Genomic DNA, 111512 nt, shown 5'->3' with positions numbered 1-111512 from the left:
GCACGCTGGCCGATACGGCGCTGGATTTGGGCGGCGCGCTCAACCGCCTGCTGGCCAAAAATGGCCTGCCCGCCGTGCCGATGGCGCAGATTCGGCCGGTGGCCAGCCACGGTGCGAACTATTTGATTAAACTGGGCACCGGCATTGAAAAGGGCCACCCCGACCATCCGCGCTGGCGGCAGGAATACTTGGCCGAATACGGCCGCTGCTTTCATGAAGAAACCGTGTTGTTTGAAGGCATCAACCCCATGATTGAGCAGCTTGCCGGGCGCAGCATTGCCTGGGGCATCATCACCAACAAGCCGCATGTGTTCACCAGCCGCCTGGTGCCCGAGCTGGGCTTTGCCGTTCCGCCCGCCGTGGTGGTGAGCGGCGACACCTGTGCCGAATCCAAGCCCAGCACGCTGCCCATGCACTATGCCTGCCGCCAAATCGGCATTGAGCCCGAGCGCTGCCTGTATGTGGGCGATGCCGAGCGCGATATGGTGGCCGGCAAAAACGCGGGCATGCGCACGGCGCTGGCCAACTGGGGCTACATCGCCGAGAGCGACCCGGTGCACGAATGGCCGGCCGATGCGCGGCTGGATGCGCCTGGGCAGATTTTGGATTTGCTGTAAGCATTTATAGCGAATCAAATTGGCTTTCGATACAAGGCGAGCTAACGACGTAGCGAAAGTTAAGTTGGTTCGCTATATTTAAGCAGTTTCACCCTTCCCTTGATAATGGAGAACGCCTGATGAAGAAAATCAAATTATTGCTGCCTGTTTGCGCCGCCTTGGCTTTGAGCGGCTGTTTTATGTCGCAGAAATCACAAATCGTGCGCCGCGAGGTGCCTTATAGCGCGCAAAACCAGGCGCGCCTGCGCATCTACGGCCAATACGGCCGCGACGTGGTGCGCATGATTCCAAACAGCACCTGTAAGCAATGGGCGGAAAAACAAGGCCGGCGCCGCCACACCCGCTTTACCGGCGGGCTGCCGCGCCGCATCCGCAACCTTTCCGTGGGCATGCCCGCCACCCAGCGCAGCAATATAGTGAACGAAGACACCGGCGTGGTGTTCCGCGAATCGTATAAAGAATTCGTGGTGCCCGCCAGCAAAGCGCTGGTGTTGGATGGCGCGTTTTCCACGGAAACGATCGGCCGCGTGGATCGCTGCCGACTTGCCGCCAGCCTCACCCCGCAGCCCGGCAAAGACTACGAAGTGCAATATTCGCGCGGCGGAAACAGCTGCGATGTGGCCGTGGTGGAAATCCTGCCGCAGGCCAGCGGCGAAGTGCACCCCACCCGCCCCGCGCCCATCCAATACTGCCCCATGCCGGGCACCAGCTATTAAGCAGCAAAGGCTACCTGAAAAATGCAGATAACTTTTCAGGTAGCCTGTTATCCCTAGAGGCTACCTGAAAAATATAGTGGATTAAAATCAGAATGCTACCGCGTTGGCTCGCCTTGCCGTACTGTTTGTACTGTCTGCAGCTCGCTGCCTTGTCCCATTCTGATTTTAATCCACTATAGAACACAAAATTTCAGGTAGCCTGCACACCAGAGGAACCCCATGACCTTCTCCCTCATCGTTGTTGGCGACGAAATCCTGCACGGCAGCCGCCAAGACAAACACTTCGCCTTTTTCAAACAGCTGCTCAAAAAACGCGGCCTCCAGCTCGATTCCGTGCAATACCTGCCCGACAACCGCCCCATCCTCGCACACCGCCTGCGTCAAAGCTTTGCCGAAGGCCGGCCCACCTTCATCACCGGCGGCATCGGCAGCACCCCCGACGACCACACCCGCCAAGCCGCCGCAGAAGCCCTCGGCCTGCCGCTGGCGCTGCACCCCCAAGCCGCCGCCCATATCGAAACCGTCTCCCTCAAACACGGCGACAGCCTCGACAGCCCCGCCCACCGCATCCGCCTGCGCATGGCCGAATTCCCCCAAGGCAGCAGCCTCATCCCCAACCCCTACAACAACATCGCCGGCTTCTCCATCCGCGAACACTACTTCCTGCCCGGCTTCCCCGTGATGGCGCAGCCCATGGCCGCCTGGGTGCTCGACCAGCTCTACGCCCACCTCCAGCACCAAACCGAACGCCGCAGCATCAGCGCCTGGATCGACCTGCCCGAATCCCGCGTCAGCCCCGTGATGAGCAGCATCGAGCAGCGCCACCCCGGCATCCGCAGCTTCAGCCTGCCCGCCACCCCCACCGCCGAGCGCCGCTACCGCCTGCTGTTCGGCCTCAAAGCCGAAGGAACCGCCTGCGCACAGCTCGACCAAGCCTGGCAGGAAGCCCAAGCCCAACTGAAAGAGCAGGGCGCCACACAAATCGAATTGGCCGCTGACGACGAAGCTTAGGCGGGGAAAGATTTTCAGGTAGCCTGCATACGGCAAACAGGCTACCTGAAAAATTATTTTCTAATTTCTGTATTGACAGAAATAAAAGACGCGCATACACTCCGCCCCACTATGAAACTGAATCCCACCACAGAAAAATTCATCCTGCATTGGGGCGAGATGGGCTCCAAATGGGGCGTAAACCGCAGCGTGGCGCAAATCCACGCGCTGCTCTACATCATCGGCCGCCCGATGCACGCCGAAGAAATTTGCGAAACGCTGAATATGGCGCGCTCCAATGTTTCCAACAGCATCAAAGAATTGCAGGGCATGCTCCTGGTGCACACCGTGCACATCATGGGCGACAGGCGCGACCATTTCGCCACTTCCGACGATGTGTGGGCGCTGTTCCGCACCATCGCCGAAGTGCGCATGCAGCGCGAAATCGAGCCCACGCGGCAGTTTCTGCAAGCGCTCATCGACAGCCCCGAGTTTGCGCAGGAAAACGAGGCGGCGCAGCAGAAAATCCGCCAAACCCACGACTTCATCGACACGCTCACGGTGTGGGCCAACGAGATGCTGAAGCTTTCCACCGGCACGATGGTGAAAATCCTGAAGCTGGGCGCGGGGATACAGAAGTTTTTCCGCTGAATATTTTGGTTTGGAAGATTGGGGCTACCTGAAAATGCGCTTGGGTTTTCAGGTAGCCTGAAAGAGAGTGGAAAGCTTGCAAACCAATCATGCGGCTAAGCCCGCTAAATTTTTAAGCCCATATTTCTCTTTATGCAGAAATTTAGAAAATACAGATAACTCGTGAAAGGCTACCTGAAAAATGGAAAACGTGCCGAACAAGCCGTCTGCTCCGGCTTATCTGGCGTATTCGCTGGGGGTGTTGTGGCTGTGGAGCGGGATTCAGCCACTGTGTTGCGCGGCGGGGGAATCGCTGGCGCTGCTGCGTGCGGTGGGGCTGCCGGAGGGTTGGTTGTGGCCGGTGTTTGCGGGGGCTTCGCTGCTGGATGTGTGTTTCGGGCTGTTGTGTTTTTGGCCGGGGTGGCGGGCTTGGCGGGCGCGGCTGTGGTTGGCGCAGCTGGCCACGGTGGCGGGCTATTCGCTGATTGCGGCGCTGCGGCTGCCGGAAATGTGGGCGCATCCGTTTGCGCCGCTGGTGAAGAATGTGCCGATTTTGGCGGTGTTGTTCTTTTTGTATAACAGTGAGTTGGAGTGAATGATGAATGCTTATCTGATTGTGAAAACCTTGCATATTATTTCGGCCACGCTGATGGTGGGCACGGGCTTCGGCACGGCGTTTTACCTGTTTTGGGCGAACCGCTCGGGCTCGGTGGCGGCGCAGGCGGTGGTGTCGAAGTGGGTGATGAAGGCGGATTGGTGGTTTACCACGCCGGCGGTGGTGTTCCAGCCGCTCTCGGGCTTGTGGATGCTGCACTATCTGGGCATGCCGCTCACTTGGGACGGGGCGTGGCTGTGGGTGAAGTGGACGCTGGGGCTTTATGCGTTGGCGGGGGCTTGCTGGCTGCCGGTGGTGTGGCTGCAAATTAAGATGGCACGGCAGGCGGCTGCGGCTTGGGCGGCGGGGGAGGAGACGCTGCCGGGGAGCTATCGGCGTGATCAGTTTTGGTGGGAGCTGCTGGGCTATCCGGCTTTCTGCGCCACGGTGGTGATGTATTTTCTGATGGTGTTGAAGCCGATGTAGGGGCTACCTGAAAAAGATAAAAGCTAATTATGGAGGAAATGATGGATAGCAAAAAACGGCTGCTTGCCCTTTCTCTCGCCCTGTATGTGGTTTCCCTGTTTTTGCCCGTGCTGGGAGGGCAGATTGGCTTGGTTGTGATGTATGCCAGTATTGCTTTCGGCTGGCTGGCGATGGCGGTGGGGATGCTGCCTGCGTTGGCGGGCTATGCCAATTTGTTTTATTGGTGGACGGCGGTGCAACTGCTGCGCGGCAAAGAGCCGATAGTAGCTTCTTGGTTTTTCATGGTTTTCTCCTCATTTAGCCTGGTTATTCCGTTGATGCCGATCATGCGGGACAGAGCGGAGTTTACCGCGGTAGGTTGGGGCGCGTTGCTGTGGTTTTCTGCGCTGTGGCTGATGCGTTTGGCAGTGATGACCGAAAACACCCCCGAAGCCTTAAACCGCGCCTTCAAAAAATGGGCGAAAGTATGCGCCGTGATCACCTTTTCCCTGTTCGCCTTTGGCCGTTGGCAATATGCCGCCGCCAATGCCCAACAGCGCGAACAATATTTCCTCGTTGGCACCGTGTTTGCCTTTATGCTGCCCTCGTCGCTTCCCTATATTGCCCCACCGGCTTCCCTGCCCGAAGCGGGCAATGGCAGCGCCGAATGGCTGGGCGGGCTGGAAATTTCCGAAGACAACAGCCTGACTTTCGTTTCAGGTAGCCTCAAAGAATACCGCCCGCCCAAACGCTTCATTTATCAAGGCTACCTGATACAGGAATACTTCCACGAAGACGGTATCCTCTCCATCGTGCCCGCCGAAAAGCCCGCCGACTACCGCTACGGCTACCGCCCCGCACAAAGCGGCGAGCAGGGCGAACAAATCCAATTTATCCAACAAGCAAACGGGCACACCGTTTGGCAGGCGCCGGTGAAACGCGCAGATTTGGGGCAGTATCCCGATTACGGCAAAACCATCCAAAGCCTGTGGCAGCCGCCCAAACACACCGAAATCGCCGCCGAGTTTGACGCCAACCCCGCGCAAACCTTTGCCGAAGCCTGCCCGATTGAGCCATATAGCGCCCCGTTCAAACTGCACGAACCGCTGCAAATCGACGGCAAAATCTATTCCGACAAATACCGAAGCCCGCTTGCCCAAAGCCGCATCCTGTGTAATGCAGACTACATCCTCTGGCTCAACGCCCCCGCATACCAAAGCTACGACGACAGCGTTGAATTGAGCGCCGTGCTCATCCGCCGCCGCGATATGCTGCCCGTGGAAAAATACCGCGCCACCCGCTATCCGGATCAGACAAACCACGCCGTGCTCAAACAAGCCGCCGTGCAGCCGCAAGCCTGGCTTGCCGGCATCCGCCGCATGGCAACCCGCCGCCGCGCCGAAAACTATGGCCTGCAAGAAAGCGAGCTGGTGATAGAGGGCGAGGGCGGGGAATGGGTGCTGTGGTAATTTTCAGGTAAACTCCGGCTGCCCAAAGGCTACCTGAAAAATATGGAAGCCGGTCATGGAGGAAATCATGCATACCAAAAAACGCTTGATTATGTTGTCGCTTGCGCTGTATCTGCTGTCGCTGTGCCTGCCGTCGCTTGGCGAGCAGCCGGGCGTGGCGGTTTTGATGGCGGGCATCGTGTTCGGCTGGATGGGGATTTTTACCGGGAAGTTGGCCACGTTGGCCGCCTATGCCAATGTGTTTTATTTGTGGTCGGTGGTGCGGATGCTGGAGGGCAGGCAGCCGCGCCACGCGTTGAATGCCTGCATGGTGTTGTCTTTGTTTACATTCCCGTTCATGCTGGGCGCTAACCCGTTTTCGGATATCGGGGCGGTCGGCTGGGGCGTGTTGGTGTGGCTGGCGGCCTTGTGGCTGCCGTGGGCGGCGGGTATGACCGGGGAAGAATCTGCCGGGCTGCGCCGTGCAGCGGCAATATGGGTCAGCGTGTCGGCGGTCATGTTGCTGGCGGCGTTTGCCTACGGGCGCTGGCAGTCTGCGGCCTTGACCCGCGACGGCATCGTGCAGGATTGGCCTGCGGGCACGGTGTTTGTGTCGAATAATCTTGGGAAATACGCCGATTAGAGGGTGGATTACCACAGTTTTCAGGTAGCCTTGAGCGGGCTGGAGGCTACCTGAAAGCGATATCCTGTGAAGCTAAAAATAAAATCAAACAATATCAGATTATTATGAACATCCTCCTCTTCGGTGGCAGCGGCTTTATCGGCAAACGCACCGCGCATCTGCTGCGCCAAAGCGGCCATACCGTGCACACGCCTTCACGCTGCGATTTCAACTATCTGCACCCAAACGAAGCCGCCGCCCGCCGCCTGCTGCACGGCATGGACGCCGTGTTTAACTGTATCGGCGTGATGAGCCGCCATGCCGAGGTGCTGGAAACCGTGCACCACCGCACGCCCGCGCTGTTGGCCCGGTTGGCGGCGCAGGCAGGCGTGCGCCATTGGGTGCAGCTTTCCGCGCTCGGCGCCCATCCGGCGCACGCCGTGGCTTTTGTGGGCAGCAAAGGGCGCGGCGACGAGGCTGTGTGCCAAATCGGCGCGGCGGGCGGGATGCGCGTGCTGGTGGCACGACCATCCCTCGTGTACGGGCGCGGCGGCGCGAGCTGCGAGCTGTTTATCCGCCTTGCCCGCCTGCCTGTGCTGCCTCTGCCGGGCGGCGGTCGTTTCCTTGTGCAGCCGGTGCACATTGCCGATGTGGTGCAGGGTTTGGCCGGTTTGCCGGCAAGCCGACTGCCGCACGGCGCAGTAGTAAACATGACGGGCAGCCGCGCCCTCACGCTGGCCACCTACCTCGCCACCCTGCACCGCAAGCCGCCGCCGCGCATCCTGCCGATAGCGCTGCCGCTGCTGCGCCCCGTGCTGCCGCTGGCCAATCTGTTCAGCAACGGCATGGTTAGCGCGGGCAGTTTGGCTCTGCTGCAACAAGGTGCTTGTGCCAGCTGCCGCCCCTTCGCCGAGCTGCTCGGGCGGCAGCCGTTGGCGGCGGAGGAGTTTGCCGGGCATGAATAAATCCGGTTTGCGAAAACTGGTTTTGTTGGTTTTCATTCTGTTGAAGCTTGGTTTTCAGGTAGCCTTACCGCGCTTGAGGCTACCTGAAAAATGGGGCGGCATGTTTTCTGTTTGAATAGATTGAGTTGGATTGGATTTTTAGTGCCGGTTTTGCAGAAGCTTGCCTGGCTCGTTTTAGCTTGGCAGAAACTCAGCCTTGCTTCGCCGTTTTCAGGTAGCCTTTGGTTTGGCTTAGAGGCTACCTGAAAATTATTTTGGTGCGGTGAAGGCTGCTTGCTTGCGCCGAGGCTGGATTTTTCAGGTAGCCTCAATCGTGTGGGCGTGAATGCGGCAAGAAAAAAGCCGGCTGTTTCCAGCCGGCCGGGTGTTGTTCAATCAATCGGTTAGGCGCCGTACACCGGATGGGCGTCGCAGAGGGCTTTCACTTCTTTGGCCACACGGGCGAGGGTGGCTTCGTCTTCCGGTTTTTCCAGCACGTCGGCCACCAGGTTGGCGAGCTTGCGGGCATCGGCTTCTTTGAAACCGCGCGTGGTGATGGCGGCGCTGCCCACGCGGATGCCGGAGGTAACGAAGGGTTTTTCCGGGTCGTTGGGGATGGCGTTTTTATTGATGGTGATCATGGCTTTGCCCAGCGCGGCTTCGGCGGCTTTGCCGGTGATGTGTTTCGGGCGCAGGTCTACGAGGAATACGTGGCTTTCGGTGCGGCCGGACACGATGCGCAGGCCGCGTTTCACCAATTCTTCCGCCATGGCTTTGGCGTTGATTTTCACCTGTTTGGCGTATTCTTTAAACTCGGGCGCGAGGGCTTCTTTGAAGGCCACGGCTTTGGCGGCAATCACGTGCATCAGCGGGCCGCCTTGCAGGCTGGGGAAAATGGCGGAGTTGAGCGCTTTTTCGTGGGTGGTGTCGCGGCACAAAATCACGCCGCCGCGCGGGCCGCGCAGGGTTTTGTGGGTGGTGGTGGTCACGAAGTCGGCGTAGGGCACGGGGCTGGGGTATTCGCCGGCGGCAATCAGGCCGGCGTAGTGGGCCATGTCGACAAATAGATAGGCGCCCACTTTGTCGGCGATTTCGCGGAAGCGGGCCCAGTCGATTTCCAGGGCGTAGGCGGAGGCGCCGGCCACGATCATTTTGGGCTTGTGTTCGAGGGCGAGGCGTTCTACTTCGGCGTAGTCGAGCACTTCGTTCTCGTCGAGGCCGTAGGTGATGGCGTTATAGAGTTTGCCGGAAATGTTTACGGAGGCGCCGTGGGTGAGGTGGCCGCCGTGGGCGAGGCTCATGCCGAGGATGGTGTCGCCGGGTTTGAGCACGGAGGTGTACACGGCTTGGTTGGCTTGGGAGCCGGAGTGGGGCTGCACGTTGGCATAGGCGGCGCCGAAGAGTTTTTTAATGCGGTCGAGGGCGAGCTGTTCGGCCACGTCTACGTGTTCGCAGCCGCCGTAGTAGCGTTTGCCGGGGTAGCCTTCGGCGTATTTGTTGGTGAGCTGGCTGCCTTGCGCTTCCATCACGGCGCAGCTGACGTAGTTTTCGGAAGCAATCAGTTCCACATGGTCTTGCTGGCGCGCTTCTTCGGCGGCAATGGCGGCGGCCAGTTCGGGATCGTATTGTTTGATGGTTACGCTCTTGGAAAACATGCTGGGCTCCTTAACTTGATAACGATTGGATGATGAATACCCCGCCGGAAAGCGGCGCGGTTGAAACAAACGGGCTGGTATTGTAGCTCAAATTGCTGTTTTATGCTGGCTAAAAGGCTTGCTGGGCGGGAAATGTGGCTACCTGAAAAGCGGAGTGTTGCGGTAGGTCAAAAGTTAATCGTTGGGGCGGGCAGGGGTTTCAGTTAGCCTTCGGGGCGGCCTGTGCGGGCGGATGGCAAATCGGGTAAAGCTGCCTGTGGCTGCATTGTTGCCCGGCCGCTTTTGCCTTACAATTCGGCACTTTCATCCAGCAGGGATAAGCATGTCGTCTCCTTCTACGCAAAGCAGCTGGGCGCTCTACCGCCGCCTGTTTGGCTACCTGAAAAATTATCTGCGGATTTTTATTGCCGCCGTGATCGGCATGATTGTGGTGGCGGCCACGGGGCCGATTTTCGCCTGGCTGCTCAAGCCGCTGATTAACGAAGGCTTTGTGGAAAAAAACCTGGCCGCCATGCGCTGGGTGCCGCTGGCGATTATCGGGCTGTTTATCATCCGCGGCATTTTCAATTTCATCAACGAATACAGCACCAGCTACCTATCCGGCCATCTGGTGCAGCAAATCCGCCGCGAAATGTTTGCCAAGATGCTCAGCCTGCCGGCCGGCTATTACAGCAAACACGGCAGCGGGCGGATTATGTCGCGCATTATGAACGATGCCAGCCAGATTACCGAAGCGGGCTTTAATGTGGTTACCGTTACCGCCAAAGACGGCATCACCGTGGTAGGGCTTTTGTTTTTCCTGCTGTATCTGGATTGGCAGCTCACGATTATCACGCTGGTGATGATTCCGGTGCTGGCGTGGTGCGTGCGGCAGGTGAGCAAGCGGCTGCGCCAGCTTTCGCGCGAAAGCCAGCAATATGCCGGGCAGATGACGCAGGTGTTGGGCGAAAGCATCACCGGCGAGCGCGTGATTAAGGTATATGGTGGGCAGGAACACGAGAAAAACCGTTTCGACAGCACCACCATCAACGTGCGCCGCAACGGCGTGAAGCAAACTGCCGCCAACTCCTTCAGCACGGCGCTAACCCAGCTGATGATTGCCACCGCCCTGGCCACTATCCTCTATCTGGCCGCCGCTCGCGCCGTTTCCGATTCCTTCAGCGCCGGCGATTTTATGTCTTTCCTTTCTGCCATGCTGATGATGTTCGACCCCATCAAACGCATGACCGGCATTTCCTCCTCGCTGCAACGTGGCTTGGCTGCCGCCGAGAGCGTGTTCGGCTTTTTAGACGAGCCGGTTGAGCCCGATAACGGCAAAGAAACCCTCAGCGCCGACACCGGCGACATCGAGCTGCGCAGCGTAACCCACTGCTACGAAGGCGCCAACCGCAACAGTTTGGACAACATCAGCCTGTCCATTCCCAACGGCAGCGTGGTGGCCTTGGTGGGCGCTTCCGGCTGCGGCAAAACCACGCTGGCCAACTTGCTGCCGCGCTTCTACGACCCCACCGCCGGCGAAGTGCGCATCGGCGGGCGCGACATCCGCGAGTACAGCATGGCCTCATTGCGCGAACAGATGGCGCTGGTGAGTCAAGATGTGGTGCTGTTCAACGGCACCGTGGCCGAGAACATCGCCTACGGCCGTTTCGATGCCGACCCCGCCGCCATAGAAGCCGCCGCCCGCGCCGCCAACGCCTGGGAATTCATCTCCGCCATGCCGCAGGGTTTGCAAACCGAAATCGGGCAGAACGGCCTCAAACTTTCCGGCGGCCAGCGCCAGCGCATCGCCATCGCCCGCGCACTGCTGAAAAACGCGCCCATCCTGATTTTGGACGAAGCCACCAGCGCGCTCGACACCAAATCCGAACGCCTGGTGCAATCCGCGCTCGACAAGCTCATGCAGCAGCGCACCACGCTGGTGGTGGCGCACCGCCTCTCCACCATCGAGCAGGCCGACAACATCGTGGTGATGCACGAAGGCCGCATCATGGAGCAGGGCAAACACGCCGAATTGCTCGCGCGCGGCGGCCGCTATGCCGACCTCTACCGCATGCAGTTTCACGATCAGCAGGAACAGGCGGCGGAAGCGGAAGAGGCCGCCGAAACCGCCTAAGCAGCGGTCGGCAGCAAAAAGCAGCAAGGGTTCCCTGCTGCTTTTTTGTTGCCTTTGACCGGAGTGGTAGTAGCAAAGGCTACCTGAAAACGTTTGGCTTTGCAGATAGCAGGCACTCGCCAGCTTGTTTGAATTGTGTTGAAGCTAAATTTTTTCAGGTAGCCTCTAAACCGTAGCTGTTTGGCTGCCGATGAGCCAAGCGTATAATCGTGGGGCTAATGATCAACAAGGAAGGAGTCGGCTATGGCAATGAGCGAACTGGAAAAACTGAAGGCGGGGCTGCCTTATGATTTTACCGATCCGGAAGTGAACGCCTTGAAATTGAATGCGGTGCGGGCATGTCAGAAATTAAACGGGATCAGTGTGTTGGAGCAGGATAAGCGCGAAGCGGCCATTCATGAGCTACTCGGCTCGTCAGGCGTGTCGCCGAACATCCTGCCCGTGTTCAACTGTGACAACGGTAAGAATATCCATGTGGGTGATCATTTCCTGATGAACTACAATGGCACGATTCTTGATATCGAGCGCGTCAGCATTGGTGACCATGTGATGATCGGGCCGAACACGCTGATTACCACCGTGGGGCATCCGCTGTCGCCTAAAGGCCGTCGCGCCAATCTCGGTATGGCACGGCCGGTGGTTATCGGTAACGATGTTTGGATCGGCGGCAATGTAACCATTCTTCCGGGCATTACCATCGGCAGCAATGTGGTGATTGCCGCCGGTGCAGTGGTAACTAAGGATATTCCTGATAACTGCGTGGCGGGCGGGGTTCCTGCCAGGGTGTTGAAAACAATTGAGAACGATTTGGAATAGTTTGGTTTGCCGTTTGGGTGGGATATTTGTTTGTTGATGCCCGCGATATGTTTTCAGGTAGCCTTCCGTCTGTTTGAGGCTACCTGAAAATATTAGGCAAAGCGGGAAAGGGTTGGGCGGTGTTAGCTTTGCCGAAGCTAACGCGTTCAGGTAGCCTGGCATTGGCTGCCTGATGAATAAAGGCTACCTGAAAACACAAGCTTGAACGCAGTTAAAACGCCGTGCGGCAAAGTTTCTGCGAAGCTGAAATTTTCAGGTAGCCTTTTGCTCTGGCGTACTTACTGCCTTAATGCAAATCTTTCAAATAACTGCCGTAGCCTTGCTGCTGCATTTGGGCTTGGGGGATGAAGCGCAGGCTGGCGCCGTTGATGCAGTAGCGCAGGCCACCGCGGTCTTTGGGGCCGTCGGGGAAGACGTGGCCGAGGTGGGAGCCGGCAGCGCTGCTGCGCACTTCGGTGCGGTGCATGTGGTAGCTGTAGTCGTCGTGTTCGGTCACGGCGTCGGGGCTGATGGGGCGGGTGAAGCTGGGCCAGCCGCAGTGGGATTGGAATTTGTCGCGGCTGCTGAAGAGGGGTTGGCCGCTCACGATGTCAACGTACAGGCCGGGCTCGAAGAGGTGGTCGTATTGGTGGCTGAAGGCGCGTTCGGTGTCGCCTTGCTGGGTGACGCGGTATTGCTCGTCGGTGAGGGTACGGCGCAGGGTGGCGTCGTCGGGTTTGCGGTAGGTGGCGGGGTTGAAGCCTTTGGCCGGGGCGGGGCTGCTGCCCTCGGCGGGCTCGAGGGGCTGGTCGGCGAGGCGGATGTCGATGTGGCAGTAGCCGTGCGGGTTTTTGGCCAGGTAGTCTTGGTGGTAGGCTTCGGCGGGGTAGAAGTGTTGTAGGGGCTGGGCTTCCACCACGAGGGGACGGCTGTGTTTGCGCTGTTCGGCTTGGAGGGCGGTGCGGATAACGGGGGCGTCGGCGGGGTTGGTGTAGTAGATGCCGATGCGGTATTGGCGGCCGCGGTCGTTGCCTTGTTTGTTGAGCGAGGTGGGGTCGATCACGCGGAAGTAGTAGCGCAGGAGGTCGGCCAGGCTGATGCGCGCGGGGTCGTAGTCTACTTTCACGGTTTCGGCGTGGCCGCTGCCGTGGATCACGTCTTCGTAGCTGGGATGGGCGGTGCGGCCGTTGGCATAGCCGGATACGGCGTCCACCACGCCGGGCAGGTGCTGCATATAGGCTTCCACGCCCCAGAAACAGCCGCCGGCCAGATAGATGGTTTGGGTGCGGGCGGCGCGGGGGCTGCCTTGGGCGTCGGCGTAGTGCGGCTGCACGGGGGCGGCGGCGAGGTCGGCATTGGGGTTGTCGAGCAGGGCGAGGGCTTGTTCGCGCGGCAGGCTGCCTTTGTGCACGCGCAGGATTTGCCCGTCGGCGGAGAGCAGCACCCAGCTGGGATACACGCCCACGCCGGCGGTTTTGGCTAGGGTGCCGTCGTCGAGGGCTACCTGGAAACCGGGGTAGTCGAGTTTGGCAAACCATTCTCTGAATTCGGCTTCGGGCTTTTCGCCGAGGAAGCCGGGCGAGGCGACGGCAATCAGGTTGGCGCGGGCGTGCTCGCCGGAAAATTCGGCGGATTGCTGCCATTCGGCGGTGCTTTGCAGCTCGCTGAGGCACAGCGGGCACCAGCTAGCCCAGAATTTCACCAGCGTGGGGCGGCCGGGCCGGAGCAGGGTGCGCACGGGCGTGCCGCCCGGGGTGTGCAGGGCGGCGAGGTGTGTGGCGAAGGCGGTGTCGGGCATGGCGGGGGCTCCGTGTTTGGGTTGGGCGATGATTTTGGGCGCCAGCAGGCCGATGATGAGGACGACGGGGATGGCGGCGCAGAGGAAGAGTAACACTTTTTTCAGCATGCTTGGCTTCCAAACGGATGGGTGGGCAAGGGCGCCGTTCGGGCGGACTTTGGGCGCTTTTCTAGCACCGGGCGGGGCGGTTGGCAAGCGATTGTGAAGATAGAAATTATTTATGACGAGCGCCGAAGCAGGGCGGGAAGGCTACCTGAAAAACGGTTTTCACTCTGCGGGAAACCAGGCGGCATATTGGAGCCGGCTGGGAATGTTTGCTTTGCCAAGCCCGGTATTTTTCAGGTAGCCACAGGCTTGAGGCTACCTGAAAATAGGGCTTCAACGCAGTTCAAACGAACCCTGCGGCTTTTGCCGCACCTCAACCGCTTCAGCTTTTGGGAAACAGCGCGATAACCCGCCGGAAAATACGGGTATTCGCCCATGCCGCAAGCCGCGCCGCGTGTTGTTCAAGCAGGGTGTTTTCCAGTAAAATGCCGGCCTGAATATATCGGCCGCCGCGCCTCATGCCGCAGCCGTTTGGAGAAAATAAATGAGCGATAGCAAGCAAGAAACCCTGCTGGAATTCCCCTGCCGTTTTTCCATCAAAGTGATGGGCGCCAAACACCCCGAATTTGCCGCCAACGTGTTGGAAACCGTGCAAAAACACGCGCCGGACACCGCCGAACACGATTTGCAGCACCGCGAAAGCAGTCAAGGCAACTACCAGGGCGTTACCGTTACCCTGAACGCCGAAAGCAAAGAGCAGCTTGATAACATCTATCTCGCGCTCACCGCCCACCCGATGGTGAAAGTGGTGCTGTGATGAAAGTCATCCCGCTCGGTCTGGCCGAATACAGCCCGATTTTCCACGCCATGGAAGCCTTCACCGACGCCCGCAGCGAGCGCACCGAAGACGAGCTCTGGGTGGTGCAGCATCCGCCCGTGTTCACGCAGGGCATGGCCGGCAAAGCCGAGCACCTCTTGGTGCACAGCAACATCCCCGTGGTGCAGATTGACCGCGGCGGCCAAATCACCTACCACGGCCCCGGCCAGCTCGTGGTGTACACCCTCATCGACTTCAAACGCCGCAAAATCAGCGTGCGCGATTTGGTGAGCCGCCTGGAAAACAGCATCATCGCCACCCTGGCCGAATACGGCATCGCCGCCGCCGCCGACCCGAAACGCCCCGGCGTGTATGTGGAAGGCAAAAAAATCGCCTCGCTCGGCTTGCGCATCAAACGCGGCGCCGTGTATCACGGCCTCGCGCTCAATGTAAACATGGATTTGAGCCCTTTCCACCAAATCAATCCCTGCGGCTATGCCGGGCTGGAAATGACCCAAATCGCCGACTTCGTGCAGCCCGCCCCGAGCGTGGACGACGTGGCCGCCAAGCTGACCGCTCATTTGCAGCAGCAGCTGAGGCTACCTGAAAACGATGTTTCCGCAGGAAGCTGAGTTTCTGCGAAGCTAAAACGATGTTTCCGCAGGAATCTAAAAATAGAATCGCCAAGCAGCTGAAACAGGCGGATTGGATTTTCAGGTAGCCTTACCCCGAGCCGGCAGGCTACCTGAACCCACACATCACATTAAAAACACAGCAAAGGTATCAACCATGACCACAGAAAACAAACAAGACAACGCCCGCGGCGTCAAACACAAAGGCGCCGCCAAAGTCGCCCGCATCCCGATTAAAGTCGTGCCGCTCGAACAGAAGCTGAAAAAGCCCGACTGGATTCGCGCTCCGCTGCCCACCGGCAAGAAATTCTTCGAAATTAAAAACATCCTGCGCGACCAAAAAATGCACACCGTGTGCGAAGAAGCCTCCTGCCCCAACATCGGCGAATGCTTCAGCCGCGGCACCGCCACCTTCATGATCATGGGCGACATCTGCACCCGCCGCTGCCCCTTCTGCGACGTCGGCCACGGCCGCCCCAACGCGCTCGATGCCGAAGAGCCCCAGCACCTCGCCTCCAGCGTGGCCGCCATGAACCTGCGCTACGTCGTCATCACCTCGGTGGACCGCGACGACCTGCGCGACGGCGGCGCCCAGCACTTTGCCGACTGCATCACCGCCATCCGCGAACGCAGCCCGCACACCAAAATCGAAATCCTCGTGCCCGACTTCCGCGGCCGCCTCGACATCGCGCTCGACATCCTCGCCCAAACCCCGCCCGACGTGATGAACCACAACCTCGAAACCCACCCCCGCCTGTATAAACAAGCCCGCCCCGGCGCCAACTACCAGCATTCGCTCGAACTCCTGCGCCGCTACAAAGAAATGATGCCCCACATCCCCACCAAATCCGGCATCATGGTCGGCCTCGGCGAAACCGACGACGAAGTGCGCGAAATCATGCGCGACATGCGTGCCAACAACATCGAAATGATTACCGTGGGGCAATACCTCCAGCCCAGCAACAGCCACCTGCCCGTATTGCGCTACGTTACCCCCGACATGTTCAAACAGTTCGAGTGCGAAGCCTACGCCATGGGCTTCACCAACGCCGCCATCGGCGCCATGGTCCGCTCCAGCTACCACGCCGACGCCCAAGCCGCCGAAGCCATGCAGTCCCACCACAGCGGCGGCTGCCATCACGGGCATTGAGGCTACCTGAAAAAAGGCTACCTGAAAAATTTCAGGTAGCCTTTTCTTCGTTTGGTAATACGATTCTAATCAAAGCTTAAGCCGCTTGCATATCAAACCCGCTGTGCCGCAGCAGGGCATCTATGCTGGGGGCACGACCGCGGAAGGCGCGGAAGGATTCGGCAGCGCTGCGCGAGCCGCCCACGGCGAGGATTTCCTGCCAGAAGCGGCGGCCGCATTCGGCCACGTCGCCGCTTTCTTCAAACGCGGCGTAGGCATCCGCGCTGAGCACTTCCGCCCAGGCGTAGCTGTAGTAGCCGGCCGAATAGCCGCCGGCGAAGATGTGGCCGAAGCTGTTGGCAAAGCGGTTGTATTCGGGCGGCTGCACCACGGCCACTTCGCGGCGCACATCGTCGAGCACCTGCGCCCAGCCGGCCAGGCGCGCAGGGTCGGTTTCGCTGTAGATCAGCATGTCGAAGAGGGCGAATTCCATCTGGCGCACGAGGAACATGCCGCGCTGGAAGTTTTTGGCGGCGAGCATTTTGCGGAACAATTCCTGCGGCAGCGGCGCGCCGTCGTCTTCGTGGGCAGACATGCCGCGTAGCACGTCGTATTCCCACACGAAGTTTTCCATAAACTGGCTGGGCAGCTCCACGGCGTCCCATTCTACGCCGTTGATGCCGGATACGCCGAGCTCGTCCACTTGGGTGAGCAGGTGGTGCAGGCCGTGGCCGGTTTCGTGGAAGAGGGTGAGGATTTCATCGTGGCTCAAGCGGGCTTCTTTGCCGCCTGAGGGCGGGGTGAAGTTGCACACGAGGTAGGCGGTGGGCAGCTGGATTTGGCCGTTGGGCAGGCGGCGGCGGCCTTTGTAGTCGTTCATCCAGGCGCCGCCGCGTTTGCCTTCGCGGGCATACAAATCCATGTACACGCCGCCGATGGGGGCGCCGTGTTGCGAAAGCTCGAAATAGCGCACGTCGGGGTGCCACACGGGCACGGTTTGCTCGGCAAAATCGATGCCGTAGAGCCGCTTGATTTGGGCAAACAGGCCGGCCAGCACTTTGCCCACGGGGAAGTATTTCTTCACTTCGGTTTCGGAGAAGGCGTATTCGGCCTGGCGCAGTTTTTCGGAGGCGTAGGCCAAATCCCAGGGCTGCGGGTTGTCGATAGCGAGGCTTTGGCGGGCGAAGGCCTGCACGGCGGCGAGGTCTTTTTTGGCGAAGGGTTTGGCGCGGCGGGCGAGGTCGTGCAGGAAGTCGAGCACTTGGGCGGGGGAGACGGCCATTTTGGCCACCAGGGAGAGCTCGGCGTAGTTGGCGTAACCGAGCAGTTTGGCTTCTTGCAGGGTGATTTCGAGGCGGCGGGTGATGTTGGCGCTGTTGTCGAATTTGCCTTCGTTGGAGAGCTCGCTGGCGCGGGTAACGTAGGCGCGGTAAACCTGCTCGCGCAGCTCTCGGTTGTCGGCGTATTGCATCACGGCGAGGTAGTGCGGCATTTGTAGGCCGATTTTGTAGCCGCTTTTGCCTTCGGCCTGTGCGGCGGCGGCAAACATGGAGAGTGCGTCTTCAGGCAGGCCGGAAAGGGGTTCGGCGCTGTCGAAATAGAGGGCGAAGGCGTCGGTGGCGTCGAGCACGTTTTGCGAGAATTTGGCGGCGAGCTGGGCGCCTTCGGTTTGCAGGGCGGCGAATTGGGTTTGTTTTTCGGGCGGAAGCTCGGCGCCGCTGAGGACGAAATCGCGCAGGTCGTGGTTGAGCTTGGTTTGCTGGGCGGGGCTGAGGCGGGCGAATTCGGGGGAATTTTTGATGGTTTTGAATCGTTCGTAGAGCTCGATGTCTTGGCCGATTTCGGTGAAGAATAAGGTGATTTCGGGCATGAGTTCGTTATACACGGCGCGCAGCTCGGGGGTGTCGGCTACGGAGTTGAGGTGGGAGACGACGCCCCAAATGCGGCCGACGCGCTCGGTGATGCCGGTGAGCGGCTCGACGGTGTTGCCCCAGGTGGCGCCGGTTTGGGCTTTGACTTCGGCAATGGCTTGGCGGGCTTCGGCGATGGCGCTTTGCAGGGCGGGTTTGATGTGTTCGGTGCGGATTTGGTCGAATTGCGGCTGGTCGCCGAGGTGGAGCAGGGTGTTCACGGGGTTTCCTCTGTGCGGTTGGATGGATGATGGGGGCAGATAGGGGCGGGGCGGGTTTTCACAAGGGCAGGCTACCTGAAAAGTGTGGCGGGGTTTGAACTTTGTTTTCAGGTAGCCTGGATAGTGGGCAGGTTGGCGGTTTGCTTGGTTTGTATCTGCGGGATGAGGCTACCTGAAAAATAAGATTGTGCTTGTGCTGGCTTCGTCTTTGTGTCGTTTTTGCTTCGCAGAAATTCCTTTTGGCTATGCCAAAATTTCATTTTAGCTACGCAGAAACTGGGTTGCGACTATGCCGCAACCCAGTTTTCAGGTAGCCTTCGGGGTTTTGATAAATGGATGGAAAAGGAGTTTTTTATGAGCAATATCCGGCCTTATTTGGATTTTGTGACGCAAATCGGGGCGGGCTGCTATATCGACCCGATGTGCGCGGTGATTGGTGATGTGGTGCTGGCGGAGCGGGTGTCGGTGTGGCCGTTTGCCGTGTTGCGCGGGGATGTGAACCGCATCCGCGTGGGGCGGGGCAGCAATATTCAGGATCATGTGATGCTGCATGTGAGCCACAAAACGGAGGATAAGCCGGAGGGCTCGCCGCTCATCATCGGCGAGGATTGCACCATCGGCCACCACGTTACACTGCACGGCTGCACCGTTGGCCACCGCGTGCTGGTGGGCATGGGCAGCATTGTGTTGGACGATGCGGTGATTGAAGATGATGTGATGATTGGCGCGGGCAGCCTGGTGCCGCCTCGCAAACGGCTGGAAAGCGGCTATTTATATGTGGGCTCGCCGGTGAAACAGGTGCGGCGGCTCACGGCGGAGGAGCTGGCCTTTCTGCCGTATTCGGCGGCGCATTATGTGCAAGTGGCGGAAAAATACGGGCAATCGCAGCGCGGGTGAGCGGGCAGGGCAGGGTGGCGATTATTTTGGCTGCGCGGAAACTCACTTTTTCAGGTAGCCTGAAAGCCTGGCTTTATCAAGGATAAATAGTTGGCAACCTTGCCTTATTTGCCACTTCTCCGGCAACCGCCATCAGACAGAACTTTACGTTATTTCAAAAATTGCTTTAAGTGTTGATTTAGATTAAGGTAAAATCACGCTGCTGCGAAATCTGCAGTATTTCGGTATTTTTACAGTATTAGGATGATTGAGTAATGAATAATCAAGAAATCAATCAGGAGAGGCGGCGCTTTTTGGTGTTGGCCACTGCCGGAGCGGCCGGTGTGGCCGCAGTGGGCGCGGCCACACCTTTTGTTGCCAGCTTTTTCCCCTCGGAAAAGGCCAAGGCGGCCGGCGCGCCGATCAACATCGACGTGAGCAAAATCGAAGCCGGCCAGCTGATTACGGCAGAATGGCGCGGCAAGCCGATTTGGGTGCTCAACCGCACGCCTGAGCAAATCAAGGATTTGGCCTCGCTAGACAGCCAGCTGGTCGATCCCAATTCCACGGCGGCAGACCAGCAGCCGGAATACTGCCAAAACCCTCTGCGCTCCATCAAGGGCAAAGACAATATTTGGGTGGCCATCGGCATTTGCACGCACTTGGGCTGTTCGCCCACCTTCCGCCCCGATTTGGCTCCGGCCGATTTGGGCGCAAACTGGAAAGGCGGCTTCTTCTGCCCGTGCCACGGCTCCAAGTTCGACTTGGCCGGCCGTGTGTATAAAGGCGTGCCGGCGCCCACCAATCTGGTGATTCCTCCTTATAAATATCTGTCTGAAACCACCATCCGCGTGGGCGAAGACAGCTGATACCGGGGAAAAAGACAATGACAAACCAAACCAATAATAAAGCCAAAGCATTGTTAGATTGGGTGGACGCGCGTTTCCCCCTGTCTAAAATGATGAAGGAACACGTAACCGAGTATTACGCCCCGAAAAACTTCAACTTTTGGTATTTCTTCGGTTCGCTAGCTTTGCTGGTGCTGGTGATTCAGATTGTCAGCGGCATCTTCCTGACCATGAATTACAAACCCGACGGCAATCTGAACCAATACCACCTGCCCGCTGCCTTCACCGCGGTGGAATACATCATGCGCGATGTGTCCGGCGGCTGGATTATCCGCTATATGCACTCCACCGGCGCTTCGATGTTCTTCGTGGTGGTGTATCTGCATATGTTCCGCGGCCTGATTTACGGCTCGTTTAAGAAACCGCGCGAGCTGGTGTGGGTGTGCGGCGCTTTGATTTTCTTGGCCTTGATGGCGGAAGCCTTTATGGGCTACCTGCTGCCTTGGGGGCAGATGTCGTTCTGGGGCGCGCAGGTGATCATTAACCTGTTTGGCGCGATTCCGGTTATCGGCCCGGATTTGTCCACTTGGATTCGCGGCGATTTCAACGTTTCCGACGTTACGCTCAACCGCTTCTTCGCCCTGCACGTGATTGCCGTGCCGCTGGTGCTGGTTGGCTTGGTGGTGGCGCATCTGATTGCGCTGCACGAAGTCGGCTCCAACAACCCCGACGGTGTGGAAATCAAAAAACTGAAAGACGAAAACGGCATCCCGCTCGACGGCATTCCTTTCCATCCGTATTACACCGTGAAAGATATTTTGGGTGTGGTGGTGTTCCTCATCGTGTTCTGCGCCATCATGTTCTTCGCGCCCGAAGGCGGCGGCTACTTCCTGGAAGCGCCAAACTTCGACCCTGCTAATTCGCTGAAAACTCCAGCACACATCGCCCCGGTGTGGTATTTCACCCCCTTCTATGCCATTTTGCGCGCCATTCCTTCTTTCGCCGGCACGCAGGTGTGGGGCGTAATCGGCATGGGTGCGGCAGTCATCCTGATTGCCTTGCTGCCCTGGCTCGACCGCTCGCCGGTGAAATCCGTGCGCTACCGCAACACCATTTTCAAAACCATGCTGGTGCTGTTCCTGATTGCCTTCATCGGCTTGGGGATTTTGGGTGCGCAGGTGGCCACCGATTTGAGAACGGAAATCGCCCAATCGTTCACGATTTTCTATTTCCTGTTCTTCCTCGGCATGCCGATTTACACCAGCCCAGAGCGCCCGAGCTTGGCCGCGTTTAAGCAGAAGCTGGGCGCCCAGCCCTTGGCTGCCTTGTTTGCCGCCGGCTGGGTGGGTGGGGTGTATTTGATTGCCCTTTTGGTGAGCATTTACGACCTGTACCTGCTTGCCCGCCTGTTCTTTGCCGATCCGTTCCAGATTCAAACGCTGATTATCCGCGTGTTCTCCGTGCTGTATATGGCGTTCTTCTTTGTGAGCACGCTGCTGAACACCAAACTGAATGTGGATAAAGCAGTGCCGGAACGCGTTACCATGAGCACCACGCGCCAGAAGATTATGTTCTTCGTGTATGCTGCGATTGCATTGGTGGGTGCTTATCTGTTTGCTGGCAGTATTTAATGGGAGCGGCAAAATGAAAAAATTATGGAAAAACTGGTTTGCCGCGCTGATTTTGGCCATGCCTTTGGGCAGCTATGCTGCCGGCGGCGGCAATTATGAGCATGTGGATATCGACTTGGGCGACCAAGTGAGCCTGCAACACGGCGCACAAATTTTCGCCAACTACTGCCTCTCCTGCCATTCGGCCAGCGGTATGCGCTACAACCGCTTGCAGGATTTGGGCTTGAGCGAAGACGAAATCCGCAAAAACTTGATGTTCACCACCGATAAAATCGGCGATGTGATGCATTCTTCGATGAATCCGGAAGACGCCAAACGCTGGTTTGGCGCCGAGCCGCCAGATCTCACCCTGATTGCCCGTTCGCGCGGTGCCGATTACCTGTATGCCTATATGCGCGGCTTCTACAAAGACCCAACCCGCCCCACCGGCTGGAATAACTTGGTGTTCGACAAAGTGGGCATGCCGCACCCCTTGTGGGAGCAGCAGGGCGTGCGCGCCGTGGAGCTGGACGACAAAGGCCAGCCCGTGATGGAGAAAGACGAGCACGGCAATCTGGTGCCCAAGCTGTATTGGGAATCCACCGGCCTGCATAGCCGCCGCCTGCCCAACGGCACGGTTGTTCAGAAAGAATACGATCGCTACGCCAAAGATCTGGTGGCCTATCTGGTGTATATGGGCGAACCCGCCCAGCTGCAACGCAAACAAATCGGCTATGGCGTATTGCTGTTCCTGTTTGCCGTTTTGCTGCCCTTGGCCTACTTCCTGAAAAAGGAATACTGGAAAGACGTACATTAAACTTGGCTGAAACAAACAACGCAGGCTGGAAACAGCCTGCGTTTATTATGGTCTATATAGTAAAGGCTACCTGAAAACCGATTCACCGTTTTCAGGTAGCCTTTTATGCTTGCATCTTTAGCTTATGCGAACACCAGCCTGTCGCCGTCGGCTTCCACTTTGATTGTGCTTTCAGGCACGTATCTGCCTTCGAGCAGGGCTTTAGCCAGCGGGTTTTCGATTTCCGACTGGATGGCGCGTTTGAGCGGGCGCGCACCGTAAATCGGGTCGAAACCGGCTTTGGCGATGATGTCCAGAGCGGCATCGGAAACGGAAAGGCGCAGGTTTTGTTTTTCCAAACGTTTTTCCAAACCTTTGAGCTGGATTTTGGCAATACTGCGGATGTTTGCCTGATCCAATCCGTGGAACACGACCACTTCGTCGATACGGTTGATCATTTCGGGGCGGAAGTGGGTTTTCACATCTTCCATCACCACTTCTTTCACCGCTTCGTAGTCATCCGTGCCCATCTGCTGGATGTGCTGGCTGCCGATGTTGGACGTCATGACGATGACTGTGTTTTTAAAGTCCACCGTGCGGCCTTGTCCGTCAGTCAGGCGACCGTCATCCAATACCTGCAAAAGGATGTTGAACACGTCGGGATGGGCTTTTTCCACTTCGTCCAACAGAATCACGCTGTACGGTTTGCGGCGCACCTGTTCGGTCAGGTAGCCGCCTTCTTCGTAGCCGACATATCCGGGAGGCGCGCCGATTAAGCGGGCAACGGCGTGTTTTTCCATGTATTCGGACATATCGATGCGGATGAGGTGGTCTTCGCTGTCGAACAGGAAGCCTGCCAATGCTTTGCACAATTCGGTTTTACCCACGCCGGTCGGGCCGAGGAACAGGAAGCTGCCGTAGGGTTTGTTCGGGTCGGCAAGACCGGAGCGGCTGCGGCGGATGGCATCGGACACGGCGCGCACGGCTTCGTCCTGACCGACCACGCGGCGGTGCAATACTTCTTCCATTTTCAGCAGCTTGTCACGTTCGCCTTCCATCATTTTGGACACGGGGATGCCGGTCATGCGCGATACGATTTCTGCTACTTCGTCCGCGCCGACTTCGGTACGGAAGAGTTTGTTTTGTTTTTTGCCGTCGGCATTGCTTTCTGCCGCTTGAAGCTGCGCACCCAATTTCGGCAATTCGCCGTATTCGAGCTCGGAGGCGCGGGCGAAGTCGCCTTGGCGTTTGGCCTGCTCGATTTTGACTTTAATGTCGTCCATCTGTTTTTTGATGTCGGCAGTGCTGGAGGAGGCGGCTTTTTCGGCTTTCCAGATTTCGTCCAAATCGGCGTATTCTTTTTGCAGGCCGTCGATTTCTTCGTCTATCAGCTCCAAACGTTTTTTGCTGGCGTCGTCGCTTTCTTTGGCCACGTGCATTTTTTCCATTTTGAGCTGGATGATGCGGCGGTCAAGTTTATCCATCTGCTCGGGTTTGCTGTCCAATTCCATTTTGATTCGGCTGGCGGCTTCGTCAATCAGATCGATTGCTTTGTCGGGCAGGAAGCGGTCGGTGATGTAGCGGTCGCTCAACTCGGCGGCGGCAACGATGGCGGGGTCGGTGATGTCGATGCCGTGGTGGATTTCGTAGCGTTCCTGCAAGCCGCGCAGGATGGCGATGGTGTCTTCCACGCTGGGCTCGCCGACCAATACTTTTTGGAAGCGGCGTTCGAGTGCCGCGTCTTTTTCGATGTATTGGCGGTATTCGTCCAAAGTGGTCGCGCCGATACAGTGCAGCTCGCCGCGCGACAGGGCGGGTTTGAGCATATTGCTCGCATCCATTGCGCCGTCGGTTTTGCCTGCGCCGACCAAAGTGTGGATTTCATCAATGAAAATCAAAGTATTGCCGTCATCTTTGGATAATTCGTTCAATACGGCTTTGAGGCGTTCTTCAAACTCGCCGCGATATTTCGCACCGGCAATCAAAGCCGCCAAATCCAACACCAGCAGGCGTTTGTTGCGCAAAGATTCGGGGACTTCGCCGTTCACAATCCGCTGCGCCAAACCTTCCACAATCGCGGTTTTACCCACGCCCGGCTCGCCGATGAGTACGGGGTTGTTTTTAGTACGGCGTTGCAGCACCTGAATCGCGCGGCGGATTTCGTCGTCGCGGCCAATAACCGGGTCAAGCTTGCCGTCGCGGGCGCGTTGAGTGAGGTCGGTGGTGTATTTCTTCAGGGCTTCGCGTTGGTCTTCGGCATTGGCATCGTTCACGTTTTGTCCTCCTCGAACCGCATCAATCGCGGCGTTGATATTTTGTTCGGTTGCACCGGCTTCTTTCAGGATTTTGCCGGTGGCGTCGTTCTGCTGCACCAAGGCAAGCAGAAAAAGTTCGCTGGCGATATAGGCGTCGCCGCGTTTAATGGCGGCTTTGTCCATCAGGTTCAGCACTGCCTGCAATTCGCGGCTGGGCACCATATCGCCGCCCTGGCCGGATACTTTGGGCAGGCTGCTTAATTGCTGCTGCAAACGCTGTTTCACCTGCGGCACGTTCACGCCCGCATGAGCCAGCAGCGCGGCAGCCCCGCTGTTTTGGTCGTCAAGCAGAGCCTTGAGCACAAAGCCCGCTTCCAGATAGCTGCTGTCGGCAGCCAAGGCCAAACTCTGCCCCTCTTGCAGGGCTTGCTGGAATTTGGCGGTGAGTTTATCAAATCGCATATTCGTTTTCCTTTGCTTAAATTTTGGTTCGCAGGCTATATGGGTTTGGAAGAAGGTTTGTCAAGAAGGAATCTGCTATTTTTGTCGGGTGTTCATGCAATCCGTTCTATTGGCAGGAAATAAATGCTATAGTGGATTCAATTTAAACTGCTACGGCGTTGGCTCACCTTGCCGTACTGCTTGTACTATCTGCAGCTTGCCGCCTTGTCCCGATTTAAATTGAATCCACTATAATGCCTGTTTTTCCCGCTATCGGAGCCACCCCTTGCCTGCCGCCCGCATCCAAATCGCCCTGCCGCCGCAATTCGATTTTGCCACCCGCCTGACCGTGGAAGTCGGCCACCTCAACTACGGCAACCATCTCGCCAACGACGCCGTGCTGCGCATGGTGCACGAAGCCCGCCTGCGCTTCCTAGCCGCGCACGGTTGCACCGAAACCGACATCTTCGGCGCCGGCCTGATTATGGCCGATGCCGCCGTGCAATACCGCGCCCAAGCCTTTCACGGCGATGAATTGCTCATTCAGGTAGCCCTCGGCGAAATCGGCCGCGCCGGTTTCCCTTTATTTACCAAGCTCACCCGCGAAGCCGACCAAGCCGAAATCGCCCGCGTGCAATGCGGCATGGCGTTTTACGACTACGCCGCCCAACGCCTCGCCCGCACCCCCGCCGCCTTCCGCGCACATTTCGCCCCAAACGGAGCAGGGCGATGACACAGCCGTGGACACAGCAAATCGAGCCCTGGCTGCACACTTTGCAACAGCAAAACCTCTCCGCCCACACCCAAGCTGCCTATCGCCGCGACCTCGCCTGGCTTGCCCGCTTCCAGCCCCAAGCCGAGCTCAGCCGCCCCCTGTTCACCGCCGCCCTGCGCCAGCTCACCCAAGAAGGCCAGCACCCCCGCAGCATCGCCCGCCGCCTCAGCGCCTGGCGGCAATTTTGCCGCTGGCTGGTGCAAAAAGGCTACCTGAAAGCCGATCCCACCCACGGCCTCAAAGCCCCCAAAGCCCCCGAACGCCTGCCCAAAGCCGTGAGCGCCGAGCCGCTCAACCAACTGCTTGACCAAACCCCCGGCAGCGAACTCAGCCAGCGCGACCTCGCCATCTTCGAGCTGCTCTACGGCAGCGGCCTGCGCCTTGCCGAAGCCTGCGCCCTCAACCTGGCCGACCTCGACCTGCAAAGCGGCTGGGTGGCCGTAACCGGCAAAGGGCGCAAACAGCGCCACGTCCCCCTCACCGCGCACAGCATCCGTACCATCCAAGGCTACCTGAAAACCCGAGCCGCCGCCCCCGGCGAAAACGCACTCTTCACCGGCCGCAGCGGCAAGCGACTCGGCAGCCGACAAATCCAAAAACGCCTGCAACAATTCGCCGCCCAACACGGCAGTCCCCACCTCAGTCCCCACATGCTGCGCCACAGCTACGCCAGCCACCTGCTGCAAAACGCCCGCGACATCCGCGCCGTGCAAGAGCTGCTCGGCCACAGCCAGCTTGCCACCACACAGCACTACACCCGCCTCGACTTCGACCACCTCGCCCGCGTGTACGACGATGCCCACCCCCGCGCCCAACGCCAATCCGGCACGCCCGAAGGCAGTCCCCCGCAAGACGAAAGCGAAACCGACTAAAGCCAGGGCAAAGCAATAAACGGCTACCTGAAAAGTTTAGCTTCGCAGAAACCCGCTATGCTGCGTTTTAACTTCGTTGAAGCTTGCGCTTTCAGGTAGCCTCATCATCGGCGGACTATGCGGACAATTCGCGAGGGGCGGCTATTCCACCGCAACCGGCAGGGTACGCGTGGACAGGATTGAGCGAACCTACCCGAACGGCACATACGATGCCAAAGTCTCCATCTACGATCCCAAAACCGGGCGGTATGTGCCTAAAGCCGGTAACGGCGTTTCCACCATGTTCCCGGATCATTGGTCGGTGGATAGGATTAAGGTGGAAGGAGCTAGGGCTTTTGAGAATGGAAATCGTGTAAAAGGAACAACCCATAAATTTCGAGGTGATTCTCCTTCGGGAATAAAAATAGAGTGGTTCGTTGATAAAAATAGCGGACGTATCACTAATTTCTATCCACAAAAAGGTAAGTAATTATGAAACTTATTTATGCGTATTGGTTTAATCCTGGTTATAATCAACATGAACCAATTTGTTTATCATATGAGGCAAATGAACGTAACTTGCCTAGTGAACCAGATCATACAACAGATTTTGAAGAGGAAAGGATACTGGCAGCTTTGTTAGGTAATTCTGATTCATTATATTCTGCTCCATTTGCCAAAGATAAATTGAACAACCCATCAGTTAAGCGCCAGCTTATTAGTACTGAAGGATGGGATGCAGAAATTGTCGGCGATGAAGTGCAGATGCGATTTGCATTTGCATCAGAAGATCCGGAGGATGAGGATTATCAACCGATCTTATTCCTCCCTCGCAAGGAGGTAGCGTATGCCATGGAAAAATGGTTAGCATTTCTGCAGCGGGATATTGACCCGAACTATTCGGAAATCATCGATACCAAAGAAGCCTATCGCTAGCTTGCCCTGTTTTTTAACACGCCCATCCTTGATTGCGTTCCAACTCAAAAAGGCTACCTGAAAAATTTTAGCTTCGTAGAAACTCGCGGAGATCGTTTTAACTTCTTTGAAGCTTGCGCTTTCAGGTAGCCTTTTCATTGTCTTAATCGGAAGCGGTAGCCCAACGCCAATCGGCGCAAGATGCAGCCCATGCCAAGATTCCAAACCAAACCGTCAGCCATGCCGCGAATGGCGGAAAACGGCATGCTGTTCCTTGCAGGTAAGCGCTTGGCGGAACTCACACAAATATCACGTTTGCTCCGCTGAAATTCGCTTCGCCCGTTTTTCAGGTAGCCTCCCGAAGCCTTGCCTCCGGGCTTCGGCTATTTGCCAGAGGGCAAACAATCCGCCGCCGGTGCGGATGCGTTGGCGCAGGCGAGCGGGGCGGCTGGGCTTTCGGCGGCAGCGGGGCGGTTGCCGCCCTTGGCGGGGGCAGGCGGGGCTTCGGGGGCGGCGTGTTCCGACAAGGCGGCCAGCATGCGCTCGTAGTCGGGCGATTGGCGCATGAGCACGCGGGCGGCTTCTTTCAGGTTGTTCACGTCTTCGCGCGGCAGGTAGAAGCTGGTGGAGATATTGAGCACGTTTTTGCGCAGGGAGGAATCGGGCAGGTCGCGCAGGCTGAGGTTGATAAAGTGCAGGCTGATGGGGCGGCCTTTGCCTTGGGCGCCGGCGTTCCATTGGTCGGCCACGGCGCGGACGCGGCGCAAGGATTCCTGCGAGTTTTGGTCGATGGGCACGTTGATGATGGCGCCCAGCACGTCGGAGAGGCCGGGCACTTTGGCGCTTTGGTCGATGCTGCTGTCGAGCTGGTTTTGCGCGTTTACGCTGATCACGATGATTTTGCGTATGTTTTGGTTGGCCATCTGCCGTTGCAGGGTTTGGCTGGGGTAGATTTCGGTGGCATCCAGCAGGCCGCGCAGGCCGAGGTTGTCGGTGAGGCCGCCGTCGAGCAGGTGGATGTAGGGGCGTGCTTTGCTGTTTTGGTAGAGCTCGAGCTGCTGGCTGATTTCGCGGCGGGTTTGGCTTTGCTGCTGCCCGCTGCTGCCATGCTCGAGGGCGTATTGCAGGCGCGGGGGCAGGGTGTAGCCGCAGTTACCGCCGTTGTTGTTGAGGGTGATGGGGCTGAACACCACGGGCACGGCGCTGGAGGCGGCCACGGCGCGGGCAAGGCGCAAATCGGAAAGGTTTAGGCACATGATGTCGAAAAATTCCTGCGTGAAATCAATGCGCTTACCCACCGACATATCGGTGGCGGACACCACGGCAAACGGGCCTTTGCGCCGCCGCGCCAAATCGCCGAAGGTGGCGTGGCCGAACAGGGTGCTTTCAAACTGCTCCTGCAATAAGTCGCCGCGGCCGAATTCGGGCGAGGTGAGGCGCGGCAGGTTGCCGAGGGAGAATATTTGGCGCGACACCTGCCGTTGGAAATTCTGCTTGAGAAACTGCTGCTCGAAGGCGGGAATGGTGTCGCGGCCGTGCAGCGAATAATAGGTGGCCAGCACCGAGCCGCCGGATACGCCGTACACCAAATCCACGCTGTCGAGCAGCGGCTTTTCGCGCCCGCCGATGTGCACCCGCTGCTTGGCTAGCTCTTCCAGCACGCCGTAGCCCAAGGCCGCCGCGCGCGTGCCGCCGCCGGAAAACAGCAGCACCACAAACACGTCGTCATCCTGCTGCGCCATGCTTTGCTCCAAGCGGTAGCCGCTGTTGGTGTCCACTTGGGAGATGGTGGCCACCGGCCGGTAGTTCACCAGCGAGCAGGCCGAGAGCCACAGCAAAAGCCCCTCTGCCGCCATCCGTTTCAGCATTCCGCCGTATGCACTAATCCGCATTGCAACCCTTTCCAATCATTCAAACCATAATGCAGGCTACCTGAAAAATAGAAAAACCGTTTTTCAGGTAGCCTCAAGCGCATTATAGCAAAGCCGTTGGCGCCGGAGGCTACCTGAAATCCCGCCCGTAATGACACGCCCGGCGCCGCAAGGTAAGATACGCGCTTTCCATCCGGCCTATCCGATATGACCATCCCTGCCAATATGCTGGCCGCAGTAGACCTCGGCTCCAACAGCTTCCGCCTGCAAATCTGCACCAACCACAACGGCCAGCTGCAAATTATTGATTCCATAAAAGACATGGTGCGCTTTGCCGCCGGGCTGGACGAACACAAACGGCTCGACGAAGCCGCCCAAGAGCGCGCGCTCGCCTGCCTGGCCAAATTCCACGAACGCCTGCGCGGCTTCCCGCCCGAGCAAGTGCGCGCCGTGGCCACCAACACCTTCCGCGTGGCCAAAAACATCGCCCCCTTCATGCCCCGCGCCGAAGCCGCCTTGGGCTTTCTCATTGAAATCATCGCCGGGCGCGAAGAAGCCCGCCTTATCTACACCGGCGTTATCCACACCCTGCCGCCCGGCAGCGGGCAGATGCTGGTGGTGGACATCGGCGGCGGCTCCACCGAATTCGTAATCGGCAGCGCGCTCCAGCCTGAGATCACCGAAAGCCTCAACCTCGGCTGCGTGAGCTACACCCTGCGCTTCTTCCCCAAAGGCAAAGTGTCCGCCGAATCCTTCAAGCTCGCTGTTAACACCGCCCGCAGCGAAATCCAGCGCATTGCCAAGCTCCTGAAAACCACCGGCTGGCAGCTCGCCGTGGGCACTTCCGGCACCGCCCGCACCCTGCGCGACCTCATCGCCGCCGCCAACCCCGAAGACAACCGCATCACCCGCACCACCCTGCAACGCATCAGCCAGCGCCTCATCGAAGCCGGCAGCGCCAAAAAAGCCAAATTCGAAGGCATGAAGGCCGACCGCATCGAAGTGTTTGCCGGCGGGCTGGCCGTGATGAGCGCCGTGTTTGCCGAGCTCGACATCGACAGCATGAGCGTAACCGACGCCGCCCTACGCGACGGCGTGTTCTACGACCTCATCGGCCGCCAGCTCAACGCAGACATGCGCGACCAAACCATCGCCCGCTTCCAAGAGCGCTACCATGTGAGTGCCAACCAAGCCGAGCGCGTTGCCACACTCGCCGCCCAGTTTTTCGATATGCTCGCCGAACACGAGCCCGAAAAAGAACGCCGCTACTGGCAGCAATACCTGCGTTGGGCCGCCCTCGTGCACGAAATCGGCACCGACATCGCCTACCCCGCCTACCACAAACATTCTGCCTACATCCTCGAGCAGGCCGACATGCCCGGCTTTTCTCGCCAAGAGCAGCGCATTCTTGCCACTCTCGTGCTCGGTCAGCGCGGTGACCTGAAAAAAATGGTCGAGCTGCCCGTTAGCCCCGCCATGTGGCTCGCCATCGCCGCCTTGCGGCTTGCCGTTTTGTTCTGCCGCGCCCGCCTGCCCATCACCCTCCCGCCCGGCACCTGCCTGAGCTACGAAAACAAACACTACACCCTCGCCATCAGCCGCCAATGGCCCGAAGAGAACCCCCTCACCGCCGGCGCCCTGGCCGACGACGCCGCCCAATGGCGCAAAATCGGCATCCGTTTCGGGCTCCTGCTGCAATAGCAGCCCGCGCACACACAGTTCAGCTTTAGGCAGCCCTGAGCGAGCTCGGCTGCACACAGAAAGGCTACCTGAAAAATATCGCGTCCATTTGCGCGGACCATTTTTCAGGTAGCCTTCCTGCCCCGCAAGAGACTACCTGAAAACCAAAGCTTCACTCAGCCCGGCACCCACAAAATTTCCTGCCGCTGCCACTCCGTTGCAGGTAAAATACCATCTATGTCCTCCTCTAAGGAAACCGCCATGAAAGCCCTGATGAAACCCGCCCTCGCCATCCTCATCGCCGCCGCCCTCGCCGGCTGCGGCAAAGAAGACACCAAACCCGCCGTTACCCTCAGCTGCGAAGCGCCTGAAGCACTCGAGCAGCTCAAGGCCCAAATCCAAGCCACCGCCTTCCCGCCTGCCGACCACGAGTTGCCCACCCCGCAGGCCGGTGCCGCCGAAATTCAAGCCGCACTCGAGCAGCTCGGCTTCGAAATCACCGACATCCGCACCACCCAAGCCGCCTCCGAAGGCAGCAAACAGCTTGCTTGCGAAGCCACCCTGCGCTTCGCCCCCAAAGCCGACGCCCAAGCGCGCCTGAAGCAAAGTATTTCCGACTATATGGAAATCAACGAAAGCGACGGCATCGAATACAACGAAATGATGACCGCCGGCGACCCCACCCTCAAGCCCGACGGCCAAGGCGGCTACATCCGCCCGCTCAGCTACAGCGTGAGCCAAACCGACAGCGGCGACAAACTCGTGATCAACGTAGACAGCAAAGCCGCCTCCTCCGGCCTGCAACCGCCGCTGGCCTTCTACCTCGCCGCCCCCGATTTAGCCAAACAAGTGGCCGAAATCCGCCAGCAAACCGCCGCCGAAGAAACCCGCCAGCAAGAGCTCAGCGCCCTCGACCAAACCCGCCTGCAAGCCCGCATCGAGCTCTTGCGCACCGAAAACAAACAGGCGCACGACAACCTCAACAAAGCCTGGCAAGCCCTGCCCGCCGCTGCCCAAGCCTCGCTCAGAGATGCCCAAAACCAATGGAACCGCGTGCGCGCCAGCCAATGCGCCTACCAAAGCAAGGCCGACGCCACCGACCCGCTGGAGCAGGAAGCCCTGCGTATTGAGTGCGACACCCGCGAAGTGCAGCAGCGCATCCCCAACCTCAAGCAGGAAGCCGAAGACTACACCGGCAACCAGCTGGCCGAAGCCACCCAGCGCGCCCAAGCCGCCCAGCAGGAATTGCGCAACGTATGGCAGAGCGTGCCCGCCGACGTGAAAGACATCATCGGCCAAGACTACCAATCCTGGAGCGCCAGCAGCGCCGCCAAATGCGCCCAGGCAGGCCAGCAGGCCGGCGGCGGCAACAGCGGCCAGCTCGCCCGCCTCGAATGCACCGCTGCCGAAGCCCGCAGCAAAGCCAGAGAACTGCGCGGCTACGTTTCCCAATAACCGCCCCACTAAAGGCTACCTGAAAAATATCCGCTTCCGCCAAGGCATTGCTTTCAGGTAGCCTTAACCCCTCCACACACCATGAACCTCACCGAAACCCATCTCTCCAGCGAACCCATCTTCGACGGCAAATTCGTCACCATCGCCCGCGACACCGTGCGCCTGCCCAATGGCAACCAAAGCTACCGCATCGTCATCCGCCACCCCGGCGCCGCCTGTGTGCTCGCCGTTACCGCGCAAGACGAAATCGTGCTTGTGCGCCAATGGCGCTACGCCACCGGCCAAGCCCTGCTCGAACTGCCCGCCGGCAAGCTCGACCCCGGCGAAGACCCGGCCCTGTGCGCCGCGCGCGAGCTCGAAGAAGAAACCCCATACCGCGCCCAAAGCGTGCGCCTCCTGCACACCTTCTACACCGCCCCCGGCTTCTGCGACGAAAAAATGTACCTCTACCTCGCCGAAGGCATCACGCCCACCAGCACCCGCGAGCCCGACCCGGACGAATTCGTCGAAACCGTATTGCTTTCCCGCCAAGCCGTGCGCGAAGCCATCGCCGCCAACCAAATCCAAGACGCCAAAACCCTGATCGGCCTGCAATACTGGCTGCTCAACAGCCCGCCCGCCGATTAAGGCTACCTGAAAAACAGCTTGGGTCATCATCCAAACTGCCCACTAAAAAGGCTACCTGAAAAACCAAAGGCTACCTGAACCATGCGCCAATTCACCCTCAGCACCGAAAACGGCACCCTGCTCGGCTTCCTCGTGCTCACTGCTGACAGCGGCGACGAGCCCCAATCCGGCCACGCCATGCTCCAGCTGCACGAAGCCCCGCTGCCGCCCGCCGATGCCGCAGCTGCCCGCGCGCTCGCCGCCCTGGCCGGCCAAATGCTCGCCTGGCAGCCGCAGGGCGAGGGCATCGCCTTATACGATGCCGAAGGCAGCCCCGCCGCCGACATCCGCCAGCAATACCTGCGCCTCGGCGGCCACACCCTGCTGCTCACCGATTTGGAAGGAAACCTTTGATGGACAGCGTGTTTATCCTCATCCCCATCAGCATTGTGCTGGCCTTCATCATCGGCTACTTTTTCTGGTGGTCCGGCCACAGCGGCCAGTTTGACGATTTGGAAGGCCCCGCCCACCGCATCCTGATGGACGACGATTCCGCCCACCCCGCTTCCCCTCCCCCGCAGGACAAACCATGAATTCCGGCTTCAAATTCGCCACTTCCCGCCGCTTCGCCCCGCTGTTCGGCACCCAGTTTCTCGGCGCGCTCAACGACAACCTGTTCAAAATCGCGCTGGCCACCATGATCAGCTTCTACGGCCTGGGGCAAAACGGCCTCATCGAGCCGGCGCAGATGATCAATGTGAGCGCCTTGCTGTTTGTGCTGCCGTTTTTCCTGTTTTCCGCGCTCTCCGGCCAGCTGTGCAACAAATACGACCGTGGCCGCATGGCGGTGGTGGTGAAGGTGGCCGAAGTGCTGATTATGATGCTGGCCACGGTGGGCTTCCTCATCCAATCGCTGTGGCTGCTGCTTTTGTGCATTTTCCTGATGGGCCTGCAATCCACCCTGTTCGGCCCGCTCAAATACGCCGTGCTGCCCGATTATTTGGACAGCAAGGAGCTGATTGTGGGCAACAGCCTAATTGAAAGCGGCACCTTCCTCGCCATCCTCTTCGGCCAGATTATGGGCACGATTTTGGGCGGCATCGGCGGCGTGGCCGTATCCGTGTTTCTGCTGCTGATTGCCGTGGGCGGGCTGGTGGCCAGCATCTTCATGCCGCGCGTGGCGCCGAAAACGCCGGATGCCGAAATCGACTGGCACATCCGTTCGCAACTCGAAAACCATCCTGAAACAAGCCTTTGCCGATAAAGATATTTATGCCGCCATCATCGGCATTTCCTGGTTTTGGTTTATCGGCGCGGTCTATACCACCCAGCTGCCCACCTTCACCAAGCTGCACCTGGGCGGCAACGACAATGTGTTCAACCTGATGCTCACGCTGTTTTCCATCGGCATCGGCAGCGGCTCGGTGGTGTGCGCCAAACTGAGCCACCGCAAGCTCAATCTGGGCTGGGTGGCGGTGGGCACGGTGGGCATGGCCGTGTTCGGCCTGTTGCTGGTGGCGCTCACCCACGGCGCGCGCTATCAGGAATACGGCGGCATCGGCAGCTTCCTGCTGCGCGGCGATGCTTATGCCGTGATGCTGTGCATCGTGCTGCTCGGCTTTTGCGGCGGCTTCTTCTCCGTGCCGCTCTACACTTGGCTGCAAACCGCCAGCAGCGAGGAATTCCGCGCCCACGCCATTGCCGCCAACAATATTGTGAACGGCTTCTTCATGGTGGCCGCCGCGCTGATTTCCGCCGTGCTCATCCAGCTGTTCGACAGCATCAACCTGCTGTATCTCATTGTGGCGGTGGGCAATATCGTGGTGTTGGTGTATCTGCTGAAAATCGCCCCGCCGATTGGCGAGGGGGTGAGGAAGTGGTTTGGCAAAGAAGAAGAGTGAGTTTGCTGATTTCAGGTAGCCTGATTGGTATTGAGGCTACCTGAAAACGCAGCTTCACGAAGTGAAGCGATGTTTTGCGAAGCTAAAAATAAAACCGGCCGAATCGGCCGGTTTTTGCATGGCGGGCGGGATTACAGGCTCCACACATAGTTGAGCCATTCGTTGTCCTGCTCGGCGCCGAGGCGGGCGTAGAAGCGTTGGCCGCCTTCGTTCCACGGGGCAACCGTCCATTTGATTTGCACGCAGTTGTGTTTCTGGGCTTCTTCCTTCAGCGCGAGCATCAGCTTTTCGCCGATTTTCTGGCCGCGGTAGGCTTCGTCCACATACAGCTCTTTAATATATACGGCGGGGCGGTTGTGCAGGGTGTAGGGCAGGAAGTAGTACACAATCATGCCGGCCAGCTTGTCGCCGTCGGCAGCCACGAAGCTGTAGAAATCGGGCGGGTTTTTGCGGAAGCCGCTGTTCACCACCACTTCGGGGGTGATGGCGAAGGCATCGATGTATTTTTCGAACACGGCCAGGCCTTTCATCAGCTCCCACAGTTGCGGAGCGTCGCTTTCCACGGCTTTACGGATCACAATGCTCATGTTTTGCTCCTATGCAGTTAAACGGGAAATCCGGGCGTAAATATACGCCGCCGTATGGCAAAAGGCTACCTGAAAAATGGATGGGGATGAACGGGGCTTCGCCCGACTCCGGCCGTAGCTCGGGTTAGGCTGCAAGGCGCAACCCAACGGTTGACTAACGATTTTTCAGGTAGCCTTTGCATGGGTTGAGGCTACCTGAAAAACCAAATCAGCCGGTTTGCAGGGCGCATCATCAAAACGCTTGCGCTGTTCCGCGTTACTGCGGCGGCGGGCTAAACAGCGGGTTGAAACCGTCCATTTCCAAGGCCTGCGCATAATCGGGCACGGGCGCATTTTCCGGCAGGATGCCGTGCAGCAGGCGGATGTGTTCCACCCGGCATTCGGCCATCAGGTCGAGGAAGTTGTGCAGCACGCCGTCTAGCGAATCGGCGGACGAGAGCTGCCAGCGGAACACCTGCGGCACCAGGCCGTAGCTGCTGTCGGCGGTGCTGAAGCTGAAGGCAATCTGCCCGCCTTCCTGCGCCGCCACGGCCACGCCCACGCGCGGGCTTTGCAGGCGCACGGCGCGGATGGCGTTGGCGGCAAATACATCCAGCGCCATGCGTTGCCGCATCTGGCTGCCGCTGATGATGGCGGAGAGCGGCGCGGCGGGGTCGAGCGGGTTGGCAAACAGGGTGAGACCGGGCGCGGCGAGCCGCTCCTGCCAATACTGCATCAGCGGCAGCGCGGCCTGGCCGAGCTTGCCGGCGGCTTCGGGCGCGCCGTAGCCCAGGGCATACACCACATGCACGCTCTGGCCGGCGGGGATGGCGATGTTGTCGGCGGCGGGCAGCCCGGCAGCCAAGGCTTGGGCGGCGGCGCGGCTCTGTTTGGCGGCAAACCATTGCGTCAGCTTGATTTGGCTGATTTGCTCGGCGCCGAGCAGCGCGGGCAGCCATTCGGTGTGCGCCAGAGGACGGGTGGTGTCAAACTCGGCCAGCTTGGCATTGAGCGCGGCGGCATCGAGTGCGGCGGGCAGGGCAAGGGCTTGCTTGCAGCCGGCCACCAGCACCACGGGCAGGGCAATCCAGCCGCATTCTTCGGCGGTTTTCGGCTGCAACACATGCTCCATCGCCTGCCACAGGGCGCGGTAGGCAGCATCGCTCGGCGCCATGCTCAGCGCCACGGAAAGCGCGGTGAGCTGGCGCGTGTGCAGCATTTGGAAAATCAGGCTGTGCAGGGTGTCGCGCGAGAGGGTGGCCTGGGCGCGGGAACGGCCGGTGGCCACGGCTTCGGCATGCAGCAGCAGCTCGTTTTTCACCGGTTCGGCGGGGTAGGGGCGGGGATCGGGGAGGAGGCGGAGGTTCATGATGATGGCGATGGGCTAGGGTTGGGGGTGGGAACGGTGTTGCAGCATGTGCATGATGAGCCGGATGAGGGTGTCTTTTTGCGCGGGCGCGGATTCGGCCACCAACAGGGTGAGCGCGGCCAAGCCGGTGTCGTTGATGACGGCGCGGCCGCTTGCATCGAACAGGCGGCGGTTTTGGTGTAGGAAATCAACAAACAGGAAGGCGCCGCTGCGTTTGTTGCCGTCGGCAAAGGGATGGTTTTTCACGATGAAGTAGAGCAGGTGGGCGGCTTTGCTTTCGATGCTGGGGTAGGCGGGTGCGCCGAATACGCTTTGCGAGAGATTGCCGAGAATGGCGGCCAAGCCGTCTTCGCGTTCGCGGGCAAACAGTTCGCTGGCTTCGCCGCGGGCGATGAGTTCGGCTTTGAGCTGGCCCAGGGTGAGGCGCGCGGCTTCGGGCGTGGGCAGGCTGCCGCCGTTTTCGCCCGCCGGCTCTTGCAGCAGGCCTTCGTCGTATTGTTGCAGCCAGAGGAAGGTGTGGGTGTAGCGGCTGACGATATCGACCAAGCCGCGGCCGGCTTCCAGGGTGAGGGCGGGCGAGGCGGCGGTGGTTTGAATCAGCTGCAAGGCGTGTGCGAGCTCGTCGGCGTTTTGCTTTAGGCGTTGTTGGTTGAGCGCGTAGCCTTTGAGCAGGTAGTCTTTCAGGCGGGCGGTGGCCCAGCGGCGGAAGGCGATGCCTTGCGCTGATTTGATGCGGTAGCCTACGGAAATGATGGTTTCTAGGTCGTAGAAGGTAACGGGACGGTCGGCGGAAGCAATTTGCATTTTTTGCAAATTGCTTTTTTCGCTGATTTCTCCTTCGTCTAGTGCATTACGAATATGACGTGAAATAACAGAGACATCACGCCCGAATAGGGTAACCATTTGCGCTTGCGACAGCCATACGGTGTCGGTGTCGAAGCGGACTTCCACTTGGGTCTGCCCGTCTGCGCTTTGGTAGATTTCGATGGGGTTGTTCATGCGTTTGATGTGGTGATGGTGGGATGAGGCTACCTGAAAAATTTGGCCTCACTATTTTTCAGGTAGCCTTTTGCCTAATCGGCCAGCGGGGCGAGCATTTGGGCGAAGGCCTGTTCGAATTGGGCGAGGCCGTCTTGCTGGAGCTTGCCGGCTATGGTTTCTAGGTTGATGCCGAGGGCGGCGATTTCGTCCAGTACCGGCTGGGCGGGCGCGGCGGGATGGGAGAGGGCGTCGGCGGCATGGCCGTGGTCGATAAAGGCTTCCAGCACGGCGCCGGGCAGGGTGTTCACCGTATGCGGGGCGATGAGATTGTTCACATAGAGGGTGTCGGGGTAGGCGGGGTTTTTCACGCCGGTGCTGGCCCAGAGCAGGCGGACGGTGGGCACGACATCGCCCGGCTGATTAAATTCGCGCTGCCAATCCTGATAGGCGGCTTGAGCCAGGGCGAGGGCGGTTTTGCCTTGCAGGTGGGGCGGCAGCTGCGGGTCGAGCGCGCTGTCGATGCGGGAAATGAAGAAGCTGGCCACCAATTGCGGCGCGGCAAGCCCTGCCCGCTGCGCCAGGCCTTGCCGATAGGCGGCATAGGCGCGCAGGGTTTGGGCGCGGGAGAAGAGCAGGGTGAGGTTGATGTGGATGCCGTCGGCCACCAGATCGGGCAGGGCGGCGAGGCCGGCATCGGTGGCGGGGATTTTGATCATGGCGTTGGGGCGGCCAATCAGTTTCCACAGGCGGCGGGCTTCGGCGATGGTGCCTTCGGTGTCGTGCGAGAGTGCGGGGTCGCATTCGAGGCTCACCAGGCCGCTGTTGCCTTCTGCGGCAAACTGTGCGGCAAATACATCGCAGGCGGCCTGCACGTCGGCAACGGCCAGGGTTTCGTAGCGCGCTTTGGCGGAAAGCGGCTGCCGCTTCAATTCGTCGATTTCGGCTGTGTATAATGTGTCGCCGGCCAGCGCTTGGCGGAAGATGGCCGGATTGGAGGTGACGCCGCTCACGCCGCTTTGCTGCAATTGGGCCAGCGAGCCGGAGCGCACGAGCGAACGGGAAAGATTGTCGAGCCAGATTTGCTGGCCGAGCCGTTTGGTTTCCTGCAAAATAGCCATATTTTGGTGCCTTCGATTGAATGTGTAAATTTTGGAAAATACCCGATTCCAGCAGTCGCCGCAAGCCGGAATCCAGAAAGCGGAACAAAACATGACCGAACCATCCTATCTCGCCCACGCCCGCGAAGTGCTGGCGATTGAAGCCGATGCCCTGCGCGCCCTCTCCGATTCTTTAGATGCCAACTTTGCCCGCGCCTGCGAAACCGTGCTCGCCTGCGAAGGGCGCGTGGTGGTGAGCGGCATCGGCAAGAGCGGGCACATCGGGCGCAAAATTGCTGCCACGCTGGCTTCCACCGGCACGCCCGCCTTTTTCGTGCACCCCGCCGAAGCCGCGCACGGCGATTTGGGCATGATTGTGGACGGCGACGTGGTGCTCGCCATTTCCCACTCCGGCGAAAGCGACGAAATCGCCGTGATCCTGCCCGCGCTCAAACGCAAAAACATCACGCTCATCGCCATGACCGGCCGCCCCGAATCTACGTTGGCGCGCCATGCCGACATCCACCTCACCGTGGCCGTGCCGCAGGAAGCCTGCCCGCTCGGCCTCGCCCCCACCAGCAGCACCACCGCCACGTTGGCGCTGGGCGACGCGCTGGCCGTGGCGCTGCTGCGCGCCCGTTCCTTCACGCGGGACGATTTCGCCCTGAGCCACCCCGCCGGCAGCCTGGGCAAACGCCTGCTGCTGCAAGTGGCCGACGTGATGCACGCGGGCGACGAGCTGCCCGTGGTGCGCTTGGATACGCCCTTTGCCGACGTGATTGTGTGCATGAGCGAAAAAGGCCTAGGCATGGTGGCGGTGGCCGATGAGGCAGGCTACCTGAAAGGCATTTTCACCGACGGCGACTTGCGCCGCCTGTTTCAGCAGCAACGCGATTTATCCGGCCTCACCGCGCAAGCCGTGATGGGCGCACACCCGAAAACCATTACGCCCGAGCGGCTGGCCACCGAGGCGCTGAAAACCATGCAGCAAAACCGCGTGAACGGCCTTCCGGTGTGCGATGCCGAGGGTCGGCTCTTGGGCGCGCTGAATATGCACGATTTGCTCAAGGCGCGGATTGTGTAGCGCGGCTGGGCGAGTGCGATAAGGCTGCTTACGGCTTTCTACGCAGCCAAATTTTTCAGGTAGCCTTGATGCTGATCCAAAAGGCTACCTGAAAACATTGGGGCTAGCTGAAAATGTTAGCTTCGGCAAAGGGAAAAGTTTTGGCTTTACAGAAACTGCGTTGCGCTAGGTTTTAACTACCTTGAGGCAGACGCTTTCAGGTAGCCTGATGCCTGGGCAGGATATTTTATTTTGCAACGGCGGATTGCATATCCGCCGTTTGTTTGATTTTATGGATGCATACGATTCAATGGGCGGGCGGCTGAGGATGGATATAAAGTCTGCCCCTGCGATGGCTGGAGCCATATTGCGTGAAGATTGCAGGCTGTGAGCCTGGAGAAATATGATGAAACAACAAAACCCTTCTTATGCCGCGCCGCTTTTGGTGCTGGGCTGCGTGGTGTTCGGGCTGGGTAGCCTGATTGTGAAGTTTGTGCAGGTGGGCTCGTATGCGGTGGCATTTTGGCGGCTGCTGGTGGCGGCGTTGGTGTTTTGGCTGCTGATGCGGCGTTTCGGGCAGCGGTTGCCGCAGAGTGCGCGGGCGTGGCGTTGTGCTTTGCTGGCGGGGGTGTTTCTGGCGTTTGATTTGGCGCTGTGGCACGAGAGCATTCATGCGGTGGGGCCGGGGATTTCTACGCTGCTCAATAGTTTGCAGATTTTCTTTTTGTCGGCCATCGGGGTGGCGTTTTACGGGGAGCGGCTGAACCGCTGGCAGGTGGCGAGCCTGCTGTTGGCGGTGGCGAGGGTGGCGCTGATCGGCAGCCCGGAATTTGGGCACAACGGCAGGGCGCTGTGGGGTTTTGTGAGCGGGACGGCTTCGGGGGCGATGTTGGCGCTGTCGATGGTGTTTGTGCGCAAAACGCATGAGGCGGAGCGGGTGGCGCTGTTTCCGATGATGATGGTGTTGAGCGCGGGCGGGGCGGCGGCGCTGGTGTTGCCCATGCTGCTGTTGGACGGCGGGGCGCTGTATCCGGCGAGCCTGAGGGATGTGGGGCTGGTGTTGGTGTATGGGGTGGTGATGTAGTGTTTTGCCTGGGGCTTGATTGCTTATGCGATTCCGCTGCTGTCGCTGTCGCTCACGGGCTTGCTGCTGCTTTCGGAGCCGGTGGCGGCACTGCTGATTGATTATCTGCTGCTGGATAAGCCGATTAACGGCTGGCAGTGGCTGGGGGCGGGGCTGACGCTGGCGGCGATTTATTTGGGCTCGCTGAAGCGGCGGGGCGGCTGAATGGGTTGGCATATTTTTCAGGTAGCCTCTGCTGTGATATGAGGCTACCTGAAAAATGAAGGCTACCTGAAAACCTAAGGCGGGCTTGGAGTTTGGCAGTTGGTTTTAACGGGCTTGGCTTTTCGTTTTCAGGTAGCCTTTTGTTGGCTTGGTGATTGGTGGGTTGTTGCGCGGGCGGGAGCGAACAATGAATAAAATTGCGCGGCTGCCGCGGGCGGGCACTTGACCGTTGGCGGGCTTGTCTTTACGATTGCTTGCAAAACGTGCCATCTGCGGCAAAACGGCGGTTTTCCGCCGTGAAACAGATACCTGGCGCGCCGGATAGTGAACAAGTTGTCTAAAATCGGCTTGGTTCGGCGGGGCGGGCGGACGGGGCGGCTCAGGCTGCCGCCGGCGGTGGCAGGGAATTGTTGCAGAAAGGCTGCAACGCTTATTTGATAACTGGAGGGCGGTCGGAATCAGCCGGCCGCCGCATATTTTTCAAGAGGTGTCGAACGTGTCTAATCCGCAAAATCCCAAGCGCGAAACCTTTTCCAGCCGGCGGGCGTTTATGTTTGCCGCCATCGGCTCGGCGGTGGGTTTGGGCAATATCTGGCGTTTTCCTTATGTGGCGTATAAAAACGGCGGCGGGGCGTTTATCCTGCCGTATTTGGTGGCGCTGCTCACGGCGGGCATCCCGCTGCTGTTTTTGGATTATGCGGTGGGCCACCGCTACCGCGGTTCGCCGCCTTTGGCTTTCCGCCGCCTGAACCGCAAGTTTGAAACCATCGGCTGGTGGAATGTGCTGGTGAACGTGCTCATCGGGCTGTATTACGCGGTAATCCTCGGCTGGGCGGCGAGCTATACCTATTATTCGCTCAACGCGGCCTGGGGCGCAGACCCTTCTGCCTTCTTCTTTAAGGATTATTTGCAGATGGCGCCTGATGTGTCGGCGCAGATGCAGTTTGTGGCGCAGGTGGCACTGCCGCTGGTGTTGGTGTGGCTGGCTACGTTGCTGATTCTGGCCTTCGGGGTGCAGAAGGGTGTGGCGCGGGCTTCGGCGTTTTTCATGCCGCTGTTGGTGGTGATGTTTGTGCTCTTGGTGGGGATTGCGCTGAGCCTGCCGGGTGCGGCCAAGGGTTTGGACGTGTTGTTTACGCCGGATTGGAGCAAGCTGGCCAGCTCGGAAGTGTGGATTGCGGCCTATGGGCAGATTTTCTTCTCGCTCTCGGTGTGCTTCGGCATCATGATCACTTATTCTTCCTACATGAAGCGCAGCTCGGATTTAACCGGCACGGGCATGGTGGTGGCCTTTGCCAACAGCAGCTTTGAGCTGCTGGCCGGCATCGGCGTGTTTGCCGCGCTGGGCTTTATCGCCACGGCCAGCGGGCAGCAGGTGGGCGATGTGGCGGCGGGCGGTATCGGATTGGCCTTTATCGCGTTTCCCACCATCATCAACCAAGCGCCGTTCGGCGCGGTGATCGGCGTGCTGTTTTTCGGCTCGCTGGTGTTTGCCGGCCTCACTTCGCTGATTTCGGTGCTGGAAGTGGTGATTGCGGCGGTGCAGGACAAGCTGAAAATCGGCCGCGTGGCCGCCACGCTGGCGGTGGGCGTGCCGATGATGACGGCTTCGGTGCTGCTGTTCGGCACCACTACCGGCCTGCCGGTGCTGGATGTGCTGGATAAATTCGTGAACACCTACGGCATTGTGGCGGCTGGCTTTTTGTATGTGTTGTGCGTGGTGTTGGGGCGCAACTTGGGCGTGCTCAGCCGCCATCTGAACAAAACTTCTTCGCTGAAAGTGGGCAAAACCTGGCTGCTGTTTGTGGGCGCGGTTACGCCCTTGGTGTTGGGCACGATGCTGTTTACCGACACGCGCTCGCTGCTCACGGAAGGCTATGGCGGCTACCCGGGCTGGTTTGTGGGCGTATACGGCTGGGGCACGGCCATCGGCGTGGTGCTGCTGGCTTTCGGGCTCTCGCTCTTGCCGTGGCGGGAAGATGCGGATTTGGATGTGCTGCAAGACGATGAAGAAGAAGGAGAAAAACAATGAGCACGAGCGCGATTGTGATGATGGTGCTGTCTTTGGCGGTGATTTGGGGCGGCTTGGTTGTGGCCGTGCTGCGCCTGCCGGAGGATAAAAGCAAGCAGCAGGATTGATGCGGCTTGATTGGCATGATAAAGGCTACCTGAAAATGGCTTTGCCAGATTTTTCAGGTAGCCTGCATACGCTAAAGAGGCTACCTGAAAAGATGGCGGGGCGGAAAACGCCGAGCCAAAGTTTCAGGTAGCCTTCTGCCCGCATGGTAAAATCGCATTTCGATTTTGAGAGGGCGGCATGCGCCCGTGATAGGAAGTGAGAAGATGACGGAGAATACAACGCGCGACAGCATGCAATACGACGTGGTGATTGTGGGCGCGGGCGTGGCCGGGCTCTCGGCGGCGATACGGCTCAAGCAGCTGGCTGCTGCGGCGGGCAGCGACATCAGCGTGTGCGTGGTGGAAAAAGGCTCGGAAGTGGGCGCGCATATTTTGTCGGGCGCGGTGTTCAACCCCAAAGCGTTAAACGAGCTGCTGCCCGATTGGCGTGAGCAAGGCGCGCCGCTGAACCAGCCGGTGAAAGGCGAGCGGCTGCTGTATCTCACGCGCCAATCCGCGCTGCGCCTGGCGCTGCCGCCCAGCTTCCACAATCAGGGCAACTACATCATCAGCTTAGGCATGCTGTGCCGCTGGCTGGCCGGGCAGGCCGAAGCACTGGGCGTGGAAATCTACCCCGGCTTTGCCGCCGCCGAAGTGCTCTACCGCGCCGACGGCAGCGTGAAAGGCATTGCCACCGGCGACATGGGCATCGGCAAAAACGGCGAGCCCACCGAAGCCTACCAGCCCGGCATGGAGCTGTGGGGCAGGCAAACGATGTTCGCCGAAGGCTGCCGCGGCTCGCTTTCCGAACAGCTCATCGCCAAGTTCCGCCTCGACCAACACAGCCAGCCGCAAACCTACGGCCTGGGCATCAAGGAAATCTGGGAAGTGCCGCCCGAGCAGTCGCAGCCCGGCAGCGTGCTGCACACCGTGGGCTGGCCGCTGGATTCCCGCACCTACGGCGGCGCCTTCCTCTACCACCTGGCGGAAAACAAAGTGGCCGTGGGCTTCGTGGTAGGGCTGGATTATCAAAACCCCTATCTCTCGCCATTTGAAGAGTTTCAGCGCTTTAAAAATCATCCCACCATCCGCCCCGTGTTTGCCGGCGGGCGGCGCATTGCCTACGGCGCGCGCGCGCTCACTGAAGGCGGTTTGCAGAGCCTGCCCAAACTCACCTTCCCCGGCGGCGTGTTGGTGGGCGATGCGGCCGGCTTCCTCAACGTGCCCAGCATCAAGGGTGCGCACACCGCGATGAAATCGGCCATGCTGGCGGCGGAAGCCGTGTTCGGCGTGCTGCACAACGGCGCGGCGGACGAGGGTGCAGAAGCCGCAGCCTATGCCGACGCCTTCCGCCAATCCTGGCTGCACGACGAGCTCTACCGCGCCCGCAACATCCGCCCCGCCTTCAAATGGGGCTTTTGGCCGGCCATGGGCTACGGCGCGCTGGATGTGTACCTTTTTCGCGGTCGCGCCCCGTGGACGCTTGCCCACCACGGCAGCGACCGCGCCAGCCTCAAGCGCGCCGCAGAGTGCCGCCCCATCGAGTATCCCAAGCCCGACGGCCAAGTTTCCTTCGACCGCGCCAGCAGCGTGTATCTTTCCAACACGCACCACGAAGAAAACCAGCCGCCGCACCTCAAGCTCGCCAGCGAGCAAACCGCCATCGACGTGGGCTACCGCCGCTTCGCCGCCCCCGAAACCCGCTATTGCCCCGCCGGCGTGTATGAAATCGTGCAGGAACAAGGCCAGCCGCGCCTGCACATCCACGCTGCCGACTGCATCCACTGCAAAACCTGCGATATCAAAGACCCCGCCGCCAATATCACCTGGACCTGCCCCGAAGGCGGCGGCGGGCCGAACTACGGCGAAATGTAGCCGCCGGAAATTTTGCCGCGCAGAAACGCGCGCAGAAACGGGCTTGCGCTTCGCAGAAAATTTTAGCTTCGCAGAAACTCGCGGAACTCGTTTTAGCTTCGCAGAAACTCGCGGAACTCGTTTTCAGGTAGCCTTTTGCTTGTGGCGGGGCTTAGCTTGCCTGGCCAATCAGGATTTCGGCAAAGCCTAAGTGGTGTGCCCATTCGCGCATAAGCAGGACTTGGGCGGCGAAGTCCGCGCTGTGGGGCAGCGGCGGCAGGTCGCGGGCGTGGCAGTAGCCGGCGAGGATGGCGAAGGCGGTTTCCAGCGTGTCGGTGCTGAGGGTGCCGCCGGTGCTGTGGGGCAGGGCGGCGAGGGCGTGGGCGCCTTGGAGACGGAGCGTTTCGCCGGCCAGGCGCTTGGGCAGGGGTGCGATGGCGTCTTCAATCTGCATGATGGCGTTTTCCCAGGCGGCTTCGCTCGGGGGAAACGGGGTGAGCCGGGCGGCAATGTCGGCCAGGGCGAAGGGGAGCCGGATGGTTTGGCCCTGGCGTTGCAGTTCGATGGGGCGGGTGTTGATGTTTAAAATGTTTTGCATATCAGTCTCCTATCTTGATGGAGGTCATGCTCAGGGCGCCTTCGGTGAGCTGGTCGTTGAAAATTTCCAGCGGCTCGCCGTTGTCACGTTGGGCGGCGGTGTAGAGCAGGGGCAGGTAGTGCTCGGGGGTGGGTACGGCTAGGGCGGCGGCTTGGCCGAAGCGGGGGTAGTCGATGAGGGCTTCGTGGTCGCCGCGAAGCAGGGCGGCGTTGATTTGCTTGCGGAATTGCTGTGCCCAATCGTAGCCGGGGTGATTCGGACGGAGGGCGCGCAGGTTGTGCACGATGCCGCCGCTGCCGGCAATCAGGATGCCTTGTTCGCGCAGGGGCTTGAGTTTGCGGGCCAGTTTGAAATGCTGCGCGGGGCTGAGGCGGCTATCCAAGCTGAGCTGGACAACGGGGATGTCTGCTTGGGGATACAGGTGTTTCAGCACGCTCCACATGCCGTGGTCGAAGCCGCGCGTGGGATGGAGCTCGGCACCTTCGGCTTGCAGCAGGCGGCATACTTCTGCGGCAAGCTCGGGGCTGCCGGGCGCGGGGTATTGCACTTGGCTGAGCGCGGGCGGAAAGCCGTAGAAGTCGTATATCAGCCCGGGCCGGGCGGCGGTGAGCTGCAGGCCGCGGGTATACCAATGGGCGGAAATCATCAGGATGGCGCGGGGCTTGGGGAAGCCGCGGGCTATGCGGGCAAAGCCTTGGTTGAAGGGGCTGGCAGCATCGAGCACGGTCATCGGGCTGCCGTGGCCGAGGAAGAGGGCGGGGAGTTTGCGCATGATGGGTTTCCTTGCGTGGGTGGTGTGGGCAGGATTATGGGATTGCCTGCAAGGAAAATAAATATGGCAAACTGGAATCTTGTGTTTACGATTGGTTAATCATAAAGTGGGAATGATGGGTTGGGATGAATAAAGGCTACCTGAAAATTTTTCGGAGGTTTTCAGGTAGCCTGATGAGGTGTGCGGCAAGGCGGGGCTGGTATTTTGGCCGGCAAGGCAACGGAGGCTAGGCCGTATCGCTGTGCAGCACCCAGCGGCGGAACGAGCGCTCGATGGCGGCGGGATCCAGCCCGTCGGCAATCAGCACCAGTTGGGAGTGCGGCGGGGCTTCGTGTAGCTGGTTTAGGTGTTGCGGCGGATACACCATGTGCTGCACGGCGTTGATTAGCACGGGATAGCTCTCGCCGATGTGCAGGATGCCTTTCACCCGCAGCAGGGCGTTGCCGTGGGCGTGCAGCAGGGCGGATAGCCATACGCCGAAGGCGATCCAATCGATGGTGTCTTCGATTTCCAGCGCTAGGGATTGCACGCTGCCGTGTTGGTGGGTGGTGCGGTAGGGGGGGGCGGCGTGTCGGGTGGCGGGCAGGGCGTTGAAATCGGGCAGCGGGCTGCTTAAACCGAGCGGCAGAACGGGGGTGCCGGGCAACATGCGGTGTAGGCGTTCGGCCAATGCGGCGGCGGCCTGCGGGGCGAGGTCGGCCTTGCTGATGAGGATGAGGTCGGCGGCGGCGGCCTGGTGCAGCCAAACGCGCTGGCCGCTCTCGGCCATGTGTTCGCCGTTTACGGCGTCAACCACGGTTACGGTACGTTCGGCGGCAAGCTGGTGGGAAAGCTGCGGATCGGCCTGGAGGGTGGCGATGATGGGGGTGGGCTCGGCCAGGCCGGTGGTTTCGATGATGATTTGCCGAAACGGTGGCACGCTGCCGGTGGCGCGGCGGTGGAGCAGGTCGGCGAGGGCGTCTTTGAGTTCGCCGCGTATCTGGCAGCACAGGCAGCCGGAGTCGAGCAGGACGACGTTGGGCGATATGGGGCGCACCAGCTGCTGGTCGATGCCGACTTCGCCGAATTCGTTGATGAGCACGGCGGAATCGCCGTAGTGCTCGCCGGCGAGGATTTTTTGCAGTACGGTGGTTTTGCCGGCACCGAGGAAGCCGGTGAGGATGGTAACGGGGATCATGGCGGGAATTTTCAGGTAGCCTTTGGCGGCGGACGGTTTAGGCCAGGGGATCGAAGGGGCGGCCGGTGATTTTTTCCACGGCGAGCCAGATTTGGCTGAGGTTGTCGGCCAGCTCGGTTTTGCCGGTGGCGGAGCTGATTTGGTAGCTGCTGCCCTGCCAGTCGGATACGGTGAGGCGTTGGGGGGCGAGCATGCGGTTGAGGCAGGCGGTGCGCTGGGCGCGCAGGCGGCGGCGCAATACGGCGTCACTGCTTTGGCTGCTGTGTTCGAGCCGGGTGCTCCAGTGGTTTTGTTCGCCGAATAGGCCGCAGAGTCCGCACATGGTTTTTCCTTAATTAGTGGAAGATTAGGGTGAAAGGCTACCTGAAAACGGGAACAGATGCTTGGGCTTTTATGTTTTCAGGTAGCCTGTGGCCTTGGTATGCCTATGGTTTTACAAAGACGTTAGCCTGAGTGGTTATTTCCACTGGCGCGGGTTGCGGGCGATGAAGTCGTCGGCGATTTGGTCGAAGGTGCACCATTCCACGCCTTCGTGGCTGTTGATGTGTTCGATCAGCCGCTCGTGCATCATCAGCACTTGCGGGCGGCCGGACACGTCGGGGTGGATGGTCATGGCAAACACGGCGTAGTCGTATTCACGGTATACCCAGTCGAACTGGTCGCGCCACATTTGCTCGATGTCGCGCGGGTTTACGAAGCCGTGGCTGTTGGGCGATTTTTTGATGAACATCATCGGCGGCAGGTCGTCGAGATACCAGCTGGCGGGGATTTCCACCAGCGGCGTTTCTTGGCCGCGCACCAAGGGTTTCATCCAGTGGCTGGGGTGTTTGGAGTAGTCGATTTTGGTCCAGCTGTCGCCCACGCGCACGTAGTAGGGGTGGAAATCGTTGTGCATCAGCGAGTGGTCGTATTTGATGCCGCGTTCGAGCAGCAGCTCGTTGGTTACGGGGCTGAATTCCCACCATGGGGCAACGTAGCCGGTGGGCCGTTTGCCGGCCAGATCGGTGATGAGCTCCAGCGAGCGGTCGAGCACGGCGGTTTCCTGCTCGCGGGTCATGGCGATGGGGTTTTCGTGGCTGTAGCCGTGCATGCCAATTTCATGGCCGCGCCGTGCCACTTCCTTCATTTCGTCGGGGAAGGTTTCCACCGAGTGGCCGGGGATGAACCAGGTGGTTTTCAGCCGGTATTTGTCGAACAAATCCAGCAGTCTGGGCGTGCCCACTTCGCCGGCAAACAGGCCGCGCGAAATGTCGTCGGGGCTGTCTTCGCCGCCGTATGAGCCGAGCCAGCCGGCCACTGCGTCCACGTCGATGCCGTAAGCAACAAGGATTTTCTTTGCCATGGTGATACTCCTTTTTGCCTGCGTCCGCTGCACACGGGCGGGTGCGGGTACGCAGATTTGAGGGGGGAATGCCCGTTGGAAAGCAGGCGGGTGGTTTGGCTGAGAGGTTGTTTTTATGGCGCCGATATATTTTCAGGTAGCCTGATCGGCGGAAATCAGGCTCGTTGTTCGTTGAGCACGGTATCGCCGGTTAAGGCTTGCGCCACGGCCAATCCGGCGGCCAGCACGTTTTCGTCGCTGCCGCTGGGGGCGGAGAGCATCAGGGCGGCGGGCAGGCCGTTGCCGTCTAGACCGGTGGGGAGGGTGAGGGAGGGGAGGTCGAGGAAGCTGCCGGCCATGGTGTTGCGCAGGATTTTGGCGTTGCATTCGGCGAAATAGCGGTCGTCTGCGGCCAGTTTGCCCAGCGGCGGGGCGTGGATGGCGGTGGTGGGCATGGCCAGCAGTGCGCCTTGCAGCTCTTGGCGCAGGAGTTGTTGCAATTGGCTGCGCCGGTTGAGCAGGTGGGCGAGGTTGGCGGCGGGATAGCTTTGGTTGGATTGCAGGCGCGAGGCCACGCGCGGATCCATCAGCTCGGCTTGCGCGAGGGCGGCGTGGTGCAGGCGGTAGGCTTCGATGCCGACCAAGGTGCCGTATTCGGCAAACAATTCGGGCAGTTGCGCCAAGGCGGCCAGCTGGCGGCGGATGATTTCGCAGCCGGCGGTTTTCAGGTAGCCCAAGGTGCGCTCGAAGGCTTGCTGGATGGAGGGCTCGGCATCTTCTCCGTAGCAGTCAGTTGGCACGACGATTTGCAGGCTACCTGAAAATTTGGCCGGCGCCATGCCAAAGCCCTGCATCACGGCGCAGACGTCGGCCACGGTGTGTGCCAGCGGGCCGATGCTGTCGAGCGTGGGCGAGAGCGGCCACACGCCGATGCGGGAAACGCGCGCGGCGGTGGGTTTGAAGCCGGTCAGGCCGTTGAGGGCGGCGGGAATGCGCACCGAGCCGGAGGAATCGGTGCCGATGGCATAAGCCACGATGCCCTCGGCCACGGATACGGCCGCGCCGGAAGAAGAACCGCCGGGTGTCAGCAGCGTGTGTGCGGGCGACCAGACATTGGCCGGCGTGCCGAAATTCGGGTTCAGCCCCAAGCCGGAAAAGGCGAATTCGGTGAGGTTGGTGCGGCCGACGGACACGGCGCCTTGCTGTTCCAGCAAATCCACGGCGGCGGCGTTATTGCTGGCCGGCGCTTGGTGGGCGGTGGTACGGCTGGCGGCGCGGGTGGTTTCGCCGGCTTGGTCGAACAGGTCTTTCCACGATACGGGGATGCCGTCGAGCAGGCCGAGCCGTTTGCCGCTGCGCAGCCTTTCGGCGGCCTTGCGTGCGCCGGCGCGGGCTTCGGTGAGCACGGTGAAGATGTCGCGGCGGGAGGAAGCGGCCTGAAGAGCCTGTTCCGTGATACGTACGGGGTCGGCGCTGCCTTGTTCGAATGCAGCGTTCAGGCGGTGGATGGTGGGGAAGGGGGAGGGCATCGCGAATCTCCTGCGGCGGTGGGAGGGAAGGGCAATGTCTTGTTTCGGATAGTAGCATACATCGCGGATTGCGCAAGGGAATTTGCATTTTTCTGCGGCGTTTTATTTGATGATGGTCAGATAAAGGCAGATAATTTCCAGCTGCGCAGAAACGCCGCCGTGCTGTGTTTTCAGGTAGCCCATACACACCGCAGGCTACCTGAAAACGGGCAAAGCGAGTTTCGTTAAAACTAAGTTTCAAGCAGGCTCAAACTTATCGGGTAGATTTTCAGGTAGCCTCTGCCTGCCGCCGAATGCTTTGCAGGCATTGCCCGCGTTGATATGCCGCCGGTTTCCCTATATACTTCACAGCTTTGCCGAACCGCTCGGCGCCCATACATTTCGGAAGCACCCCAATGAGCAAAGAAACCCGCTATTGTTCTTTTTGCGGCAAATCGGAAGACGAAGTCAAAAACCTGATTGAAGGCGACAACGCCTTGATTTGCAACGAATGCGTTGATACTTGCAGCCACATGATCCACAACGGCGGCAGCGAAGCCGCCACGCCGGAAAACAGCAGCGAACGCCTGCCCACCCCGGCCGAAATCGTCAGCAACCTCAACCAGCACGTAATCGGCCAAGAGCAGGCCAAGAAAACCCTGGCCGTGGCCGTGTACAACCACTACAAACGCCTGCGCCACCCGAAAGAGGGCGACAACGTGGAGCTGGCTAAATCCAACATCCTGCTTATCGGCCCCACCGGCTCGGGCAAAACCCTGCTCGCGCAAAGCCTAGCACGCCGGCTGGACGTGCCCTTCGTGATGGCAGACGCCACCACGCTCACCGAAGCTGGCTACGTGGGCGAAGACGTGGAGCAGATCATCACCAAGCTTCTGGGCAACTGCGATTTCAACGTGGAAAAAGCGCAGAAAGGCATTGTCTATATTGACGAAATCGACAAAATCTCGCGCAAGAGCGACAACCCCTCGATTACCCGCGACGTGTCCGGCGAGGGCGTGCAACAGGCATTGCTGAAGCTGATTGAAGGCACGGTGGCCTCCGTGCCGCCGCAGGGCGGGCGCAAACACCCGAATCAGGATTTTATTCAAGTGGATACCACCAATATCCTGTTTATCTGTGGCGGTGCGTTTGCCGGCTTGGAGAAGGTGATCCGCCAGCGCACGGAAAAGGGCGGCATCGGCTTCGGCGCTACTGTGCACAGTAAAGACGAAGACGCCGATGTGACTGAATTGTTTGAAATTGTGGAGCCGGAAGACTTAATCAAATTCGGCCTGATTCCCGAGCTGATCGGCCGCCTGCCGGTGATTGCCACGCTGGCCGAGCTGGATGAGGAAGCGCTCATCAATATCCTCACCGAGCCGAAAAATGCGCTGGTAAAACAGTATCAAACATTGTTTGCGATGGAGGATGTGGAGCTGAAGGTGCAGCCTTCCGCCCTACGCAGTATCGCCAAGCTCGCCATGCAGCGCAAAACCGGTGCGCGCGGCCTGCGTTCGATTGTAGAACGCGCGCTGCTGGACACCATGTTCCGCCTGCCTGATATCAAAGAGCAGGTGAAAACCGTGGTGGTGGACGAAGCGGTGATCAACGAAAACTGCCCGCCCAAGCTGCTCACGGCAGACGGGCAGGAATACCGGCTGCCTGAGTCTGAGTAAGGAAAGAAGCAAAAGGCTACCTGAAAATAGTGTGTCTTGCGGAGCAAGGCTGAGTTTCTGCGAAGCTAAAATACAAGCTTCAATGAAGCTAAAACGAACTTTCCAGAGGCAAGCGGATTTTCAGGTAGCCTTATAATGGGAGCGGTGCGATGTGGCATATTGTATTTATCGGCTATATCTTTGTTACACTGATGTTTTCTCTGGCGCAGCCTTCGCTGGCGCGGATGCTGATTTACTTGGTGGTGTGGACGATTTTGCCCACATTGTTCGCGTTTTGGGTGGCCTACATCCGTTTGCGCAACAAACGCCTCAAACAGGCCGAGCGCCAAGCCGGCCAAACCTTGCCAAAACAATAAATTCCCTCTATAATCCCGCAGCTTTCGTTTTGAAAGCTGTTTCTTTTTAACCCCAACGCTCGCATCCTGCACCAAAGGGTGTCTCCGATTCGGAGATTCTGTGTGCCCGGATGTTTGCTATAACCCTTTGTAAGGAAAATAAATGTCTCAAGTTACTATGCGCCAGATGCTGGAAGCCGGCGTTCACTTCGGCCACCAAACCCGTTACTGGAACCCGAAAATGGAACAATACATTTTCGGCGCCCGCAACAAAATCCACATCATCAACCTGGAAAAAACCCTGCCCCTGTTCCAGGAAGCGCAAGACGCCGTACGCCGTTTGGCCGCCAACAAAGGCACCATCCTGTTCGTCGGCACCAAGCGTCAGGCCCGCGACATCGTGCGCGAAGAAGCCACCCGCGCCGGTATGCCCTATGTGGATCACCGCTGGCTGGGCGGCATGCTGACCAACTACAAAACTGTTAAACAATCCATCAAACGCCTGGAAGAGAAAACCGCCATTCTGGAAAATGCCGAAACCAGCGGTTACAACAAAAAAGAACTGCTCACCATCCAGCGTGAAGTGGAAAAACTGGAACGCTCACTGGGCGGCATCAAAGATATGAAAGGCCTGCCCGACGCGATTTTCGTAATCGACACCGGTTATCAGAAAGGCACCCTGACCGAAGCCGGCAAACTGGGTATCCCGGTTATCGGCGTGGTGGATAGCAACAACGATCCGGAAGGCGTGAAATACGTGATCCCGGGCAACGATGACTCCGCCAAAGCCATCCGCCTGTACTGCCGCGGCATCGCCGATGCCGTGCTGGAAGGCAAAAACCAGGCGCTGGCCGAAACCGTAGCCGCCGCACAACAGGCCGCTGCTGCCGAAGAAGCCCCGTCTGCCTAAGTTTAGCATCACATGAGGCTACCTGAAAACCAAACCAAGCCTTCAGGTAGCCTTCAATCTGTCCAGAGCGCGGCATCCGCCGCGTTTATCCCTGAAAATTAGGAGAAAATAATGTCTGCAATTACTGCAAAAATGGTCGCCGACCTGCGCGCCGCCACCGGTTTGGGCATGATGGAATGCAAAAAAGCCTTGGTGGAAGCCAACGGCGACATGGAAAAAGCCGAAGAAATCCTGCGCATTAAATCCGGCGCCAAAGCCAGCAAACTGGCCGGCCGCACTGCTGCCGAAGGCGTGTTGGCCTATGCCATCGAAGGCAATGTGGGTGCCTTGGTGGAAGTGAACTGCGAAACCGATTTCGTGGCCAAAGACACCGGCTTTATCGCCTTTGCCCAATCCGTAGCCAAAACCGCCGCCCTGAAAAAACCGGTTACAGTGGAAGAACTGGCCGCGCTGGTGGAAAACGAGCGCAAAGCCGTTATCGCCAAATTGGGCGAGAATATTTCCGTGCGCCGCTTCGAAATCATCGAAGCCGCTAACAGCCTGACCACCTACATCCACGGCGCTGCCGCCACCGAAGGCGTGCTGGTGGAATACAAAGGCGACGAAACCACCGCCCGCCACATTGGCATGCACATCGTGGCTTCCAAGCCGCAGTGCATTTCTGCCGATCAGGTTGATCCCGAAGTGGTGGCCAAAGAGCGCCACATCTACACCGAGCAGGCCATCGCTTCCGGCAAGCCGGCCGAAATCGCCGCCAAAATGGTGGAAGGCCGCGTGAAGAAATTCTTGGCCGAAGTTACCTTGCTGGGACAGCCCTTCGTGATGAACCCCGATCAGACCGTTGAGCAGTTCCTGAAACAGCAGGGCACTGAAATCGTGAACTTTGTTCGCTACAAAGTGGGCGACGGCATCGAGAAAAAAGAAGTGGACTATGCCGCCGAAGTGGCCGCTGCCGCCAAAGTTTAATCGTTACACTGCCAAAACCGGCTTCCTTCCGAATAGAACGGAGGCCGGTTTTTTATGCGCAGATTTAATCTTGTTATGGCATAACAATTTATTTTAAATTGGAATTTGAACCGTTTATTTTGCTAATTCCTGAAAAGCGGATTATAATGACCGCAGTTCTGTATATCGCCGGACGTTTCCCCGCAACCGATTGCCTAGCGGCAGTCTCATCAGGAGAGAATTATGAGTAAGACTATGAAAGCCATGACTTATTACGGTGAAAACGACGTACGTTTCGAAGACCATCCGGTGCCGACCATCATTGATCCCACCGATGCTATCATTCGTGTTACCAAAACCACCATTTGCGGCACAGACTTGGGCATCATGAAGGGCAAAAACCCGGAAATCGAAGCCGTTGCCCGCCAGAAAACCGGCAAATGGGAAGGCCGTATCCTCGGGCACGAAGCAATCGGCGTGGTGGAAGAAGTCGGCTCTGTCGTGAAAGACTTCAAAAAAGGCGACAAAGTCATCGTATCCTGCGTGAGCCGCTGTGGCACCTGCGATAACTGCCAGAAACAGCTCTATGCCCACTGCCGCAAAGACGGCGGCTGGATCATGGGTTACATGATCGACGGCACCCAGGCCGAATACGTGCGCACCCCGTTTGCCGACAATTCGCTCTACCACCTGCCCGAAACCCTGAATACCGACGTGGCAGTGTTCCTTTCCGATGCGTTGCCCACCGGCCACGAAATCGGCGTGCAATACGGCCAGGTGAAACCGGGCGATGCCATCGCTATCGTCGGCGCCGGCCCCGTGGGCATGGGCTGCCTACTCACTTCCCAGTTCTACTCGCCCGCCACCATCATCGTGGTGGATATGGACGACAACCGCCTGGCTATGGCCAAAGAAATGGGTGCCACCCACACCATCAATCCGAGCAAAGAAGATGCTGTGGCCAAGATTCTGGAAATCACCGGCGGCCGCGGCGTGGATTGCGCCATGGAAGCCGTGGGCTATCCCGCCACTTGGGACGTCTGCCAGAAAGTGGTAAAAGAAGGCGGCCACGTGGCCAACGTGGGCGTGCATGGCAAACCGGTTGAGTTTGATCTGGCCAAATTGTGGATTAAAAACATCACGGTAACCACCGGCTTGGTGAACGCCAACACCACCGGCATGCTGCTGAAAGCCTGCGAATCGAGCAAACTGCCGATGGAAAAACTGGCCACCCACCGCTTCAAATTCAGCGAAATGGAAAAAGCCTACGACGTGTTCAAACATGCGGCCGACACCAAAGCGATGAAAGTGATTATCGAGGTATAAAACAGTTCGCTCTTTAGAAATAAGAGGCTACCTGAAAATTACAGCATGCTTTATATGGCTGGAGTTTTTAGGTAGCCTTTAGTTTGCTTACAAATGTGGAGAGAAGGATGATGTATTCAAGAAGGATGCTTGCTGTTTGCCTTTCTATTGTCGCAGCGATTGTTTTGCCATTAACCGCGAAAGCACAAACTGTAGAGCAGGAATTACAGCAGATTGTTGCAGCACAGAATCGTCTGATGCCATATAGCTAAGGAGGTGCTCTTACTTTGAACAAGGCATCACTCGAAGGCGATAAATTTATTTTTGATGCTACGTTTGATGATATTTTGGCACAGCCTGGAATAGATACTGCAGTCTTAGAGAAGCTATTACAGTCTGGCACGCCTAATTTTGTGTGTGGCGATCCTGAAATTATCAAAATAAATAACCAGGTGGATATTGTGTACCGATATCGTTTGGTTAGTCAGCCGAAAGTTATTACTAGCATTATTCCTAAAACACAGTGTGCAACACAGTATCGGCATGCGTTAAGAAGCTCTGATATAAGAGAGATGAGAATTGATGCCGCTATAGCCGCAGTTGAAACCATCAGTAAAGAATTACCAAGTAAAATCGGGGATTATTTGACTTTAGATCGCATCAGTTTTAATCGTCCCACCCGTACCATGCATCGATATCTAACGCTGAGTGATCCACAGCTTGCCACTCAAAGTATTGATGCTATACGCGAACATTATCAGCAAATCGAGTCGAACGGTATGTGCGAACACGGAATCTCTGCCAATTCCAATCGATATTACAACGTGGAAGAGCATTTTACCTTGGCTGATAGAGGGGCAACATTCAAGGTAATCATCCATCAGGGGTTTTGTGCCAGTAGATAAACATCAACGTAAACTGAAGGCTACCTGAAATATTTTAGCTTCGCAGAAACTCCGCTGCGCTGCGTTTTCAGGTAGCCTTTGCTTATTTTGAAACGGCTGTTGGGCAAGCAAGCGGTTGGCTAGTGCCGCGGCTGGCGGTAGTTGTCTAGATCCACGATGCGTTCGAGCAGCATGTCGCACAGGTCGTCCATGCTGTCTTCGTCGAAGGAGGCGTTTTCGGCCACGAGGTCTTCGAGCCAGTCGAGGCTGCGGCACAGGCGCTGGTAGTTGATGTCGGTGAAGGCGGCGGGGCTGGCGGTGAGTTCGCGCTGGAGCAGGGCGAGGCCGTCGTCGCACAGGGCGTCCCAGGCGCCGAGGCGGCAGGATTCACAGATGTCTTCGGCTACGCGTACCATCTCGCCGGTATCGCCGCTGCTTTCAAACAGGCGCTGGGCTTCTTTGCCGTAGGGGGTGTCTTCGAAATATTCTTGCCAGGGCTGGAAGCTGAGGCCGGGGAAGTTTTGCGGCACGAATTCGTCGGGCAGGCGCTCAAGCAGGGCGAGCAGTTCGTCGGCGGTGTAGAAGCGGCCATAGTAGCCGCTTTTTACGGGGTCGGGGATTTCGGCCCAGTAGTAGCCGCTGAATTCTTCGAGGACGATTTGGAAGGTGTTGTCGTGCCGGTCGATGATGCCGAGGAAGTCGGGGTGGAGCTGGAGGCGGTGGAAGTAGGCGGGCAGCTCGTCGGTGGCGATGGTGATGGGGCGGTTGCCGTCGACATGGCTGTCGTCGGTGTAGAAGGAGTAGAAAATCTGGCAGTTGCGTTTCATGATTGGGGCGTTTGTGGGCGGTTGCGGCGGCAAGGGAGGGGCTACCTGAAAATGTGTTGTCCTTTGGCAGCCGGTTTTTTGGCGGGGTGTATTTTCAGGTAGCCTTGGCGGGCGGGGCGGCGGGATTAGGGCTTGCCGGTGCGCGGGCTGATGGTGAGGATGTCGCAGCCGCTTTCGGTAACGAGCACTTCGTGCTCCCATTGGGCGGAGAGTTTGCGGTCTTTGGTGACCACGGTCCAGCCGTCGTCGAGGATGCGCAGGTGGCGTTTGCCTTGGTTGATCATGGGCTCGATGGTGAAAATCATGCCGGGCTCGAGCTTGGGGCCTTGGCCGCGACGGCCGTAGTGGAGGATTTGCGGGTCTTCGTGGAAGCCGCGGCCGATGCCGTGGCCGCAGAATTCCTGCACCACGGAGTAGCCGGCGTTTTCGGCTACTTGCTGGCAGGCGTGGCCGATGTCGCCGAGGGTGGCACCGGGCTTCACGGCAGCGATGCCGGCCATCATGCTTTGGTGGGTGATGTCGATGAGGCGCTGTGCCTGCGGGCTGATGCTGCCCACGGCATACATGCGGCTGGAGTCGCCGTGGAAGCCGTCTTTTTTGATGGTGATGTCAATATTGAGGATGTCGCCGTTTTTCAGGGGTTTGTCGTCGGGGATGCCGTGGCAGATGACGTGGTTTACCGAGGTGCAGCAGGATTTGGGGTAGGGCGGGTTGCCGTAGTGCAGGGGGGCGGGGTAGCCGCCTTGCACGTTTACATGGTAGTCGTGCACGAGCTGGTTGAGCTCGTTGGTGGTAACGCCGGGTTTGACGAAGTCGCCGATGTAATCCAGAGCTTCGGCGGCGAGGCGGCCGAGTTCGCGCATTTTGGCGATTTCTTCGGGGGTTTTGATGATGATGGCCATGGGTGTTTTCCTATTGATTGGGGAAGAGGCTACCTGAAATTTTTCAGGTAGCCTTTGCTTATTCTTGCTCGCTGTTACGGCGCGCTCGGCGGGGCAGGCCGTGGGCGCCGTATTTGTGGGGCACGATGCCGCTGCGGGCGAGCAGCATGAGGCCGCCGAGCAGCATCATGCCGAGGGCGGCGAGCGGAGCGAATGCGATAAACATTTGGTTGCGCAGGTAAATGGCGGCGCCGAGATACATGAGCATGGGGCCGTGCACGATGCTTTGGGTGTTGATGCCGTCGAGCAGGAGCAGGGCCACGCCGCCTGCAGCCAGGGCGAGGGCGACTAGGGTGGCGGTGGTGGGCAGGATGTCGGTGCTACTGAGAAACCAGATGGCGCCGAAGATAATCAGCAGGATGGGGAGGAAGAGGGAACTGCGTTGCATGGTGTTTTCCTGTGGAAGGCTACCTGAAAATTTAATTTGCCATGATGCGGATGCGGGCAAAGGGTTTGGGCTTCGCTGAAGCGGGCGTTTCAGGTAGCCTCGATGGCGGGCGGGGCGGCAAGGGGATTAGCGGGCTTGTTTCATCAGGCGCTGTTTTTCGCGTTTCCAGTCGGCTTCTTTCATGCTTTGGCGTTTGTCGTGCTGCTTTTTGCCTTTGGCCAGGCCGATGTCCATTTTGATGTAGCCGCGCCGGTAGTGCAGGTTGAGCGGCACGAGGGTGTAGCCGCTGCGCTCCACTTTGCCGATGAGCTTGTTGATTTCGGCTTGTTTGAGCAGGAGTTTGCGCTGCCGCACGGGGTCGGGCTTCACGTGGGTGGAGGCGGTGGGCAGGGCGGTGATGTGGCAGCCCACCAGGTAAAACGCGTCTTTTTTCCAGTGGATATAGCTTTCTTTGAGCTGCACGCGGCCGGCGCGGATGGCTTTCACTTCCCAGCCGTCGAGCACTAGCCCGGCTTCGAGCTGGTCTTCGATGAAATAGTCGTGGAAGGCTTTTTTGTTGTTGGCGATACTCATGATGTCTTGGCTGCGCGGTTTCAGAAGGCGGATTTTAACAGCAAACCGCGCGGCTGAACATTCGCGGGGGAAGGAGGGGAGAAGGCTACCTGAAAAATTTGGCTATGCGGAAACTTGCTTCATTTGCTTTTGCTTCGTGGCAGTTTTGCTTTTTCAGGTAGCCTTTTGCTTGGGCTCGGCAAGGCGTTAGCGGATGGTGTTTTTCAACTCGGGGGCGCGAAGGCGTGTCAGTTGCGTGCCGGCCAAGTTAATATGGCCGAAGCGCGGATGGCCGTCGTTCCAGTCGGCCACGGCCTGCACCAAGGCTTCCTGGCTGTCAGCGACGAAGTTCCACCACATTCGGACGGGGTGCGGCAGCGGTTCGCCGCCCAGCAGCAGGATGCGGCTGCCTGCTTGGGCGTGGATAGGCAGGGTTTGGGCGGTGTCGGCGTGTTCGAATTTGGCCAGTTCGTCTTGCACGAACGTCTGCCCGCCGATTTCCGCTTCGCCCGCCAACACCAGCACGCCGTATTCCCAGCCTGCCTGCGCGGGGATGTCCAGCGTTGCAGGCTGCCTGAAACGGATGTCCAAGCCCAGCAGCGGGCTGTGCTGCTCGGTGGGGGCGGTGCGGCCGGCGAAGCTGCCGTTTACTAATATGAAATCCGCGCTGTTGTCCGACCATTCGGGCAGCTCGGGATAATGGCGGAAACTGGGGGCGATATTCTTGTGCATGGGCAGGGCAATCCAGAGCTGCACGGCGTGCAGGGTGCGGATGCCGTCGGGGGTTTGCTCGGTGTGGCTGATGCCGTGGTTGCCGCCCGTGCCGGCGGTCATGAGGTTGACCTGTTTGGGGCGGATGAGTTGGCGGCTGCCGAGGCTGTCGCGGTGCAGTAGTTCACCTTCGAGCATCCAGGTAAAGGTTTGCAGGTTGGTGTGCGGGTGGGCGCCGACCTGCATGCCGTCTGCATCCGCCGCAAAATACGCGGGGCCGGCGTGGTCAAGAAAGCACCACGCGCCGACGGTGCGGTGCGTGCGGTTCGGCAGCAGGCGGGCGACGGGGATGCCGCCCACGTCGTGGGTTTTGGCGGTGACTTTTTGGAGGGTCATGGGGTTCTTTTGGTTTTCAGGTAGCCTTTTGGGTTAAAACGGTTTGGGTGGTTTCGGGCATCGAGGCTTGGTTTTCAGGTAGCCTTTTGCATTGGCGGGGTTACCAGTTGTCTTGGGTGGCGGTAAGGCGCTCGGTGTCGGTGTCGTAGATGCCGTAGCATTGGGCGATGTAGGCGAGGTCGTTGGCCAGGGCGTCGCGCAGGGTGTCGCCGCCTTCGATGTCGAATTCGTCGCGCAGGTTGTTGAAGCGCTCGGTGGCGGCTTGGGTGATGAGGTAGAGGCTTTCGACATCGGATGGCGGGTTGGCTTCGATTTGGCGGCAGGTGTTGGCCAGGATCTCTTCGCCGCGTTGGGTGAATTCGAAGGGGAAGGTGTTGTCGTTGTAGAGGTCTTGCAGGAAGGTGTAGTTGGCGAGTTCGGGGTTTTGCAGGCTGTGGCGGCTCATGGCTGGCTCCGTGGGTGGGCGAAATTACTGCGGTATTGTACCTGAAGGGATATATTGCCGCAGGAGTGGGATAACAAGGTATGGATTTTCAGGTAGCCTGTTGTGTGCTTGAGGCTACCTGGAAATCTGTCGGCCAAACAGATTGGGATACTTGGGAACGCTTGATGGCGGTATGGAGAAATAAAAAATCGGTTTCAGGTAGCCTCTTTGCCGGAGGAGGCTGGCTGAAACCGGTTTTGTGCGCGCAGCGGATTAGCGGGCGGGGATGGTGCCCATGCGGCGGGTGAGGGAGGTGTGCGGCTCGTTGAAGAGGCTGGCGTAGTAGGTGGCGTTGGCCATCACGCGCTTCACGTAGTCGCGGGTTTCGTCGAAGGGGATGGTTTCGGCGTATACCGCGCCTTCGAGCGGGCTGGCGGCCTGCCAGTTGCGGGCGCGGCCGGGGCCGGCGTTGTAGCCGGCGGTGGCGAGCACTTCGCTGCCCAGCCGGTTGCGCGCGTCGCCGAGATACCAGGTGCCCATGCGGATGTTGCCTTCGATGCTGTGCAGCTCGGCGGGATCCATGCCGATTTTGCCGGCGATTTCGCGGGCGGTGGCGGGCATCACCTGCATCAGGCCGGTGGCGCCCACGCGGGAGCGCACGCCGATCATGAAGCGGCTTTCTTGGCGGATGATGCCGTAGGCCCAGGCGGGATCAACGTTGGCTTGGGTGGCGTAGCGGGTTACGCTGTCGCGGAAGGGGGCGATGTAGCGCAGGTTGTAGTTGATTTGATTGTGGGTTTTATCGGCGGCGTAGATGCCCATTTCGTAGAAGCCGGCGTCGTGGGCGAGCTTGGAGGCGGCGAGCAGGGCGGGCTCGTTGTAGCCTTCCACGGCGTAGCGCCATTCGGCTTGAGCTTGCTTGCGCATGTCCCAATCGCCGCTGCGCTGGGAGACGCGGAACAGGCTGAGCGCGCGGGCCACGGCGCCGTCGGCGGCCACTTGGGCGGTTTGGCTGCTGCCGGGCTCGGCGGCGTTATTGCGGGTGTTCACTTGGCCGCCGATGGCTTCGGTGGCGAGCAGGGCGTAGAAATTGCGGCCGGAGGCGGCGGCCTGGCGGTAGTGCTGCTGGGCTTGGGCGTTGTCGCCGCCAGCGGCCAGGCTGCGGGCTAGCCAGTATTGCCAAGCGGGGTCGGCGCGCAGTTTTTCGGGCATGGCGGCGATGATGTTTTGCAAATCTTGCCAACGGCCGAGGCGCAGGGCGCTGCGGGCATACCATTCCCAATGGGTGTGGCTGAGCTGGCTGCGGTCGGCTTGGTTGAAGGCGGAGAGCGCTGCGGGGAAGCGCTGGTTCAGCGCGTAGTGGTGGCCGAGGATGGCCCAGCCGAAGCCGGTTTGCGCCGGGCTGAGGCTGGGGGCGAGGCTGCGCAGGCGGTCGGCGGCGTCGGCCTGTTTGCGGGCATTTTGGCCGATAACGCTGTGCAGCAGGGCTTCGCGGCCGCCTTGGCTGTCGGGCAGGGCGCTGTTTAGCGGTTCGGGCAGGGGCGAGCCGAGGGCGGCGGCAAGGCGGCGGGCATCGGTGATTTGGTTGTTGGCCAATAGGCCGCGCACGCGCCGCCAGGCGGCTTCGGCGGGGAGCTTGCCTTGGGCGGCGAGTTGTTCGAGCAGGCGGTTGCAGCCTTCGGGCTGGCGGCCGAGTTCGCTCAGGGCTTCTTGGGCGGCATTTTGGTTTTCCAGGCCGGCCAGCGCGGCGTAGCAGCGGGTTTCTTTATCGCGGGCGGCGGGCTTCAGGCGGTTGTATTGTTGGGCAAACTCTTGCCATTGGCCGTTGCGGCCGAGCTGTTTGAGCCATTGGTTGCGCAGGCTGTCGGCCATGGCGCTGGGCTGGGCTTGGGCGAGGAATTGGGCGGCTTGGCTGCCGTCGCCTTGTTTGAGGGCGGCTTGGGCGGATTGGAAGAGCTGGTAGTCGGCCAGCACTTTGTCTTCGGAATCGCTGCGGCGGCCGCCGGGCAGCTGGACGGCGCTGCCTTCTGCGTTGAGGGGCTCGACGGGAGTTTCGGTTTGGCTGGTGCAGGCGGTGAGCAGGGCGGCGGAGAGGAGGGCGAGGGTGTGTTTTTTCATGCTGTATCGGGGGAGGGATAACTGGAACGGCCTAAGGCTACCTGAAAGCAGTGGGGCAATGAAGCGGCAGGCGCAAACAGACGGCGGGTTTTACTGCTTTTTACGCGGGGCGGGGGTTTTGGCTTGGCGGGAACTCGTTTATTTGTTTTCGATCGGTTGAAGCCGATGTTTTTGCTTCGCAGAAAACTCACTTTGTCCGTTTTACTGCGTTGAAGCTCACGCTTTCAGGTAGCCTTTGTCCTTTATGTATGGAGCAGGATATGTGCGGCAGGTATGCCGGGTGCTGTTTGTTTTGCTGAATCTATTTTTGCTTAAACATCATAATTCTGCTTAATGAAAGAAATACATTCTTTCAATTTTTCTATCACGATTTTAGTTGGCATAACCACTACGATTTCATCCGTTAATAGGCTGTCTATTTTGTCATTTCTTTGCCAACGATAACGCCGAAGTGCTCCCGATATTGTTCAACCTCGATACCATTAGGCACTTTTTCTAATATTTCCTTCAATAGGATTTCAGACATTTCTAACAAGTGCTGAATCCGAGTTCCCCCATCATCCATTAAAAAATATGCTAACCAGACAAAGCCTTCATAACCTTCGGTTTCTTCAAAACGTACGCCAAAATAAGTTGCTACCATCTCGAAAAAAATCTTTTGTAAAAATTAAGTCCATATACAATCTACATTAAATTGTTTGATAAAAAAGCGATATTAGATTCCAAAAGCCACCCAACTTTTATTCTGCTGGCAGCAGCCGTAGTTTGGGCGGCAAGCTGAAAAACCAAAGCTGGCTGAAACTTGGCTGCCACAAAGTTGGGGCGATTCGTGAATTTCGCTGAAGCTAGAATTTTCAGGTAGCCTCCAATATGCCGGAGGCTACCTGAAAAATTGGCGCGACAATGCGGGTTTATTCTGCCAAATCATCAATGCTGTCAGCCGCTTCTTCCAGCCCGCCGCCGTCGCTCGACCAAACAAACAGGGTTTCGCCGAGCTGCTGCGGGGATTGGGGCAGGAGCACGAGCAGCTCGCCGCATTGGTTGTCGCCGATCACGACGGCTTGGGCGGGGAAGCCAGGCCAGCTTTGGCGGGCGGCAGCGGTTTCTTTGGCAATGTGGTTGCAGGTGCGGCGAAGGCGTTTTTTGTCGGAAGTGTCGAACACGGGCAGGAGCAGGAAGCTGCTCTGTCTTCGTTGCCGGGCTCGAGCAGGATTTCGCCGCCGTTTTCGGCCGCGAGCCGGGCTTTGAAGCGCGGCGGGAACTGGATGCCGAGGGCTTGTTCGGCGGCTTGGATGTATTGGGGATCAACAGGGAAGGGCATGGGGTGCTCCGGATGGCTGGGATAAGGATTGCGGCGGGCAGGGATGCGGATGATTTTTGGCTTCGCAGAAACCTGCTTGGCTTGTTTTCGCTTCGTTGAAGCCTGCATATACAGTTTTCAGGTAGCCTCAAGCCTTATCTGCCCTGCGCGTGCAACTGCTGCAAATGCGCGCGCACTTCGCCCACTTTCTCTTCGGTAAACAAATCTTCGATATTGCGCCAGATGCTGTGGAAGCCATAGGGGCCGTGGCGCATTTCATTTTTGGCGTGCTCCACGCTCCAGCCCTGATAGATGATGCGGTACATGCCGGCGATCAGGCCGGTGCGGTCGGCGCCGTGGTAGCAGTGGACCAACACCGGCCCGGCGGCCTGTCGCTGCTCGATAAGATACAGCGTTTCCGCCACTTGGCGCGGGCTGATCCGCCAAGTGAGCAGCGGGCGGTTGAAGAGCTCGATGCCTTGGTCGGCCAGCACTTTGCGGTCGGCGCTGCGGTTGAAATAGCGCAGGTTCACCACGCTTTTGATGCCGAGCGACTGCAATTTCTCGGCATCTTCGGCCACCGGCTGCTCGCTGCGGTAGAGCTTGCTGTCCACCCGATAGAGGTTGGCTTCTTTGTGCACCGGCTCCGCCCAAGCGGCCTGTCCGGTCGAAGCTGCCGGCGCTTGTGTCTGAGTCTGCGCCTGTGCCGGCGCTTGGGCGCAGGCGGCCAAAGCCAACAGCACAATCAGGCTGCTTATCCAAGATTTGTTCATTTGGTGTGTATCCTGTTTTATCGTTAATTTATTTTTCAGGTAGCCTCAAACGCGGCGGGGCTACCTGAAAAATAGCAGCTTCTGCAAAGCAAAAAAAGCAAAAACGCCGCCACGCAACCATCATCGCGGCAACACATAAGGCGCCGCATTGTAAGCAAGCGAAGCTGGCGCGGCAAGCATTAATTTCCGTCAAACAATTCAAATTATTATCACGGCGCGCCACAAGCCGGAACCATTTTTCAGGTAGCCTCCACGCCGCGCCGCACTTGGAGAGATTGCCTGAAAAATGTACAATCCCAACTTTACATTCGGCACCGTTATGCAACTCGGCCCCTACACCGTTTCCCCCGCCGTGGCACTCGCGCCGATGGCCGGCATCACCGACAAACCTTTCCGCATGCTGGCACGCCAATTCGGCGCCGGCTGGGCGGTGGGAGAGATGATCAGCAGCAACCCCGAGCTGCAAAACACGCGCAAAACCCTCAGCCGCGCCAACCACAGCGGTGAAAGCGGCGTGATTGCCGTGCAGATTGCCGGCAGCGATCCCGCGCAGATGGCCGAAGCCGCCCGCTACAACGTGGCGCAGGGCGCGCAGCTCATCGACATCAACATGGGCTGCCCGGCCAAGAAAGTGTGCCAAGTGCTCGCCGGCAGCGCCCTGCTGCAAAACGAGCCGCTGGTGGCCGAAATTTTAAACGCCGTGGTGCGCGCCGTGGAGGTGCCCGTTACGCTCAAAACCCGCCTGGGCTGGCACGACGAACACAAAAACATCCTCACCATCGCCCGCCTGGCCGAAGAAGCCGGTATTGCCGCCATCGCCATCCACGGCCGCACCCGCACCCAAATGTACCGCGGCCAAGCCGAATACGGCCTGATTGCCGAAGCCAAAAGCCGCCTTTCCATCCCCGTGTGGGCCAACGGCGACATCGACAGCCCGCAGAAAGCCGCGCGCGTGCTGGCTAACACCGGCGCCGACGGCATCATGATCGGCCGCGCCGCCCAAGGCCGGCCCTGGCTGTTTCGCGATGTGGTGCATTATTTGGTGCACGGCAGCCTGCCGCCGCCGCTGCCTTTTCAGGTAGCCTCCGCCGCCCTGCTCGGCCACATCCGCGCCATGCACGAGTTTTACGGCGAGCCCGCCGGCATGCGCATCGCCCGCAAACATATTGGCTGGTATCTGGCCGACCTGCCCGATGGCGAAAGCGAACGCCGCCGCCTGAACACGCTAAACAGCGCCGCCGAACAATATGACACCCTGGCCGCCTTCCTCGCCGCGCAGTCCGCCCGACACGAACACTGGCCCTGCCCCTGGCGGCAGAACGCCGATGGCTAAACCGCTTTTCTTCCGCAGCCCACCCGCCTTCATCGCGCCGCCGCGAAGCAAGCCGTTTGGCCCAAACACCGGTTTCACATCACAATAATAAGGAGAGCAACCATGCTCCGGCAGAACAGCCATATCATCACTTGTATCGAAAACAGCTTGCAGCAATACTTCGCCGACCTCGACGGCGAGCCCGCCCACGACGTGTACCACATGGTGTTGCAGCAGGTGGAACTGCCCCTGCTGCGCTGCGTGATGGCGCACTGCGAAGGCAACCAATCCAAAGCCGCCCAAGTGCTCGGCCTCAACCGCAACACCCTGCGCAAAAAGCTCAGCGCACACGGTTTGATTTAAGCGCACCACACTTTGCAGCATTTCAGGCTACCTGAAAAGCGCAGCGTCAGCGAAGTTGAAATTTTAGGTAGCCCCTGACCCCAAATCACAAGGAACACCCAATGACCCAAATCGGCATCATCATGGGCAGCAACAGCGACTGGGCCGTGATGCAGCACGCCGCCGCCGTGCTCACCCAATTCGGTATCGCCCACGAAACCCGCGTCGTCTCCGCCCACCGCACGCCCGACCTCATGTTTGAATACGCCGAAACCGCCCGCGAGCGCGGCCTGCAAGCCATCATCGCCGGAGCCGGCGGCGCCGCCCACCTGCCCGGCATGGTGGCCGCCAAAACCACCCTGCCCGTGCTCGGCGTGCCCGTGCCCAGCAAATACCTGCACGGCGAAGATTCCCTGCTCTCCATCGTGCAAATGCCCAAAGGCATCCCTGTGGCCACCTTCGCCATCGGCGAAGCCGGCGCCGCCAACGCCGCCCTGTTTGCCGTAGCCCTGCTTGCCAACGGCAATCCTGAGCTCGCAGACAAGCTCGCCGTCTTCCGCGAACAGCAGCGGCAAAACGTGCTCGCCATGGCGCTACCCCCCGAAGAATAAGCCCGCCGGGTAAAGGCTGCCCAAAAGCGCCGGCAAGCGTTGTATTTGCGTGCCGCCTGCCCGATTTTATTCGCCAAAACCGCCCTTTCTGTGCCACAATCCCGCCATTCACTCCCCTATACGAGTAACCCCATCATGACACAAGAAACCGCCTTGGGAGCCGCCCTCAAATCTGCCGTGCAAACCATGAGCAAGAAAAAGCAAACCGACCTCATTGCCGACCACATCTACGGCAAATACGACGTGTTCAAACGCTTCAAACCCCTCGCGCTCGGCATCGACAAAGACCTCGTGGCCGCCCTGCCGCAATACGATCCCGCCCTCATCGCCCGCGTCCTCTCCAACCACTGCCGCCGCCCGCGCTACCTCAAATCGCTGGCACGCGGTGGCAAACGCTTCGACCTGAACAACCGCTTCAAAGGCGAAGTCACCCCCGAGGAGCAGGAAATCGCCAAGCAACACCCCGCCGTGCAGGAAATGCTCGCCCGCCAAGCCGCCAAGCAGGCTGAAAAACAAGCTGCCGAGGCCGGCGAAGCCGAAGCCCCGGCGGCGGTTGCAACTGCCGAAGCCGTGACCGAAGCGCCGGCCGCTGCCAGCGTGGCGGAACCCCCCGCGCCGGCTGCCGAATAAGCCGTCCGTAGGCAAACAAGGCTACCTGAAATTTTCAGGTAGCCTTGTTTGCACCGTATGTTTTATATATACTGTATATATATTTTCAGGAGTACATTATGGCACAATTCATTATGAATATCGCTGATTCGGAAAAAGAAGCCTTTATGGAAGCCGCCCGTATCAGCGATCGCAATGCCTCACAGCTGGTACGCGAATTTATGCGCGACTTTGTTGAACGCCAGCGCTATGAAGCCTACGTGCGCGCCGAAGTGGAGCGCGGTATGGCCGATATTGCCGCCGAGCAAATCCTCAGCGGCAGTGAAGCCGATGCGCAAGTCGATGCCTGGCTTGCGCAAGCTGAGAAAGCCGAAGCGTGAAAACCGTTTGGAGCAAACGGGCGCAGCGGCAGCGTTTGCAGCTGCTGGCCGCCCGCGCAGATTATGCCGGCCTCGCTTCTGCCCGCAAAGCCGATGCCGAAATCCGCCAACTGCTCGCCTTGGCCTCCCTGCAACCGGCCATGGGCAAAGCCGGCATAGTGGAAGGCACGCGTGAGCTGTATCCCGCCCGCTACCGCTTGGTGTACCGCCATGAAGCGGATCAGCAAACATTGTTTGTTTTGGTTATTTTGCCTCAATGGCGGAAATGGCCGTGAGGCTACCTGAAAATTTTAGCTGCGCAGAAACTCTGCCTTGCTTTGCAAGACATCGTTTTCAGGTAGCCTTTATCCGACCAATCCAATCAAAAACCGCACCGTATGCCTACGGTGCGGTTTGCTTTTGTTTTGCGCCAATCGTTTATAGCGGCCACTCCAGCCCGCCGTGCTGCTCCACCAAGGTTTGGAACTGCGCCTGGATTTGTGCCAGCGCGGCGGGGTTGTCGGCTTCAAAGCGCAGCACCAGCACGGGCGTGGTGTTGGAGGCGCGCAAAAGGCCGAAGCCGTCGGCAAATTCGGCGCGCAGGCCGTCGATGGTGATGAGCTCTTGCAGGCCGTCGAATTGGGCGGCATCGGCCAGCTTGGCGATTAGCGCGTGGCCGTCGCTGCCTGCGGGCAGGGCGATGTTCAGCTCGGGGGTGGACACGCCTTCGGGCAGGGCTTCCAGCACGGCGCTGGGGTTGGGGCTGGCAGACAGGATTTCCAGCAGGCGTGCGCCGGCGTAGAGGCCGTCGTCGAAGCCGAACCAGCGTTCTTTGAAGAACACGTGGCCGCTCATTTCGCCGGCCAAGAGTGCGCCGTGCTGCTTGATGGCGGCTTTGATGAAGCTGTGGCCGGTTTTGCTCATCACCGGCTCGCCGCCGTGCTGCCGAATCCACGGGGCGAGCAGGCGGGTGGATTTCACGTCGTAAATCACTTTGGCGCCGGGGTTGCGCCCGAGCACGTCTTGTGCGAAGAGCATGAGCTGGCGGTCGGGGTAGATGATGCTGCCGCTGCGCGTTACCACGCCGAGGCGGTCGCCGTCGCCGTCGAAGGCGAGTCCGACTTCGGCTGTGCCGTCCTGCACGGCACGGATGAGGTCTTGCAGGTTGGCGGGTTTGGCGGGGTCGGGGTGGTGGTTGGGGAAGCGGCCGTCCACTTCGCAGAAGAGTTCTTCCACTTCGCAGCCGAGCGCGCGATACAGCCGCCCGGCAAAGGCGCCGGCCACGCCGTTGCCGGCATCCACGGCGATTTTCAGCGGGCGTTGCAGGCGGATATGGCCGGCGATGTGGGCAATGTATTCGTCTGCCACATCCAAACTGCGCACGCTGCCCGGCTGGCTACCTGAAACAAAATCCTGCGCTTCGATGCTGCGGCGCAGTTCTTGGATGTTTTCGCCGGCCAGGGTGTTGCCGCCGAGCATCATTTTGAAGCCGTTGTAGTCGGGCGGGTTGTGGCTGCCGGTGATCATCACGCCGCTGCCGTGGCAATGCTGCACGGCGGCAAAATAGAGCATGGGCGTGGCCACCATGCCCACGTCGGCCACATCGACTCCGCCCGCGGTGAGCCCGCGGATGAGGGCGGCGGCGAGGGTGGGGCCGCTGAGCCGGCCGTCGCGGCCCACGGCGATTTGCCGCAGGCCTTGCTTGGCAGCGCGCGCGGCGATGGCGCGGCCGATTTGTTCGGCGGCTTCTTCGGTGAGGGTTTGGCCGACGATGCCACGGATGTCGTAGGCTTTGAAAATGCTGGGGGAAAGGGGCATGGTGGTTCCTTTGTTTGGGGTATGGAGGATACCTGAAAGTGCAGCTTCAACGAAGCGGAGCGATGTCTGGCGAAGCAAGGTGGAATTTCTGCGCAGCTAAAATCTGGGCGGGGATTTTCAGGTAGCCCACTATACGAAAATAAGGGGCTATATTGGATTTAATGTAAAAATATTGATTAGCCCTCAACTCTTAATCCTTGCGACTCCAAGTTATCTTTAAATCGCATAATAATCGGGCGGTGGTTTGCCGGAGGGAAATCATTATTGTCGGCAGACAGCCTGCTATACAGCCGGTACTCCAGGAATACAATATCACTAAAATCCTCATGGATACTGGTGCAGACTACAGACGAGCAATCTGCTTGGATAAGTCGGCCGCGGTGCACTACCGGATATTGGATTTGACTGCTGGCAGAATCGGCAATAGCTGCCATGCCACTCAACAGCATAATTAATAGGGCAAAATATCGGGCAAATTCCATATTATTTTTCTGTGAATATATTTTCAGGTAGCCTTTAGATGGAGCAGTAAGGCTGCCTGAAGGATTCAGCTTCAATGCAACGAAAGCAATGAAACAAAATCGACAGCCGCTGATTATGGCTCGCGGCGGGGGGTTTCTGTGCCTTCCGGCGGGGTGGCCGACACGCAAATCATGGTGCTGCCGCTGCGCGTTTTGAGGCACCGGGTATCGTTGCCGAAGCGGTGGTTTCGCACTTGGACGGCGGGCTGGTTGTTGATGGAGGCGGAGGAGCGGTTGCTGCCGATGGAGGTGCTGCTATACAGGCGGTATTGCCCAAACTCGATTTCTTCCATGTGTTCGCGCGCGTTGGAGCAGACGAAAACTTGGCAGCTGCCTTGGCTGATGATGCGGTTATCGCGTACGGCAAAGCATTGGCGGGTGCCGTCGCTGCCGCAGGCGGCAAAGGCGGCGGCGCTGCTCAACAGGATGGGCAGCAGGATGGAATATCGGGGAAGTTTCATGTTTGTTCCTTTGTAATATGTATTTTCAGGTAGCCTTTATGCGGATAAAGGCTACCTGAAAATTTATTGCGGCTTGCTGCTGAGCTGCTGGGCTTGCTCAATCAGGTGCACAAACTGGCGGCGCAGGCCGTGGCGGTCGGGGGATTGGGCGCTTCGGGCGAGCTCGAGGGTTTGCGGCCAGCCGAAGCTGCCGCTGTATTTGCCGCCGCGCAACAGTTCGCCAAACGAAGCGGCGGCGAGAGCCTGGCGGGTGGCGTTGCTGCCTTGGGCGAGCGGCTTGCTGCCGGCGGCCACGGGGCTGCTGATGAGGGTGCTGCTGCTCTGGCCGGGCAGTTTGTAGCGCAGGTTGATGAAGGCGTATTCGCTGCCGGCCTTGTCGTTTGCCGCACGGGCGGGGGCGGCCTGGTAGCGGCTTTCGGGCAGCCAGCCGGTTTGGCCTGCGGGGATGATTTCATACAGGGCGGTAACGTTGTGGCCGGCGCCGATGTCGCCTGCGTCCACTTGGTCGTTGTTGAAGTCTTCGCGGGCGAGCAGGCGGTTTTCATAGCCGATGAGGCGGTATTCTTTCACGGTGGCGGGGTTGAATTCCACTTGGATTTTCACATCTTGCGCCACGGTGGCCAGGGTGGAGGAGAGCTGGCGGTGCAGCACTTTTTGGGCTTCTTCGGGGCTGTCGATGTAGCTGTGGTTGCCGTCGCCGGCGTCGGCGAGCTGCTCCATCAGGCGGTCGTTGTAGTTGCCGCTGCCGAAGCCGAGGGTGGTGAGGGAGATGCCGCTCTTGCGTTTTTCGGCCACCATGCTGCGCAGGGTGTTGAAATCGGTGATGCCCACGTTGAAATCGCCGTCGGTGGCGAGCAGGATGCGGTTGATACCGTTGCGGATATAGGCGCGCTGGGCGGCTTGATAGGCCTGCTGGATGGCGTTTTCGCCGGCGGTTGAGCCGCCTGCGCGCAGGCCGTCGAGCGCGGCGAGGATTTTCTGCCGCTGGTTACCGGGCGTGGGCGGGAGCACGACTTTGTTGCCGTCGGCATAGGTAACGAGGGTGATGCGGTCTTGGGCGCGGGTTTGGTGCGCAAGGGTGCAGAGGGTGTATTTCACCAGCGGCAGCTTGTCGCGGCTATACATGGAGCCGGACACGTCCACCAAAAACACGAGGTTGGCCGGCGGCAGGGCGGCGTGGCTCATTTCTTTGGCCTGGATGCCGATGCGCAGAATTTTGGCGCCGCTGCGGAAGGGCGAATCCACGGTTTCGGTGTGCACGGCGAAGGGTTTGCCGTCGGCGGGGGCGGCGTAGCCGTAGTCGAAATAGTTGATGATTTCTTCAATGCGCACGGCATCGGCGGGCGGCAGGCGGTGGTTTTGGCTGAGGAAGCGGCGCACGTTGGCATAGCTGCCGGTGTCTACGTCGATGCTGAAGGTGGAAACGGGCTGCTCGGCCACGGCGTGCACGGGGTTGGGCTCGTGGTGGGCGTAGCGCTCGGTGTTTTGGCGCGGGAGCGGCGGGCGGATTACCTGCGGCCGCGCGCGAAGCGAGCCGTGTGCGCCTTCAAGGCCGATAAATGAATCTTTGGTGGCTGCCGCTTGCGGCGCGGGCGCGGCGGAAGGCGCCACTTCATACGAAGCCACCGAGCGGTTCATCATGGCTGCCGGCGGCACGGCGCGGGTGCCACCGAACCTTTGGTGGCGGCTCAAGCCCATCACGGGGCCGTAATCATTGCGCGGCTGTTCGTTTAAATAGTGCGAACAGGCCTGGTGGACGCGCTGGGCATTGTCGGCCAGCGCGGGCAGGACGGAGAGAGAGAGCAGCGCCAGCAAAGCGGCGCGGGCAAACGGCGGATAGCGCATGAAAACCCCCTTGGGCAAAAGCGTTGGAAACGGGTTGTATTATAGCCAAAGCCGGCCGCTTCTAACACTGCCCCGCCTGCCAACAGACTACCTGAAAAATACCGCCCGCGCAGGCAAACGCTTCCCGGCCGGGCAGAAACACCGCCCCGCTGTGTTTTAAGCGTTGAAGCTGCCGTTTTCAGGTAGCCTTTGCCATCCGAATGCCACCCGCCCGCGCCGATAGGTTAAAATACGCGCCGCCCAAACAGGCTACCTGAAAACTCCGCGCGCCCGCGGCGCCCGCTGCCATGTACCACAAACTCGCCCCCATCATCCACGTCCTCTCCCGCCTCGGCTTCATCTTTTCGCTGCTGCTCTTGGCGCCCACGTTGGTGTCTTATATTTATCAAGACGCCGCCTTCTGGGTGTTTGCCGACACCGCCATCGCCACCATCTGCGCCTCCGGCATCATCTGGATTGCCACCCGCAAACACCACCGCGAGCTGCGCACCCGCGACGGTTTCACCCTCGTGTTCCTCTTGTGGGTGGGCTTTGCCGTGGTTGCCTCCCTGCCTTTTTATTGGTATCTGCCCGGCATCGGCTACACCGACGCCTTTTTCGAAGCCATCTCTGGCCTCACCACCGCCGGCGCCACCGTTTTCACCAACCTCGACAGCTTCCCTCCCTCGCTCAACTTCTGGCGCCACCTGCTCAATTGGGTGGGCGGCATGGGCATCATCGTTTTGGCAGTGGCCATTCTGCCCATGATCGGCGTGGGCGGCACCCAGCTGTTCAAAGCCGAAATCCCCGGCATCCACAAAGACAGCAAACTTGCCCCCCGCATCTCCCAAACCGCCAAGAACCTTTGGCTGATCTACGTTTTCTTCACCCTCGCCGTCTGCCTCGCCCTGCGCCTGGCCGGCATGAGCTGGCTTGATGCCGTGTGCCACGCCATGTCCTGCCTCGGCCTGGGCGGCTTCTCCACCCACGATCAAAACATCGCCTATTTCGATTCCGTGCCCATCGAAATGATTTTATCCGTCGGCAGCGTCATCGCCGCCATCAACTTCACCAACCACTACTACGCCTTCCGCCAACGCAGCCTCAACGTCTACCGCCGCGACAGCGAAGTGCGCGTGATGATCACCACCCTGATTACCAGCATCATCGTGTGCGCCCTCTATTTGTGGCACAAAGACTTCTACCCCGATTGGTCGCAATCCCTGCGCTTTGTCGGCTTCAACTTCATCTCCATCGGCCTGGCCAACGGCTACGCCAACACCGACTTCGCCGCCTGGCCGCTGCCCGTATCCCTCTGGATGTTTTTCCTCGCCAATATCCTCGCTAACGCCGGCAGCGCCGGCGGCGGGCTCAAAACCATCCGCGCCATCGTGTTGTTTAAATTCAGCCTGCGCGAAATGATGCTGCTGCTGCACCCCAACGCCGTGCACACCGTAAAAATCAACGGCATGCACATCGCCGAGCGCACCGCCATGACCGTGCTCGTGTTCACCGCCGTTTACTTCCTCACCATCATCTTCGCCACCTTCGCCCTCATGGCCACCGGCCTCGATTTCGTTACCGCCCTCACCGCCGCCACCGCCTGCATCACCAACGCCGGCCCCGGCCTCGGCAGCGTCGGCCCCGCCGGCAGCTACGCCAACCTTGCCGACATCCAAAAATGGCTGTGCACCATCGTCATGCTGCTCGGCCGCCTCGAAATCTTCACTGTGTTTATGCTCTTCACCCCCGCCTATTGGCGCAAATAGCGGAAAGTTTTCAGGTAGCCTCTTCCCCAGCTTGAGGCTACCTGAAAACGAGCAAAGCAAGTTTCTGCGCAGCTAAAACGAGCAGAGCGAGTTCCTGCGCAGCCAAAACGGGCAAAGCGATTTTCAGGTAGCCTTTCCCCGCCTGCCGCGCGGGTTTACAATAACCGCTTTATTAACATACACGCTTCCCCCATGCCTTTCCTTCCCCTTTCCCTGCTCGCCACCGGCAAGGCTCTGCCTGCCCGCATCGTTAGCTCCGCCGAGCTGGACGAACGCTTGGGCAAACCGCGCGGCTATGTGCAGAAACGCAGCGGCATTGTGCACCGCCATCACGCCGAGCCGGGCTTGCTGCAATCCGATCTGGCGGCGCGGGCGGTGCGCGATGCCTGCGCGCGCGGCGGCATTGCGCCGGAGAGCATCGATTTGCTGATTAATGTGAACGGCGTGCCCGAGCAGGCGCTGCCGTGCACCGCCGCGCATGTGCTGGCCGCGCTGGGCTGGCGGGGCAGGGCGGGCTACGACCTCAACGCCAGCTGCGTGGGCTTCCTGCCCGCGTTGCAACACGCCGCCGCGCTGCTCAACAGCGGCTGCCACCGGCGCATCGCCATCGTGGCCTGCGACCTCGCCTCGCGCGGCTTGAACTGGGCCGACGAAGAATCCTCGCTGATTTTCGGCGATGGCGCCGCAGCCGCCATCGTGGAGCGCGGCTGCGGCGAGGGCGGTATCCGACGCTTTGTGATGAAAAACTATCCCGACGCGGTTTCCCTGTGCCAAATCCCCGCCGGCGGCACGCGCCGCAATATGGTGTCCGGCATGCGGCCGCAGGATTTTTATTTCAAAATGCACGGGCGCGAATTGTTCCGCCGCAGCGCCGAAGTGCTGCCCGAAATCTTGGGCGAACTGCTCGCCGGCATGAGCATTGCCGATTGCGACCTGTGGCTGGTGCACCAGGCCAGCCACCTCGGCATGCAGCACATCACCAAACGCCTGGGCATCAGCGAGCGCCGCCTGGTCAATATCTACCCCACCCACGGCAACCAGGTATCCGCCTCCCTGCCCACCGTGTTGCACGAAGCGTTTACCGGCAATCTCTGGCAGCGCGGCAGCCGCGTGGCCATGGTCGGCACCGCCGCCGGCTTGGCCGTGGCCGGGCTGATATGGGAAGTGTGAACTCTTCCCCACACAGGCTACCTGAAAAATTGGATGCAAGCGAAATCATGAGCAACACCCCTCCCAACTACCTTACCCCCGCCGGCTGGCAGGCGCTGAAAAACGAGCTCTACCAGCTGGTAAACAAAGAACGCCCCGAAATCGTGCAAATCGTAAATTGGGCGGCCTCCAACGGCGACCGCAGCGAAAACGGCGACTACCTCTACGGCAAACGCCGCATGCGCGAAATCGACCGCCGCATCCGCTTCCTCACCAAACGGCTCGAAGCCGCGCAAGTGGTGGACCCCGCCACCCGCGAGCCCACCGACCAAATCTTCTTCGGCGCCACCGTGGAGATTTTGCGCGGCAACGGCAGCGAGCAAACCGTACACATCGTGGGCGTGGACGAAATCGACACCGCCCGCAACAAAATCTCCTGGACTTCCCCACTGGCCCGCGCCCTGCTCAAAGCCCGCGAGGGCGACGAAATCGTGTTCCACGGGCCGGAGGGCAGGGAGGAAATCGAAGTGTTGTCTGTGGCTTATGTGGCCATCGAGTAGAACTGCCGTTCCCAAAATTTTCAGGTAGCCTCCCAAGCATGAAAGAGGCTACCTGAAAATTTTCCACCATGGGCAGCGGCGCTGGAACGCCAATGGTTCTCATCTGCAAGCCAATGTTTCCCAAAGCATTCCAAAAAAGGCACACTTGCAGTGCAAAGAAAGGTAAAGATGGCGGGCAATGAGAATTGTTGGCAGATTCAGTTGCCTGGCCGCCCGCAGTCAAGCCTTTTATTTTATTTGGCTTTAGGCTACCTGAAAAATAGCGAAGCGCTTGTTTTGCAGGATAATTGTTCGCATTTATAACTGCGATATGAGAATTTTCGCAACAAGCTGCGTATAATTCCGCCCCAGCAAAAGGGCAGCACCGAAATCCCGCTGCCACACACCATCCATCACAAAAATCAGGAGCAAAAAATGCAAGGCAACAAAGAAGTTATCGATTACATGAACCAGCTGCTGGCCGGCGAGCTCGCCGCCCGCGACCAATATTTCATCCACTCCCGCATGTACGACGAATGGGGCTACAGCAAGCTCTTCGCCCGCATCGGCCACGAAATGGAAGACGAAACCGAGCACGCCGCCGATTTCATCCGCCGCATCCTCATGCTCGGCGGCACCCCGCAGATGGTGCCCGCTCCGCTGCGCATCGGCCGCACCGTGCGCGAAATGCTGCAACTCGATTTGGACACCGAATACGAAGTGCGCGAAAACCTCAAGCGCGGCATCAAACTGTGCGAAGAAAAACAAGACTATGTTACCCGCGATCTGATGGTGGCCCAGCTCAAAGACACCGAAGAAGACCACGCACACTGGCTCGAACAGCAGCTGCGCCTCATCGACCTGCTCGGCGAGCAAAACTACCTGCAAAGCCAGCTGTAAACCGGAAAGGACAAGCCATGAAAGGCGACCGCGAAGTTATCCGCCAGCTGAATAAAAACCTCGGCATCCTGCTCATCACCATCAACCAGTATTTCCTGCATGCCCGCATCCTGAAAAACTGGGGCTTGGAAGAGCTCGGCGGCTATTTCTACAAACAATCCATCACCGAAATGAAGGCAGCCGACGCCCTGATTGAGCGCATCCTGCTGCTCGAAGGCCTGCCCAACCTACAAGAGCTCGGCAAACTGCTCATCGGCGAAACCGCCGAAGAAATCATCCGCTGCGACCTGCAAAAAGAGCAGGACAAACACCAAGCACTGATTGAAGCCATCGCCGTGTGCGAAGAGAAGCAAGACTACGTTTCCCGCCAGCTGCTGGAAAAGCAGAAAGACGAAAACGAAGAACGCCTCGACTGGCTCGACACCCAGCTCGACTTGGTGGAGAATATGGGCTTGCAGAACTATCTGCAACTGGCGGCGCAAGAGGACTAAAACACAAACCACTGCCAAATCTCGAAGCGCTATCGCCAACAGCCTGCCCGCATCTGCGGCAGGCTGTTTTTTTGCACTGTGTGTTGCATCGCTCGGATTTCCGTTGCAGCACAGAATGAAAAGGCTACCTGAAAAACGTTCGGCCTGTATTGCCCAAACGTTTTCAGGTAGCCTTTTGCCGTTACGGCGGGGTGTCGGCGCTTAAGCGATGCTTTGCCGCAGTTGCGAAAGCGTGGCCGGGCCTTGCTCCAAGTTTTCCGGCGACACGGCGCGCACGTCGGCACGGGCGAGGAATGTTGCCAAGGCGCGCTGGTTGGCGGGGTTGAGCTGCGGCTGCAATTCGGGCAGGCGGGATTGCATGAAGGCGAAGGCCATGCCCAGCGCGAGATGGGCTACATCGCCGCTCTCGGCATCAAGCTGCGGGGCGTTGGCCAAACCGCGCTTGCAGGCGGCGCGGGCGCGTTCGGCAAGCGGGTGGTCGGGGGTGTTTTCGGCTTTGAATTTTTGCAGGCCGAAGGCTTTCACCAGTTGGTCGAGCAGGGCGAAGGCGTAGGCGGCGGTGGCGGTTTGCCCGGCGTTGTGCAGGGGGTGGCCGAGCAGGAAGTCGAGGATAAACGGGCTGTTGCAGATGGTGGTGCCGTTGTCGAGCTGGAGGATGGGCACTTGGGAGAAGGGGTTGAGGGCTTGGAGCTCGGCAGGGTTTCCCAAGGATTGACGTAGGCGATGGCAAAATTAAGGTCGTGCCGGGGCAGGGCGGTGAGCAGGACGAGGCGGCCGTAGGGGGAGGTGGGGCTGGTGTAGAGTTTCATATTTTTCTCCTGTTTGGTGCTTGTTTTGTGAGCTGATTTTGTTTTCAGGTAGCCTGCTATGCGGTGTGGAGGCTACCTGAAATTTATCCGGCTTGGCGGGCGGCGACGAGGGCGTTGCTTTGATGGCGGAACAGTTCGGCGGTGCCTTTTTGGCCGAGCTCGAGCAGGCGGGTGAGCTCGGGGATGCTGAAGGGGGCGCCTTCGGCGGTGCCTTGGATTTCGATGATTTTGCCGGAGGCGGTCATCACGAGGTTGACGTCGCTGTCGCAGCCGGAATCTTCGGGGTAGTCGAGGTCGAGCAGGGGGGTGCCGCCAACCACGCCGACGGAAACGGCGGCGATTTGTTCGCGCAGGGGGTTTTGTGTGATTTTGTCTTCGGCGAGGAGTTTGCCGATGGCGAGGTGCAGGGCGACGTAGGCGCCGGTGATGCTGGCGGTGCGGGTGCCGCCGTCGGCTTGGATCACGTCGCAGTCGATGAGGATTTGGCGTTCGCCCAGCAGGCTCAAATCGACGGCGGCGCGCAGGGAGCGGCCGATAAGGCGCTGGATTTCCTGGGTGCGGCCGGATTGTTTGCCTTGGGCGGCTTCGCGGCGCATGCGGGAGGCGGTGGAGGCGGGGAGCATGCCGTATTCGGCGGTTACCCAGCCTTGGTTTTTGCCGCGCAGGAAGGGGGGCACGCTCTCTTCGATGCTGGCGGTGCAGATGATTTTGGTGTGGCCGCAGGCGATGAGGGCGGAGCCGTGGGCGTGGGGGAGGAAGTGGGGGGTGATGCTCACGGGGCGGAGCTGGTCGGCAGCGCGGCCGGTGCGGATGGGGGCGGGCATGGCGGTCTCGTTGGGGGAAGGTGGAATCATTTCAGGTAGCCTCAAGCGGGCCGGGGGTGATTATACTGCTGCGCGGGGCGGGGCGCTTGGAAATACGGCGGACGGCGGGGCGGGTATGGCTGGAATGGCAATGGTTTCAGCTATATAATTCAGTTGTTTTGTTCACAGGCAGGCTACCTGAAAATGTTAGCGATAAAATGAGCGCCATGAAGTTCATTCCTTTGGCCGAACGGGTTTATGCCGATTTGGATAACGAGCGTTTAAGCCGGCACATTGTCGGGCTGACGCAAACGGATAGCGTTTGCTGTTTCGATGGCGATATGCGCACGATTAAAGCCGGTGATTATCTCTATTTGTATATGGATTGCGGCGACGATTATTGCGTGAGCGAAGGCGTCGTGATTGCCAACCCTTATCCGACTGCACACCGATACTGCTGCGTGTTGGATGAAGACATTCTCTTTTGGCAGGATTATTGTGCTGCAACCAATCGTTGATATGCTTCTAAACTTTTAGCTATCTTGTTTTTAGCTTTGCAGAAACTCAGCCTTGGCTGCGCCAAGACATCGTTTTCAGGTAGCCTTTATCTCCCATACCGCCATGTCCGATTTAATCGTTTTCAACAAGCCCTACGGTGTGATCTGCCAATTCAGCCCGCACGAAAAACACCGCACGCTCAAGGAATTTATCCCGCTGCCAGACGTCTATCCCGCCGGCCGGCTGGACACCGACAGCGAAGGCCTGCTGCTGCTCACCGCCAACGGCCGCCTGCAGGCCAAAATCGCCGACCCGCGCCACAAAATGGTGAAAACCTATTGGGCGCAGCTCGAAGGCAGCCCGGACGACGCCAAGCTGGATAGGCTGCGGCAAGGCGTGGATTTGGGCGACTTCATTACCCGCCCGGCGCAAATCAGGCTACCTGAAAAATGGGAAACCGACCGCCTGTGGCCGCGCGTGCCGCCGATACGGGTGCGCAAAAGCGTGCCGGACTTTTGGCTGGAAATCCGCATCAGCGAAGGCAAAAACCGCCAAGTGCGCCGCATGACGGCCAAGGCGGACTACCCCTGCCTGCGGCTGGTGCGCGTGGGCATCGGGCGGCTGGATTTGTGGCAGCTCGGTTTGGCGCAGGGGCAGTGGCGGGAAGCGCCGTTTTTGCCCTAGCTCAAGATTCCTGACGGCAGCCGCGCGGTCGGTATGCCGTTTGCTTGGCATTTCGTTAATTTTCATCACACGAGGTTTGATATGGCGGATTTACCCGAGTTTTTAGCGCAGTGGCAGCACACCGCGCGTTTCCGTTTCCCCCTGCTGGCCAAGCCGCGCGCCGAAGACAGCCACAAAGGCAAATTCGGCACGGTGGCGGTGATCGGCAGTGCGGTCGGCATGAGCGGCGCCGGCGTGCTGGCGGCCACGGCGGCGCTCAAGGGCGGCGCGGGCAAGGTGTGGCTCGGGTTTGCGCAAAACGGCCTACCGCTGCCCTATCTGCCCGCCTACCCCGAAATCATGCTTGCCACCGCCCTGCAGCTGCTGCAACGGCGCGACATCACCGTGTATGCCGTGGGCTGCGGGCTGGGCATGAGCGACGGCTCGCGCCAGCTGCTGGAGCAGGCCACCGCCGCCGCCATCCATGCCGACGCGCCACTGCTGCTCGATGCCGACGCGCTCAATATGCTGGCGGTGGAGCGCCTGTTTTTGCCCAACAACGTGGTGCTCACGCCGCACCCGCTGGAAGCCGCGCGCCTGCTGGATATTTCTGTGGAAGAAGTGCAGGGCAACCGCTATCTGGCCGCCGCGCAGATTGCCGAGCGCTACGGCAGCTATGTGGTGCTCAAAGGCGCGAACACCGTGGTGTGCACGCCCAACGGCCGCATCGTGTATGAAAACGACAGCGGCAACCCCGGGCTGGCCACCGCCGGCAGCGGCGACGTGCTCAGCGGCCTGCTTGCCGCGCTTCTGGCGCAGCAGCTGCCCATGCAGGAAGCCGCCTGCGCCGCGGTGTGGCTGCACGGCACGGCAGCGGAGCTTTTGGCCGCACGCGGCATCGGCCCCATCGGCCTCACCGCCGGCGAAATTGCCGACGCCGCGCGCGAACTGCGCAATTTGGCGGCGTGCTAGCGAGCCTACTTGCGCTGTATATTTGGAGGCTACCTGAAAACTATTTTTCAGGTAGCCTGTTTATTTATAGGATGAAGTAAGCGGAGTGTTGTTGTTGCTCCGAGCATGATTTGCGGGAAGCCGCTTGAAGCATAGCAACACAGGCTACCTGAAAGTTTGAGCGGCAGGGAAGCTTAAATGGCAGGGCCGATATGGTTTTAACTTCGTTGAAGTTTGCGCTTTAGCTCCGCAGAAACTCAGCCTTGGCTGCGCCAAGACATCGTTTTAACTTCGTTGAAGCTCACGCTTTCAGGTAGCCGTTGCTCGCTAAAAGTTGGGTTTGAGCGCAAGCGTTGTCATACATTTCAAGCGAAATGAAACCTGCCATTTCCAATCAAAACAGGCTACCTGAAAAATAGTTTTCAGGTAGCCTGTTGGCATCGGGTGGAGGTGGGTTGCTACTCGTCCGGATTCAGTTTCTGGTTGCCGCTGCGCAGCGGGAATTTCTGCTCGAGGCCGCGGATGAATTGGGTGTAGAACTGTTCGCCGTTGCGCTGGCCGGCCAGTTGGCGCACCTGCGGCAGCTGCTCCTTGCTGTTTTCCGGCAGGGATACGGAGCGGACTTCCACCAGCGCGGCGCCGCTACCGGGCAGGTTCACCAGCGCATAGCCGGGCTTGCCGTTTTGCGGGCGGGCTTTCACGATGGCGGCGAAGTTTTCCATGCCTAGGTTTTGCTGCAGCTGGCTGGCGCCCACTTTTTCTACCTGGCCCCATTGCAGGGCAGGTGCGGCTTGGCCGGCTTGCAGTTTGCGCAGGGCTTCGGCGGCGGCGGCTTGGGCGAGCTTGGCACTTTCGGCGGCTATATAGTCGCGGCGCACGGCATCTTTGGCTTCTTCAAACGATTGGTTGCGCGCTTTGCTCACATCGGTGGCGCGCACGATGCGCAGCACGCCGTTGCCCATGTCGAGCAGCTCGGAATTGTGGCGGCGCTCCACCACTTCGGCGCTGAACAGGGCTTCTTTCACGGCGTCGGGCAGCTGGGAGGCGGCCACGTCGGGCTGGCTGAGCCATTCGTCTTGTTTTTGCAGCGGCAGCTTCATTTGCTCGGCCACTTTTTGCAGGCTATTGGGGTTGTCGAAGGCGAGCTGTTCCAGCTCTTCTCGGGCTTTGCCCATGGCCTGCGAGGCTTTGCGCTGGCGCACGCTGTCTTCCAGCTGGGCTTTCACGCTGTCAAACGAGGGCTTGGCTTCGCTGCCGGCGGCGAGCAGGTTTTGATAGGCTTCCTGCAATTCCTGCGCGCTCACGGGTTGCTGTTTGGCCAGCTCTTCCAGGCTCAGTTCGACGTATTCCAGCTTCACGGCCAGGGGCAGGGCGTAGCGGGCTTTGTTGGCCTCAAAATAGGTTTTCAGCACGGCGTCGGTGGGCTGCACTTTGCCGGCGTAATCGCTGGCTTGGAAGGGGGCGCTGCGCAGTTCGCGTTCGCTGTTGATTATGCCTAAAAGCTGTTCGGCCTGGCTGGTGCTGACGATGCTGCCGTTGGTGATCAGGCCGAGCAGGGTTTGGCGGCGGTATTGGCGGCGCATGTTGTCGATCAGCCGGTCTTCGCTCAGGCCGGCCGCGCTCAGGTAGTTGCGGAGCTTGGCGGGATCGAATTGGCCGTTGGTTTGAAATTCGGGGTCGCGCGCAATCACGCTTTTAATCTGCTCGACAGAGAGTTCGCCCACGCCCAGCTCGAGCGCGCCCTGTTCGATATAGGCCTGCTGTACCAGCGATTGGAAGGTGGATTCGTTGGTGGCGCCGGCGTTGCCGTTTTGATGTGCGGCGCGGACGATGCTCTGCACTTCTTCGGCGGTGATGGTGGTGTCGCCCACCTTGCCGACGTAGTGGCCGCGGATGCCGGAGGAGAGGCTTTCGGCACCGAAACCGATGAAGGTGATGCTGACCAGCGCCAGCAGGATTTGGGACAGGCGGCGGTGTTTTTCGACTATGGCAAACATAAGCGTGATGCGGTGGTTGGATGAAAGGCGGTATTGTAACGGTTCTGACGATGTCGGGCTAGGTGTTTGCTTAAACGGATTGGCCGGAGAGCAAAGGGAGTGATGCGGGCGATGCAATGGGTTTCAGCCAATATTTTTCAGGTAGCCTGATTGTGTGCGTCAAAGGCTACCTGAAAATCAAGGAAGGCTACCTGAAAACGGAGCTTTCGCTGGCTCGGGGCAAAATAAAAAGACAGGCGGAATACCTGTCTTTTTGGCAATCATAAGGCGCTTGATTTACAGCGCGTCTTTCAGCGCCTTGCCGGCACGGAATTTGGGAGACTTGGCAGCCGGGATAACCAGCTCGGCGCCGGTTTTCGGGTTGCGGCCTTTGCGCTCGGCGCGTTCGCCCACATAGAAGGTACCGAAGCCGACCAGCGTTACGGTGTCGCCTTTTTTCAGGGCGGTGGTAACGGCTTTAGTCAAACCATCCAATGCCTTACCGGCAGCAGCCTTGGAAATATCGGCTTCCTTGGCAATCGCTTCAATCAATTCAGACTTGTTCACAATAAGTCCCTTTCTGGTTGAGGAGTAACGAAAAGCTGCCGATTCGCACCGGCGAGCAATGCTTTTATTTGTAACAGGCTGCTTTATAGCAAGTCCAAAATCATTGGTCAAGCAAATAAGCGGCTTGCGGGCGGCTATTTTCAACGAATCCGGCAGGATTGAGCCTTTCGCACAACAAAGCCTGCCGGATTGCACGCTAATGCTTGGTGGCGCGGCCGCCGGTTTTGGCCGGAGTTTTCGGCTTGGCTGCCGGGTCTTCCTGCCAAGGCTGCGGCTGGTATTCCAGGCCGAAGGAGAGCACTTCGTCGATCCAGCGCACGGGGTGGATGCTCAAGCCTTCCTTCACGTTTTGCGGGATTTCTTCCAAATCCTTCACGTTTTCCTTGGGAATCAGCACATGCTTGATGCCGCCGCGCAGCGCGGCCAGCAGTTTTTCTTTCAAGCCGCCGATGGGCAGCACTTCGCCGCGCAGAGTGATTTCGCCGGTCATGGCCACGTCGGCGCGCACCGGAATGCCGGTGAGGGCGGACACGATAGCCAGCGTCATGCCGATACCGGCGCTGGGGCCGTCTTTCGGCGTGGCGCCTTCCGGCACGTGCACGTGGATGTCGGTTTTCTCGTAGAAATCCGGCGCGATGCCCAGCACTTCGGCGCGCGAGCGCACCACGCTCCAGGCGGCGGAAATGGATTCCTGCATCACATCACCCAGCTTGCCGGTGCGCAGGATGTTGCCTTTGCCTTTTAGGGCCACAGCTTCGATAGTGAGCAGCTCGCCGCCCACTTCGGTCCACGCCAAGCCGGTAACTTGGCCGATGCGGTTTTCGCTTTCGGCCACGCCGTAGTCGAAGCGGCGCACGCCGAGGTAGTCGTGCAGGTTGGCGGCATCCACCACTTCCGGCTCCAATTTGGCAGCACGTTGGCCGGCGGCAGACTGTTTGTCTTTCTCCAGCACTTTTTTCATCACCACTTTGCGGCAGATTTTGGCGATTTCGCGGTCTAGTGAGCGCACACCGGCTTCGCGAGTGTAGTAGCGGATGATGTCGCGCACGGCACTCTCTTCGATCACGATTTCGCCGCTTTTCACGCCGTTGCGCTCAATCTGCTTGGGCACGAGGTATTGCAAGGCGATGTTGACTTTCTCGTCTTCGGTGTAGCCGGAGAGGCGGATGATTTCCATGCGGTTGAGCAGGGCCGGCGGGATGTCCATGCTGTTGGAGGTGGCGAGGAACATCACGTTGCTCAAGTCGAAATCCACTTCCACATAGTGGTCGGCGAAGGAATGGTTTTGCTCGGGGTCGAGCACTTCCAGCAGGGCGCTGGCCGGGTCGCCGCGGAAATCGCGGCCGAGCTTGTCGATTTCGTCGAGCAGGAACAGCGGGTTGTTTACGCCGGCCTTGATCATGTTCTGGATGATTTTGCCGGGCATGGAGCCGATGTAGGTGCGGCGGTGGCCGCGGATTTCGCTCTCGTCGTGGATGCCGCCCAAGGCCATGCGCACGTATTTGCGGCCGGTGGCTTTGGCAATGGATTGGCCGAGCGAGGTTTTGCCCACGCCGGGCGGGCCCACCAGGCACAAAATCGGGCCTTTGAGCTTGTTCATGCGTTTTTGCACGGCCAAGTATTCCAAAATCCGCTCTTTCACTTTTTCCAGGCCATAGTGGTCGGCATTGAGCACCAAATCGGCCTGCACAATATCTTTGCTAACCTTGCTTTTCTTCTTCCAAGGAATATCCACCAGCGTTTCGATATAGTTGCGCACCACGGAAGATTCGGCCGACATCGGCGGCATCATGCGCAGCTTTTTCATTTCACCCAGGGCTTTTTCTTCCGCTTCCTTGCTCATGCCGGCTTCGCGGATTTGCTGTTCGAGTTGGTCGAGCTCTTCGCGCTCGTCGCCTTCGCCCAGCTCTTTTTGGATGGCTTTCACCTGCTCGTTCAGGTAATAGTCGCGCTGGGATTTTTCCATCTGGCGTTTCACTCGGCCGCGGATGCGTTTTTCCACTTGCAGGATGTCCAGCTCGGCTTCAAGCTGGCCGAGCAGGTGTTCCATGCGTTCGGCCACGTCGATGATTTCCAGGATTTCCTGCCGCTGTTCGAGCTTGAGCTGCAAGTGGGCGGCGATGGTGTCCACCAGGCGGCCTGGCTCGGCGATGCCGTGGATGGTGCTGGCCACTTCGCCGGGGATTTTCTTGTTGAGCTTGATGAATTGGTCGAACTGGGCGAGCAGGGTGCGGCGCAGGGCTTCGTAGTCGCGGCTGTCGGCTTGTTCGGCGGGCTCGAGCACCTCGACTCGGGCTTGGAAATAATCGCCGCTGTCGTCGATTTCGATGGCGCGGGCGCGGCGCACGCCTTCCACCAGCACTTTCACCGTGCCGTCGGGTAGTTTGAGCACTTGCAGGATGTTGGCCAGCGTGCCGATGGCGTGCAAATCATCGGCGTTCGGGTCTTCGTTGGCGGGGTTTTTCTGCGCCAAGAGGAATACGGGGCCGTCTTGCTCGATGGCGGCGTCGAGCGCGGCGATGGATTTGGGGCGGCCCACAAACAGGGGCAGCACCATGTGGGGATACACCACCACGTCGCGCAGCGGCAACATCGGCAGGGTTTGGATGTTGCTGGATGTATGTTGGTTTTGGCTCATTGTTTTCTCTTGTTATCTCGGTTGAAATAGGGTTGAGGCTTTGGATTTTCCTCATTGCGGGGCAACGTGGGGGCGGGCGGCGGGTTTTCAAGCGGCAGTTTGCTGTGATTGTATGTTGGCTGGTTTGCGTGCGGCCTGCCAAACCGCATGGAGGCTACCTGAAAAGGCTACCTGAAAACGAAGAAAGTGAGTTTTAGCGAAGTTAAAATGCTTAAAGCGGATTTTCCCATGCGCTGTTGTGGCGAAGCTGAGGCTACCTGAAAAACGGCTTCGGCATCTTAACTTCGTTGAAGATATTTTTCAGGTATCCTTTTACTCTTGCAGGGTGCGGTGCCGGATAGGATATGATAAAAATCTATACCGCCGGGCGGCAGTTGTGGCAGAATGGCCGCTTGATTTTGTTTCCGCACAAAGGAGTGCCACCATGTCCGTTACCGATGTAGTGAGAATGATTGAAGAAAACGACGTGCGTTTCGTCGATTTGCGCTTTACCGACACCAAGGGCAAGCAGCACCATTTCACCGTGCCCGCTTCCGTGGTGCTGGAAGACCCGGAAGAATGGTTTGAAAACGGCCAGCCCTTCGACGGCTCCTCCATCGGCGGCTGGAAAGGCGTACAGGCCTCCGATATGCTGCTGCGCCCCGACCCGGCCACTGCCTTCATCGACCCCTTCTACGACGACGCCACCGTGGTGCTCACTTGCGACGTGATCGATCCCGCCAGCGGCCAAGGCTACGACCGCGACCCGCGCTCCATTGCCCGCCGCGCCGAAGCCTACCTCAAAGCCAGCGGCGTGGGCGACACCGCCTATTTCGGACCCGAGCCCGAATTTTTCGTGTTCGACGGCATCGAATTTGAAACCCATATGCACAAAGTCCGCTTCGAAATCACCTCCGAAAGCGGCGCCTGGGCCAGCGGCCTGCACCTGGAAGGCCAAAACACCGGCCATCGCCCGACGGTGAAAGGCGGCTACGCTCCCGTTGCCCCCGTGGACAGCGGGCAAGACTTGCGCTCCGCCATGGTCAATATCTTGGAAGAAATCGGCATTCCCGTAGAAGTGCACCATGGCGAAGTGGGCACCGGCAGCCAGATGGAAATCGGCACCAAATTCAGCACCCTCGTGCACCGTGCCGACCAAACCCAAGACATGAAATACGTGATCCACAACGTGGCGCACAACTTCGGCAAAACCGCCACCTTCATGCCCAAACCCCTGATGGGCGACAACGGCAGCGGCATGCACGTGCACCAATCCATCTGGAAAAACGGCCAAAACCTGTTTGCCGGCGACGGCTACGCCGGCTTGAGCGACACCGCCCTCTACTACATCGGCGGCATCATCAAACACGCCAAAGCCCTCAACGCCATCGCCAACCCCTCCACCAACTCCTACAAACGCCTCGTGCCGCACTTTGAAGCGCCCACCAAATTGGCCTATTCCGCCAAAAACCGCTCCGCTTCCATCCGCATCCCCACCGTGCACAGCGTGAAAGCCCGCCGCGTGGAAGTGCGCTTCCCCGACCCCACGGCCAACCCCTACCTCATGTTTGCCGCGCTTCTGATGGCCGGGCTCGACGGCATCCAAAACAAAATCCACCCCGGCGACCCGGCCGACAAAAATCTCTACGACCTGCCGCCGGAAGAAGACGCGCTCGTGCCCACCGTGTGCGCCTCCCTGGAAGAAGCGCTGGAAGCCCTCAAAGCCGACCACGAATTCCTGCTGCGCGGCGGCGTATTCAGCCAAGATTGGATCAACAGCTACATCGCCCTCAAGGAAGAAGACGTGCGCCGCATCCGCATGGCACCGCACCCGCTGGAATTTGAAATGTATTACTCGCTGTAAGGTGATTGATAAACGCGCTTGTTTTGCTAGGTAGCTACCTGAAAACAAGCGCGTTTAATTATCCATCTCTTAAATAATGTGCTTTTTAGTTATTGGATATAAATTGGGGAAAACAGCATGAGCAAACTCCAATCCGATGAACAAGGAAATATTTCAAATTCTAGAATTATCGTAATGCAGCCAGTAGGAAATCAGGATAGTAGAGAATTAGAACTGGCTACACCAGGACTGAGATTAATATCAGGATTATTGGATAGGCTTCTATTTGTAATTTTCGGATTCTCGTTTTTAGCTACTTTATCTCAAGCGGTGCTTGCTATGGGTTCAAGTGGTGATACAGTTGTAATGGCAATGGTAGTAACGGGAATTTTATTGGTGCCATGGACAATACTCGAATTAATTTTTATGAGCATAAAAGGCCAATCAATTGGCCAGATGATAATTGGCATTAAAGTGATTGCTGAGAATGGAGAGAGTCCTGGATTTTTGCGATATGTATTAGTGCGTGAAGTTGCATTTGCTTTTTTGTTGAAAGTTATTACTTATCCAATAGCTAAATATTGTGGGTGGCCGTTTATTTTCATTATCCCAGCATCTATATATTTTATTTGTTTTGTGATGATGTATAACAAAAAACGTAATCGTCAAACGCTTCAAGACATGATAGCTGGAACTTTTGTCGTTTTTACATAGCAGTTATAAGCGAAAGAAGGCTACCTGAAAAACCGTTTATCAGTTTTTCAGGTAGCCTTTTGTGCTGCGGGGCAATCAGGCTAAACCGAGCTGTTGCAGGGCTTGTTGCAGCTGGCCGGCTGTCCAGCGGTTGCCGGCGGCGAGGGTCATGAGGGCGGTGGCGGTTTCGATGTTGCATTTGCCGCCGCCCACGGCGCCGGCTTGGCGCAGGGCGTTGCCTTGGGCGTAGTCGGTGCCGGTGCGGCCGTGGTGGGCTTGACTGAGGTTGAGCAGGAGGCCGCCGTGTTGGGTGAAGTGCTGGATGGCGTGGAGCAGCTCGGGGCTTTCGGGGGCGTGGCCTTGGCCGTAGCCGAGGAGGATGGCGGCCTGTTGGGGGAAGTGGCGCAGGCTGTGGGCGATTTGTTCGGCGCTGCTGCCGGGGGTGAGCAGGTGGCTGCACACGCGGGCTTGGGGCTGGAATTGGGCGCTCAGGGGGCTGAGCAGGCTGTGGGGCTGGGCTTGGCCGGGCTGCCAGGTGCCGAAGTGGGGGTTGTCGAAGCCGTCGTCGCGTTCGGTGCTGTATTTGCTGCTGCCGATGGCGGGGTAGAGCCGGCCGTCGAAGGCGATGACGGTGCTGTGCAACTGGGGGTTTTGCAGGGCGGCAACGGCGGTGCGGAGGTTGGCGGGGGCGTCGCTGTGCGGGGCGTGGTAGGGCTTTTGCGAGCCGGTGAGGACGATGGGTTTGGCTTGGTTGTCGAGGGCGAGGGCGAGGAGGTTGGCGGTGTAGGCGAGGGTGTCGGTGCCGTGGAGGACGAGGATGCCGTCGTGTGCGGGGAGGGCGGCTTGGATGATGGCGAGCCATTCTGCCCAGTGTGCGGGGGTGAGGTTGGAGCTGTCGATGAGGGGCTGGCAGATGTGCCAGTGGAAGGTGGCTTGGCTTGAGTAGGGGCGGAGGGCGCTTTCGGCGAGCTCGGTGTCGGGAAGGAGACCGGAGGGAGTGGATTTCATGCCGATGGTGCCGCCGGTGTAGAGGACGAAGATTTTTTGCATGGTGGGCGTTTCGCTGGATAGGGATGGGGGATTATAGAGGCTACCTGAAAAGTTGTGATAGGGGTTTGGGTTTCTTTTTCAGGTAGCCTGGATGTGTTTGGGGCTAAACAAAAGGCTACCTGAAAATGCTTTTTGCTTTTCAGGTAGTCTTTGGGGTGGCTGACGGCTTACTGGACTTTAATCAGCTTCACGTTAAACACGAGCACGGCATTGGGCGGGATGTTGCCGCTGCCTTTTTCACCGTAGGCGAGCTCGGCGGGGATGTAGAGGGTGTATTCGCCGCCTTCTTTCATCAGTTGCAGGCCTTCGGTCCAGCCTTTGATGACTTGGTTCAGCTTGAAGGTGGCGGGCTCGCCGCGCTGGATGGAGCTGTCGAACACGGTGCCGTCGAGCAGCTTGCCTTCGTAGTGTACGGTAACGGTGCTGTTGGCGTTGGGCTGTTTGCCGGTGCCTTCGGTTTTCACGCTGTATTGCAGGCCGGAAGCAGTGGTTTTCACGCCTTCTTTGGCTTTGTTGGCTTCGAGGAAGGTTTTGCCTTCTTCTTGCTGGCGGGTGGCGAGCTTGGCCATCTGCGAGGCTTGGTATTGCTGGAGGATGTTGTTGGCTTCTTCATCGCTCACGGGCTGCGGCTCGCTGGCCATGCCGGCTTGCAGGCCTTTCACCACGGCTTCCATATCCAATTCCATGCCGCTGTCGCTGGCTTCTTTGAGCTGGGTGCCTTGCAGGTAGCCGATTAAGAAGCTGGCTTTCTGCTGGTCGTTCATATTGGCCAGGGCGCCGGAAGCGGCGGGGGCGCTGGCGGTTGCGGCGGCGGAAGCCGAAGAAGCGGCTGCCGGGGCAGAAGCGCTGCCGGAAGCGGGCTGTTGGTTACAGGCGGCCAGGGCAAACATCACGGCGGCGGCCAGCAAACCGGTGCGGAACATATTTTTTTGCATAACACTCCCTAATTGAGGACAAAGAAAATAACGGCTGGCATTACAACATTTCCGCCGCGCCGTTTCAATCGGTTTTACCAGAATTAAAAGGCTGCGGCTTGTGTTTTGGCGGCGGAAGTGATGAAATCCGCGCTTTCATTGATATGCAGAAAGATTGATATGCCAGTTTGCCTGCCGCGCGGCCCGGTTATGGCCGATGTTGCCGCCTACCGTTTGACCGAAGAAGAAAAACAGCGCCTGCTGCATCCGGCCGTGGGCGGGGTGATTTTATTTCGCCGCAATTATCAGAGCCGCAGCCAGCTTCAGGAGTTGTGCGCCGAAATCAAGGCGCTGCGTACGCCGGAGCTGGTGATTGCAGTGGACCACGAAGGCGGGCGCGTGCAGCGTTTTATCGAAGGCTTCACCCGCCTGCCGGCCATGAACGTGCTGGGCAAAATCTGGGAAGAACAGGGGCAGGCTGCGGCGGAAGCGGCGGCGGAGAAAATAGGCTGGGTACTGGCGGCGGAGCTGCGCGCCTGCGGCGTGGATTTGTCGTTTACGCCGGTGCTGGATTTGGATTGGGGGCAGTGCGCCGTGATTGGCAACCGCAGCTTCCACCGCCAGGCCGAAATCGTGGGCGCGCTGGCTTTGGCGCTGCAACGCGGCCTGAACCGCGGCGGCATGCAGAGCTGCGGCAAACATTTTCCTGGCCACGGCTTTGTGGCGGGCGACAGCCACCATGTGCTGCCGGAAGACCCGCGCAGCCTGGCCGAGCTGATGGCGGCGGATATCCAGCCCTTCCGCGCTTTGGCTGCCGCGGGCATGGCCGCCGTGATGCCGGCGCACGTGGTGTATCCGGCGGTGGACAATCAGCCGGCCGGTTTCTCCGGCGTGTGGCTGAAGCAGATTCTGCGGCAGGAGCTGGGTTTCAACGGCGTGATTTTTTCTGACGACCTCACCATGGAAGGTGCGGGCGCGGCAGGCGGCATCCGCGAGCGGGCGGCGCAATCCTTTGCCGCCGGCTGCGATATTGTGTTGGTGTGCAACCGCCCGGATTGGGTGGACGAACTGCTGGAAGGCTTCAGGCTACCTGAAAACCCGCAGCTGGCCGCGCGCTGGCAATACATGGCCGGGCGCGGCACGAGTGCCGACTATGCCGCGGTGATGGCGCAACCCGAATTTCAAGCCGCCCAAGCCTTCACCGCCGCGCTGGCCTCGCCGCAGGATGTGGCCGGCGGCGTGAAAGTGGGCGAGGCGTTTTGATGGTGGATGAGGGGCTACCTGAAATTTTCAGGTAGCCTTCCCGTTGCTTGCCACACCAACTGTATTCCCATGCCGGAATACGGTTTTTCATTTTTCAGGTAGCCTTTCCAGCCTGCTTCTTCACACAAATTCATACTTTCTAGCTAGATATTTCCCCACGCAAAATCGCTATAGTGACAGCGGGAACGGATGCGGCCGCGCGGCGTGCAGCACGGTTGAAACGCCTGCCAAACAGCAAACTGCCCGCCGCACAGCCGCTTTCCGTTTCCGCATCACGGCGCAAACCGCCGCCAACAAAACCATCACTAGAGGAATGACCATGGGACAATATAAGAAACTCTGGTTGTCGCTCATCATTGTGTTGACGATAACCTTCTCCATATTGGGCTACCTGGGCGTGGAGGTGTACCGCAAGGCGCCGCCCTTCCCGGAAGCCTATGTATCCGCCAACGGGCAAACCGTCATCAGCAAGGCCGACATCCTGGCCGGGCAATCCGCCTGGCAGAGCACCGGCGGCATGGAGCTGGGCTCGATTCTCGGCCGCGGTGCCTACCAAGCCCCCGATTGGACGGCCGACTGGCTGCACCGCGAGCTGGTGGCCTGGCTGAACATCAGCGCGCAAGCCCAGCACGGCAAAATGTTCGACGAGCTGAATGCCGATCAACAGGCCGCGCTGAAAGCCGCCATGACCGAAGAATACCGCAACGGCAGCCGCATGGGCGCCGACGGCAAAGTAGTGCTCAGCGACACCCGCATCCAAGCCATCCGGACCGTGGCTCCGTACTACATCGCGCTCTACGGCAACGACCCTGCCATGGAGCAGACGCGCGAACACTTCGCGATGAAAAACAACACGCTGCCGGATGAAGCACGCCGCGAGCGCCTCACCAACTTCTTCTTCTTGACGGCCTGGGCCTCCGCCACCAACCGCCCCGACCACAACGCCACCTACACCAACAACTGGCCGCACGAGCCGCTCATCAACAACGTGCCCACTGCGGAAAACGTGATGTGGTCGGTGGCCAGCATCGTGTTTTTGCTGGCCGGCATCGGCTTGCTCGTGTGGGGCTGGTCGTTCCTGCACCGCCACGAGCCCGATCCGCAAATGCCGGAGCGCGACCCCATCAGCAAGGTGCAGCTCACCCCCTCGCAGCGCGCGCTGGGCAAATATGTGTTCCTCACCGTGGCGCTGTTTGTGGTGCAAATCCTGCTCGGCGGGCTCACCGCGCACTACACGGTGGAAGGCCAGCGCTTCTTCGGCATCCCGCTCTCCGACTGGTTCCCCTATGCCTTGGTGCGCACTTGGCACTTGCAATCCGCCATTTTCTGGATTGCCACCGGCTTCCTCACCGCCGGCCTGTTTCTCGCGCCGGTGGTGAACGGCGGCAAAGACCCGAAATTCCAGGCGCTGGGCGTGAACGCGCTGTTTGTGGCGCTGTTTATCGTGGTGGGCGGCTCCTACGGCGGCAACTTCCTGGCCTTGAGCCACGCCATGCCCGCGCATCTGAACTTCTGGTTCGGCCACCAGGGCTACGAATACTTGGATTTAGGCCGCTTCTGGCAGATTCTGCTGATGGTCGGCCTCCTGCTGTGGTTGTTCCTGATGCTGCGCTGCACCGTGGCTGCGTTTAAAGACAAAACCAGCGATAAAAACCTGCTGGCGATTTTCGTGGCCTCCATGGTGGGCGTGGGCGTGTTTTATGCGCCGGGCCTGTTCTACGGCGAGCACGACAGCCTCACCGTGATGGAATACTGGCGCTGGTGGGTGGTGCACCTGTGGGTGGAAGGCTTCTTTGAAGTGTTTGCCACCGTGGCGCTGGCCTTTATTTTCTACACCCTGGGCTTGGTGAGCCGCAAATCGGCCACCGTGGCTTCTCTTGTGGCCGCTTCGCTGTTTATGATCGGCGGCGTGCCCGGCACTTTCCATCACCTCTATTTCTCCGGCACCACCACGCCGATTATGGCTGTGGGCGCTTCCTTCTCCGCGCTGGAAGTGGTGCCGCTGATCCTGCTGGGCAAAGAGGCGCACGAGCATTGGTCTTACCAGCATGCCACACCGTGGATGAAACGCCTGCGCTGGCCGCTGATGTGCTTTGTGGCCGTGGCGTTTTGGAACATGATCGGCGCCGGCGTGTTCGGTTTCCTCATCAACCCGCCGATTTCGCTGTTTTACCTGCAAGGCCTGAACACCACTGCGGTGCACGCCCATGCCGCGTTGTTCGGCGTGTATGGCTTCCTCGCCTTGGGCTTCGTGCTCTTGGTAGCACGCTACCTGAAACCGGACTACGAGTTTGAAGAAAAGCTGATGAGCTACGGCTTCTGGCTGCTGAACTTGGGCTTGGTGGGCATGATTATCACCAGCCTGCTGCCGGCCGGCATCATCCAAATCCACGCCGCCATCACCGACGGCCTGTGGATGGCGCGCAGCGAACACTTTATGCAGCAGGATTCGCTGGTGATGCTGCGCTGGATTCGCACCATTTCTGATTTGGTGTTTATCGCCGGCGGCTGCTGCGTGGCCTGGCAGGCAACGAAAATTGTGTTCAGCAAAGGCAGCGGCGGGCAGGAGCAGAAGTCTGCCTGATGCCTGGTAATTAAACGCTGAATGAAGCAAAGGCTACCTGAAAAATATTTCAGGTAGCCTTTTTGGCATGGGCGGTTGCGTTTATGCGTTAGCTTAGCTTTTTGGCAGCTTATGTTTTCAGGTAGCCCTTCTTGGCGTAAGGGGCTACCTGAAAATCAAACAGGCAAAGCAAGGCGTGTTCGAAGCGCTAAAAATTTTCAGGTAGCCTCCGAACGGATAGAGGCTACCTGAAAAGCAAGCGTCTGCAGCGAAGCCAGCCGTTGGTTTCAACGGCGCGGAACGGCTTACGCTTCGCCCAGCAGCTGCTCGCGGGTGAGCAGGAAGACGCTGCTGCCGCCGTCGCTCTGTTCGGGCCAGAAGAAGGGCAGGTCGGGGCGGGCGGCTTCGAGGACTTCGTGGTTGTGGCCGATTTCCACCAGCAATATGCCGTTGGGGTTGAGGAAGCGGGCGGCTTGGTTGAGGATTTGGTGGGTGGCGTCGAGGCCGTCTTCACCGCTGCCGAGCGCCATTTCGGGCTCGTGCAGGTATTCGGCGGGCAGCGCGGCCACGCTTTCGGCATTGACATAGGGCGGGTTGGAGATGATGAGGTCGTAGGTGCCGGAAAGATTGTCGAAGAGGTCGCTTTGGATGAGGCGGATGCGTTCTTCGAGGCCGTAGTTGGCCACGTTGATGGCGGCCACTTCGAGGGCGTCGGGGCTGAGGTCGGCGGCGTCGATTTGGGCTTCTGGGTAGTGGTGGGCGGCTTGGATGGCGAGGCAGCCGCTGCCGGTGCAGAGGTCGAGCACGCGGCGGACGCGGTCGGCTCCGTCTGTCCACAGGGCGATGGGTTCGCCGAGCATTTCGTAGATGAAGGAGCGGGGGATGAGCACGCGTTCGTCCACATAAAATTCGAAGTCGCCCTGCCAGGCTTGGCGGGTGAGGTAGGCCATGGGGATGCGTTCGTTTACGCGGCGTTCGGCTAGGCTGAGCACGGCGTCGATTTCTTGGGGCAGTAGGGCGGCGTCGAGGTAGGGCTCGAGGGTGTCGAGCGGGAGGTTTAGGGTGTGGAGGATGAGGTAGGCAGCTTCGTCGTGGGCGTTGTCGCTGCCGTGGCCGAAGCTGAGGCGGGCTTGGTTGAAGCGGCTGATGCAGAAGCGCAGGAGGTCGCGCGGGGTGCGGAGGTGCTGGCGGACTTGGGTAAACATGGTTTGCGGTGTTGGGAAAAGGAAAAGAGGGAAAGGCGGGATTATAGCGGATTTGGGTGGGCGATTGGCTTGGGGAAAGCTGGCAGGAGACAGCTGAATTGAAGGTATCGGCCAAGCCGGAAGGGTTTTCAGGTAGCCTTTTATCATTCGCGCAAAGCAAACTCCCCAACCTGGCGGTTGGGGAGTTTGGATGTTGGCGGAGTAGGAGGGATTCGAACCCTCGATACAGGTTTTAGCCCATATGCACCCTTAGCAGGGGTGTGCCTTCAGCCTCTCAGCCACTACTCCGAATTCGGAACGGCGGATAATATAGGAAACGTGCGTAAAAGGCAAGATGTTTTGTGCGGGAAATGCGCGGTTTTTGGTGAGCGGCTTGAGATTGCTGGATTTTATTCCGCCAAAAGCCGGGTTTGGCGCGGGCGTTTGCGGCAGCGGCTTACGCTTGGCATGCGGTTTGCTATAATGCGCAAAGAAATGTTTGTGTGTGTTTACATTAAACGGCGGCTCGGAACGCTCGGCAATTGGCTGAAGCCAAGGCTGTTTCCGAACTGCGGCGGATAGAAACGGTATGAAACGATTAGGCATTAAGGTGAGCGGCAAAATCGGCAGGGGTTTGTCGCACAAAATCAAGCAAACGCAGCGGCTGTCGCGCAAAACGGCGGCGGTGATTCTGCTGCTGATGGGCGCGGCGCTGGTGTCGCTGGTGTCGCTGGGCTTTGCCAAGCTGGCGGATTATGCGCTGGAGCTAAACCGGGAATGGGCGCGGCAATATCCGCTGGCGGCATTTGCGGTGCTGCCCTTGGGGCTGATGCTGATTGTGTGGCTCACGCGCCGTTTTGCGCCTTATACGGCGGGCAGCGGCATCCCGCAGGTGCTGGCCACGCTGTCGATGCCGAAAGTGAAGGGCGGCAACCGGTTGGTGGCATTGGGTCGCACGATTTTGAAAATCCCGCTCACATTTTTGGGCATGTTGGCCGGGGCTTCGGTGGGCCGCGAGGGGCCGTCGGTGCAGGTGGGTGCGGCGGTGATGCTGGCTTGGGGCAGCTGGTGCAAACGCTACAATTTGGCGTTTAAGCGTTTGCAGGAAAAAGAATTGCTGGCGGCCGGCGCGGCTGGCGGTTTGGCGGCGGCGTTTAATGCGCCGCTGGCCGGGGTGATTTTTGCGATTGAGGAGCTGGGGCGTTCGGTGTCGTTGCACTGGGAGCGGCAGATTTTTATCGGCGTGCTGGCTGCGGGTTTCTTTTTGGTGGCGATTGAGGGTAACAGCACGTATTTTCAGGGCTTCAACGCCGGGCAGCCGGTGGAAAACATGCTGCAATGGGCGCTGTTGTGTGCGGTGGTGTGCGGGGCGGCGGGCGGTTTGTTTGCCCGTTTTCTGAGCAAGGGTGCCACTTGGCTGGCGCCGCCGAAGTGGCGCAGCTGGATGCGGCGGCACCCGATTTGGCTGGCGGGCATTTTCGGCCTGATGTTGGCGGCTTTGGGCGTGCTGTTTGACGGCCAAACCTACGGCACGGGCTACGCCATCGCGGCCGCTTCGCTGCACGGGCACACGAATTTGACGCCGGGCCTGGCCGGGGCGAAGTGGGCGGCCACGGTGCTGTCGTATTGGGCGGGCATTCCGGGCGGGATTTTCACGCCGTCGCTGGCCATCGGCGCGGTGCTGGGGGTGCACATTGCGCAGATTGGCGGCGATACGGCGCCGGTAGCGATTTTGGCGCTGCTGTGCATGGCGGCGTTTCTGGCGGCGGCCACGCAGGCGCCGCTCACGGCCAGCGTGGTGGTGATGGAGATGACGGGCAGCCAGTCGCTGCTGTTTTGGATGCTGGTGTCGTCGATTGCCGCTTCGGTGATTGCGCGCCAATTCTGCCCGCAGCCATTTTATCATTTCGCGGCGGGTCGTTTCCGCCAGCGGCTGCGTGAGGAATTACAGCAGGAGCAGGCGAATAGGCTGGAGCAAGATAAGGCGGCGCAGGAGGCGGCGAAAGCGGAGTAGGGCTGCATGAAGAAGGCTACCTGAAAACCCTAAACCGGTTTTCAGGTAGCCTTCTTCATGCAGCAAACGTTTGAACGGCCGATGATATAGATATAGTGGATTCAATTTAAACCAGGACTGCGTTGCCTCGCCTTGCCGTACTATCTGTACTGTCTGCGGCTTCGTCGCCTTGTCCTGATTTTTGTTAAGCCACTATATGGGAAGGATAAAGGCTACCTGAAATTTTTCAGGTAGCCTTCATTGCAGAGACAAGCAGTTTGCCGGAAACGGGTTTACCAATTCACCCAGCCGCCCAGCCAAGTGAGCAGGATGATGCCGCCGAACACGATGCGGTAGTAGGCGAAGGGCACGAAGTTTTTGCTCGACACAAAGCGCAGCAAGGCTTTTACCGCCACCAGGCCGGACACGAAAGCGGCAATAAAGCCCACGGCGATCAGGCCAAAAACCTGCGCGCTGAAGGCGCTCAGGTTTTTTAAAATGCTGTAGCCGGAAGCGGCCACCATAATCGGCACCGCCAAGAAGAAGGAAAACTCGGTGGCGGTTTTGCGGTCGAGCCCCCACACCATGCCGCCCATGATGGTGCTGCCGGAGCGGGAAGTGCCGGGAATCAGCGCCAAAATCTGAAACAGGCCCACGGCAAGCGCGTCGCGCGGGCGCATATCGTCCACGCTGCGCACCCTCGGTGGGATGCGGCTCTGCCGTTTTTCAATCCACAAAATCAAAAAGCCGCCCACCACCAGCGCGGCGGCCACGCTCACCGGGTTGAACAGCACTTTTTCAATAAAATCATTTAGCAGCAGGCCGACGGCGGCGGCGGGAACGAAGGCGATGGCGAGGTTGAGCACGAAGCGGTTGGCCAGCCGGTCTTTGCCCAAATGGGTGGCCACATGGAGGAAGCGGGCGCGGTATTCATACACCACGGCGAGGATGGCGCCGAGCTGGATGGCGATGTTGAACACGGCATGGCTTTCGGCATCAAAGCCGATCAGGCTGCCGGCCACAATCAGATGACCGGTGCTGGAGATGGGCAGGAATTCGGTGAGGCCTTCCACGATGCCGAGAATCAGGGCTTTGAAGGCGAGGAGCAAACTCATGGTGAAACTCTTGAAAACAATCTGAAAAATGTTTCAGGTAGCCCATAGTCCCGGCTACAGGCTACCTGAAAATCCAGGCGCGGTTTAGCGGTTGGCCTGGCCGGCAAGCCCGGCGGCTCGGCTGCGCACGGTGGCGCGCGGGGCGGGGGCGGGCATGCCGCGTTCGGCGCGCACTTTCTCAATCAGCTCCTGCAACACCTGCATGTTTTTGGAGTCGGTGAGCTCGTATTTGCCGCCCACGATGATGACCGGAGTTTTGGTGATGTTGTAGGTAACAGTTTGCTGCTGCATGGTTTGGGCGGCGGCGGCGGCCTGCGGGCTGTTATAGGCGGCGAGCAGGCGGCTGCCGTAGGGCTGCTGCTGAATCCAGTTTTTCAGGCTGGCTTCGTCGGTTACTTTGCCGTCCATCAGCGCTTTGAAAATGGGCTGGTTGGCCTGGCGGGTGAGGCCGGTGGATTTCACGGCGGCGAGCAGACGGGCCAGGGTTTGGTGCGCAGGCTGCCACACCACGTGTTCTTGGCGCAGCACGGTGTCGGAGGCGAAGCGTTTGCTTTGCTGCTCGAGGGCGGGCTCCAAGTGTTGGCAGTGAACGCAGAAATAGCCGAAGAATTCGGTTACTTCGATTTTGTTGGGGTTTACGGGCTTGATGACGTTGGTGCGCACGATGTAGTCGGTGTTTTCCACGGCTTTGGCTTGGGCGGTGCCGACGGCGAAAACGGTGAGTGCGGCGAGGAATAGGGCTTTCAGTTTCATTTTAATCTTTCGTGGTGGGTGGAATGGGGTTAGTCGGCTTGGCGGGTGAGGCTGTCGATGCCGTTGCCGCGCAGGCGCTGGCTTAAGGCGTCGGCTTGGGCGCGGCTGAGGCGGCCGCTTTGGATGCGGTATACGGTTTGGCCGTTGCGCTGGCTGCTGCTCACGCGGGCGTCGATGCCGAGCATGGCGAGTTTGGCGCGTTGGGAATCGGCGGCTTCGGGGTTGTTGAAGGAGCCCATCTGCACGATGTAGCGGCCGCCGCTGTTGCCGCGTGCTTCGGCATCGCGCTGGCTGTTGCGCTGTTCGGCGGCTTTGGCCTGGGCTTCGCGTGCTTCGGCTTCGCGGCGTTCGCGCCTGGCCTGCTCGCGGGCGCGCTCTACGTTGCCGCTTTCCAGAATCTGCTGCGGGGTGGGCTTGGCTTCAGGCTCGGGTTTGCGCTGCGGCTCGCGTGGCTTGGCCTGCTGTTGCGGCTTGGGCTGCTCGGGGCGGGCTTCGGGGGCGCTGGCTTGGGCGGGCACGGAAGCGGCCACGGGCGGTTTGTCGGTGATGTCGCCGGGGGGCAGGGCGTAGTGGCCGCTGCTGCCGGAGGCGTCGCTGCCGGCGGCGGTGTCGGGTGCGCGCTGCTGGCGGGGGGTGAGGATTTCGGGCTGGATGTCGGTTTTCGGGGCTTCGGGCTGCTTGATGCCGGAGGGCGTGTTGTTGAGGAAATATAACACGACGCCGATGATGAGGGTGGCGAGCAGGAGGCCGAAGATAAAGCCGGAAAGGCCTTTGCCGTGGGGTTTGGTTTGCATGGGGAAAAGGGCTTGCTAAAAATGTGCCGCATTTTATCAAAACCGTTTGCGGCGGCGGAAGGTTTTTACATGTTCTTTCAGGCTGGGCGGGCGGGAATGGTTTTCAGGTAGCCTGTTTGGCTGGCGGGAAGGGGAAAAGGCTACCTGAAAAATGGATTGGAGCTGGGGGATGTGGCGCGTTTGATTTTTCAGGTAGCCTTTCAAGACGGGGTGCGGCGGAAGCTCACGGCCTGCATGACGTGGCGCTGGTTTACGCTATCGCTGCCGGCGAGGTCGGCCAGGGTGCGGGCGATGCGTAGGATGCGGTGGTAGCTGCGGGCGGAGAGGGAGAGTTTTTCCAGCACGGCGGAGAGGGCGGCTTTGGCTTCGGGCTCGATGGCGGCGAGGTCGTCGAGTTCGCTTACGTTAAGCTCGGCGTTGCTTTTGCCTTGGCGGAGGTATTGCCTTTCACGGGCGGCGAGCACGCGCTGCAACACGGCGGCGCTGCTTTCGCCGGGGGCGGCCTGGGTGAGCTCGGCGGCGGTGAGGGCGGGCACTTCGATAATCAAATCAATCCTATCCAAGAGCGGGCCGGAGATTTTGCCGCGATAACGGGCGATGCTCTCGGGTGTGCAGCGGCAGGGCTTGGCGGGGTGGCCGAGGTAGCCGCAGGGGCAGGGGTTCATGGCGGCCACGAGCTGGAAGCGGGCGGGATAGGTGGCCTGGCGGCTGGCGCGGGAAATGTGGATGAGGCCGTTTTCCAACGGTTCGCGCAGCATTTCGAGCACTTTGCGGTCGAACTCGGGCAGCTCATCAAGAAAGAGTACGCCGTTGTGCGCCAAGGAAATTTCGCCGGGCTTGGGGTCGGAGCCGCCGCCCACCATGGCGGCGCTGCTGGCACTGTGATGCGGCGAACGGAAGGGGCGGCGGCGGGAGAAGCCGTGCTGCTGGGGCAGCAGCGAGCGCAGCGCCCAGGTTTCGGTCATTTCGTGGTCGGAGAGGGGCGGCAGGATGCCGGGCAGGCGCTGGGCGAGCATGGATTTGCCGGTGCCGGGCGGGCCGCTCATCAGCAGGCTGTGGCCGCCGGCGGCGGCGATTTCCAGCGCGAGGCGGGCGGTGTGCTGGCCTTTTACGTCTTGCAGGTCGGGATAGGGGGTTTCTTTGCTGATGTGGATTTCGGGGCGGCAGCGCTCGAGTGCGGCGATGCCGTTGAGGTGGGCGGCCACGGCGCCGAGGCTGTCGGCGGCGAGCACTTCGGCGCTTTCAATCAGCGCGGCCTGTTCGGCGCTTTGCTGCGGCAGGATGAAGCGGCGCTGCGCCTGCGTGCTCTGCCACACCATCGCCAGTGCGCCGCGCACCGGGCGCAATAAGCCGGAAAGGGCGAGTTCGCCGGCCATTTCGTAGCGGGCGAGCTCTTCGGGGGCGATGGCGATTTGGCCGGAGGCGGCGAGGATGCCGATGGCAATCGGCAGGTCGAAGCGGCCGGATTCTTTGGGCAGGTCGGCCGGAGCGAGGTTTACAGTGATTTTCTTGGCGGGGAAATCGAAGCCGCTTTGGATGATGGCGGCGCGCACGCGGTCGCGGCTTTCCTTCACTTCGGTGTCGGGCAGGCCGACGATGTTGAACGCGGGCAGGCCGTTGGCCAAGTGGGTTTCCACTTCCACTAAGGGCGCGGCCATGCCGCTGAGGGCACGGCTGTATACCACCGCCAAGCTCATGCCGCGCTTCCTATTGCTGTTCGGAACGGTTGGGCAGGGCGGCTGCCGGGGCGGCGGCTTCCAGCTTGGCCAGGCGCGCTTCTAGGGCGGCCAGCTTTTCGCGGGTTTTGATGAGCACCTGCTGCTGGATGTCGAACTCTTCGCGCGTTACCAAATCCAGCTTGTTAAACGTGCTGCCGAGCAGGGTTTTCACGTTTTTCTCGGCATCTTTCACCGGGCTTGCGGCGATGGTGCTGCTGATTTTTTCGGCGAGTTCGTCGAGGATTTTTTTGGCCAGCATGGCGGTTTCCTTGTGTTGGGATGTGAACGGCTGCATTTTATCGGCGCAGGGGTGGGGCAGCAAGCATTAAGGGCGGCAAACGTGAAAAAGGCTACCTGAAAACCCTGCGGCAGATATTTTCAGGTAGCCTTTCATTTTTCAGGTAGCCTTTAATGCCACTCGAAGCGCACCAGCCGCATCAGCAGCACCAAGCCCAGCAGGCTCACCAGCATATACAGGCTGCTCGACATGCCGTGCCAGAAGCCCATTTCGCCGCCGAGCAGGTTGGATAGCCAATGCGTTTGCCCCGTGCGCAGCGCGCGGATGAGCGGCACCAGCACGAATTGCGACACCGCCAGCAGCAGCCAGGTGAACGCCACCAAGCGCGAGGAAAGCTTGCTGTTGCCTCCCCGGCCAAACGACTGCCGCCGCGCCGAAACGCCGGCCAGATACACCACCGCCCACACAAACAGCCCGATATAGTTCACCGTGCTAAACAGCACCCCGGCCAGCGTGCCGGCCTGCTCCTTGGGCAGCGATTGGAACAACAAAGGCGCCACGCCGTAGCCCGCCAGCACATAAGCCCCGAACCACACCGACACCAACAGCGCCAACACTCGATTTGCAAACATTCGCATCCTTTCTCTGCCAAAATAGGTAAAACAAGGCGCAGTGTACCGTATTCTTCACATTCTTTCAGCCGCTCCCGCGCTGATTTACCTGCTATAAAATCCGCCTACACTGCGTTACAATCCCGCATTTTTCGTTTCCGCCCCATACCCGCGCCATGTCGAACAAACCGAAAACCGAACACGAAGCCAACAAACTGCACAAACGCCTGCGCCACGCCGTAGGCCAAGCCATCAACGATTTCAACATGATCGAGCCGGGCGACAAAATCATGGTCTGCCTCTCCGGCGGCAAAGACAGCTACGCCTTGCTCGACATCCTGCGCCAGCTGCAAGCCAGCGCGCCGATTGATTTCGAGCTGGTGGCCGTGAATCTCGACCAAAAACAGCCCGGCTTCCCCGAAGACGTGCTCCCAGGCTACCTGAAAAGCATCGGCGTACCCTTCAAAATCGTGGAAGAAGACACCTATTCCACCGTAAAACGCGTGCTCGACGAAGGCAAAACCACCTGCTCGCTATGCAGCCGCCTGCGCCGCGGCATCCTCTACCGCACGGCTAAAGAGCTGGGCTGCACCAAAATCGCCCTCGGCCACCACCGCGACGATATTCTCGCCACGCTGTTTTTAAACATGTTTTACGGCGGCAAACTCAAAGCCATGCCGCCCAAGCTGGTGAGCGACAACGGCGAGCATATCGTGATCCGCCCGCTGGCTTATGTGAAAGAGAAAGATTTGATTAAATATGCGGAACTGAAGCAGTTTCCGATTATCCCGTGCAACCTGTGCGGCTCGCAGCCGAATTTGCAGCGGCAGGTGGTGGGCGAGATGCTGAAAGATTGGGACAAGCGCTTCCCCGGCCGCATCGAAAGCATGTTTTCCGCGCTGCAAAACGTGGTGCCCTCGCATTTGGCCGATACCGAACTGTTTGACTTCGCCAACCTGCAACGCGGCCAGAGCTTGAAACATGGCGGCGATTTGGCGTTCGACAGCGAAACGGTGTCGTTTGATGCGCCGCGCGATGAAGAAGACGAAAGGCTACCTGAAAAATCCGGCCGCAAGGTAATCAACATCTTGGCCAGCAAGCCGAAGGAAGGGGGTTGCGGTGCGCGATAACGTGCTGGCCGTGCTGCGGCTGCTGGGCCTGCTGCTGGTGATGACTGCGTTGCCGATGTTGGCGGGATTGTTCATATATGCCAACGCGGTGCAGGGCTGGCACGCGGCAGGCGGCATGGCTTGGTATGCGGCGCAGGGCGTGGAAACGCTGCTGTTTGGCGCGGCGGGCGGGGCGGTGGTGTATTGGTTTGCCCGGATTTACCGGCGCGGCGCCAAGGGACATTTCCTGGCGCTGTCTGAGCCGATCTGCGCCAAAAAGCTGCTGCTCGCGGCGGGCTACCTGCTGCTTCTGCTTGCCGTGGGGCCGCTGTATGAGTCGCTGATGCGCGCGCTGGGCGTGGATGTGGGGGTGGACAATTTGGCCAACCAGCAGATTTTGCTGCATTTGGTGCGCCAATTGCCGCTGCCGATGGTGCTGTATATCGTGCTGCTGGCGCCGCTGCTGGAAGAGCTGTTGCTGCGCGGCATTTTCTTCCAGAGCTTCGGCGTGCCGCACGGCCGCGGTAAACGCCTGGCCTTGCTGGCGGCTTCGGCCTTTGTGTTCGGCAGCCTGCACAACCCGCCCGCGGAGCCTGCCTTTTTGCTGTATTTTTCCATGGGACTGGTGCTGGGCGGCGCGTATCTGCACACCAAAGATTTGAAATATCCGGTGCTGATTCATATGCTAAACAACGCCATCAGCCTGGTATCGGCGTTTTGGCCGGAGTAGGGCGCGGCAATCCGGAAGGCTACCTGAAAACGCAGCTTCAACGAGGTTAAAACGAAGCTGCCGAAGGAAGCGGAGTTTCTGCGAAGCTAAAAATCACAGCGGCAGGGCGTTTCGGTTTTCAGGTAGCCTGGCGGGAAAGGAGAACATCATGCAGACACAAACAGACGAACAGGCAGGGCTCAAAAGCAAAGCAGAACGCTACCGCCGCCGCGTGCGCGAATTTGTGCGGCAACATGGGCTGGTGGGGGCGATGAACAACACCAAATGGCGGGAGCTGCGCGGGGCGATGGACGAGTGGGAAAATGCGCCGGCCTATGAAATCAAGTATTTGTTTGATGAAATATCGGAAGCAGAAGTTGAGCAAGCCATAGTGGAAACCACGGTGGCAATCGGCGATTGGGGCGATGAGCATTTCTATCCAATGTTTGACATCGAATGGGTGAAAATCCGCAAATTGCGTTCGGTGTTCCGCGGGCATTTGATTGCGCCGGAAATTGTGGACAACAGCGCGGGCATCCGCGCGATATTGGAGCGCTTCAGTATTCCGTATGTGGAAAATGAGTTTTGCTTTACGGTGTATGGCTACCTGAAAGGCTATAGCGAACCAACTTAACTTTCGCTACGGTGTTAGCTCGCCTTGCCGTACTCCTGTACTGTCTGCGGCTCGCTGCCTGGTATTGAAAGCCAATTTGATTCGCTATAAATTGCCGGAAGGTAAGGATAAAGGCTACCTGAAAATGAGCTTTGCGCGTGTTTGCGAAGTTAAATTTTCAGGTAGCCTTTTTCTGTGTTCAGCCAGTCTGGCGGCTTTTCACTACACCCAGCCACCGAGGTTTTCCAGGGCGATGTCGGCGAGGGCTTCGATGAAGACGGGGTTGTCGTTGAGGCAGAGGATGAAGCGGAAGGTTTGGCCGCCGGCTTCGTGGAATTGTTCGCGCCCTTGGATGGCGAGCTCTTCGAGGGTTTCGAGGCAGTCGCTCACGAAGCCGGGGCAGAAGAGGTCGAGCTCGCGGATATTGTGTTTGGCGGGGAGCTCGGTGAGCAGTTGGTCGGTGGCGGGGCCAATCCAGCGGGCGCGGCCGAAGCGGCTTTGGAAGGCGAGATACCACTCTTGGGGGGAGAGGTGGAGGGCTTCGGCCAAGAGTTGGGCGCTGGCGCGGCATTCGGCGGCGTAGGGGTCGCCTTGTTGCACGGAGGCTTCGGGGATGCCGTGGAAGCTGAAGAGGATGCGCTGGCCGCGGCCGTGTTGCTGCCAGTAGGCGCGGATGTGGGCGGCCATGGCTTGGATGTAGTCGGGGTGGTTGTAGAAGCGGCTGATGGTGCGCAGGCTGATTTGGTTGCGCTGTTTGACAAGTTCGTTCAGCACTTTATCGAGCGCGGCGCCGCTGCTGCTGGCGGCGTATTGGGGATAGAGGGGCAGCACGAGCAGGCGGTCTACGCCTTGGGCTTTCATGGTGGCGAGGGTGTGGGCCACGGAGGGCTCGCCGTAGGACATGGCGTGCTCCACCAATACTTGCGGCAGCAGTTTTTGCAGGGCGGCGGCTTGTTTGGCGGTGAACACGGCCAGCGGGGAGCCTTGGGGCTGCCAGATTTGCCGGTAGCCGTGGGCGCTTTTTTTGGCGCGGAAGGGGAGGATGAGGCCGCGCAGCAGGGGCTGCCACAGCAGGCGGGGCAGCTCGACCACGCGCTGGTCGGAGAGGAATTGGCGCAGATAGGGGCGTACGGCTTCGGCGGTGGGGGCGGAGGGGGTGCCGAGGTTGATGAGCAGGATGCCGACGCGGGCGGGGTGGCTGCCGTGGGGCGGCTCGGGAAGGAAGTGGGGCATGGGCGGGTGTTCCTTGCGGTGTGGTTGGGTGTTGTGTTGTTGTTGGGCTACCTGAAAAGGGTTGGCAAGTGTGGGGAGGTGGTTATTTTTGCACTGGGATGACCGGAGGCAAAAAACGGCGGAAAACTTTATCAGGTGCGAATTTGAGCGAAGCTGGTGCGAGAAAAAACTTGCACCAGCTTTTGCTTTAGTTTGATAAAAAATGCGTTATCTTTTGCACTAGAATAAACGGGAATTGAGTACCTTTTAAAAGGGTTTTAAAAGGTTTTAAACCTGACGGCCGAACCACTCCACACGGCCGATAATCTCAACATCAGCATCCGGCCCGGCTAAATCCAGCTCGAAAGGCTCATATATCTCATTGGCAGATTTGAGCAGGAGCTTGCTGCCGGGCATGATTTGCGTGTATTTAACGACCAGCTCGCCGCCGATGCGGACAACGAACAAACCATTGCCGGGCTTACGCTTGGCGTGATTAACCAAGATATTGTCGTTGTTGCACAGCACTGGCTCCATCGAATCGCCACGCACTTTGATTACCGATAAGTCTTTGGGGTCGGCATTTAAATAGTGTTCAATCCAAAAACGGCGGAAGGCCATCGGGAACAAAGGCTCCTCATTGCCCACCGGGAAGCCGTTGCCGGCAGAAGCCCGGACGTTGTAGCGGGGAATAAAGACGAATTCGCTCAAATCCACGGGATTACCGAGCGTATCCCGCACCTCCGGGACAGTCTGGATACTTTGGGCGATCCATTTTGCATTATAGCCCGCGACAGGCTCGTGCAACTCTTGGTTACCGCCTGCTGCCGCTTCTTTGGGGAATGGTACACCTTCCCCTGTCATCAACCAATTCCAATCGCACCCTTTCAATTTTTGAATTGAAACAAGGGTTTCAGCTTTTGGAATGGTGTCTTTTTCAAAAATCCTTAATACGCCGCTAATAGACCAATTTAAATCTCTTGCGATTTGTGCTGGCTTGGCATCGCCCCATAGGAATTGGAGGCGCTCTTTAAAGCTACTCATAGCAAATCCAACTCTTTTGTTTAGCTATCCACCGACTAAATAAAAGACTAAACAAATAAAGTAGTTTTTTGTTTAGTAAATTTTCAAATATTTATCAAACGATTAGTAAAATAACTGAACAAACGTAGAAAAAATACAAAACAAACGATTGCAAACGCCGCATTTGTTTAGTAATATGCCAGCACGTTAAACGAAAGCGCATAACATTTAAGCTAAACGAATGGAGTGAATAGCAATGCAAAAAAATACAGCAGACTGGCATCGCGCGGATGTGGTTGCTGCGCTCAAAAAGGCAGGATGGTCAGTGCGAGCCTTATCAGTAGCCAGTGGGTTGGGGCCTGACACTTTACGAAACGCTCTTTACTGCCCGTTTTACCCGAAGGGCGAAAAAATCATCGCAGACGCTTTGGGTATGAAACCGGAAGATATTTGGCCACAACGGCATGCGGCTCGAAACTTCCGACCAACGCTACGAAAAGTAGTGAATGCCTGAATTGTAGGTTAATTAAACAAAAAAATCACGCATTTAAATTCCCACCCAGCGAAATTTCATCATGAGAACCATCAGACGACAGGCGAAAGCCACCTCACTAGACCATGCGATTGAGCTGGCCAAGCGCCATGCCAAGGAGCGGCGGCTGCCCTCCAAAGTAATGGCCGACTTGATGGGGGTGGAACTTAAAACGTATTACCGCTGGCTGTTGGAGAACACCTTGCCGCTCAACCGGATAGCCCAGTTTGAAGCGCTAACAGGCAGCCGCTTTATTAGCGAATACCTAAGTGTACTGCATGGAGACCGGGTGGTGATTGAAATCCCGCGCGGGCGTAAGGGCAAAGCGGCGGATATGGCGCAGGTGCAGAGCCAAACGGCAGCAGCTTGGCCGCCAACCGCTTGGCAGTAATGATGCTGGCCGCTTCCGCCGAGCAGGCCGAGCAGTTGGCCGCCTTACTGCTGAGCCTGTACCAAGACAACCCGCCCGACCCCGAGCAGCTCTACCGCCAATTGGAGCAGCGCCATCTCTTGCTGCAGCAGCCCTATCTGGAGGGCAGCGCCGAGCTGGCCGACAGCGTGCGCACATTGGCGCACACCCTGCAAAAACAGGCGCAGGCCTTAATCAACCTGCGCCCGCCTTTGGTGCAAAAGGTGGTGCCAAGCGACAGCAGCCTGCACCTGCTGGCTTTCAGGTGGTATGGCGACCATAGCCGCCAAGCCGAGCTGCTGCGCCTCAATCCCGACATCGTGCACCCCAACTTTATCGCCAGAGGGACGGTACTCAATGCCTACGCCCAATAACACCGTGAGCCTGCTTATCGCGGGCAAAACCCACAGCCAGTGGACGGATTACGACATCGACAGCGACCTGCTCACCCCGGCGGATGATTTTCAGGTAACCCTTGGCCGCCCGGTGGATGCCAAGCCGGATGCAGTGCAGCCGGGCGACAGCGTGGAGGTGCGGGTGGGCGAGGATACGGTATTGAGCGGGCGCATCGACCGCGTGAGCACCACCACCGCCAAAGGGCAAAAAACGCTCACCATTTCCGGCCGCGACGACGCCGGCATCCTGCTGGATTGCTCCTGCCCGATTTTTAACGCGCAGGATATGGATTTAAAGCAGATTATCGACACCATCGTGAAGCCCTTGGGCATCAGCAAAATCCGCATCGATGCGGCACAAACCGCGCGCACCAACAAAGTGCAGATCGAGCCGGGCAGCCGGGCTTGGGATGCCTTGGCGCAGTATGCCGAGGCCAACGGATTATGGCCGTGGCTGGAGCCGGACGGCACACTGGTAATCGGCGGGCCCGACTACACCGCCAAGCCGGTGGCCGATTTGATTGTGCGCGTGTCCGGGCAGGGCAACAACGTGGAGCAGTTGCAGGTGGAGCGCGATTTTTCGCAGCGCTTCAGCGAGATAACGGTATTGGGGCAGAGCCACAGCGGCAAGCACAACCTGCGCACCACGGTGAAAGACGACACGGTTAAGGTGCACCGCCCGCTGATTATTGTGGAGGCAGATGTGGACGGCCCCGGCAGCGGCGGCGTGCACGACTGCCTTTCCGCCTCTGTGCGCGACGGCGGGGTGCGTGCCAAAACCATGGCTCTGCCTGCCGACAAATGGGATTTATTCCCGCTGCCCGACAGCATCAACGAGCACGGCCGGCTCGACCGCCTCTACCGCCATACCGTGAGCCAGCCCTACGACTGGTTCGGCGCCCTCGGCGTGGTGTTCAAAACCCGCCAGAGGGGCGATAAATGGTTTTGCTCCGAGTGGTGCGCCGCCGCGCTCGGGCTGCCCGAGAGCTGGCGTTGGTCACCCAACGACCTCGCCGCCATCGTGCCCGCCTTGTATAAACAGGAGACGCAATAAAAACCCGCCACACGGGCGGGGAGTAAGAAACCAAGACGGCGACACGGCGGGTGCGGTAACACCCGCCGCGACAGCCAAGCAGAACCAGCCTGCATTGACCCAAGGCCGCCACCCTCGAGGGCGCGCGGATTGTATCACGCAATGTAGGACAAACCATGCAATACCGATGTAAAAACTGCGGCAAACTACTGGCCGTCGGCAGCGGCACCGTGCAAATCAAGTGCCAGCGCTGTAAAACAGTAAACCAATTCAGTTCTTTCACAACCCAGAGCGCCCCGAGTGCCGAAACCGCGAAATCCACGCAGAAAGGCACTCATGTACACCAAAGCACCCCTGCCGTTCACCGGCCAAAAACGCCGTTTTTTAAAGCTGTTTAAACAGGTGTTAAACCAGCACCTCCCCGGCAACGGGAGCGGCTGGACGATACTCGACGCCTTCGGCGGCTCCGGCCTCTTATCGCACACCGCCAAACAGGCCAAGTCCGCTGCCCGCGTGCTTTATAATGACTACGACGGCTACAGCGAGCGCCTGCGCCACATCCCCGACACCAACCGCCTGCGTCGCCAGCTTGCCGAGCTTTTAGTATCCGTGCCGCGCAACAAGCTGGTGCCGCCTGCGGTTAAAGCCGCCATCGTGTCCGCCATCCGCAGCTTTGGCGGTTATGTTGATTTGGATTGCTTAGTGGCATGGCTGCTGTTCAGCGGCAACACCGCCGCCGATTTGGACGAGTTATGCCGCAAAACCATGTACAACTGCATCAGCCTCAACGACTACCCCGAGGCGCAAGGCTACCTGAACGGCGTGGAGATAGTCAGCCAGTCCTACCGCGAGCTGCTGCCACAACACATCGCCAACCCGCGCACGCTGTTGGTACTCGACCCGCCCTACGTCTGCACCCAGCAGGGCAACTACCGCA

112 protein-coding genes, 1 tRNA gene and 3 pseudogenes (1 of these 116 running past the window's edge) are annotated in these 111512 nt (G+C 59.3%); 68 read left to right on the top strand and 48 right to left on the bottom strand.

The genetic code is table 11. The annotated features are described in order from the left end of the window. From A7P95_RS04640 to A7P95_RS04600, 9 genes are all read left to right on the top strand, one after another. Positions 1-617 carry the 3' portion of an HAD family hydrolase gene (locus A7P95_RS04640; RefSeq protein ID WP_067591888.1) on the top strand. 31 nt of this gene lie to the left of the window's left edge, so the window shows 617 of its 648 coding nt (coding positions 32-648); its start codon lies off the left edge, out of view; the stop codon is at positions 615-617. A gap of 119 nt (positions 618-736) precedes the next feature. Beyond that, entirely contained in the window at positions 737-1333 is a 597-nt protein-coding gene (locus tag A7P95_RS04635; RefSeq protein WP_082890730.1) for a hypothetical protein, read from the top strand. Between the two features lie 219 nt (positions 1334-1552). Beyond that, a complete protein-coding gene (locus A7P95_RS04630) occupies positions 1553-2344 on the top strand; it encodes a competence/damage-inducible protein A (protein ID WP_067591885.1) in 792 nt (263 codons plus the stop codon). A gap of 111 nt (positions 2345-2455) precedes the next feature. Beyond that, a complete protein-coding gene (locus A7P95_RS04625) occupies positions 2456-2974 on the top strand; it encodes a GbsR/MarR family transcriptional regulator (RefSeq protein ID WP_067591882.1) in 519 nt (172 codons plus the stop codon). Between the two features lie 181 nt (positions 2975-3155). Continuing rightward, entirely contained in the window at positions 3156-3548 is a 393-nt protein-coding gene (locus A7P95_RS04620; RefSeq protein WP_067591879.1) for a DoxX-like family protein, read from the top strand. A gap of 3 nt (positions 3549-3551) precedes the next feature. Then, entirely contained in the window at positions 3552-4034 is a 483-nt protein-coding gene (locus A7P95_RS04615; RefSeq protein ID WP_067591915.1) for a DUF2269 family protein, read from the top strand. A gap of 38 nt (positions 4035-4072) precedes the next feature. Next, the gene (locus A7P95_RS04610; RefSeq protein WP_156503499.1) at positions 4073-5482 is read left to right on the top strand and encodes a hypothetical protein; all 1410 of its coding nucleotides are present in this window, start codon (positions 4073-4075) and stop codon (positions 5480-5482) included. A gap of 55 nt (positions 5483-5537) precedes the next feature. Next, the gene (locus A7P95_RS04605) at positions 5538-6104 is read left to right on the top strand and encodes a hypothetical protein (RefSeq protein ID WP_067591873.1); all 567 of its coding nucleotides are present in this window, start codon (positions 5538-5540) and stop codon (positions 6102-6104) included. 104 nt (positions 6105-6208) lie between these two features. Beyond that, complete coding sequence (locus tag A7P95_RS04600) at positions 6209-7048, top strand: NAD-dependent epimerase/dehydratase family protein (RefSeq protein WP_067591870.1); 840 nt, start codon at positions 6209-6211, stop codon at positions 7046-7048. A 383-nt stretch (positions 7049-7431) separates the two neighbouring features. Here the strand turns inward: A7P95_RS04600 and glyA are convergent, their stop codons facing one another. After that, positions 7432-8682, bottom strand: coding sequence for a serine hydroxymethyltransferase (gene glyA / locus A7P95_RS04595; protein WP_067591867.1), 1251 nt, complete (start codon positions 8680-8682; stop codon positions 7432-7434). Positions 8683-9004: 322 nt separating this feature from the next. Here glyA and msbA point away from each other — a divergent pair, with 322 nt between their 5' ends. Both msbA and A7P95_RS12335 read left to right on the top strand, forming a co-directional pair. Next, positions 9005-10795 carry a lipid A export permease/ATP-binding protein MsbA gene (msbA, locus tag A7P95_RS04590; protein WP_067591864.1) on the top strand — a complete coding sequence of 597 codons (1791 nt, stop codon included), beginning with the start codon at positions 9005-9007 and terminating at the stop codon, positions 10793-10795. Positions 10796-11038: 243 nt separating this feature from the next. Beyond that, entirely contained in the window at positions 11039-11611 is a 573-nt protein-coding gene (locus A7P95_RS12335; protein WP_179945896.1) for a sugar O-acetyltransferase, read from the top strand. Positions 11612-11897: 286 nt separating this feature from the next. On the opposite strand, the gene msrAB is transcribed toward A7P95_RS12335, so the two are convergent. Then, positions 11898-13496, bottom strand: coding sequence for a bifunctional peptide-methionine (S)-S-oxide reductase MsrA/peptide-methionine (R)-S-oxide reductase MsrB (gene msrAB, locus A7P95_RS04580; protein WP_067591861.1), 1599 nt, complete (start codon positions 13494-13496; stop codon positions 11898-11900). A 481-nt stretch (positions 13497-13977) separates the two neighbouring features. On the opposite strand from msrAB, the gene A7P95_RS04575 reads away from it, so the two are divergent. From A7P95_RS04575 to lipA, 3 genes are all read left to right on the top strand, one after another. Further along, a complete protein-coding gene (locus tag A7P95_RS04575) occupies positions 13978-14250 on the top strand; it encodes an HP0495 family protein (protein ID WP_067591857.1) in 273 nt (90 codons plus the stop codon). After that, entirely contained in the window at positions 14250-14882 is a 633-nt protein-coding gene (gene lipB, locus A7P95_RS04570) for a lipoyl(octanoyl) transferase LipB (protein ID WP_067591854.1), read from the top strand. Before A7P95_RS04575 ends, lipB begins: the two co-directional genes overlap by 1 nt. Positions 14883-15039: 157 nt before the next feature. Beyond that, a complete protein-coding gene (lipA, locus tag A7P95_RS04565) occupies positions 15040-16032 on the top strand; it encodes a lipoyl synthase (protein WP_067591851.1) in 993 nt (330 codons plus the stop codon). A gap of 76 nt (positions 16033-16108) precedes the next feature. Here lipA and A7P95_RS04560 read toward each other — a convergent pair whose 3' ends face one another. After that, positions 16109-18142: a M3 family metallopeptidase gene (locus tag A7P95_RS04560; RefSeq protein WP_067591848.1), complete on the bottom strand. Its 2034-nt coding sequence runs from the start codon at positions 18140-18142 to the stop codon at positions 16109-16111. A 354-nt stretch (positions 18143-18496) separates the two neighbouring features. On the opposite strand from A7P95_RS04560, the gene A7P95_RS04555 reads away from it, so the two are divergent. The 4 genes from A7P95_RS04555 to A7P95_RS04540 all read left to right on the top strand — a co-directional run bounded on the left by A7P95_RS04555 (position 18497) and on the right by A7P95_RS04540 (position 22293). Next, the gene (locus A7P95_RS04555) at positions 18497-19039 is read left to right on the top strand and encodes a gamma carbonic anhydrase family protein (protein WP_067591909.1); all 543 of its coding nucleotides are present in this window, start codon (positions 18497-18499) and stop codon (positions 19037-19039) included. Positions 19040-19293: 254 nt separating this feature from the next. Further along, positions 19294-19887 carry a ubiquinol-cytochrome c reductase iron-sulfur subunit gene (gene petA / locus A7P95_RS04550; RefSeq protein ID WP_067591845.1) on the top strand — a complete coding sequence of 198 codons (594 nt, stop codon included), beginning with the start codon at positions 19294-19296 and terminating at the stop codon, positions 19885-19887. A gap of 17 nt (positions 19888-19904) precedes the next feature. Continuing rightward, positions 19905-21497, top strand: a complete 1593-nt coding sequence (locus A7P95_RS04545) for a cytochrome b (protein ID WP_425387462.1) — start codon at positions 19905-19907, stop codon at positions 21495-21497. 13 nt (positions 21498-21510) lie between these two features. Further along, a complete protein-coding gene (locus A7P95_RS04540; RefSeq protein ID WP_067591842.1) occupies positions 21511-22293 on the top strand; it encodes a cytochrome c1 in 783 nt (260 codons plus the stop codon). Between the two features lie 122 nt (positions 22294-22415). On the opposite strand, the gene clpB is transcribed toward A7P95_RS04540, so the two are convergent. Continuing rightward, positions 22416-24989: an ATP-dependent chaperone ClpB gene (gene clpB, locus A7P95_RS04535; protein WP_067591839.1), complete on the bottom strand. Its 2574-nt coding sequence runs from the start codon at positions 24987-24989 to the stop codon at positions 22416-22418. 265 nt (positions 24990-25254) lie between these two features. Between clpB and A7P95_RS04530 the strand changes: the two genes are divergently transcribed. The 4 genes from A7P95_RS04530 to A7P95_RS11550 all read left to right on the top strand — a co-directional run bounded on the left by A7P95_RS04530 (position 25255) and on the right by A7P95_RS11550 (position 27530). Next, positions 25255-25701, top strand: a complete 447-nt coding sequence (locus A7P95_RS04530; protein WP_067591836.1) for an acyl-CoA thioesterase — start codon at positions 25255-25257, stop codon at positions 25699-25701. Next, complete coding sequence (locus tag A7P95_RS04525) at positions 25698-26615, top strand: tyrosine-type recombinase/integrase (RefSeq protein ID WP_067591833.1); 918 nt, start codon at positions 25698-25700, stop codon at positions 26613-26615. The genes A7P95_RS04530 and A7P95_RS04525 overlap by 4 nt, the downstream gene beginning before the upstream one ends. Before the next feature lie 76 nt (positions 26616-26691). Further along, the gene (locus A7P95_RS11090; protein ID WP_225748558.1) at positions 26692-27084 is read left to right on the top strand and encodes an EndoU domain-containing protein; all 393 of its coding nucleotides are present in this window, start codon (positions 26692-26694) and stop codon (positions 27082-27084) included. A 2-nt stretch (positions 27085-27086) separates the two neighbouring features. Further along, positions 27087-27530: a DUF5376 family protein gene (locus A7P95_RS11550; RefSeq protein ID WP_156503498.1), complete on the top strand. Its 444-nt coding sequence runs from the start codon at positions 27087-27089 to the stop codon at positions 27528-27530. A 362-nt stretch (positions 27531-27892) separates the two neighbouring features. Here A7P95_RS11550 and A7P95_RS04520 read toward each other — a convergent pair whose 3' ends face one another. Then, entirely contained in the window at positions 27893-29401 is a 1509-nt protein-coding gene (locus tag A7P95_RS04520; RefSeq protein ID WP_067591830.1) for a patatin-like phospholipase family protein, read from the bottom strand. A 186-nt stretch (positions 29402-29587) separates the two neighbouring features. On the opposite strand from A7P95_RS04520, the gene ppx reads away from it, so the two are divergent. The 6 genes and pseudogenes from ppx to A7P95_RS04490 all read left to right on the top strand — a co-directional run bounded on the left by ppx (position 29588) and on the right by A7P95_RS04490 (position 35022). Further along, a complete protein-coding gene (gene ppx / locus A7P95_RS04515; RefSeq protein WP_067591827.1) occupies positions 29588-31081 on the top strand; it encodes an exopolyphosphatase in 1494 nt (497 codons plus the stop codon). Between the two features lie 240 nt (positions 31082-31321). Next, positions 31322-32515, top strand: coding sequence for a lysozyme inhibitor LprI family protein (locus tag A7P95_RS04510; protein ID WP_067591824.1), 1194 nt, complete (start codon positions 31322-31324; stop codon positions 32513-32515). Between the two features lie 81 nt (positions 32516-32596). Next, a complete protein-coding gene (locus tag A7P95_RS04505) occupies positions 32597-33142 on the top strand; it encodes an NUDIX hydrolase (RefSeq protein WP_067591821.1) in 546 nt (181 codons plus the stop codon). 81 nt (positions 33143-33223) lie between these two features. Further along, a complete protein-coding gene (locus tag A7P95_RS04500; protein ID WP_067591818.1) occupies positions 33224-33535 on the top strand; it encodes an HLGFF motif protein in 312 nt (103 codons plus the stop codon). Continuing rightward, positions 33535-33714, top strand: coding sequence for a cbb3-type cytochrome oxidase assembly protein CcoS (gene ccoS, locus A7P95_RS04495; RefSeq protein WP_067591815.1), 180 nt, complete (start codon positions 33535-33537; stop codon positions 33712-33714). The genes A7P95_RS04500 and ccoS overlap by 1 nt, the downstream gene beginning before the upstream one ends. Then, positions 33711-35022: pseudogene (locus A7P95_RS04490) on the top strand (MFS transporter). The gene ccoS and the pseudogene A7P95_RS04490 overlap by 4 nt, the downstream one beginning before the upstream one ends. A 131-nt stretch (positions 35023-35153) precedes the next feature. Here A7P95_RS04490 and A7P95_RS04485 read toward each other — a convergent pair. The 4 genes from A7P95_RS04485 to tal form a co-directional block, all read right to left on the bottom strand. After that, the gene (locus tag A7P95_RS04485) at positions 35154-35609 is read right to left on the bottom strand and encodes a GNAT family N-acetyltransferase (protein ID WP_067591812.1); all 456 of its coding nucleotides are present in this window, start codon (positions 35607-35609) and stop codon (positions 35154-35156) included. Between the two features lie 256 nt (positions 35610-35865). Further along, positions 35866-36957 (bottom strand): conjugal transfer protein, encoded by a 1092-nt coding sequence (locus A7P95_RS04480; protein ID WP_067591809.1) that lies wholly within the window; start codon positions 36955-36957, stop codon positions 35866-35868. A gap of 15 nt (positions 36958-36972) precedes the next feature. Continuing rightward, the gene (locus A7P95_RS04475; protein ID WP_067591806.1) at positions 36973-37956 is read right to left on the bottom strand and encodes a virulence RhuM family protein/type II toxin-antitoxin system death-on-curing family toxin; all 984 of its coding nucleotides are present in this window, start codon (positions 37954-37956) and stop codon (positions 36973-36975) included. A 74-nt stretch (positions 37957-38030) separates the two neighbouring features. Continuing rightward, positions 38031-39056: a transaldolase gene (gene tal, locus A7P95_RS04470; RefSeq protein WP_067591803.1), complete on the bottom strand. Its 1026-nt coding sequence runs from the start codon at positions 39054-39056 to the stop codon at positions 38031-38033. Positions 39057-39147: 91 nt separating this feature from the next. On the opposite strand from tal, the gene A7P95_RS04465 reads away from it, so the two are divergent. The 5 genes and pseudogenes from A7P95_RS04465 (at position 39148) to A7P95_RS04450 (ending at position 45379) form a co-directional block, all read left to right on the top strand. Further along, positions 39148-40119 carry a KpsF/GutQ family sugar-phosphate isomerase gene (locus A7P95_RS04465; protein WP_067591800.1) on the top strand — a complete coding sequence of 324 codons (972 nt, stop codon included), beginning with the start codon at positions 39148-39150 and terminating at the stop codon, positions 40117-40119. Positions 40120-40504: 385 nt separating this feature from the next. Continuing rightward, positions 40505-41386, top strand: a pseudogene (locus A7P95_RS04460) (DMT family transporter). A gap of 496 nt (positions 41387-41882) precedes the next feature. After that, positions 41883-43418, top strand: coding sequence for a sodium-dependent transporter (locus tag A7P95_RS04455; RefSeq protein ID WP_082890729.1), 1536 nt, complete (start codon positions 41883-41885; stop codon positions 43416-43418). Further along, the gene (locus tag A7P95_RS11080) at positions 43415-43525 is read left to right on the top strand and encodes a methionine/alanine import family NSS transporter small subunit (RefSeq protein ID WP_082890728.1); all 111 of its coding nucleotides are present in this window, start codon (positions 43415-43417) and stop codon (positions 43523-43525) included. The genes A7P95_RS04455 and A7P95_RS11080 overlap by 4 nt, the downstream gene beginning before the upstream one ends. Positions 43526-43729: 204 nt before the next feature. After that, entirely contained in the window at positions 43730-45379 is a 1650-nt protein-coding gene (locus A7P95_RS04450) for an electron transfer flavoprotein-ubiquinone oxidoreductase (protein WP_067591794.1), read from the top strand. A 151-nt stretch (positions 45380-45530) separates the two neighbouring features. On the opposite strand, the gene A7P95_RS04445 is transcribed toward A7P95_RS04450, so the two are convergent. The 6 genes from A7P95_RS04445 to A7P95_RS04420 form a co-directional block, all read right to left on the bottom strand. Then, positions 45531-45956: a hypothetical protein gene (locus A7P95_RS04445; protein WP_067591791.1), complete on the bottom strand. Its 426-nt coding sequence runs from the start codon at positions 45954-45956 to the stop codon at positions 45531-45533. A gap of 1 nt (position 45957) precedes the next feature. Next, on the bottom strand, positions 45958-46728 hold the full coding sequence (gene ygiD / locus A7P95_RS04440; protein ID WP_067591788.1) for a 4,5-DOPA-extradiol-dioxygenase: 771 nt from the start codon (positions 46726-46728) through the stop codon (positions 45958-45960). A gap of 226 nt (positions 46729-46954) precedes the next feature. Beyond that, positions 46955-47905: a CobW family GTP-binding protein gene (locus A7P95_RS04435; RefSeq protein WP_067591785.1), complete on the bottom strand. Its 951-nt coding sequence runs from the start codon at positions 47903-47905 to the stop codon at positions 46955-46957. Positions 47906-47942: 37 nt separating this feature from the next. Beyond that, positions 47943-48227: a hypothetical protein gene (locus A7P95_RS04430; protein WP_067591782.1), complete on the bottom strand. Its 285-nt coding sequence runs from the start codon at positions 48225-48227 to the stop codon at positions 47943-47945. Positions 48228-48362: 135 nt separating this feature from the next. Then, entirely contained in the window at positions 48363-49247 is an 885-nt protein-coding gene (locus A7P95_RS04425; RefSeq protein ID WP_067591779.1) for a polysaccharide deacetylase family protein, read from the bottom strand. A 155-nt stretch (positions 49248-49402) separates the two neighbouring features. Next, entirely contained in the window at positions 49403-50755 is a 1353-nt protein-coding gene (locus tag A7P95_RS04420; protein ID WP_067591776.1) for an amidase family protein, read from the bottom strand. Between the two features lie 395 nt (positions 50756-51150). Here A7P95_RS04420 and clpX point away from each other — a divergent pair, with 395 nt between their 5' ends. From clpX to A7P95_RS11545, 6 genes are all read left to right on the top strand, one after another. Then, on the top strand, positions 51151-52410 hold the full coding sequence (gene clpX / locus A7P95_RS04415; RefSeq protein ID WP_067591773.1) for an ATP-dependent Clp protease ATP-binding subunit ClpX: 1260 nt from the start codon (positions 51151-51153) through the stop codon (positions 52408-52410). 149 nt (positions 52411-52559) lie between these two features. Next, complete coding sequence (locus A7P95_RS04410) at positions 52560-52766, top strand: hypothetical protein (protein ID WP_067591770.1); 207 nt, start codon at positions 52560-52562, stop codon at positions 52764-52766. A gap of 142 nt (positions 52767-52908) precedes the next feature. Further along, positions 52909-53655 (top strand): 30S ribosomal protein S2, encoded by a 747-nt coding sequence (rpsB, locus tag A7P95_RS04405; protein ID WP_067591767.1) that lies wholly within the window; start codon positions 52909-52911, stop codon positions 53653-53655. A 111-nt stretch (positions 53656-53766) separates the two neighbouring features. Then, a complete protein-coding gene (gene tsf, locus A7P95_RS04400) occupies positions 53767-54621 on the top strand; it encodes a translation elongation factor Ts (protein WP_067591764.1) in 855 nt (284 codons plus the stop codon). Positions 54622-54855: 234 nt separating this feature from the next. Then, on the top strand, positions 54856-55926 hold the full coding sequence (locus A7P95_RS04395; RefSeq protein WP_218916356.1) for a zinc-dependent alcohol dehydrogenase family protein: 1071 nt from the start codon (positions 54856-54858) through the stop codon (positions 55924-55926). Between the two features lie 266 nt (positions 55927-56192). Further along, a complete protein-coding gene (locus tag A7P95_RS11545) occupies positions 56193-56810 on the top strand; it encodes a hypothetical protein (RefSeq protein WP_156503495.1) in 618 nt (205 codons plus the stop codon). 119 nt (positions 56811-56929) lie between these two features. On the opposite strand, the gene A7P95_RS04390 is transcribed toward A7P95_RS11545, so the two are convergent. The 10 genes from A7P95_RS04390 to A7P95_RS04345 form a co-directional block, all read right to left on the bottom strand. Then, a complete protein-coding gene (locus A7P95_RS04390) occupies positions 56930-57616 on the bottom strand; it encodes a hypothetical protein (RefSeq protein ID WP_067591758.1) in 687 nt (228 codons plus the stop codon). A 125-nt stretch (positions 57617-57741) separates the two neighbouring features. Next, complete coding sequence (gene map / locus A7P95_RS04385; RefSeq protein ID WP_067591754.1) at positions 57742-58518, bottom strand: type I methionyl aminopeptidase; 777 nt, start codon at positions 58516-58518, stop codon at positions 57742-57744. Between the two features lie 58 nt (positions 58519-58576). Continuing rightward, positions 58577-58945 carry a hypothetical protein gene (locus A7P95_RS04380; protein WP_067591752.1) on the bottom strand — a complete coding sequence of 123 codons (369 nt, stop codon included), beginning with the start codon at positions 58943-58945 and terminating at the stop codon, positions 58577-58579. Positions 58946-59071: 126 nt separating this feature from the next. Further along, complete coding sequence (gene smpB, locus A7P95_RS04375) at positions 59072-59518, bottom strand: SsrA-binding protein SmpB (protein ID WP_067591749.1); 447 nt, start codon at positions 59516-59518, stop codon at positions 59072-59074. A gap of 186 nt (positions 59519-59704) precedes the next feature. After that, a complete protein-coding gene (locus A7P95_RS04370; protein ID WP_067591746.1) occupies positions 59705-60604 on the bottom strand; it encodes a pirin family protein in 900 nt (299 codons plus the stop codon). A 100-nt stretch (positions 60605-60704) separates the two neighbouring features. Further along, positions 60705-61049, bottom strand: a complete 345-nt coding sequence (locus A7P95_RS04365; RefSeq protein ID WP_067591743.1) for a DUF5713 family protein — start codon at positions 61047-61049, stop codon at positions 60705-60707. 252 nt (positions 61050-61301) lie between these two features. After that, positions 61302-63146, bottom strand: coding sequence for a lytic transglycosylase domain-containing protein (locus A7P95_RS04360; protein WP_067591741.1), 1845 nt, complete (start codon positions 63144-63146; stop codon positions 61302-61304). A gap of 415 nt (positions 63147-63561) precedes the next feature. Further along, complete coding sequence (locus A7P95_RS12130) at positions 63562-63789, bottom strand: hypothetical protein (RefSeq protein WP_245636559.1); 228 nt, start codon at positions 63787-63789, stop codon at positions 63562-63564. Between the two features lie 268 nt (positions 63790-64057). Then, positions 64058-64309: a hypothetical protein gene (locus A7P95_RS11075; RefSeq protein ID WP_082890727.1), complete on the bottom strand. Its 252-nt coding sequence runs from the start codon at positions 64307-64309 to the stop codon at positions 64058-64060. A 292-nt stretch (positions 64310-64601) separates the two neighbouring features. Then, positions 64602-65219, bottom strand: a complete 618-nt coding sequence (locus A7P95_RS04345) for a tyrosine-protein phosphatase (RefSeq protein WP_082890726.1) — start codon at positions 65217-65219, stop codon at positions 64602-64604. Between the two features lie 319 nt (positions 65220-65538). On the opposite strand from A7P95_RS04345, the gene dusB reads away from it, so the two are divergent. From dusB to A7P95_RS04315, 6 genes are all read left to right on the top strand, one after another. Then, positions 65539-66552 carry a tRNA dihydrouridine synthase DusB gene (dusB, locus tag A7P95_RS04340; RefSeq protein WP_082890733.1) on the top strand — a complete coding sequence of 338 codons (1014 nt, stop codon included), beginning with the start codon at positions 65539-65541 and terminating at the stop codon, positions 66550-66552. 102 nt (positions 66553-66654) lie between these two features. Then, positions 66655-66894: a helix-turn-helix domain-containing protein gene (locus tag A7P95_RS04335; RefSeq protein ID WP_067591735.1), complete on the top strand. Its 240-nt coding sequence runs from the start codon at positions 66655-66657 to the stop codon at positions 66892-66894. Positions 66895-66995: 101 nt separating this feature from the next. Next, positions 66996-67484, top strand: coding sequence for a 5-(carboxyamino)imidazole ribonucleotide mutase (purE, locus tag A7P95_RS04330; RefSeq protein ID WP_067591732.1), 489 nt, complete (start codon positions 66996-66998; stop codon positions 67482-67484). 135 nt (positions 67485-67619) lie between these two features. Then, on the top strand, positions 67620-68114 hold the full coding sequence (locus tag A7P95_RS04325) for a ProQ/FINO family protein (protein ID WP_067591903.1): 495 nt from the start codon (positions 67620-67622) through the stop codon (positions 68112-68114). Between the two features lie 98 nt (positions 68115-68212). Then, a complete protein-coding gene (locus A7P95_RS04320; RefSeq protein WP_067591729.1) occupies positions 68213-68473 on the top strand; it encodes a hypothetical protein in 261 nt (86 codons plus the stop codon). Continuing rightward, entirely contained in the window at positions 68470-68748 is a 279-nt protein-coding gene (locus tag A7P95_RS04315) for a type II toxin-antitoxin system RelE/ParE family toxin (RefSeq protein ID WP_067591725.1), read from the top strand. The genes A7P95_RS04320 and A7P95_RS04315 overlap by 4 nt, the downstream gene beginning before the upstream one ends. A gap of 142 nt (positions 68749-68890) precedes the next feature. Here A7P95_RS04315 and A7P95_RS04310 read toward each other — a convergent pair whose 3' ends face one another. From A7P95_RS04310 to A7P95_RS04295, 4 genes are all read right to left on the bottom strand, one after another. Continuing rightward, positions 68891-70270, bottom strand: coding sequence for a phosphomannomutase/phosphoglucomutase (locus A7P95_RS04310; RefSeq protein WP_067591722.1), 1380 nt, complete (start codon positions 70268-70270; stop codon positions 68891-68893). A gap of 176 nt (positions 70271-70446) precedes the next feature. Then, complete coding sequence (locus A7P95_RS04305) at positions 70447-70752, bottom strand: hypothetical protein (RefSeq protein ID WP_067591719.1); 306 nt, start codon at positions 70750-70752, stop codon at positions 70447-70449. Between the two features lie 113 nt (positions 70753-70865). Continuing rightward, entirely contained in the window at positions 70866-71252 is a 387-nt protein-coding gene (locus A7P95_RS04300) for a hypothetical protein (protein WP_067591716.1), read from the bottom strand. Positions 71253-71315: 63 nt separating this feature from the next. Beyond that, positions 71316-73097: a vWA domain-containing protein gene (locus A7P95_RS04295; RefSeq protein ID WP_067591714.1), complete on the bottom strand. Its 1782-nt coding sequence runs from the start codon at positions 73095-73097 to the stop codon at positions 71316-71318. Between the two features lie 287 nt (positions 73098-73384). Between A7P95_RS04295 and A7P95_RS04290 the strand changes: the two genes are divergently transcribed. From A7P95_RS04290 to bfr (A7P95_RS04270), 5 genes are all read left to right on the top strand, one after another. Continuing rightward, positions 73385-74845 carry a TrkH family potassium uptake protein gene (locus tag A7P95_RS04290; protein WP_067591711.1) on the top strand — a complete coding sequence of 487 codons (1461 nt, stop codon included), beginning with the start codon at positions 73385-73387 and terminating at the stop codon, positions 74843-74845. A gap of 192 nt (positions 74846-75037) precedes the next feature. Further along, complete coding sequence (locus A7P95_RS04285; RefSeq protein WP_067591708.1) at positions 75038-76015, top strand: 3-oxoacyl-ACP synthase III family protein; 978 nt, start codon at positions 75038-75040, stop codon at positions 76013-76015. Positions 76016-76062: 47 nt separating this feature from the next. Continuing rightward, positions 76063-76554, top strand: a complete 492-nt coding sequence (gene greB / locus A7P95_RS04280; RefSeq protein WP_067591705.1) for a transcription elongation factor GreB — start codon at positions 76063-76065, stop codon at positions 76552-76554. A 414-nt stretch (positions 76555-76968) separates the two neighbouring features. Continuing rightward, positions 76969-77433 (top strand): bacterioferritin, encoded by a 465-nt coding sequence (gene bfr, locus A7P95_RS04275; RefSeq protein ID WP_067591702.1) that lies wholly within the window; start codon positions 76969-76971, stop codon positions 77431-77433. Positions 77434-77450: 17 nt separating this feature from the next. Continuing rightward, on the top strand, positions 77451-77924 hold the full coding sequence (gene bfr / locus A7P95_RS04270) for a bacterioferritin (RefSeq protein ID WP_067591699.1): 474 nt from the start codon (positions 77451-77453) through the stop codon (positions 77922-77924). Positions 77925-78125: 201 nt separating this feature from the next. On the opposite strand, the gene A7P95_RS04265 is transcribed toward bfr (A7P95_RS04270), so the two are convergent. Next, positions 78126-78632, bottom strand: coding sequence for a glutathione S-transferase family protein (locus tag A7P95_RS04265; RefSeq protein WP_245636558.1), 507 nt, complete (start codon positions 78630-78632; stop codon positions 78126-78128). 184 nt (positions 78633-78816) lie between these two features. Continuing rightward, positions 78817-79557: a ribonuclease PH gene (gene rph, locus A7P95_RS04260; protein ID WP_067591900.1), complete on the bottom strand. Its 741-nt coding sequence runs from the start codon at positions 79555-79557 to the stop codon at positions 78817-78819. A 56-nt stretch (positions 79558-79613) separates the two neighbouring features. Here rph and A7P95_RS04255 point away from each other — a divergent pair, with 56 nt between their 5' ends. The 3 genes from A7P95_RS04255 (at position 79614) to A7P95_RS04245 (ending at position 81669) form a co-directional block, all read left to right on the top strand. After that, positions 79614-80054 (top strand): hypothetical protein, encoded by a 441-nt coding sequence (locus A7P95_RS04255; RefSeq protein WP_218916352.1) that lies wholly within the window; start codon positions 79614-79616, stop codon positions 80052-80054. Positions 80055-80157: 103 nt separating this feature from the next. Continuing rightward, the gene (locus A7P95_RS04250) at positions 80158-80718 is read left to right on the top strand and encodes a pseudouridine synthase (RefSeq protein ID WP_067591693.1); all 561 of its coding nucleotides are present in this window, start codon (positions 80158-80160) and stop codon (positions 80716-80718) included. Positions 80719-80799: 81 nt separating this feature from the next. Next, complete coding sequence (locus A7P95_RS04245) at positions 80800-81669, top strand: NAD(P)H-hydrate dehydratase (protein ID WP_067591690.1); 870 nt, start codon at positions 80800-80802, stop codon at positions 81667-81669. Between the two features lie 437 nt (positions 81670-82106). Here A7P95_RS04245 and A7P95_RS04240 read toward each other — a convergent pair whose 3' ends face one another. Further along, positions 82107-83645 carry a peptidylprolyl isomerase gene (locus tag A7P95_RS04240; RefSeq protein WP_067591687.1) on the bottom strand — a complete coding sequence of 513 codons (1539 nt, stop codon included), beginning with the start codon at positions 83643-83645 and terminating at the stop codon, positions 82107-82109. 116 nt (positions 83646-83761) lie between these two features. Between A7P95_RS04240 and A7P95_RS11540 the strand changes: the two genes are divergently transcribed. Next, positions 83762-83911 carry a hypothetical protein gene (locus tag A7P95_RS11540; RefSeq protein WP_156503494.1) on the top strand — a complete coding sequence of 50 codons (150 nt, stop codon included), beginning with the start codon at positions 83762-83764 and terminating at the stop codon, positions 83909-83911. A gap of 10 nt (positions 83912-83921) precedes the next feature. On the opposite strand, the gene A7P95_RS04235 is transcribed toward A7P95_RS11540, so the two are convergent. Together A7P95_RS04235 and lon are read right to left on the bottom strand one after the other, a co-directional pair. Next, positions 83922-84191 carry an HU family DNA-binding protein gene (locus tag A7P95_RS04235; protein ID WP_067591684.1) on the bottom strand — a complete coding sequence of 90 codons (270 nt, stop codon included), beginning with the start codon at positions 84189-84191 and terminating at the stop codon, positions 83922-83924. A gap of 196 nt (positions 84192-84387) precedes the next feature. After that, on the bottom strand, positions 84388-86829 hold the full coding sequence (gene lon, locus A7P95_RS04230; RefSeq protein ID WP_067591681.1) for an endopeptidase La: 2442 nt from the start codon (positions 86827-86829) through the stop codon (positions 84388-84390). A 424-nt stretch (positions 86830-87253) separates the two neighbouring features. Between lon and glnA the strand changes: the two genes are divergently transcribed. Together glnA and A7P95_RS11070 are read left to right on the top strand one after the other, a co-directional pair. Continuing rightward, positions 87254-88672 carry a type I glutamate--ammonia ligase gene (glnA, locus tag A7P95_RS04225; protein ID WP_067591678.1) on the top strand — a complete coding sequence of 473 codons (1419 nt, stop codon included), beginning with the start codon at positions 87254-87256 and terminating at the stop codon, positions 88670-88672. Between the two features lie 117 nt (positions 88673-88789). Then, positions 88790-89365, top strand: a complete 576-nt coding sequence (locus A7P95_RS11070) for an RDD family protein (protein WP_082890725.1) — start codon at positions 88790-88792, stop codon at positions 89363-89365. Between the two features lie 75 nt (positions 89366-89440). Here A7P95_RS11070 and A7P95_RS04220 read toward each other — a convergent pair whose 3' ends face one another. Continuing rightward, positions 89441-90394 (bottom strand): asparaginase, encoded by a 954-nt coding sequence (locus A7P95_RS04220; RefSeq protein WP_067591675.1) that lies wholly within the window; start codon positions 90392-90394, stop codon positions 89441-89443. 167 nt (positions 90395-90561) lie between these two features. Continuing rightward, complete coding sequence (gene bamJ / locus A7P95_RS04215; RefSeq protein ID WP_245636557.1) at positions 90562-91329, bottom strand: BamJ family beta-barrel-assembly machinery protein; 768 nt, start codon at positions 91327-91329, stop codon at positions 90562-90564. A gap of 159 nt (positions 91330-91488) precedes the next feature. Between bamJ and nagZ the strand changes: the two genes are divergently transcribed. Beyond that, positions 91489-92571 carry a beta-N-acetylhexosaminidase gene (nagZ, locus tag A7P95_RS04210; RefSeq protein WP_082890724.1) on the top strand — a complete coding sequence of 361 codons (1083 nt, stop codon included), beginning with the start codon at positions 91489-91491 and terminating at the stop codon, positions 92569-92571. Between the two features lie 319 nt (positions 92572-92890). After that, on the top strand, positions 92891-95155 hold the full coding sequence (locus A7P95_RS04205) for a nitric-oxide reductase large subunit (protein WP_067591668.1): 2265 nt from the start codon (positions 92891-92893) through the stop codon (positions 95153-95155). Between the two features lie 284 nt (positions 95156-95439). Here A7P95_RS04205 and prmB read toward each other — a convergent pair whose 3' ends face one another. Together prmB and A7P95_RS04195 are read right to left on the bottom strand one after the other, a co-directional pair. Beyond that, the gene (gene prmB / locus A7P95_RS04200) at positions 95440-96339 is read right to left on the bottom strand and encodes a 50S ribosomal protein L3 N(5)-glutamine methyltransferase (protein ID WP_067591665.1); all 900 of its coding nucleotides are present in this window, start codon (positions 96337-96339) and stop codon (positions 95440-95442) included. Positions 96340-96533: 194 nt separating this feature from the next. Beyond that, positions 96534-96627: transfer RNA gene (locus tag A7P95_RS04195), tRNA-Ser, on the bottom strand. Between the two features lie 280 nt (positions 96628-96907). Between A7P95_RS04195 and A7P95_RS04190 the strand changes: the two genes are divergently transcribed. After that, positions 96908-98332 carry a chloride channel protein gene (locus A7P95_RS04190; RefSeq protein ID WP_067591659.1) on the top strand — a complete coding sequence of 475 codons (1425 nt, stop codon included), beginning with the start codon at positions 96908-96910 and terminating at the stop codon, positions 98330-98332. A 39-nt stretch (positions 98333-98371) separates the two neighbouring features. On the opposite strand, the pseudogene A7P95_RS12465 reads toward A7P95_RS04190, so the two are convergent. The 8 genes and pseudogenes from A7P95_RS12465 to A7P95_RS04160 all read right to left on the bottom strand — a co-directional run. Then, positions 98372-98521 (bottom strand): annotated as a pseudogene (locus A7P95_RS12465) (IS5/IS1182 family transposase); the annotation flags it as partial. An 83-nt stretch (positions 98522-98604) separates the two neighbouring features. After that, positions 98605-99426: an undecaprenyl-diphosphate phosphatase gene (locus A7P95_RS04185; RefSeq protein ID WP_067591651.1), complete on the bottom strand. Its 822-nt coding sequence runs from the start codon at positions 99424-99426 to the stop codon at positions 98605-98607. 84 nt (positions 99427-99510) lie between these two features. Then, on the bottom strand, positions 99511-100179 hold the full coding sequence (locus tag A7P95_RS04180) for a thiol:disulfide interchange protein DsbA/DsbL (RefSeq protein ID WP_067591649.1): 669 nt from the start codon (positions 100177-100179) through the stop codon (positions 99511-99513). A gap of 29 nt (positions 100180-100208) precedes the next feature. Then, a complete protein-coding gene (locus A7P95_RS04175; RefSeq protein WP_067591646.1) occupies positions 100209-100973 on the bottom strand; it encodes an SPOR domain-containing protein in 765 nt (254 codons plus the stop codon). Positions 100974-101009: 36 nt separating this feature from the next. Further along, complete coding sequence (locus A7P95_RS11530) at positions 101010-101177, bottom strand: hypothetical protein (RefSeq protein ID WP_156503493.1); 168 nt, start codon at positions 101175-101177, stop codon at positions 101010-101012. Continuing rightward, positions 101174-102670 (bottom strand): YifB family Mg chelatase-like AAA ATPase, encoded by a 1497-nt coding sequence (locus A7P95_RS04170; RefSeq protein WP_067591643.1) that lies wholly within the window; start codon positions 102668-102670, stop codon positions 101174-101176. Before A7P95_RS04170 ends, A7P95_RS11530 begins: the two co-directional genes overlap by 4 nt. A 10-nt stretch (positions 102671-102680) precedes the next feature. After that, positions 102681-102950 carry an accessory factor UbiK family protein gene (locus A7P95_RS04165; protein WP_067591894.1) on the bottom strand — a complete coding sequence of 90 codons (270 nt, stop codon included), beginning with the start codon at positions 102948-102950 and terminating at the stop codon, positions 102681-102683. A 149-nt stretch (positions 102951-103099) separates the two neighbouring features. Next, the gene (locus A7P95_RS04160; protein ID WP_067591640.1) at positions 103100-103561 is read right to left on the bottom strand and encodes a DUF4149 domain-containing protein; all 462 of its coding nucleotides are present in this window, start codon (positions 103559-103561) and stop codon (positions 103100-103102) included. Between the two features lie 155 nt (positions 103562-103716). Between A7P95_RS04160 and ttcA the strand changes: the two genes are divergently transcribed. The 3 genes from ttcA (at position 103717) to A7P95_RS04145 (ending at position 105992) form a co-directional block, all read left to right on the top strand. Further along, positions 103717-104670: a tRNA 2-thiocytidine(32) synthetase TtcA gene (ttcA, locus tag A7P95_RS04155; RefSeq protein WP_067591637.1), complete on the top strand. Its 954-nt coding sequence runs from the start codon at positions 103717-103719 to the stop codon at positions 104668-104670. Beyond that, entirely contained in the window at positions 104660-105379 is a 720-nt protein-coding gene (locus A7P95_RS04150; RefSeq protein ID WP_067591634.1) for a CPBP family intramembrane glutamic endopeptidase, read from the top strand. The genes ttcA and A7P95_RS04150 overlap by 11 nt, the downstream gene beginning before the upstream one ends. 148 nt (positions 105380-105527) lie before the next feature. Next, positions 105528-105992, top strand: coding sequence for a DUF6678 family protein (locus tag A7P95_RS04145; RefSeq protein WP_067591631.1), 465 nt, complete (start codon positions 105528-105530; stop codon positions 105990-105992). Between the two features lie 201 nt (positions 105993-106193). Here A7P95_RS04145 and hemH read toward each other — a convergent pair whose 3' ends face one another. Both hemH and A7P95_RS04135 read right to left on the bottom strand, forming a co-directional pair. After that, positions 106194-107204: a ferrochelatase gene (gene hemH / locus A7P95_RS04140; RefSeq protein ID WP_067591628.1), complete on the bottom strand. Its 1011-nt coding sequence runs from the start codon at positions 107202-107204 to the stop codon at positions 106194-106196. Between the two features lie 267 nt (positions 107205-107471). Then, a complete protein-coding gene (locus A7P95_RS04135) occupies positions 107472-108227 on the bottom strand; it encodes a S24 family peptidase (protein ID WP_067591625.1) in 756 nt (251 codons plus the stop codon). A 235-nt stretch (positions 108228-108462) separates the two neighbouring features. On the opposite strand from A7P95_RS04135, the gene A7P95_RS11065 reads away from it, so the two are divergent. The 6 genes from A7P95_RS11065 to A7P95_RS04115 all read left to right on the top strand — a co-directional run. Beyond that, entirely contained in the window at positions 108463-108720 is a 258-nt protein-coding gene (locus A7P95_RS11065) for a helix-turn-helix domain-containing protein (protein ID WP_082890723.1), read from the top strand. A 61-nt stretch (positions 108721-108781) separates the two neighbouring features. Further along, the gene (locus A7P95_RS04130; RefSeq protein WP_082890722.1) at positions 108782-109129 is read left to right on the top strand and encodes a hypothetical protein; all 348 of its coding nucleotides are present in this window, start codon (positions 108782-108784) and stop codon (positions 109127-109129) included. Further along, positions 109105-109521, top strand: a complete 417-nt coding sequence (locus tag A7P95_RS04125; RefSeq protein WP_245636556.1) for a hypothetical protein — start codon at positions 109105-109107, stop codon at positions 109519-109521. The genes A7P95_RS04130 and A7P95_RS04125 overlap by 25 nt, the downstream gene beginning before the upstream one ends. After that, the gene (locus A7P95_RS04120; RefSeq protein ID WP_082890721.1) at positions 109505-110596 is read left to right on the top strand and encodes a phage baseplate assembly protein; all 1092 of its coding nucleotides are present in this window, start codon (positions 109505-109507) and stop codon (positions 110594-110596) included. Before A7P95_RS04125 ends, A7P95_RS04120 begins: the two co-directional genes overlap by 17 nt. A gap of 155 nt (positions 110597-110751) precedes the next feature. Further along, positions 110752-110973 (top strand): zinc finger domain-containing protein, encoded by a 222-nt coding sequence (locus A7P95_RS11060; RefSeq protein WP_082890720.1) that lies wholly within the window; start codon positions 110752-110754, stop codon positions 110971-110973. Further along, positions 110912-111512 (top strand): hypothetical protein (locus A7P95_RS04115; RefSeq protein ID WP_067591619.1); only part of this gene is annotated, 601 nt, incomplete at its 3' end. The genes A7P95_RS11060 and A7P95_RS04115, both read left to right, overlap by 62 nt.

This window comes from Eikenella longinqua (assembly GCF_001648355.1).
GTDB classification, from domain to species: domain Bacteria; phylum Pseudomonadota; class Gammaproteobacteria; order Burkholderiales; family Neisseriaceae; genus Eikenella; species Eikenella longinqua.
The sequence above is the reverse complement of the archived record's forward strand: the minus strand, read 5'-3'. Positions and strand labels throughout refer to the sequence as shown.

Bases quoted from the DNA above. Each gene is read 5' to 3' on its own strand.
- A7P95_RS04635 (WP_082890730.1), top strand. From the start codon at position 737: ATGAAGAAAATCAAATTATTGCTGCCTGTTTGCGCCGCCTTGGCTTTG.
- A7P95_RS04630 (WP_067591885.1), top strand. From the start codon at position 1,553: ATGACCTTCTCCCTCATCGTTGTTGGCGACGAAATCCTGCACGGCAGC.
- A7P95_RS04625 (WP_067591882.1), top strand. From the start codon at position 2,456: ATGAAACTGAATCCCACCACAGAAAAATTCATCCTGCATTGGGGCGAG.
- A7P95_RS04620 (WP_067591879.1), top strand. From the start codon at position 3,156: ATGGAAAACGTGCCGAACAAGCCGTCTGCTCCGGCTTATCTGGCGTAT.
- A7P95_RS04615 (WP_067591915.1), top strand. From the start codon at position 3,552: ATGAATGCTTATCTGATTGTGAAAACCTTGCATATTATTTCGGCCACG.
- A7P95_RS04610 (WP_156503499.1), top strand. From the start codon at position 4,073: ATGATGGATAGCAAAAAACGGCTGCTTGCCCTTTCTCTCGCCCTGTAT.
- A7P95_RS04605 (WP_067591873.1), top strand. From the start codon at position 5,538: ATGGAGGAAATCATGCATACCAAAAAACGCTTGATTATGTTGTCGCTT.
- A7P95_RS04600 (WP_067591870.1), top strand. From the start codon at position 6,209: ATGAACATCCTCCTCTTCGGTGGCAGCGGCTTTATCGGCAAACGCACC.
- glyA (WP_067591867.1), bottom strand. From the start codon at position 8,682: ATGTTTTCCAAGAGCGTAACCATCAAACAATACGATCCCGAACTGGCC.
- msbA (WP_067591864.1), top strand. From the start codon at position 9,005: ATGTCGTCTCCTTCTACGCAAAGCAGCTGGGCGCTCTACCGCCGCCTG.
- A7P95_RS12335 (WP_179945896.1), top strand. From the start codon at position 11,039: ATGGCAATGAGCGAACTGGAAAAACTGAAGGCGGGGCTGCCTTATGAT.
- msrAB (WP_067591861.1), bottom strand. From the start codon at position 13,496: ATGCTGAAAAAAGTGTTACTCTTCCTCTGCGCCGCCATCCCCGTCGTC.
- A7P95_RS04575 (WP_067591857.1), top strand. From the start codon at position 13,978: ATGAGCGATAGCAAGCAAGAAACCCTGCTGGAATTCCCCTGCCGTTTT.
- lipB (WP_067591854.1), top strand. From the start codon at position 14,250: ATGAAAGTCATCCCGCTCGGTCTGGCCGAATACAGCCCGATTTTCCAC.
- lipA (WP_067591851.1), top strand. From the start codon at position 15,040: ATGACCACAGAAAACAAACAAGACAACGCCCGCGGCGTCAAACACAAA.
- A7P95_RS04555 (WP_067591909.1), top strand. From the start codon at position 18,497: ATGAGCAATATCCGGCCTTATTTGGATTTTGTGACGCAAATCGGGGCG.
- petA (WP_067591845.1), top strand. From the start codon at position 19,294: ATGAATAATCAAGAAATCAATCAGGAGAGGCGGCGCTTTTTGGTGTTG.
- A7P95_RS04545 (WP_425387462.1), top strand. From the start codon at position 19,905: ATGACAAACCAAACCAATAATAAAGCCAAAGCATTGTTAGATTGGGTG.
- A7P95_RS04540 (WP_067591842.1), top strand. From the start codon at position 21,511: ATGAAAAAATTATGGAAAAACTGGTTTGCCGCGCTGATTTTGGCCATG.
- clpB (WP_067591839.1), bottom strand. From the start codon at position 24,989: ATGCGATTTGATAAACTCACCGCCAAATTCCAGCAAGCCCTGCAAGAG.
- A7P95_RS04525 (WP_067591833.1), top strand. From the start codon at position 25,698: ATGACACAGCCGTGGACACAGCAAATCGAGCCCTGGCTGCACACTTTG.
- A7P95_RS11550 (WP_156503498.1), top strand. From the start codon at position 27,087: ATGAAACTTATTTATGCGTATTGGTTTAATCCTGGTTATAATCAACAT.
- A7P95_RS04520 (WP_067591830.1), bottom strand. From the start codon at position 29,401: ATGCGGATTAGTGCATACGGCGGAATGCTGAAACGGATGGCGGCAGAG.
- ppx (WP_067591827.1), top strand. From the start codon at position 29,588: ATGACCATCCCTGCCAATATGCTGGCCGCAGTAGACCTCGGCTCCAAC.
- A7P95_RS04510 (WP_067591824.1), top strand. From the start codon at position 31,322: ATGAAAGCCCTGATGAAACCCGCCCTCGCCATCCTCATCGCCGCCGCC.
- A7P95_RS04505 (WP_067591821.1), top strand. From the start codon at position 32,597: ATGAACCTCACCGAAACCCATCTCTCCAGCGAACCCATCTTCGACGGC.
- A7P95_RS04500 (WP_067591818.1), top strand. From the start codon at position 33,224: ATGCGCCAATTCACCCTCAGCACCGAAAACGGCACCCTGCTCGGCTTC.
- ccoS (WP_067591815.1), top strand. From the start codon at position 33,535: ATGGACAGCGTGTTTATCCTCATCCCCATCAGCATTGTGCTGGCCTTC.
- A7P95_RS04485 (WP_067591812.1), bottom strand. From the start codon at position 35,609: ATGAGCATTGTGATCCGTAAAGCCGTGGAAAGCGACGCTCCGCAACTG.
- A7P95_RS04480 (WP_067591809.1), bottom strand. From the start codon at position 36,957: ATGAACCTCCGCCTCCTCCCCGATCCCCGCCCCTACCCCGCCGAACCG.
- A7P95_RS04475 (WP_067591806.1), bottom strand. From the start codon at position 37,956: ATGAACAACCCCATCGAAATCTACCAAAGCGCAGACGGGCAGACCCAA.
- tal (WP_067591803.1), bottom strand. From the start codon at position 39,056: ATGGCTATTTTGCAGGAAACCAAACGGCTCGGCCAGCAAATCTGGCTC.
- A7P95_RS04465 (WP_067591800.1), top strand. From the start codon at position 39,148: ATGACCGAACCATCCTATCTCGCCCACGCCCGCGAAGTGCTGGCGATT.
- A7P95_RS11080 (WP_082890728.1), top strand. From the start codon at position 43,415: ATGAGCACGAGCGCGATTGTGATGATGGTGCTGTCTTTGGCGGTGATT.
- A7P95_RS04450 (WP_067591794.1), top strand. From the start codon at position 43,730: ATGACGGAGAATACAACGCGCGACAGCATGCAATACGACGTGGTGATT.
- A7P95_RS04445 (WP_067591791.1), bottom strand. From the start codon at position 45,956: ATGCAAAACATTTTAAACATCAACACCCGCCCCATCGAACTGCAACGC.
- ygiD (WP_067591788.1), bottom strand. From the start codon at position 46,728: ATGCGCAAACTCCCCGCCCTCTTCCTCGGCCACGGCAGCCCGATGACC.
- A7P95_RS04435 (WP_067591785.1), bottom strand. From the start codon at position 47,905: ATGATCCCCGTTACCATCCTCACCGGCTTCCTCGGTGCCGGCAAAACC.
- A7P95_RS04430 (WP_067591782.1), bottom strand. From the start codon at position 48,227: ATGTGCGGACTCTGCGGCCTATTCGGCGAACAAAACCACTGGAGCACC.
- A7P95_RS04425 (WP_067591779.1), bottom strand. From the start codon at position 49,247: ATGGCAAAGAAAATCCTTGTTGCTTACGGCATCGACGTGGACGCAGTG.
- A7P95_RS04420 (WP_067591776.1), bottom strand. From the start codon at position 50,755: ATGCCCTCCCCCTTCCCCACCATCCACCGCCTGAACGCTGCATTCGAA.
- clpX (WP_067591773.1), top strand. From the start codon at position 51,151: ATGAGCAAAGAAACCCGCTATTGTTCTTTTTGCGGCAAATCGGAAGAC.
- A7P95_RS04410 (WP_067591770.1), top strand. From the start codon at position 52,560: ATGTGGCATATTGTATTTATCGGCTATATCTTTGTTACACTGATGTTT.
- rpsB (WP_067591767.1), top strand. From the start codon at position 52,909: ATGTCTCAAGTTACTATGCGCCAGATGCTGGAAGCCGGCGTTCACTTC.
- tsf (WP_067591764.1), top strand. From the start codon at position 53,767: ATGTCTGCAATTACTGCAAAAATGGTCGCCGACCTGCGCGCCGCCACC.
- A7P95_RS04395 (WP_218916356.1), top strand. From the start codon at position 54,856: ATGAAAGCCATGACTTATTACGGTGAAAACGACGTACGTTTCGAAGAC.
- A7P95_RS04390 (WP_067591758.1), bottom strand. From the start codon at position 57,616: ATGAAACGCAACTGCCAGATTTTCTACTCCTTCTACACCGACGACAGC.
- map (WP_067591754.1), bottom strand. From the start codon at position 58,518: ATGGCCATCATCATCAAAACCCCCGAAGAAATCGCCAAAATGCGCGAA.
- A7P95_RS04380 (WP_067591752.1), bottom strand. From the start codon at position 58,945: ATGCAACGCAGTTCCCTCTTCCTCCCCATCCTGCTGATTATCTTCGGC.
- smpB (WP_067591749.1), bottom strand. From the start codon at position 59,518: ATGAGTATCGCCAACAACAAAAAAGCCTTCCACGACTATTTCATCGAA.
- A7P95_RS04370 (WP_067591746.1), bottom strand. From the start codon at position 60,604: ATGACCCTCCAAAAAGTCACCGCCAAAACCCACGACGTGGGCGGCATC.
- A7P95_RS04365 (WP_067591743.1), bottom strand. From the start codon at position 61,049: ATGAGCCGCCACAGCCTGCAAAACCCCGAACTCGCCAACTACACCTTC.
- A7P95_RS04360 (WP_067591741.1), bottom strand. From the start codon at position 63,146: ATGAAAAAACACACCCTCGCCCTCCTCTCCGCCGCCCTGCTCACCGCC.
- A7P95_RS12130 (WP_245636559.1), bottom strand. From the start codon at position 63,789: ATGGTAGCAACTTATTTTGGCGTACGTTTTGAAGAAACCGAAGGTTAT.
- A7P95_RS04345 (WP_082890726.1), bottom strand. From the start codon at position 65,219: ATGAACAAATCTTGGATAAGCAGCCTGATTGTGCTGTTGGCTTTGGCC.
- dusB (WP_082890733.1), top strand. From the start codon at position 65,539: ATGCAACTCGGCCCCTACACCGTTTCCCCCGCCGTGGCACTCGCGCCG.
- A7P95_RS04335 (WP_067591735.1), top strand. From the start codon at position 66,655: ATGCTCCGGCAGAACAGCCATATCATCACTTGTATCGAAAACAGCTTG.
- purE (WP_067591732.1), top strand. From the start codon at position 66,996: ATGACCCAAATCGGCATCATCATGGGCAGCAACAGCGACTGGGCCGTG.
- A7P95_RS04325 (WP_067591903.1), top strand. From the start codon at position 67,620: ATGACACAAGAAACCGCCTTGGGAGCCGCCCTCAAATCTGCCGTGCAA.
- A7P95_RS04320 (WP_067591729.1), top strand. From the start codon at position 68,213: ATGGCACAATTCATTATGAATATCGCTGATTCGGAAAAAGAAGCCTTT.
- A7P95_RS04310 (WP_067591722.1), bottom strand. From the start codon at position 70,270: ATGCCCCTTTCCCCCAGCATTTTCAAAGCCTACGACATCCGTGGCATC.
- A7P95_RS04305 (WP_067591719.1), bottom strand. From the start codon at position 70,752: ATGGAATTTGCCCGATATTTTGCCCTATTAATTATGCTGTTGAGTGGC.
- A7P95_RS04300 (WP_067591716.1), bottom strand. From the start codon at position 71,252: ATGAAACTTCCCCGATATTCCATCCTGCTGCCCATCCTGTTGAGCAGC.
- A7P95_RS04295 (WP_067591714.1), bottom strand. From the start codon at position 73,097: ATGCGCTATCCGCCGTTTGCCCGCGCCGCTTTGCTGGCGCTGCTCTCT.
- A7P95_RS04290 (WP_067591711.1), top strand. From the start codon at position 73,385: ATGTACCACAAACTCGCCCCCATCATCCACGTCCTCTCCCGCCTCGGC.
- A7P95_RS04285 (WP_067591708.1), top strand. From the start codon at position 75,038: ATGCCTTTCCTTCCCCTTTCCCTGCTCGCCACCGGCAAGGCTCTGCCT.
- greB (WP_067591705.1), top strand. From the start codon at position 76,063: ATGAGCAACACCCCTCCCAACTACCTTACCCCCGCCGGCTGGCAGGCG.
- bfr (WP_067591702.1), top strand. From the start codon at position 76,969: ATGCAAGGCAACAAAGAAGTTATCGATTACATGAACCAGCTGCTGGCC.
- bfr (WP_067591699.1), top strand. From the start codon at position 77,451: ATGAAAGGCGACCGCGAAGTTATCCGCCAGCTGAATAAAAACCTCGGC.
- rph (WP_067591900.1), bottom strand. From the start codon at position 79,557: ATGCCCGCCCCCATCCGCACCGGCCGCGCTGCCGACCAGCTCCGCCCC.
- A7P95_RS04250 (WP_067591693.1), top strand. From the start codon at position 80,158: ATGTCCGATTTAATCGTTTTCAACAAGCCCTACGGTGTGATCTGCCAA.
- A7P95_RS04245 (WP_067591690.1), top strand. From the start codon at position 80,800: ATGGCGGATTTACCCGAGTTTTTAGCGCAGTGGCAGCACACCGCGCGT.
- A7P95_RS04240 (WP_067591687.1), bottom strand. From the start codon at position 83,645: ATGTTTGCCATAGTCGAAAAACACCGCCGCCTGTCCCAAATCCTGCTG.
- A7P95_RS11540 (WP_156503494.1), top strand. From the start codon at position 83,762: ATGGGTTTCAGCCAATATTTTTCAGGTAGCCTGATTGTGTGCGTCAAA.
- lon (WP_067591681.1), bottom strand. From the start codon at position 86,829: ATGAGCCAAAACCAACATACATCCAGCAACATCCAAACCCTGCCGATG.
- glnA (WP_067591678.1), top strand. From the start codon at position 87,254: ATGTCCGTTACCGATGTAGTGAGAATGATTGAAGAAAACGACGTGCGT.
- A7P95_RS11070 (WP_082890725.1), top strand. From the start codon at position 88,790: ATGAGCAAACTCCAATCCGATGAACAAGGAAATATTTCAAATTCTAGA.
- A7P95_RS04220 (WP_067591675.1), bottom strand. From the start codon at position 90,394: ATGCAAAAAATCTTCGTCCTCTACACCGGCGGCACCATCGGCATGAAA.
- bamJ (WP_245636557.1), bottom strand. From the start codon at position 91,329: ATGCAAAAAAATATGTTCCGCACCGGTTTGCTGGCCGCCGCCGTGATG.
- nagZ (WP_082890724.1), top strand. From the start codon at position 91,489: ATGCCAGTTTGCCTGCCGCGCGGCCCGGTTATGGCCGATGTTGCCGCC.
- A7P95_RS04205 (WP_067591668.1), top strand. From the start codon at position 92,891: ATGGGACAATATAAGAAACTCTGGTTGTCGCTCATCATTGTGTTGACG.
- prmB (WP_067591665.1), bottom strand. From the start codon at position 96,339: ATGTTTACCCAAGTCCGCCAGCACCTCCGCACCCCGCGCGACCTCCTG.
- A7P95_RS04190 (WP_067591659.1), top strand. From the start codon at position 96,908: ATGAAACGATTAGGCATTAAGGTGAGCGGCAAAATCGGCAGGGGTTTG.
- A7P95_RS04185 (WP_067591651.1), bottom strand. From the start codon at position 99,426: ATGAGTTTGCTCCTCGCCTTCAAAGCCCTGATTCTCGGCATCGTGGAA.
- A7P95_RS04180 (WP_067591649.1), bottom strand. From the start codon at position 100,179: ATGAAACTGAAAGCCCTATTCCTCGCCGCACTCACCGTTTTCGCCGTC.
- A7P95_RS04175 (WP_067591646.1), bottom strand. From the start codon at position 100,973: ATGCAAACCAAACCCCACGGCAAAGGCCTTTCCGGCTTTATCTTCGGC.
- A7P95_RS04170 (WP_067591643.1), bottom strand. From the start codon at position 102,670: ATGAGCTTGGCGGTGGTATACAGCCGTGCCCTCAGCGGCATGGCCGCG.
- A7P95_RS04165 (WP_067591894.1), bottom strand. From the start codon at position 102,950: ATGCTGGCCAAAAAAATCCTCGACGAACTCGCCGAAAAAATCAGCAGC.
- A7P95_RS04160 (WP_067591640.1), bottom strand. From the start codon at position 103,561: ATGTTTGCAAATCGAGTGTTGGCGCTGTTGGTGTCGGTGTGGTTCGGG.
- ttcA (WP_067591637.1), top strand. From the start codon at position 103,717: ATGTCGAACAAACCGAAAACCGAACACGAAGCCAACAAACTGCACAAA.
- A7P95_RS04145 (WP_067591631.1), top strand. From the start codon at position 105,528: ATGCAGACACAAACAGACGAACAGGCAGGGCTCAAAAGCAAAGCAGAA.
- hemH (WP_067591628.1), bottom strand. From the start codon at position 107,204: ATGCCCCACTTCCTTCCCGAGCCGCCCCACGGCAGCCACCCCGCCCGC.
- A7P95_RS04135 (WP_067591625.1), bottom strand. From the start codon at position 108,227: ATGAGTAGCTTTAAAGAGCGCCTCCAATTCCTATGGGGCGATGCCAAG.
- A7P95_RS11065 (WP_082890723.1), top strand. From the start codon at position 108,463: ATGCAAAAAAATACAGCAGACTGGCATCGCGCGGATGTGGTTGCTGCG.
- A7P95_RS04130 (WP_082890722.1), top strand. From the start codon at position 108,782: ATGAGAACCATCAGACGACAGGCGAAAGCCACCTCACTAGACCATGCG.
- A7P95_RS04120 (WP_082890721.1), top strand. From the start codon at position 109,505: ATGCCTACGCCCAATAACACCGTGAGCCTGCTTATCGCGGGCAAAACC.
- A7P95_RS11060 (WP_082890720.1), top strand. From the start codon at position 110,752: ATGCAATACCGATGTAAAAACTGCGGCAAACTACTGGCCGTCGGCAGC.